The following is a 113,913-nucleotide window of genomic DNA, read 5'->3' as shown; positions in this document are numbered from 1 at the left end:
TGCAGTGCGGTGCAATGCCGCTCGCCGGGTCTCACATCACTTGCTGACGACCCTCAAATGACCCGTCTTGATGCGCAGTGCGCTGAATGTAGACCTTAATGGTGCGTTTGTCTGCTGCCTCACCGTTTATTTCATGCTGCGTTCCGAGCCACTGCCCGCCGCCACGCCCCATCTTCTTCAGTTTCATGCCCCCGCGATCATGCGCCTGAATAGCCTTCTATCAGGCGCACGTTTTACCTGCGATTTGCCGGTTTTGCCCGCTGTCTGCTGAATTGACAATTGCTGGAATATGGCAGAAGGTAGCCGCACCCAAATCAAACGGGCGTATGAATTGAGCGTTTGCCGTAGGAATGCTCTCACAGACGCTCGAATCGCGTCGACGGGGTGACTGGCGTTTGGTGTTTCGCCTCGACGGCAACGTCGAGCATAGCGCCGGATCTCAGCGTCTGATGCGTATTGTTCAGCTTCCATATCGTGGAGATCAGTTGATGATTTACGAAGGTAAAGCCATCACGGTTAAGGCTCTTGAAAGTGGCATCGTCGAACTGCGGTTCGACCTCAAGGGTGAGTCCGTCAACAAGTTCAACCGCCTCACCCTCAACGACCTGAGTCAGGCCATCGAAGCCATCAAGGCCGACAGCTCGATCAAGGGCGTCATCGTCACCAGCGGCAAGGACGTCTTCATCGTCGGCGCCGACATCACCGAATTCGTCGATAACTTCAAGCTGCCGGACGCTGAACTCGTCGCCGGCAACCTCGAAGCCAACAAAATCTTCAGCGCTTTCGAAGACCTCAACGTACCGACCCTTGCTGCCATCAACGGCATCGCCCTGGGCGGCGGTCTGGAAATGTGCCTGGCCGCTGACTTCCGCGTCATGTCCGCTACCGCCAAGGTCGGCCTGCCTGAAGTCAAACTCGGTATCTATCCGGGCTTCGGCGGCACAGTCCGTCTGCCACGCCTGATCGGTGTAGACAACGCGGTCGAGTGGATCGCGTCCGGCAAAGACAACAGCGCTGAAGACGCACTGAAAGTGGGCGCCGTCGATGCTGTCGTGGCTCCCGGCAAACTGCAGGAAGCTGCACTGGACCTGATCAAGCGCGCCATCTCCGGCGAGTTCGACTTCAAGGCCAAGCGTCAGCCGAAGCTGGACAAACTCAAGCTCAACGCCATCGAGCAGATGATGGCCTTCGAAACCGCCAAGGGTTTCGTGGCAGGCCAGGCCGGCCCGAACTACCCGGCGCCGGTCGAAGCGATCAAGACCATCCAGAAAGCCGCCAATTTCGGTCGCGACAAAGCGCTGGAAGTGGAAGCGGCCGGTTTCGTGAAGATGGCCAAGACCTCGGCCGCTGCGAGCCTCATCGGTCTGTTCCTGAACGATCAGGAGCTGAAAAAGAAAGCCAAGGTCTACGACGAAGTCGCCAAGGACGTGAAGCAGGCCGCTGTATTGGGCGCCGGCATCATGGGGGGCGGCATCGCCTATCAGTCGGCTGTCAAAGGCACGCCGATCCTGATGAAGGACATCCGTGAAGAAGCCATCGCGCTGGGCCTGGGCGAAGCATCGAAGCTGCTGGGCAAGCGCGTCGAAAAAGGCCGCCTGACCACCGCGAAGATGGCCGAAGCGCTCAACGCGATTCGTCCTACGTTGTCCTACGGCGATTTCGGCACCGTCGACCTCGTCGTCGAAGCCGTGGTCGAGAACCCGAAGGTCAAACAAGCCGTACTGGCCGAAGTGGAAGGGCAGGTGGGTGAAAACACCATTCTCGCTTCCAACACCTCGACGATCTCCATCAGCTTGCTCGCCAAGGCCCTCAAGCGCCCGGAAAACTTCGTCGGCATGCACTTCTTCAACCCGGTGCACATGATGCCCCTGGTTGAAGTCATCCGTGGCGAGAAGTCCAGCGAAGTCGCCGTGGCGACCACCGTGGCTTACGCCAAGAAGATGGGCAAGAACCCGATCGTGGTCAACGACTGCCCGGGCTTCCTGGTCAACCGCATCCTGTTCCCGTACTTCGGCGGCTTCGCCAAGCTGGTCAGCGCCGGTGTGGATTTCGTGCGCATCGACAAGGTCATGGAAAAATTCGGCTGGCCAATGGGCCCGGCGTACCTGATGGACGTGGTCGGCATCGACACCGGGCACCACGGTCGCGACGTCATGGCCGAAGGCTTCCCGGACCGCATGAAGGACGATCGCCGCACGGCCGTTGACGCCTTGTACGACGCCAATCGCCTCGGCCAGAAGAACGGCAAGGGCTTCTACGTCTACGAGACCGACAAGCAGGGCAAACCGAAGAAAGTGGTCGACGCTTCCGTGCTGGAAGTGCTCAAGCCGGTGATCTACGAGCAGCGTGAAGTCAGCGACGAAGACATCATCAACTGGATGATGATCCCGCTGTGCCTCGAAACCGTGCGTTGCCTGGAAGACGGCATTGTCGACACGGCTGCCGAGGCCGACATGGGCCTTATCTACGGCATCGGCTTCCCTCCGTTCCGCGGTGGCGCGCTGCGCTACATCGACTCGATCGGTGTCGCTGAATTCGTGGCCCTGGCTGACCAATACGCTGATCTGGGCGCTCTGTACCACCCCACTGCGAAGCTGCGTGAAATGGCCAAGACCGGCCAACGCTTCTTCGGCTAAGTGCCCAACGAACAGGTGAAGATATGAGCTTGAATCCGAGAGACGTCGTGATTGTCGACTTCGGTCGCACACCGATGGGCCGCTCCAAGGGTGGCATGCACCGCAATACCCGCGCCGAAGACATGTCGGCGCACCTGATCAGCAAATTGCTGGAACGCAACCACAAGGTTGACCCGGCCGAAGTCGAGGACGTGATCTGGGGCTGCGTCAACCAGACCCTGGAGCAGGGCTGGAACATCGCGCGCATGGCGTCGCTGATGACCCAGATTCCGCACACCTCCGCCGCGCAGACGGTCAGCCGCCTGTGTGGTTCGTCCATGAGCGCGTTGCACACGGCGGCTCAGGCGATCATGAGCAACAACGGTGACGTCTTCGTCATCGGCGGTGTCGAGCACATGGGCCACGTTGGCATGATGCACGGTGTCGACCCGAACCCGCACATGTCGCTGTACGCCGCCAAAGCCTCCGGCATGATGGGCCTGACCGCCGAAATGCTGGGCAAGATGCACGGCATCACCCGCGAGGCGCAGGATGCGTTCGGTGTGCGCTCCCACAGGCTCGCTCAGAAGGCCACGCTGGAAGGGAAGTTCAAGGACGAAATCATCCCGATGCAGGGCTACGACGAGAACGGTTTCCTGAAGATGTTCGACTTCGACGAGACCATTCGTCCGGAGACGACGCTGGAAAGCCTGGCTGTCCTCAAGCCTGCGTTCAACCCGAAAGGCGGTACGGTCACGGCCGGCACCTCGTCGCAGATCACTGACGGTGCTTCGTGCATGATCGTCATGTCCGGCCAGCGCGCCATGGACCTCGGCATCCAGCCCCTGGCGGTGATCCGCTCCATGGCCGTGGCCGGTGTCGACCCCGCAATCATGGGTTACGGACCGGTTCCGGCGACCCAGAAAGCGCTTAAGCGTGCAGGGCTGAGCATCGCCGATATCGACTACTTCGAGCTCAACGAAGCTTTCGCTGCACAGGCCCTGCCGGTGCTGAAAGATTTGAAAGTGCTCGACAAGATGGACGAGAAGGTTAACCTGCACGGCGGCGCCATCGCCTTGGGTCACCCGTTCGGTTGCTCGGGGGCGCGGATTTCCGGCACCTTGCTCAACGTGATGAAGCAGAATGGCGGCACCCTGGGTGTTGCCACCATGTGCATCGGTCTGGGTCAGGGCATTACCACCGTATTCGAACGCGTCTAAACGGTGTGAGTGTGCAAGCCGGGGCCTGGTGCCCCGGCTTTTGTTTTTTCCGAAAATGTATTTTCGCCACTTTTTTTCCTGTCACACCCGAGGTCCCCCGCATGCCGCTACAGCCAGGTCTCTACCGTCACTACAAAGGGCCCGAATACCGTGTTATCGGTGTCGCGCGGCATTCGGAGACCGAAGAAGAAGTGGTGTGCTATCAAGCGCTGTACGGCGAATACGGCCTGTGGGTACGCCCTTTGAGCATGTTTCTGCAGTCAGTTGAGGTTGACGGCGAGCAAGTGCCGCGCTTTGCTTTGGTTCAGGCCGAACCGGATCTTTTTCCACGGCCCTGAGGCATGACGTTGCAGCAGCCATTGCTTGACCTCACCTTTCAGCCACTATATATAGCGGGGCCTCGACGGCTCTGACGTCTTTTTTCTCGCATTAGGAATTTTCCGATCCATGGGCAAATCGCTGGTCATTGTGGAATCCCCGGCTAAGGCCAAGACCATCAACAAGTACTTGGGCAACCAGTACGTGGTGAAGTCGAGTATCGGCCATATCCGAGACCTGCCCACCAGCGGTTCGGCTAGCGCCTCCAAAGAGCCTGCTGCCAAGCGCGGCAAGGCCGTGGCCGAAGCGCCTGCGCTGTCGCCCAAGGAAAAGGCCAAGCGCCAGCTCGTGGCGCGCATGGGTGTCGATCCGGAACACGGCTGGAAAGCCAAGTACGAAATCCTTCCCGGCAAAGAGAAGGTGATCGACGAATTGCGCCGCCTGGCCAAAGACGCCGACACCATCTATCTCGCGACGGACTTGGACCGCGAAGGGGAAGCCATTGCCTGGCACCTGCGCGAAGCCATTGGTGGCGACGATGCGCGCTACAAGCGTGTGGTCTTCAACGAGATCACCAAGAAAGCCATTCAGGAAGCCTTCTCCAAACCGGGCGAGCTCGACATCGACCGCGTGAATGCCCAGCAGGCACGCCGGTTCCTCGACCGCGTCGTCGGCTACATGGTGTCGCCGCTGCTGTGGCAGAAGATCGCCCGCGGTCTGTCGGCCGGCCGTGTGCAGTCCGTGGCAGTGAAGCTGGTGGTGGAGCGCGAGCGTGAAATCCGCGCGTTCATCCCGGAAGAGTACTGGGAGATCCATGCGGACCTCGGCACTGCCAAGGGCGCCAACGTTCGCTTTGAAGTCGCCCGCGAAAAAGGCGAGGCCTTCAAACCGCTGGACGAAGCGACCGCCATGGCGGCGCTGGAGAAGCTCAAGGCCTCGGCCTACAGCATCAGCAAGCGTGAAGACAAACCGACCAGCAGCAAACCGTCGGCACCTTTCATCACGTCCACGCTGCAACAGGCCGCGAGCAATCGCCTGGGCTACGGCGTGAAGAAAACCATGATGATGGCCCAGCGTCTGTACGAAGCCGGTTACATCACCTACATGCGTACGGACTCGACCAACCTGTCGGCCGACGCAGTGGCCATGGCCCGCACCTACATCGAAACCGAGTTCGGCAAGAAGTACCTGCCGGAATCGCCGATCGTCTACAGCAGCAAGGAAGGCGCGCAAGAGGCTCACGAAGCGATTCGTCCCTCCGACGTCAACACGCATCCGAGCAAGCTGACCGGCATGGAGCGTGACGCCGAGCGTCTGTACGAGCTGATCTGGCGCCAGTTCGTGGCCTGCCAGATGCCGCCCGCGCAATACCTGTCGACCACCGTCAGCGTCGCGGCCGGTGATTTCGAGCTGCGCGCCAAGGGTCGCATCCTCAAGTTCGACGGTTACACCCGCGTGCTGCCACAGATGAGCAAGCCGGGCGATGACGACGTACTGCCGGACATGGCCCAGGGCGACAAGCTGAAGCTGATCAAGCTCGACCCAAGCCAGCACTTCACCAAGCCGCCTGCACGTTATTCGGAAGCCAGCCTGGTCAAGGAAATGGAAAAACGCGGCATTGGCCGTCCATCGACTTATGCAGCGATCATTTCGACGATTCAGGACCGTGGCTATGTGGCGCTGCACAACCGTCGTTTCTATTCGGAAAAGATGGGCGACATCGTCACTGAACGTTTGTCCGAAAGCTTCTCGAACCTCATGGACTACGGCTTCACGGCCGGCATGGAAGAGAACCTCGACGACGTGGCCCAGGGCCAACGCGACTGGAAGAACGTCCTCGACGAGTTCTATGGCGATTTCAAGAAGAAACTCGAAGTGGCCGAAGCACCCGACAGCGGCATGCGCGCCAACCAGCCGGTGATGACTGAGATCCCGTGCAAGGTCTGCGGTCGCCCGATGCAGATTCGTACGGCGTCCACCGGCGTGTTCCTCGGCTGCTCGGGCTACAGCCTGCCGCCGAAAGAGCGCTGCAAGGCCACCGTCAACCTCACGCCGGGCGACGAAATTGCCGACGACGATGAGGGCGAGTCCGAATCCCGCGTGCTGCGTGGCAAGCACCGTTGCCCGATCTGCAGCACCGCGATGGATGCGTACCTGCTGGATGAGAAGCATAAGCTGCACATCTGCGGTAACAACCCGGATTGCTCGGGTTACGAGATCGAAGAGGGCACCTACCGCATCAAGGGCTATGAAGGCCCGAGCGTCGAGTGCGACAAGTGCGGCGGCGAAATGCAGCTCAAGACCGGCCGTTTCGGCAAGTTCTTCGGCTGCACCAACTGCAAGAACACCCGCAAGCTGCTGAAAAGCGGTGAAGCGGCGCCGCCGAAGATGGACCCGGTGAAGATGCCGGAGCTCAAGTGCGAGAAGGTCGACGACACCTACATCCTGCGCGATGGTGCTTCGGGGTTGTTCCTGGCGGCCAGCCAGTTCCCGAAAAACCGCGAGACCCGTGCACCGCTGGTGATGGAGATTGCACCGCACAAGGACGAGATCGATCCTAAGTATCACTTCCTGTGTGACGCGCCGAAGAAGGACCCCGACGGTCGCCCGGCGGTGATCCGCTACAGCCGCAAGTCCAAGGAGCAATACGTGCAGACCGAAGTGGACGGCAAGCCGACTGGCTGGCGTGCGTTCTACGACGGCGGCAAGTGGAAGGTCGAGGACAAGCGTTGATCGTTTGATCACGATCCGACTGGTCAGCCCCGACGCTTTGCGTTAAAAGAATCCCTCGGCGTCCTCGTGCGCTGCGAGGGATTTTTTTGTCTGCGGCTGACTCGCTGCGGGCAGGTTGGCGCTTCACTCATCTCTACAGAGGCCACCGTTATGGCTCATGAACTTTATACCCGCACCAACCAGAAGCTGTTCTTCGCAGGCCTGGCACTGGAGGCGATGGCGAAGGCCAGGGACAGCCGTGCGATGAACGCCCAAGGGCTTGAACAGGCGGAGCGTGAGTCGGCGATCTTTCATCTCTATGGCGCGTTGCTCGGGCTGTGCCACGAGATTGCCGGATTCTACCGACTGCCACAGGCCAGCACCCCGCGTGCCGAGGACCTGCTGTCGCCGAAGGTACTGGAAGCTATCGCCATCCCGGAAATGGGCGAATTGGTCGAGCTCGCCCACAACCGCGAAACGTGGCTGGCGCAATTACTGGCCTCCTACCAGGCGTTGTTCATGCCGCCGAGGGCGCCGCGCAAACCCAAGGGTGACGTCACTCAGCCACTTATCATCGCAGTGGGGGCGGAAGAAGAGCCCGAGCAGGCGTTGACGCGCGAGGAGATGGAAAGCTGGCGTCAGCAGCTCAAAGGCCTCGCAATCCGGTTCAGAGAAGGCCTGAGCGAGTGCTGAGTCGGAGTGATCGATGGGCTAGGGACTCAGTCATCTGGCTGTTACAATGCGAGCCTTTCGTGGAGAACTGCCCTGATGCCAACTTCGTTTCTGGAAATTGTTGAACTGCCTGACGGTCGCATCGAGCTGCGCCGCGCCGAAGATGAAGGATCGCTGGTCACCCTGAATTTTTCGGAAGACGCCAAGGCGTTCTTGCAGGGTCAGCACGTTGAAGTCGCCAAGGCGATGCTCAGCGTCGGTGTACAGATGGCGGGGCGGCTGGCCGAAGGCGAATTGACCAAGGATGAAGAAGGGCCGCGCGTGCTGCACTGATCCTCAGGATTCGCAGCTCGCCCACACGCCGTTCCGCTTCTCGATTCGCAAGAAGCACCTACACGCTCCAAATACCCTGAATAGTTCTGCCGACGTGCCTAGCCCAGACGAATGTTGAGGCTCTGCGCATCGCCGATACGTGCTGCGCTGGCCAGTTGCTGGCGCGCACTGCCTGAGATGGGATTGATCCAGCTGACCACCGTATGACTGCGGCCCAGGCGCAACACCTCACGGGTCAGTTCCAGCGCACTCTGCGTCCCGCGCGGGTGCATCAGAATAATGCGTTCCCGATTCAGACCCGCGTCACGCAGCCACGCCTGGGTCACGCTGGCGGGTGGTGCAACCAGGGTCAGCCAGCGGTCGTTGGTGTCCTCACTCAACTCACGCAGGATCGGGGCCAACAGGTTGAGGCAGTTCCCGGCAGCGCCGCGCAATGACACTTCACTAAAGGCTTCCGGTTCGTTGCTCCAGGGCGACTCGGCAATCTCTGCCAGGGTCGGGACCTGCAACAGCGGAACGTCGAGCATGGGCACGCCGGGTGCCATGAATGCTTCGAACAGGGGCAGTTGTGCATGTTGTTGCGGTGTCTGTGGGAACTGCATCTACGTTCTCCTTATCGACGAATCACGCCGACGCTCAAGCCTTCAATGACAAGATCCTGATCTTTGAGATTCACTTCGATCGGTGCGAAGTCGGCGTTTTCGGCCAGCAGCCAGACCTTGTTGCCTTCGCGTTTGAAGCGTTTAACTGTCACTTCATCACCGATTCGCGCCACAACGATCTGGCCGTTGCGTGCTTCGCGGGTGGTATGGACGGCCAGCAGGTCGCCGTCGAGAATTCCGACGTCTTTCATGCTCATGCCGTGAACACGCAGCAGGTAATCCGCGCTGGGGTGAAAGAAGGCCGGGTTGATGGCGAGGGATTCTTCGATGTGCTGCTGGGCCAGGATCGGCGCGCCGGCTGCGACGCGACCAATGATCGGCAGGCCGCTGTCATCGGGCTTGGCTTCGAAGCCGGGGATACGAATGCCGCGGGAGGCGCCCGGAGTCATTTCGATGGCGCCTTTGCGGGCGAGTGCTTTCAAGTGTTCTTCGGCAGCATTGGGCGATTTGAAGCCCAGCTCCTGAGCGATTTCAGCGCGGGTCGGCGGGTAGCCGTTGTCTTCGAGGCAGCGCTTGATGAAGTCCAGAATCTCGGCTTGGCGTGACGTCAGTTTGATCATGTGCATCGCTCTGGCTTTTTATACAGTGACTGGGATTATATACAGTGCTTGGGTCTTGGCAATGGTCCTTTTTGCCCAGCCTGCGGTGCGCCCCCTTCATAAGTGGCTACAGGCCCCGGTTTGTATGGTTAAATGCCGTGACCGCATGGACAGAAAGCGGACGCTCAGGGTTGACAGTGCTGTGTATGAAACGTATGTTTCAAACACGTGTTTGTCAGGCGTTGAACCATGGCTCAGTCGGAAACAGTTGAACGAATTCTCGATGCAGCGGAGCAGCTATTTGCCGAGAAAGGTTTTGCCGAAACCTCGTTGCGGCTGATCACCAGCAAGGCGTCAGTCAATCTGGCAGCGGTGAATTACCACTTCGGTTCCAAGAAGGCCCTTATTCAAGCGGTGTTCTCCCGCTTCCTCGGGCCGTTCTGCGTCAGTCTCGACCGCGAGCTGGAGCGCCGCCAGGCCAAGCCTGAACACAAGCCGACCCTTGAAGAGCTTCTTGAAATCCTCGTTGAGCAGGCGCTGGTGGTTCAGCCGCGCAGCAACAATGACCTGTCCATCTTCATGCGCCTGCTAGGCCTCGCGTTCAGCCAGAGCCAGGGCCATTTGCGGCGTTATCTCGAAGACATGTACGGCAAGGTGTTCCGCCGTTACATGCTGTTGGTCAACGAAGCAGCCCCGCGCATTCCTCCCATCGAGCTGTTCTGGCGGGTCCACTTCATGTTGGGCGCTGCGGCCTTCAGCATGTCCGGCATCAAGGCGCTGCGCGCCATTGCGGAGACCGATTTCGGGGTCAACACGTCCATCGAGCAGGTCATGCGCCTGATGGTGCCGTTTCTGGCGGCCGGCATGCGCGCCGAAACGGGCGTCACCGACACGGCCATGCTCACCGCGCAACTTCGGCCCCGTACCAAAACCTCGACACCGGCACCTGCCAAGGTCTGAGGCGCGCCACGGGCTGGCGGTGGCGTAATTTGCATCACATCCTTCGATCCCGCACCATGCCGGCCTGAGCATTGGTTGTTGAAGGATCTTCCTATGAGTTCTGGCCTGCAAGGCTCCCTGATGGTGGACGTCGCCGGTACCTGGCTGACCTCCGAAGACCGTCAGTTTCTGCGTCAGCCCGAAGTGGGCGGCCTGATTATTTTCGCGCGCAACATCGAGAGCCCACGGCAAGTTCGTGAACTCTGCGCATCCATCCACGCCATTCGTCCCGAGTTGCTGCTCGCCGTCGATCAAGAGGGTGGACGTGTCCAGCGCCTGCGCCAGGGCTTTGTGCGGTTGCCGCCGATGCGCGCCATTGCCGGCCATCCGAATGCAGAAAGCCTCGCCGAGCATTGCGGCTGGCTGATGGCAACCGAAGTGCTGGCGGTGGGGTTGGACCTTAGCTTTGCGCCGGTGCTGGATCTGGATTATCAGCGCAGCGCGGTCGTCGGCACCCGGTCGTTCGAAGGCGATCCCGAGCGCGCGGCGCTACTGGCCGGCGCTTTTATCCGTGGCATGAACGCAGCGGGCATGGCGGCCACCGGCAAGCATTTCCCCGGGCACGGCTGGGCCGAGGCCGACTCCCACGTGGCCATCCCCAATGACGAGCGCAGTCTTGAAACGATCCGTGCCAGTGACCTGGTGCCTTTTCAGCGCTTGAGCAAACACCTCGCAGCGGTCATGCCCGCCCACGTGATCTATCCCCAGGTCGATTCGCAGCCGGCAGGCTTTTCCCGCCGCTGGCTGCAGGACATCCTGCGCGGCGAGCTGGGTTTCGATGGCGTGATTTTCAGCGATGACCTGTCGATGGCTGGCGCCCATGTCGTGGGTGACGCCGCCAGTCGCATCGAGGCGGCGCTTACGGCCGGCTGTGACATGGGCCTGGTGTGCAACGACCGCGCGGCGGCTGAGTTGGCATTGAGCGCGGCGCAGCGCTTGAAGGTCTCGCCGCCGGCGGCGCGGCTTCACAGAATGCGCGGGCAGGGCATGGCGTCCACCGAATACCGGCAGCATCCCCGCTGGCTGGCGGCGCTGACCGCCCTGCGCGCCGCTCAACTGATCGAATAAGGAACTCCCATGACTGTTTACGCGATTATCGGCGGCACCGGCCTGACCCAACTCGAAGGGCTGACGATCCGTCAGTCCTTGTCAGTGAATACCCCATACGGCGCGCCGTCAGGCGATATCCATCTCGGCGAATACGCCGGCCGTGAGGTGATGTTCCTGGCTCGTCACGGGCACCCGCACCGCTTTCCGCCGCACAAGGTCAACTACCGCGCCAACATCTGGGCCCTGAAGCAGGCCGGCGCCGAAGCGATCCTGGCGGTCAACGCCGTGGGCGGGATTCACCCTGACATGGGCACTGGCCATTTCTGTGTCCCCCACGATCTGGTGGACTACACCAGCGGCCGCGAGCACACCTTTTTTGCCGATGATCTGGAGCACGTGACCCACATCGATTTCAGCTTCCCCTACAGCGCGCCATTGCGGGCCCGACTGATTGCCGCGCTGGCGGCCGAAGGCTGCGCCCACAGCGATTTCGGCGTGTATGCCTGCACCCAGGGACCACGGCTGGAAACAGTGGCCGAGATTGCGCGGCTCGAGCGGGACGGCTGCGACATCGTTGGCATGACTGGCATGCCGGAAGCTGCACTGGCGCGTGAGCTTGAGCTGGAATATGCCTGCCTGGCGCTGGTGGTGAATCCGGCCGCCGGCAAGTCCGCGGCGGTCATCACGATGGCGGAAATCGAGCAGGCTTTGCACGATGGCATCGGCAAGGTCAAGGCGACATTGGCTCAGGTGCTCAGCGCCGCTTGAGGCCTGAAATCGTGGGTTTGGAGGGCTTTCTCTGAACGCTGGCTAGGCCGGAAAGGGCAACAAAGTCAACGCTATATCGTTGAAATAGTTGTCCACGGAAAGCGTGAATATCTCTGTGGATAAGTTTCTGTAAGCCAGTAATTGCAAGGCGTTAGCGGCAATGGTCGTTTAATGATCAGGTTTGCCAATGGCGTCGATGAAGCGAGTTAATGGTCAGAATTCCCTTCAGATCAAGCTTCAAAAGGGCGGGGTTAAGCGAGGGGGGCAGGCATTGGACTGCCCGCCAGCGCGCCGAGGATGACGCGCCGCCGAGGCAGATTTCCGCAGGGGAAAGTCAGGTGGAAGGTCAGCGAAAACTCAGAGGAGAAGAAGCCCTGATGGGTTGATCAGGATTCAGCCCACTCAACATCGGTCAAGCCCAGTTGCTCGGCTTTCGGCTTGGTCACTTTCGGCACCCGGTCGGAGCGGTATTTGGGAATCTGACCAAACCCGGCATCCACCGACGCCCAGTGCCAGGCAGATGCGTTATCCATGGCTTCAGCGCTGATGTAGAAGCTTTTGTAGCTGCCATGCAGCAGGTAATCGATTCTGAAATGCTTGTACTGTGCCACGCTTGCAAACCTCCCTATCAGTCACTCTCTTTGTAACTGAGTCGTCACCGTCAGGAAAATTCACTCGAAATCACCGTTCTAAGCCAAATGGTTAGCTTTAGTACAGAACGATGATCCCAAGGTCTTCAACCCTCACAAATGAATGGCACACCCGGTTTTGAGCGGTTTCAGTGACGGTATGGCGGCTTGAAGCAGTGGCCGGTGCGACAGAAGCGACGTTTGAAGTCGCCCTGCCGCGTCGGTTTTACACTCAAACGATCACTTGGTCAGGAATTTGAACACAGTGGTCTGGGTGTAAGCCTTGCCAGGGTCCAGACGCGTGGAAGGGAAGGCCGGCTGGTTAGGCGAATCCGGATAGTGTTGGGTTTCCAGCGTGAACGCGCCCCAATGCGGATAGATCTTGCCGGCCTTGCCCTTGACGGTGCCGTCGAGGAAGTTGCCCGTGTACAGCTGAACCCCAGGCTCGGTGGTAAACAGCTGCAGACGGCGACCCGACTTCGGATCGACCACGTCCGCGGCCAGATTCGAAAGCTTGCCCTTGTTATCGAGCACCCAGTTGTGGTCGTAGCCGCCCTGGGTCGCTTCAGCGAACTTGAGCTGCTGGTTGTCTTCACGGATGCGCTTGCCGAAGGCGACCGGCTTGAGGAAGTCAAACGGTGTGCCGGCGACTGGCGGCAGCTCGCCGGTCGGGATCAGCGTCTCGTTGACCGGCGTGTAATGCGCAGCATGCACCACCGCCACCTGATCCAGGATGTCGCCGTTACCCGCGCCGGCCAGGTTGAAGTAGCTGTGGTTGGTGAGGTTGAGGACGGTCGGTTTGTCCGTCGTCGCGTGGTACTGGATGCGCAGCTCGTTCTTGTCGTTCAGGCTGTAGGTGACTTCGGTTTTCAGCGTACCGGGGAAGCCCATCTCGCCATCGACCGAGACGTACGTCAGCTTGACCCCGACCGAGCCTTTGTCCTTGACCTCCTCAGCCTTCCAGATCTGCTTGTCGAAGCCCTTCGGCCCGCCGTGCAGTGAATTGGTCTTATCGTTCAGCGGCACCTGATAGCTCTTGCCATCCAGAGAGAACTTGCCGCCTGCCAGACGATTGCCGAAGCGGCCAATGGTGGCCCCGAAGAATGCGGTGCCTTTGACGTAGCCGTCGACGTCATCGAAGCCCAGTACCACATCCTCAGCCTTGCCGTGCTTGTCCGGGACCAGCAGCGATTGCAGCGTGCCGCCGTAGGTGATCACCGTGGCCTGCATGCCTTTGCTGTTGCGCAGGGTGTATTTCTCGACCGGGGTGCCGTCGGCGAGTTTGCCGAAGGCGCCGTGTTCAGTGGACAGTCCGGCGGCGTGCACTTGCAGGGCGGCGGCCATCAGCGACAGGCCCAGGGCAGGGATAAGCGTCTTTCTCATTGCGTCGATCCTTTTGTTTTTATAGGCGTGTTGTGGTGAGTATTTCGGGGGTGTTGCCCGAAGGCTTTAGCCTCTTTACTCGAAGCGCTACCGCCAAGCAGTACGTCAATGGCCTGGATCTGGCGATTGGTCATACTATTCAGCTTGGAAGGCCCCGATATTTCGAGTTATAGATCAAAATCACTCGCTTTAAAAATAAATTGTAATACTATTTGGCGGAAGGCAGTGTCCGTCCCGATGCGGGAAGGTCTAGCCCAGGAATGGCCTTCTGTACAGGTGATTGACGCCTAATCGTATGATCATTAGCCTCAATTTGCGGAACACACCGCGAACAGGGGCGGATCAATGAGCAGCAGTTTTCACGCGTCGACGGTAGACCGCCTGGGAGCCTGGATTGCTCAAGGCAATGTGATGCCGGGACAGTCGCTGAAGGTTGAAGCGGCATTGGGTGAAGAATTCGGGGTCAGCCGGACGGTGATTCGCGAAGCCATCAAGACCTTAGTGGCCAAAGGGTTGCTGGAGGTCGGACCCAAGGTGGGCACGCGGGTATTGCCGGTGCGCAGCTGGAATCTGTTTGACCCGCAGGTCGTGGGATGGCTGGCGGCGAAAGGCCTGCCGGAGAGTTTTGTGCTGGACCTGCTGGATTTGAGGCGCGCCATTGAACCGATGGCCGTGCGTTGGGCCTGTGAAAGGGCGACACCGGAGCAGATTGCCGGGATTCAGGCGGCTTATGTTCGGCTGGCGGCCAGCGTGGCAGATTCGAGTGATTACAACGCGGCGGATCAGCGCTTCCATGAAGCGGTGCTCGCGGCGAGTCATAACCAGTTCATCGAGCAGATGTTGCCGGCACTGGGTGCGTTGCTGGCGATCTCGTTCGAAGTGTCGTCGGCGGTACCCGGGGAGCTCGGCAGAACCTTGCCGTTGCACAAGGATCTGGCGGATGCCATTGCCAACCGTGATTCGGCGCGGGGTGTCTGGGCCTGCATGAGCCTGATCGAAAACGCCGGTGAGGTGATTGCGCGTTCACGGGAGCAACCGTTGTCGCGCTATTCCTGAGCAGGCACGTTTGACGTTTTACAGGTGAGCTTTTTGAGTGGCTCACGGACCTACAATAATAAGCAGGAAATTTTCCATGAAATGGCTGCCGGTCTGCGACCAGCGTTTCAAATTGGCCGAAGGGCCGTTCTGGGATCACGCCCACCAGGCGCTGTACTGGGTCGACATTGCCGGCTTCCGCGCGTTGCGCCTGCACGCTGGTGAGGTGTCCCACTGGCAGTTCAGCGAGCCGGTCTCCGCCTTCATACCCACCACGGCAGGCGACGCATTGGTCACCCTGGCCAGCGGCGTCCATCGTCTCGACCTTGACTCCCCGTCCGACAAACCGGTTATTTCCCTGCTGTGCGCCGCCGATCCCGTGCCGGGCAACCGGGCCAACGAAGCCCGTTGCGACCGGCATGGCCGACTCTGGCTCGGGACCATGCAGAACAACCTGGACGAGGAGGGCGGTGACCTGCCGATCGAGCGTCGATCCGGCGGGCTTTACCGCGTCGACGGTGATGCCTCAGTAGCGCCTCTGCTCAGTGGGCAAGGCATCGTCAACACGCTGGTCTGGCCAGAAAACGATTCTGCCGTACTGACCGCCGATACTCTGGACGGCGTGATCTATCGTTACCCGATCAACGACGATCACTCTTTGGGCGACCGCGAGGTCTGGGCCCATGAGCATTCTCGCGGCGCACCCGATGGCTCGGCGATGGACGAAGACGGTTTTGTCTGGAACGCCCGCTGGGGTGGCGGCTGCCTGATCCGTTTTGCCCCCGATGGCAGCGTCGACCGGATCGTCGAACTGCCGGTCAGTCATCCGACCAGCTGCGTATTCGGCGGGCCGGACGTGACCACGTTGTTTGTCACCAGCGCGGGACCTGCAGAAGGCGCGCTGGCGCTGGATGGGGCTGTGATTCAGATGGAAATTGGCATCAAGGGCATGGCCTCGCACCGCTTTGCGGGGTGACTCAAACCCTGCGTCGTCGAGGTGTGACACTCGGTTACATAGGCTTCATTGATAATATGATATGACTGTTTTCAGTCGATCGGCGCGCGGTGTTTTCTGCTGCATGCCGCTCTGACACTCACTGCTGAACGCTGTAGCTAGTCAATAAAAATAAGGAGTTAGCTATGTTGAGTCGCCACGGGATTCGTTCCCTGTGCTGTGCTGCTGTTGCCACCGCCATTCTGGGCATGAGCGCCGGTGTATCCGCCGCTGACGTCGAAAAGGTCAAGATCGGTTTTCTGGTCAAGCAGGCTGAAGAGCCCTGGTTCCAGACCGAATTGCAGTTTGCCGAAAAGGCCGGTAAAGACCACGGTTTCGAAGTCATCAAAATCGCCGTTCCCGACGGTGAAAAAACCCTTTCTGCCATCGACAGCCTCGCCGCCAACGGCGCCAAGGGTTTTGTCATCTGCCCGCCTGATGTTTCCCTCGGCCCGTCCATCGTCGCCAAAGCAAAGGCCAACGATTTGAAAGTCATGGCTGTCGATGACCGGTTCGTCGACGCCAAAGGCAAGTTCATGGAAGACGTGCCGTATCTGGGGATGGCCGCGTTCGAAGTGGGCCAGAAACAGGGCGCGGCCATGGCCGACGAAGCGAAGAACCGCAAGTGGGACTGGAAAGAAACCTACGCGATCATCAACACCTACAACGAGCTGGACACCGGCAAGAAGCGCACCGACGGTTCGGTGGACGCCTTGAAGAAAGCCGGTCTGCCTGAGGATCACATCCTCTTCGCGCCGCAAAAGACCCTCGACGTGCCAGGCAGTATGGACTCCACCGGTGCGGCCCTGCCCAAACTGCCAAGCGGGGCGAAAAACCTCATCATCGGCGGCATGAACGACAACACCGTTCTGGGCGGCGTGCGCGCCACAGCGGGTGCTGGCTTCACCGCGGCCAACGTGATCGGCATCGGCATCAACGGCACTGACGCCATCGACGAGCTGAAGAAGAAGGAAAGCGGCTTCTTCGGGTCGATGCTGCCCAGCCCCGACAAAGAAGGCTACAACACCGCCCTGCAGATGTATGAGTGGGTCACCACCGGCAAAGAACCTGCGAAATACACCGCGATGGACGACGTGACGCTGATCACCCGCGCCAACTTCAAGGACGTGCTGACCAAGATCGGTCTGTACAAGTAAGCGCGGCAGTCGAGTCGGGACGCCTGAAAATCAGGCGGATATCTGCGAGGCCCCGTCCCACCCGGCAAGGGTGGGGCGGGGTGGAGGTGGTTCATGCAACAGGCATCGGTTCAGCAACAGGTTCAGCACGGCGGCAGCCTGCGTTTCAACGGGATCGGTAAAACCTTCCCCGGTGTGAAGGCACTGTCGGACATCAATTTCGAAGCTCGGCCAGGCAGCGTTCATGCGCTGATGGGCGAGAACGGCGCAGGTAAATCGACGCTGCTGAAGATTCTCGGCGGCTCGTACCAGCCCAACAGCGGCGATCTGCAGATCGGCGATCAGCATCTGGCGTTCAAATCCACCGCAGACAGCATCGCGGCCGGCGTCGCGGTGATTCACCAGGAACTGCACCTGGTTCCGGAAATGTCGGTGGCGGAAAACCTGCTGCTCGGTCACATGCCCAATCGCTGGGGCATGATCAACCGTCGGGCCATGGTCCGGCGCGCGCGGGAGTTGCTCAAAGGCCTGGCCGACGAGATCGACCCGAACACGCGCCTGGGTGATCTCTCTCTGGGGCAGCGGCAACTGGTGGAAATCGCCAAGGCCATGTCGCGCAATGCCCACGTCATCGCCTTCGACGAGCCCACCAGCAGCCTCTCGGCGCGGGAGATCGATCGGCTGATGGCGATCATCACCCGGCTGCGGGACGAAGGTCGGGTCATTCTCTATGTCTCTCACCGCATGGAAGAAATCTTCCGCGTCTGTGACGCCGTGACAGTGTTCAAGGACGGCCGCTTCGTCCGCACCTTCGAGGACATGGCCGATCTGGACCATGACCGCCTCGTCACCTGCATGGTCGGGCGCGACATCCAGGACATCTACAACTACCGCACGCGCCAGCATCAGGGACCGAGCCTGCGAGTGACCGGCCTGATGGGCCCGGGCCTGCAGGAGCCCGCCAGTTTTGCGGTGGAGAAGGGCGAGATCCTCGGCTTCTTTGGCCTGGTCGGTGCCGGTCGAACGGAGATGTTTCGCATGCTTTCGGGGCTGACGCGCAGTCAGGCCGGAACCTTGCAGCTGGAAGGCAAACCGCTGAACCTGCGTTCGCCCCGGGACGCCATCGACGCCGGCATTCTGTTGTGCCCGGAAGACCGCAAGAAAGAAGGCATCGTGCCGCTGTCCAGCGTCGCCGAAAACATCAACATCGGTGCGCGGCCTCGGCACGTCAGCCTGGGTTGCCTGATCCAGGGGCGCTGGGAGCGTGACAACGCCCGGCATCAGATCAAATCGATGAACGTCAAGACGCCTTCGCCTGAGCAGCAGATGCTGTTTCTGTCGGGCGGCAATCAGCAGAAGGCCATTCTGGGCCGCTGGCTGTCGATGCCGATGAAGGTGCTGTTGCTGGACGAGCCCACTCGAGGCATCGACATCGGCGCTAAATCCGAGATCTACCAGATCATCCACAACCTCGCCGCCGATGGCATCGCGGTCATCGTGGTGTCCAGCGACCTGATGGAGGTCATGGGGATTTCCGACCGTATTCTGGTCATGAGTGAAGGCGCCATCACCGGCGAGCTGTCCCGCGAAGAGGCTAATGAACAGCGTCTTCTGCAAATGGCATTGCCGCGTACGCGCGGTTGAACCTGGCTATGAACACTGGCTATGAAAAATAAGAACGAGGTGCGTATGTCTACCGAATCCAGCCTGACGGCTCCCCGCCAAGGCATGAACCTGCGTCGATTCGTCGACGACTGGGCCATGCTCATGGCCGCCCTGGGCATTTTTGTGCTCTGTGCGCTGCTGATCGACAACTTCATGTCGCCATTGAACATGCGCGGCCTGGGCCTGGCGATTTCCACGGTCGGCATCGCCGCGTGCACCATGCTCTACTGCCTGGCCTCCGGGCATTTCGACCTGTCGGTCGGCTCGGTACTCGCGTGCTCAGGCGTCATTGCCGGGATCGTCATTCGCGACACCGACAGCGTTTTTCTGGGTGTATCGGCGGCGCTGGCCATGGGCTTGCTGGTCGGGCTGATCAACGGCATCGTCATCGCCAAGCTGCGCATCAACGCGCTGATCACCACACTGGCGACCATGCAGATCGTCCGGGGCCTGGCCTACATCTTCTCCAACGGTAAAGCGGTGGGCGTTGGCGACGAGGCCTTCTTCGTGTTCGGCAACGGTCAGCTGTTCGGCGTGCCGGTGCCGATCCTGATCACGATCGTGTGCTTTGTATTCTTCGGCTGGCTGCTGAATTACACCACCTACGGCCGCAACACGCTGGCCATCGGTGGCAACCAGGAAGCGGCGTTGCTGGCAGGCGTCCACGTTGACCGAACCAAGATCATCATCTTCGCAGTCCACGGCTTGATTGGTGCGTTGGCCGGTGTGGTGCTGGCCTCGCGCATGACCTCGGGTCAGCCCATGATCGGTCAGGGCTTCGAGCTGACGGTGATTTCCGCGTGCGTACTGGGCGGGGTGTCCCTGAGCGGCGGCATCGGCATGATTCGCCATGTCATCGCCGGGGTGTTGATTCTGGCAATCATCGAGAACGCCATGAACCTGAAGAATATCGACACGTTTTACCAGTATGTGATTCGCGGCACGATCCTGTTGCTCGCGGTGATCATCGACCGGTTGAAGCGTCGCTGATTCGAAGTCCTCAGTCGTTCGCTGTGTGGGGAGGCGTCCCCCACACAGCCTCATCTCCTGCGAAGCCGCCCTATACCAGCTTCGAGGTCTCGAAGATCAACTTCATCGTGGCCTGGGCCAGCGACTGCGCTTCAACCCGGATCGTCTCCAGCTGCACCTTTGCCTCGCTGAACCGGGCGTCGTGGTTGCGCACTTCGATGAGTTGCGTCAGCTGCAGCGATGCCTCAATGAGTCCGTATAAATTACGGTGCAGCTGATGGGTGACTTTGGTCAGATGGGGATAGACATCCGGCCTTTCCTCAGGATCGATCACCAGTGATCTGTTTACTGCGTCCGGCGATGCTCTGTTGCCACTCATGACGTAGTTCAGGTCGACACCGGCCTCGGCGATGCGTAGCAGATAATCGGCTTTCGGCGACCGGGTGCCATTCTCGTAATTGCCCTGCGCGTTGGTCTCGACGCCTCCGATTGCGCCCAATGCGCTCTGTGACAGCTTCAGTCTGTTGCGTTCCTGCCTGAGTCTCAGGCCAATGCCTTTCATGTGCTCAACTCCATTTGACGATCCCTGACATTAAGCTGCTGGTTGCGACTTCCTGGATCGACTCGACAGGAGCATGAGCAGATCAACGCAAACGGGTGCAGCTTAGGCGGTTTTATCTATTCACTCCGAACAATACTGCCATCCGGTGGGAAAGAGGATCCAAACATACCGGCTTGTAGGAGTTTTCTCAAACAGTTGTATGATAACTATCCGAATGAAGATTTTTTGATGTCACTTGCGGGCGTTTTTGAATAGTGTCCTGAGAAAAGGGCGGGTCGGCGAACGGCCGGGGGGCTTTGAGCCCCGGCTTTTTCGATGTCAGGACGGGCAGCGGGCGTCGGATTGGCGCGCCCATTGTGTGGCGGTGCGGGCGATGGTATCGGCCAACGTCGAGACAGCCTTCTGGTGCGCGACCACCAGACTTTCCATGCCGGTGCCCGCCGGTTGCCGAATGACGCTGCTGCAGGTGAGGGTCTGCCGCTTGCTACCGGGACCGGCCCCGCTGCCGCGCAGGCTCAAGTTCCAGACCACGTCGATCAGTGCGTATTGGTCCAGTACCGATTCAAAGCGACGTACGTCAGTGCGAACCGACAGCATTGGCTGGTCACTTTGTTTGGGCAAGCCCGCCAGGTCTCGGGACCCGAAGCGGCGTTCGAGCTGGCCGGTCAACGCGTCATGGAACTCATCGCCCAACGGCGCGCCCCAGCGCTCATTCTCCAGAATCGCCAGACTGCCGTTGCCCTGGCGGATGACCAGCGGCGGCTGATCGACCTGCACCGCCATGAGCACCGCCTGCATTTCAAACTGGAACGGCGCCGGACTTGCATTCGCCGGAGCCTGGGTCGCGGGCGCGATCAACGTGTAGTAATGAGTTGGCGTGGAAGCACAGGCTGTCAACCCCAGCACGCACGCCAGGGCAAGAAGAGAGTTACGCAAGGTCATTGAGCAGGCTCCGGAGCGATTTCGCGGGAAGAGGAAGATCCTTTGTACGAGCCGGGCGCCGCATCGCCGGTGCGACCGCGAATCAGGGATTCGGGATGGCGGCTGAGGAAGTCGGTCAACACGCGAACCGAGCGCGCCGTGCGCTGGACTTCGTCCATGGCCTGACCCAGTTGCTGACGCGCTGGCGAGTCATCCGACAGCGCTTCGTTGGCCGTGCCCAGGGTTTTCTGCGCTTGCTGCAAGGCGCCGCGCATCTGAGGCAAGACGTCGCTGTTGACCTGCTTCATGGTTTTCTGAAGTTCGATCAGGCTGCCGTTGAGGTTCTTCGCCAGGTCGTCGAGGGGGATTTTGCCGAGCTTGTCGACGAACGCCTGCAATTGCTCCTGCAGTTTGTCGAAGCTGCCGGGCACGGTCGGGATCTCCAGCGGCCGTGCCTTGGCGTTGTAGGCAATCTTCGCCGCTTTCGGATCGAAATCCATCGCGACGTAAAGCTGGCCGGTCAGCAGGTTGCCGGTGCGCACTTGCGCCCGCAGCCCGCGCTCGACGAACTGGCCGAGGATCCTGGAGGTCTGCTCTTCATCGTCGCCACCGCCGGCTTGCTGCTTCAGCTTGTCATTGGCTGCGCCCAGACGTTGCGGATAGATCACCGCGCCGACGATGCCGGGGAACGTGCCCGTCGCCGGGTCGTAGTCGAGGTCCACCGACACGACGCGGCCCACGTTGACGCCGAGGAAGTCCACCGGCGCATTGACCACCAGGCCGCGCAGCGACTGGTTGAAGCGCATGCGGATGTATTTGGGTTCGCCATCGGGCGGCGCCAGTGCAGTGGCTTGGTCTTCGAACAGTTTGAATTCGGCGTTGCCGTTTGCTGGTTTGGCGTCCGGGCTGTATTTGGGTTCGCGGAAGGCGATACCGCCGGAGAGGATCGAGGCCATGGACTGGGTCGACACTTTCAGGCCCGAAGCACCGAGGGTGACGTCTACCCCGCTGGCGTTCCAGAAGCGTGAATCGTCGAGGACGAATTGATCGTTTGGCGCGCCGACGAAGATTTCGACGTCCACGCCCTTGCCGTCCTTCGCCAGTTCGTAGGCCACCACCTGACCCACCTGAATGCGGCGGAAGTACACCGGCGAGCCGATGTCCAGAGAGCCAAGGTCGTCGGTGTGCAGAATGAAGCGCTTGCCTTTCTCGCCGAAGGTCACGGCCGGCGGGGTTTCCAGACCGGTGAAGTCTTTTTTGGTTTCTTCCGAGCTGCCGGCGTCAGCGCCGATGAAAGCACCCGACAACAGGGTGTCGACGCCGGTGACGCCGTGGGCGCCGATGCGCGGACGCACCACCCAGTACTGCGTGTCGGCGCGGGTGAAGGGCGCGGCCGACTGGTTCAGGTCGATGCTCGCCAGCACGTGGGTGCGGTCATCGCTGAGTTCGATGTCGGTGACCATGCCGATGACCACGTTCTTGTACTTGACCTGGGTTTTCTTGGCTTCCAGACCCTCGGCCGTGAGGAAGCTCACCACCACTTTGGGGCCGACGTTGAGGAAGTCATGAACCACCATCGACAGGCCGATCAGGGCTGCGACGATCGGCACCAGCCAGACCAGCGAAACGCGCACCTTGCGGGCCTTGACCTGCGGTCGGGTCGGCGGGGAGGGGGGTAGGGTGTTATCGGACATCTTCAACCTCTGCGTCCCAGATTAGCCGGGGATCGAACGTCATGGCGGCAAGCATGGTCATCACCACCACCAAACCAAAAAACAGAATGCCAAGGCGCGGCTCGATGGTGCTGAGCCCGCGAAACTGCACCAGCGCTGCCACCAGCGCCACCACCAGCACATCGAGCATGGACCAGTAGCCGATCAGTTCAATGAAGCGGAACAACCGCGAACGCTCGCGCATCGCCCAAGTGCTGCGGCGCTGGCACGTGATCAGTAACAGCCCCAGCACCAGAAACTTGATGCAGGGCACGACCACACTGGCGATGAAAATCAGAATGGCGATGTCCCACGAGCCGCCTTCGGCGAACTCGATGACCCCGCTCATGATGGTGTTCTCGCTGCTGCTGCCGAGCATGGTCGTGTACATCACCGGCAACAGGTTGGCCGGGAGGTAGAAGATCAGCCCCGCAATCAGAAAGGCCCAGGTCCGCGTCAGGCTGTTGGGCTTGCGCCGATGCACCGGTGAATCGCAGCGCGGGCATTCATGGGCGTCTTCCGGGCAGACGTAACTGCAGATGTGACACAGGGTGACGTTGTACTCGCGGGCGTAGGGAATGCCGTTCATTCAGGTCCGACTCCCAATACGTCCCACAGACGGCGGATGTCTTTGCCAGCGATCAGTACGATCAGCACCATCAGCATCGCCATGGCCCAGAGGCCGACGCCCGCGTGCACGTCCAGCATGCCCGCCAGTTTGACGATGGCCACCAGAATCCCCAGCAGGCACACCTCCAGCATGCTCCAGGGGCGCAGGTGTTCGAGGGTGCGCATGCACATCTTGAAGCCGGGGGCGATCTCGCCGCGATGGGCGTGGGCCAGCACCCAGAACAGCAAGGCAATCTGCAGCGCCGGCGCGAGAATGATGGCCAGTCCCGCGACCAGCGCGATCAGTGTGATCTGCCCCTGGGCCAGCGCCTGAACCGATCCCCACAGCGTCACCTCGTTGTGCAGGCCCTGCATGCTGATGCTGATGACCGGGAATACGTTGGCGAAGATGAACAGGACGCAGGCGGCGATGGTCAGGGCGAGCAGTTGCTCGACGGTCATCCGGTGACTGCGGCGAAGAATCGCGGCGCAGCGCAGGCAGTAGGCAGCCTCGCCTTTGTTCAGGGGCAGGGCCTCATAGACCGAGTCGCAATGCTCACAGATGATCCACTGATCGGCGCGGGTCTGCGCCTCGGCGATCGCTGGAGCGGGCGGCTGTCCGAATGCATGAGCCTGGCGGTGAGGGGTGTCAGTCATCGGCGCGGGCGTCGCGGGAGTCATGGGTGTGTTCACGATAGATCGGCTTTCGTGGATTGCGCGCCTGGGTGGCGGGCTGGCAACGATACACTGTCGGCGAAGCGCAGGCTCGCATTAGCTGAAGTGAACGCCATGAAGGGTACGCCTGGGAAATGACTTGAGAGATTGACCACAGTGCCATCATCGGGTTCGGTTATTTGTGGAGCGGGCAGCAAACTTTTCAGGGCTTTGTGAGCGGGGAGGCTTGAATGCGGGTCCACTGCTGCAGCCCGGCGGTGTAGCGTCGGGCCGTTACAACTCCCGCCTGTCTGCGGTGATAGACTCCCGCCACTTCAAACGAGGAGCGACAGACGTGCGCAAGATGGCAATGATGGTGGCGGTGTTGATGCTGGCGGGTTGTGATGGTGGCAAGCCGGCGACGCCCGCCCAGGTTCCGAGCACTGATTCGACCGCGGAAGCACCGACGCCGGCTTCGCAGCAATGGACCATTCGTGTCCATTTGAAAGAAGCGCTGAGCGACATGACCTACTGGCTGGTCGAGCACCATTACCCGTCTTACGTGGTGAAGGTCGATGGCAGGGAAGTGGTGATGATCGGACCGTTCGAGTCTCAGGCGGATGCCGAGAAGGCCAAGACAGAGATCGATGCCGCGATGGTCAAGGGCCATCGCCTGTCACAGCTGGAAGTGATCGCGCCGAGGTCTTGAGGGTTTGAAGCCGGTGGCATCACGCGACGCCCCGGCCAAATTCAATCTTGCTACCAGGTCAGACGTCGTTAATCAACGACGGCCCAGCAACAGACCCACTACCAGACCAAAGCCTGCCGAGACTGCCACGGTCTGCCATGGGTGGCCGCCGATGTAGTTTTCGGTGGCATCAACGGCTGGCTTGGCGCGTTCGCGCACGCTGCCCACGGATTCCAGCGCCTGCTTGAGTTTCTGGCTCAGTTGCGCACGCACGGTATCGGCTTCTTCGCCGACCAGGGAGGCGCTGTCTTTGAGCAGTTTGTCGGACTCTTCAATGAGGGCGGCCAGTTCGCTGAACGCTTGATCCTTGATCTGTTCGACAGCGGCGTTTTGGGCAGCAGTTTTACGAGCCATGGCAAATTTCCTTTCAGTGGTTATGGCAGTGTGCAATGGAGTTTTGAGCGCCTGAAAAGTTGCAGCGCTTTTCCCCCAGCCGGCAAAAAGTACGCGTAATGGGGTCGGGATTCACGGTCGGCGGGTGTAAGATGCTGACGTTTTTCGAGCCCGTCACCGGCTCCGTTTATGCGTTTCGTTTTGACCACCGAGGTACATACCATGAGCTACAACCTGGCCAATAAAACCCTTCCGGAACGTGCCGCGATCGAGGACGAAAAGTCCCGCCTGTTCGATCTGTGGCAGAGCAATCTGGGCAAGGCCAAAGGTGACGCCGCCCGGCTGATGGGCGAACGGGCCAAGCGCAAGGGCAAATGGTCGGAGTGGGTGCGCGGTGAGCTCGACGCCATGTCGCCGCCGGAGTACGCCAACATGGTGCGCGCCGAGGTCAATCGACTGGTGGCAGCGGCGCGGGGGTAGGTTTCGGTTTAGCCCGTCGGACGCCTTCCCGGCTGAAGCCGGTCCTGCCATGCGCGGTTTAGTGGGACCGGCTTCAGCCGGGAATAGGCCAGTCCTGGCGACATCATTTTGCCCGTGTTTGCGGGGAGGCGGCTGACGCTTTCCCGGCTAAAGCCGGTCCCACTAAAAGCGTAAAGCCAGTCCCACAGTTACAGCTCCGGCCGGTCCCACTGACAGCGTACGGCTACGGCCTGGCCGCTGCGCTCACGTCAATGCGTTTGGGCAGCAAATGGTTTTCGAAGAACAGATCGGCCGTCTGCTGCTGCGCCGCAATGATCTGCGGGGTGATCGGCAGGATCGGCGAGGCAGGGCGGTTGTCCATGTAGCGGGCTATCACCGCGTGCGGCAGCCCCATCGAACGGGTCAGCACCTCCAGGCTCAGCTGCCGCTGGCTGCGGGTCAGCGCTTCGGCAATCGTCAGCTGTTCAAGCAATGCGTTGATGAACGCCCCATGCCCACTGGCGTACGAACGTCTGGCCGTGTAGATCGGCCCGGACAATCCCAGGTCGGTGCCGTCCGCCAACAGCCGGGCGCGACCGCCGCTCAGGGCCAGCGACGAAAACGGTTCCCAGATCGCCCAGGCATCGACGCTGCCTTGTTCGAACGCCGCGCGGGCGTCGGCCGGGCTGAGGTAGACCGGCTGAATGTCCGTGTACTTCAACCCGGCCTGGTTCAGGGCGCGGAGGATCAGGTTGTGCGAGCTCGAGCCTTTCTGGAACGCCACTTTCTTGCCCTTCAAATCCGCCACCTGATGCAGCGGGCTGTCGGCCGCGACCAGCAGGGTTTCCGCCTGCGGCTTGGCGGGCTCCGCGCCGATGTAGAGCAGATCGGCGCCGGCGGCCTGGGCGAACAGCGGCGGAATGTCGCCGGTGGAGCCCACGTCCAACGCACCGATATTCAACGCCTCCAGCATCTGCGGCCCGGCCGGGAATTCGATCCACTGCACGTGGGTATGCGGGAAGCGCTTCTCCAGCAGCCCCTGTTCCTTGGCCAGCACCAACGCAATCGAGCCCTTCTGATACCCGATGCGCAACTCGGCCGGGTCGGATGAATCGGCGGCGGCCGCGACGTTCGCGCAGGCCAGGTTGATCCCGATCACGGCCAGCAATGCGCTGCCCAATGTGCGCAATGTCTTCATCCTTTCAAACCCTCTTGGTTTCTGTGTGCAGGGCGATGGCCTGGCGGCGCGCTGAAGCGGTTGGCCGGACGCGGCAAACCCAGGTGCTCGCGCAAGGTGCTGCCGGTGTAGTCCTGTCGGAACAAGCCGCGCCGCTGCAGCTCCGGAATCACCTTGTGCGCGACGTCTTCCAGCCCGCCCGGCAGGTGCGGCACCAGCACGTTGAAGCCGTCGGCCGCGCCCTGCTCGAACCAGGTCTGCCAGTGATCGGCGATCTGACTCGGGGTGCCGACCACACTGAAGTGGCCTCGACCGCCGGCGATTTTTCGTCCCAGCTGCGCCAGGGTCAGGTTCTCGTCCTGCGCCAGTTGCGAGAGCAGGGCCTGGCGGCTTTGCTGGCCGCTCCGGGTCAATGGCAGCGCGGGCAAGGGTTCGTCCAGCGGGTAACCCGAGAGGTCGAAATTGCCCAGCATTCTTCCCAGTAACGCGACACCCACGCGGGGCTCAACCAGCGCCTGAAATTCCTCGAATTTGTCCCGGGCCTGGGCCTCGCTGTCACCGACCACCACGAACATGCCGGGCATGATCTTGAGCGTGTCGGGGTCTCGGCCGAACCCGACGGCGCGGGACTTCAGGTCTTGATAGAACGCCTGGGCGGCGGCCAGCGAAGGCTGGGCGGTGAACACCACTTCGGCAGTCTGCGCCGCCAGCGTGCGACCGGCCTCCGACGAGCCGGCCTGAACCACCACCGGCTGACCCTGGGGCGAGCGGGCCACATTGAGCGGGCCTTTAACCTTGAAGTGCTCACCCTGATGATCCAGCACGTGGAGGCCGTCAGGGCGGTAATACGCGCCGCTGGCCTTGTCCCGAACAAAAGCGTCGTCGTCCCAGCTGTCCCACAACCCCGTCACCACCTGATGAAACTCCCGGGCGCGACTGTAACGCTCGGCATGATCGATGTGCTCGTCGCGGCCGAAATTAAGGGCTTCGGCGGCGGCATCCGAGGTGACCAGATTCCAGCCCGCGCGGCCCCTTGAAAGGTGATCCAGAGAGGCGAATTTACGGGCGATGTGAAAGGGCTCGTTGTAGCTGGTGGTGGCGGTGACGATCAGGCCGATGCGCTCGGTGACGGCACTCAACGCCGAGACCAGCGTCAGGGGTTCGAAGTGGTCCGAACGCGCCATGGAGCTGGCGGCGTCCCCCGTCGCGGCCGCCACGCTGTCGGCGATGAACAGCGTGTCGAACTTCGCTGCTTCGGCCACCTGCGCCAGGTGTTTGTAGTGCTTGAAGTCCAGGCCCGCGTTGGCTGGCACGTCCGGGTGGCGCCACGCCGCAACGTGGTGACCGGTGGCCATCAGGAACGCGCCCAGTTTCATTTGCCGGGGCTCAGTGTGTGTGTGGCGGGATTCAGTGCTCATTGCCGATGCCTTTCATGCAGTGTCCTTGTGAGGTTCGCCCATGTTCAGAAATCCTTGCGCACTTGCACGCCGAAGTAGCGCTCGTCGTCCCGTGGCACGGCGCGGTAGATGTAACCCGTGCCGCTGGCAAGCAGGGGGGAATAGGATGTGTCGGTGAGGTTTTTCGCCAGCACCGCGACGCGCCAGCCGTTGCTGTAATCGGCCACGGCTGCGCTGGCATTCCACAGGCCATAGGCGCCCTGTTTGGTGTCCGGGTTCTGGCTGATGTCGTACTGCACTTCGCTCTGCCAGCTGTAATCAGTGCCCAGTTCGATGTCCAACCCGTTGTCCAGCGGGATGGTGTAGTCGGCCCGTACGTAACTTTTCCAGTCCGGCGCGTAGGGCAGCGTCTTGCCGTTCACGTCACAGGACGCCGCCGCGCCCGCCGGGCAGCTGAACTGGTCGATGCGCGCCTTGGTGTAGGCGATGGCGCCGGAGAACTTCAGGTTGCGTGTGGCCTGCAAGGCGTAGTCGGCCTCGACCCCTTCGGTGCTGACGCTGCCGGCGTTGATCAGCCGGGTCACCACCTGGCCCGCGACGCTGTCGAAGAAGTTCGCCTGATAGTTGCTGTACTCGCTGTGGAACACCGCGACGTTGGTGGTCAGGCGGTGGTTCCAGGGGGTGGCTTTGATGCCCAGCTCCCAGTTGTTCGAGGTTTCAGGTTTGAGCGCGCCGGTGTCCCGGGGCTGCATGTTGAAGAACACGTTGTAGGCCGGGCCTTTGTAGCCGCGCGAGTAGGTGAGGTAAGCCATGACCGAATCGCTCAGGTCATATTGCACGCCCAGCCGCCCGGACCAGCCGTCTTCGTCCACCGAACCGGAGCTGCTGGTGCCGGGCTGAATGCCGCTGACCGTAGTGGCGGACGTCGAGACGCGGCGGTGATCGTATTCCAGGTCGTCGTGGGTCCAGCGCAGACCGGCGATGCCGCGAAACGCCGGGGTGAAATTCAGCGTGCTTTCGCCGAACACCGCGTAGCTGTCGCTGGTGGTGCTGTAGTCGGCGACGCCGGTGTTGGTCGCGGTGGGCGTGATCAGCGTGCGGCGATAGGTTTCGTCGTCCTTGCCGTGCATGTAATACAGGCCGCCGACGTACTCGAGGAACTGGCCTTTCGGCGAGGCCAGTCGCAGCTCCTGGGAGTACTGGTTGAAATCCAGATCGCCCTTGTCTTCGGTGCCGGGGAAGGCGGCGCTGACGTTGGCCAGTCGGTCGCCATCCTGCCACTGGGTGTTGTTCCAGCCGCGCCAGGCGGTGATCGAGGTCAGCGTGTAATCGCCCAGGTTCCAGTCCAACTGGGCAGACAAGCCTTTGTTGATGTCGTCGACATGGCTGCGGTAGTCACTGACCAGATCGCGGTTGTCGTTGCTGGCGCGCACCGGCGACAGCGCGTTGGCGAAGGCCGGTGTCAGCGACTGGCTGATGACCCCGTTGGGGGTGTCGTCGTGGGACTGCATGTAATCGCCGATGACCGTCAGCTTGACGTCTTCATTGGGAGTGAATTCCAGCTTGCCGCGCGCACCTTTGTGGTTGTAGCCGTTGACCTCCTGCCCGTTGGCCTTGTTGTGCACGTTGCCGTCGTAGGTGCCGAACAGGGTCGTGACCGAGGCCTTCAGCGTATCGGGAATCAGGCTGCCGCCAATGCCGAAACGGGTGCGGCTTTCATTGCCGCTGTAGTACGACTGATCGATGTAGCCGTGGGTCTCTGCGGTGGGCGCCTTGCTGACGATGTTCAGCACACCGGCCGAGGCGTTCTTGCCGAACAGCGTGCCTTGGGGGCCACGCAGGACTTCGATGCGTTCCAGGTCCAGCAGGTCCAGGGTCGCTTGGCCGGGCCGCGCATAGACCACGCCGTCCACCACCGTCGCGACAGTCGGCTCGACGCCCGGGGACGTGGAAATGGTGCCGACGCCGCGCATGAACAATGAGGTGTCCTTGTTCGACGCACCGGTGCGGAAATTCAGCGCAGGCACTTGCTGCGCGATACTGGCAACGCCGTTGCGGTTGTCACGCTCCAGCTGTTCGCCGTCCAGTACCGTGACGGCGACCGGGACCTGCTGTAGCGGTTCTTCCCGGCGGGTGGCGGTGACCGTGACCGCCTGCAGCGTCGCGGTCTCGGGTGCTTGCTCCGCGACTGGCGACGCGGTGGACACGTCCGCGGCGAAGGCCGGCAGCGCACACAGCGCGAATGCCGTGGCAATGGCCTGACTAAGGTGACTCGGTGAATGGAACGCCCCGGTTTGTCGCATGATCGTTGCTCGCTGATGAATGCCTGTCGGAAGGTGGCTCTGCGGCCACTGGTGTGCTGCGCGGCAGAAAGGTGGGCATTCGCTCAAGCGAGTAGCTGATACTGTCAGTTAGCGCTAACATTGCCAGTATCGGAAATAGGCTGATAGACCGTCCAATACTGAAAAATCAGCTTTAAATAATCTTTGGTTATAACCAGGCTTTTGCCAGGAGCGGGTGTTTTGACCGACACAGCGGATCCCCCACGCAAGCGGCGCGGTGCCGGGCGCGTCACTCAGGACGCGGTTGCTCGCCACGTCGGCGTGTCGACGATGACCGTGTCGCGTTATTTAAATCAGCCCGATCAGGTGTCCGACGAGCATCGTCAGCGCATTGCGGCAGCCGTCGCCGAGCTGGGTTACGTGCCCAATCTGGTCGCCGGAGGGCTGGCGTCGGCCAAGGGCAAGATCGTGGCGATGGTGGTGCCGAATATCTCCGGACCGATTTTTGCGGACACCATTCAGGGCTTCAGCGACACCCTGGCCCGGCACGGCTATCAGTTACTGCTGGCGTCGAGCTACTTCTCCACCGAGCAGGAAGAGCGGGCGATCCGCGCGTTTCTCGGCTGGTCACCCGCTGCGTTGGTGGTCACCAGTCACTTCCACAGTGAGGCCACGGAGAAGATGCTCGCGGCGGCGGACATTCCGCTGATCGAAACCTGGGACTACCAGCCCGACCGCGCGCCGATCCAGATCGGCTTTTCCCATCACGAGGTCGGGGTCACCGGCGCGCGTTATCTGCTTCAGCGCGGCTATCAGCGAATTGCGTTCGTGCTCAACAGTGCGGCGGGGGACTTTAGCGCGCAAGAACGCTGCGCCGGTTATGTGCAGGCGCTGGGGGAGGCCGGGGTCAGCCCGCAGATTTTCACCCCGGCGGGCGATCTCGCGCCGTTCGAAGCCGGCAAGCAGGCGCTCACCGAGCTGATGCAGCGGGCCACGCCTCCCGATGCGATCTTCTTCGCCAACGACAACCTGGCCGCCGGCGGCTTGCTCGCGGCCCAGCGTGCAGGGGTAAGCATTCCGGGTGACTGCGCGATGCTGGGTTTCGGCGATTACCCCTTTGCCGAGATGCTCATGCCCAGCCTCAGCACGATCAAGCCGCCGGCGCTCCAGATCGGTGTGCTCGCTGCCGAGCGGGTGCTGCAACGGCTGGGTGTGATTGTCACGGACGAGGTCTTTCAGCGGTTGAATCTGCTGGAGTGCCGGTTGATCGGCCGGGAAAGCAGCTGAGTCGTAATCACCAAGTGCCGCTGGCCGGTTTCGGCAGGCTCAGCGTGCCGCTGTCCTCGAAGCGCATCGTGCCGAACAGTCCGCCGGCCAGCTTGCCGTGCAGCTCGTAGGGAAGGTTGTCCAGCCGTTGCTGATCGGCAAGGCCCACCGCCTGGCGCAGGGCGGCAAAGGCTGACACGGTGACCGGCACCGTCAACACGCCTTCGGAGAACCGCCCGATCGTGCCTTTCTGGTCGCTCACGCCAGAGGCAAGCAAGCGGCCGTTGACGTCCAGATTCAGCGCCACACCGTCGTACTGGATGTCGGTGTCGTTAGGGTTTTGCAGGCGCAGCTTCACGGCGAAGCGGATTTCCAGATCCTGGCCGGGCAGGGGATCGATGCCCACTACGTTTATGTTCAGCGGATCGCGGTTGGGAAACAGCGCGCAGGCGCTGAGTGCGAGCACCAGGGTCAGGCCGGCGAGGAGGGTGCGGATCGGGCGTAGCGGCATCGGTGACTCCCGTGGCAGGCCGTTGGGGCGCAACACGCCCCTTCAAACGTCCTGACGATTCAAGTGTGCGACCCCGCGCGCCGGTAGAGGTTCTGCGTCAGGTCCCGCGGCAGGGCTAGGGGGCGGATCCTGCAGCACCTTAAGCGTGGCAGCTTCCGGGTCGAATTCGGTGAGCTCCGGCTCCTGGTATTCCTCCGGCAGAAAGATATTGAGGATGATCGCGCAGAACGCGCCGACGGTGATGGGCGATTCGAAAATGTTGTGCAGCGCCTTCGGCAGCTCGCGCAAGACCTCTGGGACGGCCGCGACGCCCAGGCCCATGCCCAGGGAAATCGCCACGATCAGCATATTGCGCCGATGCAGACCGGCCTCCGAGAGGATCTTGATCCCGGCCACCGCAACGGTGCCGAACATGATCAGCGTTGCGCCACCCAGCACCGGCTTCGGCATCAGTTGCAGCACCGCGCCGATGACCGGGAACAGGCCCAGCAGCACCAGAATCCCGGCGATGAAAAACGCCACGTAGCGGCTGGCCACGCCGGTCAGCTGAATCACCCCGTTGTTCTGCGCGAAGGTCACCATGGGCAGGCTGTTGAAGGTCGCGGCCAGCGCCGAATTCAGCCCGTCCGCCAGCAGCCCCGACTTGATCCGGCGGATGTACACCGGCCCGCTCACCGGCTGTTGGGAAATCATCGAGTTGGCGGTGAGGTCCCCGGCGGCTTCCAGCGGCGACACCAGAAAGATCACCGCGATCGGGATGAACGCCAGCAGATCGAAGGAAAACCCGTATTTGAAGGGCACCGGCAGGCTCATCACCGGGACATGGGGCATCTGCGCGAAATCCACCCGGCCCATGAACCAGGCGACGGCGAAGCCCAGGGTCAGGCCGATGATGATTGCGCTCAGGCGCAGTAACGGAATATTGAACCGGTTGAGCACGACGATGGTGACCAGCACCAGGCCGGCCAGCCCCATGTTCGCCGCCGATCCCAGGTCGCTGGCGCCGAAGCCGCCGGCCATGTCGGTCATGGCCACTTTCAACAGCGACAGGCCCATCAGGGTAATGATCGTGCCCGTGACCACCGGGGTGATCAGCTTGCGCAATTTGCCGATGAACTGGCTGAGGGCGACTTCGACGAACGCCGCGCAGAAGCACACGCCGAAGATCGTCGAGAGGATTTCGTCGGTGCCGCCGCCGCGACTCTTGACCAGAAACCCGGCACTGAGGATTACGCTGAGGAAGGAAAAGCTGGTGCCCTGCAGGCACAGCAGCCCCGAGCCGATCGGGCCGAAGCGTTTGGCCTGAACAAAGGTGCCCAGCCCGGACACGAACAACGCCATGCTGATCAGGTACGGCACTTCACTGTCCAGCCCGAGCACGCTGCCGACGATGAGGGTGGGAGTGATGATGCCGACGAAACTGGCGAGCACGTGCTGTAACGCCGCAAAGACCGCGGCGGTGAAATGCGGCCGGTCATGCAGGCCGTAGATGAGGTCTGTTCTGGACGAGACTGAAGCAGAAGCCGAGCGGGTCGGGGCGCTGTTGCGGGGTGCGGTCATGGTTAGCCTGCCATTTTGTTTTTATGGGGTCATGGGCTTTGCGGATGACAAATCTCCGACCGGTGCGGACATCTTGTCTTGCCGGTCAGGATTGCCGACTGTACAACATGTCCACATGCATAAATACAGTTTGGTAGGAGATCGTGTACAAAGTTCAAGGTGAGGCATGACAGTCGGCCGAGGTAAAAAGGGCGCGCAGGATGCCAGAAAACATTGACCAGGTCAGCGATCGATGTCGGGTGGTTCCGGGTAATGCTCACGGCGCTGAACCATCTTTTGCCGGAAGCCTCCATACTGTTGACCGCCAGTGTCGACCGCCATCAATGGTGACCGTCATCAGCCTGTCGAGTTTGTTCCGCAGTATCTCTGGACAAGGAGGTTTTTACTGAGGCGTCACAATGATTAACAGCACGGCACAGCAGTTCCCGTTGAGTGACTCGCAGTTCGCACTGATCGCCCGGGCGCTGGCTGACAGCCGCCGCTTTCGGATTCTGGTTCAGATCGGCGACAGTGAACAGGCGCTTCCATGCGCCGAAGTGCTGAAGGTCCATCCCGTCAGCGCCGCGACCGTTTCCCATCACACCAAAGAGCTCGAGCGCGCCGGCCTCATCGCCACCCTGCGCGAAGGCAAATACGCCAGCTTCATGATCCAGCGCGAGGTCCTGCACGCCTACGCTCGGCAGTTGATGCTGATCTAACACGCCCCGCGTCGTCTGCAGGACGCGGAGCGTCCGGGGCGGTGTTACCACGCGGAGCGTGGGAACCATCAACATCTATGGTGAACAAACCGGCCCCTTCCCGGCTAAAGCCGGTCCCACTAAATGCATTGCATGCATCCAGCAAGATTGGCGTCGACTGTAGGACCGGCTTTAGCCGGGAAGCCCTTGATCTGCTTTTGATCTTGATCTTCATACACAAGAGGCTCAGTCACCGCCAATCGCGAGTTTCATGTTCAGCGCCATTGAAAACGGCCTCGTCAGCCCCTATCTCTGAGGGTGTCCCGCAACCGATCCAATCCGATCGCGAGCGGCGCGCATCCGGCAGGTTCAGCGCGCCTTTCTTCCCTCCGCCTCCCCGCGAGGCGCATCTGGAGTTCCCCATGTACCCAGACGTTCAGCTCTACATCGATGGTCAATGGCGTGCCAGCTCAGACGGCCGCACCCTCGATGTCATCAACCCCGCCGACGGCGAAACCCTCAACACCGTGGCCCACGCCAACATCGCTGATCTGGACCAGGCGCTGGCAGCGGCCGAACGCGGCTTTGAAACGTGGCGCAGCACCCCGGCCTACGACCGCTACAAAATAATGCAAAAGGCCGCCAACCTGCTGCGCGACCGCGTCGATCACATCGCCAACATCATGACCCAGGAACAGGGCAAGCCCCTGGCCGAAGCGCGCATGGAAACCCTGTCCGCCGCCGACATCATCGACTGGCTCGCCGAAGAAGGCCGCCGCGCCTACGGCCGTCTGGTGCCATCGCGCAACGTCTCGGTCGAGCAGAAAGTCATCAAGGAACCGGTCGGCCCGGTGGCGGCGTTCACGCCGTGGAACTTCCCGATCAACCAAGTGGTGCGCAAGCTGTCCTCGGCGCTGGCGGCCGGCTGCTCGATCATCGTCAAGGCCCCGGAAGAAACCCCGGCGTCGCCTGCCGAACTGGTCCGCGCCTTCGTCGATGCCGGCGTTCCGGCAGGCGTTATTAGCTTGGTTTATGGTGACCCTGCGCAGATTTCCAGCTACCTGATCGCGCACCCGACCATCAAGAAAGTCACTTTCACCGGCTCGACCCCGGTGGGCAAGCAACTGGCAGCGCTGGCCGGTCAGCACATGAAACGCGCGACCATGGAGCTCGGCGGGCACGCCCCGGCGCTGGTGTTCGACGACGCAGACATCGACCTGGCCGCGCGCACGCTGGCCGGCGCCAAGTTCCGCAACGCCGGGCAGGTCTGCGTGTCACCTACACGTATTCTCGTCCAGCGCGGCGTGTTCGATGAATTCGTCGAGAAGTTCGTCGGCCACACCCACGAGCTGAAAGTCGGCAACGGCCTGGAGCAGGGCGTGACCATGGGTCCGGTGGCCAACGGGCGTCGTATTCCGGCGTTGAATGCGCTGATCAAGGACGCCAGCGACAAGGGCGCCAAGGTCCACGTCGGCGGCAAGGCTATACAAGGGCCAGGCTACTTCTTCCAGCCCACGGTTATCAGCGGGCTGACCACCGAAATGCGCATCATGAACGAAGAGCCGTTCGGCCCGGTGGCGCTGCTGGTGCCGTTCGACACGGTCGAGGATGCCGTCAAGGAATCCAACCGCGTGCCGTTCGGTTTGGCGTCGTATGCGTTTACCTCGTCGATGAAAACCACCCACATCCTCAGCACCCGCATCGAAGCCGGCATGCTGTCGATCAACCACCAGGGCATCGGCCTGGTGGAAGTGCCGTTCGGCGGCATCAAGGATTCGGGTTATGGGTCCGAGGGCGGCACCGAAGCGATCGAGGCCTACCTGAACACCAAGCTGGTGACGGTGTTCAACGTTTAACGTCATGCAGCCGCGTTGAAAAAAGAAACCCACCGTTTGGTGGGTTTTTTTTAGGTTGTCGCGGGTGCCGCGGGTGACTGCTTTTAGTGGGACCGGCTTTAGCCGGGAAGGCGCCGGTACGAGCACCCTTATTGTTGAGTCGGGGACAGATTGATTTACGGTGAAGCGTTGTAAACAAATCAGTCCCCTTATCTATCCCTCATCTATCCGCCACATCACCCCCGCTGAACTCCCACGCACCCCGCGAACTCTGAACCCACAGATCACTTCCGATCCACGGGGACGACTCATGGCGATCAGCAGCGTGCAGGCAGTAGCGGCAGACCCCAAAGGCGCGGTGTTTGAAACGGACCTGCCGGCCCGGCTTGATCGTCTGCCCTGGGGGCGGTTTCATACGTTGCTGGTCTTTGCGCTGGGCATCACCTGGCTGCTCGACGGGCTGGAAGTGACCCTGGCGGGCTCGGTGTCCGGGGCGTTGAAAGACAGCCCGGTCCTGCACCTGACCAACGCCGACATCGGCCTGGCCGGCGGCGCCTATATCTGCGGCGCGGTGCTGGGGGCGTTGTTCTTTGGCTGGCTGACCGACCGGCTGGGTCGGCGCAAACTGTTCTTCATCACCCTCGCGCTGTACATCACCGCGACCGCCGCCACGGCGTTTTCCTTCAGCGTCTGGAGTTTCCTGCTGTTCCGGTTCCTTACCGGGATGGGCATCGGCGGCGAGTACACGGCGATCAATTCGACCATCCAGGAATTCACGCCCGCACGGTTTCGCGGCTGGGTCGATCTGACCATCAACGGCACCTTCTGGATCGGTGCGGCACTGGGCGCGGTCGGCTCCATCGTGCTGCTGGACGCCTCGTGGGTCGGCGCGGACATGGGCTGGCGCCTGTGTTTCGGCATCGGCGCGGTGCTCGGTCTGATCATTCTGCTGATGCGCCTGTGGCTGCCAGAAAGTCCGCGCTGGTTGCTGATTCACGGCCAGGGTGAAGAGGCGAGGGTGATCGTGGAAGGCATCGAAGAGCGCCTGCGCCGGCAGGGCCACGACCTCTCCGCGCCAACGGGTCCACCCTTGCGTCTGCACGCCCGGGACCACACGCCGCTGAAAGAGATTTTCCACACGCTGTTCAACACCTACCGCCGTCGCGCGCTGGTGGGCCTGACGTTGCTGACCGCCCAGGCGTTCTTCTACAACGCGATTTTCTTCACCTACGCCCTGGTGCTGACCGAGTTCTATCAAGTGCCGTCGGCCTCCATCGGCTGGTACGTGCTGCCCCTGGCGCTGGGCAACTTCTGCGGACCCTTGCTGCTGGGCCGGCTGTTCGATGTGGTGGGGCGACGGGTGATGATCAGCCTGACCTACGCCGTGTCCGGGGTCCTGCTGACTCTCAGCGGCTATCTGTTTCAGCAGGGCGTTCTGGATGTCACGCAGCAGGCCATCGCCTGGATGATCATTTTCTTTTTCGCGTCGGCAGCGGCCAGTTCGGCCTATCTGACCGTCGCCGAAACCTTCCCGCTGGAGATCCGTGCACTGGCGATTGCGGTGTTCTATGCATTCGGCACGGCGCTGGGTGGCATCGTCGGCCCGACGCTGTTCGGCCAGTTGATCGACACCCATGAGCGCGGCCCGGTGTTTTTCGGCTACCTGATCGGTGCCGCGTTGATGTTGCTGGCTGCCGTGGTGCAGGCGATATGGGGCGTGGCATCGGAAGGCAAATCCCTGGAAGAAGTGGCGAGGCCCTTGTCCCAGGCCCACGACTGACCCAAGCCCACGACTGAGCCCTGAACACTGAACCAGGCACACCGTCGGCGATTGGTCAGTTTTGTTCAATCGCCGGCTCATGCGCCCTTCGTACACTCACCCCACAGTCAATGAAGGGTGACACGTGCAATGAATCTGATGATTTCCATGGCGGCGTTCGCACTGGCCGCGTCCATATCGCCGGGGCCGGTGAACGTTGTGGCGCTCAGCTCGGGCGCGCAGTTCGGTCTGGTCGCGAGCCTGCGCCATGTGCTCGGCGCGACGGTAGGCTTTGTCGTGCTGCTGATGTTCACCGGCTTCGGCCTGCATGAAGTGTTGCAGCGCTACCCGATGCTGACCGAGATCATTCGCTGGGCCGGGGTGGCGTTTCTGCTCTATCTGGCGTGGAAGCTGGCCATGGACGACGGCCGCCTGGACGTCAGCAGACCGACCCGCGAGCCGTCCTTTTTACACGGTGCGGCGATGCAGTGGCTGAACCCGAAAGCCTGGCTGGCGGCGGTGGCGGGGATGGGCGCGTTTGTGGCCGATGGCGAGGCGCGACTGATCGGTCTGTTTGCGTTGATCTACTTCGTCGTGTGCTACCTGTCGGTGGCGTGCTGGGCCTACGCCGGTGCTTTTCTCGGCCCTTACTTGCGCAGCCCTCGTCGCATCCGCGTGTTCAACCGCAGCATGGCGGCGCTCCTGGCAGGCTGCGCGGTGTCGCTGTTTTACGTCTGAGCCCGTTCAGGTCCGGGCGAGCAGGCGTCTGATCACGGCTTGTACTGGCCCGGCGTCACGGCCAGATGCTTTTTGAACGCCCGCTGAAAATGCGCCTGATCGGCAAAGCCACTCTGCTGCGCGATGTCGGCGATGGGCTCGCCGCTGCGCAATTGCGCCTGGCCGTGCTGGATGCGCCGGTTGATCAGCCAGGCGTGGGGTGTCATGTGGTGATGCTGCTCGAACGCGCGAATCAAGTAGGCCTCGGACAAGTTCGCCACCGCGCATAAATCCTCGAGCCGAATCGGTTGCAGGTAATGCGCATCGATGTACCGCGCCGCGCGCTCGACCTTGGGATTGGCGGGTCTCGGCGTCAGGCCAGAACCGCCCAGACGCTGTTCGACCAGGCTGAAAAAACCGACAGCGGCCTCCTGTTTCGCCAGCGTATCGAGCTGCGAATCCACCAGCCGCCGATGCAAGTCGAGCAAGCCTTTGAACAACAGCGGGTCACGACTGTGGGTGGCCGGATACCCGCGAAACATGCCCCCGTTGTTGACCCCGCAATCACGCTGAAGCGCGCCCAGCCACTGCGCGTTCACGTACAGCATCAGGTAGGACCACGGCTGATTGTCGATGGGGTTGCAGGCGTGGACCTCGCCGGGGTTCATCACCACAACGGTGCCGGTGGCGATGGTCTGGGTGGTTTTCTCGTGCAGGTACGTGCTTTGCCCGGCGGTGATTGCGCCGATGGAAAACACTTCATGGGAATGACGGGAATAACAGACCTTGCGTCCGTCGGCGATGGAGCGCGCTTCAATGAACGGCAGCTGCGCGTCCCGCCAGAACACCGGTTTATCAGGCTGTATCACCGGGTTCTGGCAGGTCATTTCAACTCATCCCTTGTTGCGTTTGCAGCTGTGAAAGAGGTCCAGCGCCGGCTGGTATTCCGTGCTGGTAACGCCGAGCAAGCCTAGCACCGAATGAAACATGTAGTCATGGCTCAGGTCCGGCTGGTCTTGCCTGGCGGCCAGGCAGGTGCGATCGACGCCGGCGTCTTCCAGGGTCGAGTGGCCAAACCACATCACCATCGGCACGTGGGTCTGGGCCGTCGGTGCGATGGCGTACGGCGCGGCGTGCAGGTAGATGCCGTTTTCCCCCAGGGACTCGCCGTGGTCCGAGACGTAGATCATCGACGCATCGACCTTGTCCTGGTTGCGCTTGAGCAGTTCGATGGTCTGGGACAGGAAATGATCGGTGTAAAGAATAGTGTTGTCGTAGACGTTTTTCAGCTCGTCGGACGTGCAGCTGCCCAGCTGATTGGTGTGGCAGACGGGCGTGAAGCGTTCGAGCGTCTTGGGGTAGCGATCATAGTATTCCGGGCCGTGGCTGCCATCGGAATGGAGGACGATGATGGCGTTGTCCTGCAGTGAGTCGATGTAGTCCTGCAAGCCCACCAGCAGCGATTCGTCGAGGCAGTTCTTGCCATCACAGAACGGGCTCGGCTGGTTTTTCGGGATATCGCTGTGGGGCACGCGCAGGCAGGTCCCTTTGCAGTCGCTGTTGTTGTCCAGCCACAGCACTTTCAGGCCGGCGCGCTGAAGCATGTCCAGCAGACCCTCGTAGGTCTTGCCCTTTTTGTCGCTGTAATCGGTGCGCGGAAACTTCGAAAACATGCACGGCACTGACACGGCGGTGGAGGTACCGCACGAGGCCACGTGGGTGAAGTTGAGAATGTCCTGCTCTTTCAGCTCCGGGTTGGTTTCCCGCCCGTAACCGTTGAGGGAGAAGTGGTCGGCCCGTGCCGTTTCACCGACGACGAAGATCATCAGGCTCTTTTTCGGCCGCTGTTGTGCCTGGGGGCTGAGCGCCGCGTCGGCGCCGACGGTCTGGATTTTCAGCGTCTCTTTGATGGCGACGGTCTGCTTGGTCAGCTTGCCGATGGCGTAGATGTAATTGGTCGGATTGATGAAGTGGGTGAGCTTGTCTTCATCGCGAAAGATCGGCGCATAGGTCGAGTAGAAGGGGCCGACGGCAGCGGCGATGACCAGCAAACAGCCGATGCAGACAAGCACTTTGTTGACCAGCCCGGGCAGCACGCGGCGGTAGGTCACCGGCACCCACCAGATCAGCGCGATCGGCAGCACGCCGAGCAGGCCCAGGTAGAGAAACAGCTTGCCGCTCAACAGGGCTTCGGCCTCGCCGGGATTGGTCTCGAGCACGTTCTGCATCATCGTCGTGTCGATGCTGATGCCGTAGGTGTTCATGAAGTACGCGGCGCCGGCCGAGCACAGCGCGACCAGGCTCAACACCGGCTTGAGCGTCGGGCGAAACGAAAAGGGTGTGAGCAGCAGGGTGATTGCGGCCCACAGCAGGAAGGCAAATGACACATAGAACGCGATGGCCTTGACGCCCTGCAATTGCGCCAGATCAACCAGTGCGCGCCAGGTCGCCAAGTTGTAGAACACCACCAGACACAGGGAAAACAGCATCACCAGACGAGTTGACGTGACCGGTTTGACCATCGGATTCATTTCCATATAAGGGGCCGCGCAGTGCCTGGGGTGCGGGTGCAACAGGCATTTCCATCCGTGGGGCCGAGACGTCAGACTGAGTCAGTCAATGGCTGCCGGGAGGGGAGGCGGGACAGACCGCGCGGAGTTTTCCAAAACGATTGTGAAGGCTTTGTGAAATCCCCGAGGCGCTGATTTCCGGGGCGTGAAAACCGGGTTTTGCAGGCCGGGATCCGAGTGGGACGGCTTGCGGTCACTGCCCGGCGATGACCCTGTCCACCGTGCCGTCCTGTTTGAGTCGGGCGAAGGCGGCGGTGATTCGCTGGACCGTCTCGTCCGGGGTGCTGGCGCTGAGGGCGACGTACAGACCTTTGGACAGTTCGTCGAGGGTAAAGACGCTTTCCAGGTCCTCGAAGGCAATGTGCAGATCAGCGCATTGTTCCCGCGCCTCGCGCTCGGGCATGGGAATCAGCTCGACCTGGCCGCTGATGAGTTTGCGCAGATTGTCGAGGTTATTGGCCGACACCACCATCCTGCTGAACCCCTTGCCTTCCAGGTATTGCTGGCGCGAATCGTCGCGCACCACGCCGACGGTGTAATGACTGGCGTCCTGCAAGTCCTTGACCCGCACATCGCCGCGCTTGCGCAGTTTGTAGAACGACGGCATGACGTGTTCCAGCTCGCCGACCCACTTGAACAGCCCTTCGCGCGCACTGCTGCGGATCATCGGGTAGATCAGCACGTTCGCTTCCAGCCGCGCGATGTCGTAGGCCCGCGCCCAGGGGTACAGCGCCATGTGGTAATCGGTGATGCCGGCGTTGGCGAGGGTCAACTCGACCACTTCAGTGGCGACCCCGACCACCTTGTCCCCGTCGAGTGCGCTGTAGGAGGAGTCTTCGGTCACCACTTGCAACGTCGCGGCGCCAGCGTTCAGGCACACGAAAAACATCAAGAAAGTGACCAGAACGCTGCACTGACGATGAATTGTTCCCATGGCATTCCTCTCGGTTCAGATCACACAGCGGTCCCGGCCCTGGCTTTTCGCCCGGTACAGCGCCCGGTCGGCACTCTGCAGCAGTTGATCGAAGTGCTCCATGTTCGCCGGGTCGAGCTCGGCCACGCCGATACTCAAGGTCACGAAGGGCGAGACCGGTGAAGCGCTGTGTACCAGTTGTTGCCGGGCCAGCAGCCCGCGCAGGCGATCGGCCGAGGCCAGTGCCTGTTGCTCATCCTGGCCCGGCAGCAGCACGGCGAACTCTTCGCCGCCGAGCCGCGCCACCAGTTCGCCGGAGCGCGAAAACAGCGCGCTCATGGCCAGCGCCACATCGCGCAGGCATTGATCGCCCCGGGCATGGCCGTAGGTGTCGTTGTAAAGCTTGAAGAAATCGATGTCGCACATCAGCACCGACAGCGGCTGGCGATGACGCAAGGCGCGGTTGAATTCCAGCTCCTTGAGCTCGTCGAAATGCCGGCGGTTGGCCAGGCCCGTGAGCGGATCGAAGCGGGTCAGGGCTTCCAGTCGCGTATTGGCGGCCTTGAGCTGTGCGGTGCGCTGCTCGACCAGTTCGGCGAGCTGGTCGCGGCTGGCGGCGAGGGTGACTTCATCGCGCGCCTGACGCTCCAGGTGCGCGGCCAGTTTGTCCTGCAGGTCATTGACGCCCGCTTCGAGCAGGTCGAGTTCGTCGCCGGCCTTGCCGCGTCGCTCAAGCGTCAGGTGCGTCTTGAGGTTGAGCGGTGTCAGGTGTTCGAGGTGGCGGGCAATGCGCCGCACGTGCAGGGTCACCGAGCGGTTGAACATCCCCATGATCAGCCCGGCGAGCGCCAGGGACTGGATGATCTGGGTGAGCATGATGACCGCGACTTCTTTCCACAGGCGTCTCCACAGCAGGCTCTCGTCGCCTTCGATGGTCAGCTCGCCGACCACCTCGCTGGCGCCGGGGTAGGGCGCAATCGTCAGCTGCCGATGCAATGCCGGGGCGAGGATCGAGCCGGTGTGGCCGGGGTGTTGGTGTTCCAGAATCTCGGGGGCGCGACCGGGCCGCAGGATCGTCAGCTGAACCCGGCCCACCGGCGCCGCCGTGGCCACGCTGTCGATCTGGGTCTGCAGCGCCTGATCATCCATCTCCCACACGGCTTTTGACAGCGTGCCCTGGAACACCTGATCGATCAGGCTCAGCTCGGCGTTCATGTTCGCCAGATTGGTGTTCCAGGCGAACCAGGTGCGCACCAGCACCGTTGCGGCGGTGAACAGCATGCAGAACGCCAGCGTCGCCAGCACCAGACGCCGTGCCAGCGAACCGTTGCGCTGTCCGGTGCGCTGCCCGTTGCGAGGGTCCGGGCGGGTGTCGCCGGGCGGGTCGGAAGGGGCGTCGAACGGCATGCTCATTGCCACTTGCGCGCGATGGCGTCGTAGGTGCCGTTGGCGCGAATGGTCTCAAGGGCTTTCTGAAACAGCTGCACCGTGGCGTCGGGCGTGCCCATGCTGAACGCCATGTTGAAGCCGCCGGCTTCTTCCAGCTCTTTTATGCGCAGGGATTGCACCAGGGTTCGGGTGGGGTCATCGCCGACCTGCCGGGCGAGGTAGTAAGCGTTGAGCTCGTCGGAAATCCACAGCTCGACGTGGCCGGTCTGCAGTTTCTGGTAGTTGAATTCGTAGCGGTTGCTCGATTGCAGCTGATGGCCGATCTCGAACGCGCGCGCCATCAGGTACTGCTCGCCGACGTCTTCGTTGACCGTCGCGGTTTGCAAGTCCCGGGCATCGTCCAGGCTCAGCAGCGTGACGGGATGGCTGGCAGACGAATACAGAAACCAGCGCGACGCGGCGATGGTGCCGACCCACTTGAACAGCCGCTCGCGCTCGGCGGTGCGGGTGATGGAGTAGATCAACACATTCGGCGTGTGCAGCGCCAGATCATAAGCCCGCGCCCAGGGCATGGACTGAATGGAGGCCTGCACATTGACCTCCTTCAACACCGCCTGGACCACCTCGGTGCTCATGCCGGTGAGCACCCCGTCGCGGGTCATGTTATAGGGTGGGAGTTCTTCGGTGACCACATGGATCTCGACACGAGCCGCGTTCGAGTTAATCGATTCAGCTCCCGACGCGCCAGTGCCCACGCACAGCAACAGCGCCACACAGAGTGCGCTGCCCAGTGTGTGAATGAGCGAATGGAATGTCATCGATAACTACCTCATGGGGTGCAGAAGCGACAGATTCCGGACCGTGAACACCCCGGCGCAACCGTCACCGACTGCCTTGCACACCGGGATATCGGCTGAATAATCCGTCACTTGAGACGGCATCCTGCCGGTCATCCTAACAGCTTGAATGGACGAGGCCGGGTTCCCCGACTCCCGCGCACAACCTCACGCAAACTCCCCGACCGCCAGACCAGGCACATCGCACGCCAGCCACCGACCTCCACTGCCCGGACTGGCCTCTTCCCGGCTAAAGCCGGTCCCACTTAAAAGCCGTGTGCAGTCAGTGGGACCGGCTTTAGCCGGGAATGGACGCGGAGCGTCCCGGGATGCATCCCCATGCAGAGCGTGGGGACGATCATCCACGGCACCGCATTCCCCCGTAGGACCGGCTTCAGCCGGGAAGCCATTGATCTGCTGTTGATCTGCTTTTGATCTTCGTACAAAAAAGGTCCAGACACCGCCAAACGCGACTTGGGTGCAGGCTGAACGCAGGTTTTGCGGAGTGGGCCGAGCCGCATGGATGCGGCGAGAGCGCCGTCAGGACATGGATGTCCGTTCGGCGCGGGCCCACGGAGCAAGACCGGAGTGAAGGAACCCGACGCAGGAGGGCCAAACCAGGAGCAGGCAACCTTGGTTACTTGGGGTGATTTTCCAAGTAACTCGCCGAAGGCGAAACAATCTGCCCCCAGGCAGATGCTTTTAAACAACTGTGGCGTTCTGCCACACCGGAGTAAACGCGGTTCCTTGACCTGGATCAAAGGTGCACGAAGGCCCTGTAGGAAAAATACCTCGCACCCCGACGAGTCCTCAACATGCCCGGTCCTTTCGACTTCCTCAAACACCCCCTGGCCAAAGACATCAGTCTGATCCTCCTGATCAAACTCGTCCTGCTCATGGGCATCCGCAGCGTCTGGTTCGACGCCCCGGTCGAAGTCAAGGACGACGGCGTGCAAGCCGGCCTGCACCTACTGAGCACCCCATCCGCACCCTCTGAGAAAAACCCAAAATGATATCGGAATCAGTCGTCGACCTCTCCCGGCTGCAGTTCGCGATGACCGCGCTGTACCACTTCCTCTTCGTCCCCCTGACCCTCGGCATGACCTTCCTGCTCGCCATCATGGAATCGGTCTACGTCATGACCGGCAAGCAAGTCTACAAAGACATGACAAAGTTCTGGGGCAAACTGTTCGGCATCAACTTCGCCCTCGGCGTCACCACCGGCCTGACCATGGAATTCCAGTTCGGCACCAACTGGGCCTACTACAGCCACTACGTCGGCGACATCTTCGGCGCGCCGCTGGCCATCGAAGGGATGATGGCGTTCTTCCTCGAATCGACCTTCATCGGCCTGTTCTTCTTCGGCTGGGACCGCCTGACCCGCGTCCAGCACCTCACCGTCACGTGGCTGGTGGCGATCGGCTCCAACATGTCAGCGCTGTGGATCCTCATCGCCAACGGCTGGATGCAGAACCCGGTCGGCGCCGAGTTCAACTTCACCACCATGCGCATGGAACTCACCAGCTTCAGCGACCTGCTGTTCAACCCCGTCGCCCAGGTCAAGTTCGTCCACACCGTGGCGTCCGGCTACGTCACCGGGGCGATCTTCGTCCTGGCGATATCCAGCTGGTACCTGCTCAAGGGCCGCGACATCGCCTTCGCCCGGCGTTCGTTCGCCATCGCCTCGGCATTCGGTATGGCCTCGATCCTGTCGGTGATCGTGCTGGGTGACGAATCCGGCTACGAGATCGGCGACGTGCAGAAAACCAAGCTGGCCGCCATCGAAGCCGAATGGGAGACCGAACCGGCCCCGGCAGCGTTCACCTTGTTTGGCCTGCCCAATCAGGCCGAGCAGCGCACCGACTACGCGGTCAAGATTCCGTACGTGATGGGCCTCATCGCCACCCGCTCGGTGGATAAACAGGTCACCGGGATCAAGGACCTGGTCCGTGAACACGAAGGTCGCATCCGCAAAGGCATGACCGCCTACGACCTGCTCGGCCAGCTGCGCGGGGGCGACAAGAGCGAGCAGACCCTCGACGCTTTTAATGCAGTGAAGAAGGACCTTGGCTACGGCCTGCTGCTTAAGAAGTACACCGACAAGGTGGTCGACGCCAACGAGCAGCAGATCAGACAGGCTGCGCTGGATTCGATCCCCCAGGTGGCCTCGATCTTCTGGACCTTCCGCGTGATGGTGCTGAGCGGGATGCTCATGCTGCTGTTGTTTGGCTGTGCCTTCTGGGCCTCGGCGCGCAAGAACGAGACCCGCAAGCGCTGGCTGCTCAAGTGGGCGGTGTTCAGCCTGCCGCTGCCGTGGATTGCCACCCAGACCGGCTGGTGGGTCGCCGAGCATGGCCGTCAGCCCTGGTCCATCGGTGAAGTGCTGCCCGTGCACCTGTCAGCCTCGACCCTGTCGGCGGGGGATGTGCTCGGTTCGATTGTGGCGCTGGTCGGCTTCTACACCGTCCTGCTGATCATCGAGATGTACCTGATGATCAAGTTCGCCCGACTCGGCCCGAGCAGCCTGCACACCGGTCGCTACCACTTCGAGCAAGGCGCGCCCGGCAACGCTGCCCACGCCAAACACCCGGCCCTGGCCTGAGGAATCCCCGATGTTCGATTACGAGACACTGAAAATGATCTGGTGGGTGCTGGTCGGCGTATTGCTGATCGGCTTCGCCCTCACCGATGGCTTCGACCTGGGCGCGGCGATGCTGATGCCCTACGTCGGACGCAGCGACACCGAGCGGCGCGTGGTCATCAACACCATCGCCCCGCACTGGGACGGCAATCAGGTCTGGCTGATCACCGCCGGCGGCGCGCTGTTCGCGGCCTGGCCGCTGGTGTATGCCGCTGCGTTTTCCGGTTTGTACTGGGCGCTGCTGCTGGTGCTGTTTGCGCTGTTCGTGCGCCCGGTGGGGTTCGACTACCGCAGCAAACTGGAAAACACCCGTTGGCGGCAGAGCTGGGACTGGGGCCTGTTTGTCGGGGGCGTGGTGCCGTCGCTGGTCTTCGGCGTGGCGTTCGGCAACCTGTTGCTGGGCGTGCCGTTCCAGTTCGACGACACCCTGCGCTCCAGCTATCACGGCAACTTCTGGCAGCTGTTGAGCCCGTTCGGCCTGCTGGCTGGCGTGGTCAGCCTGAGCATGCTCGGCCTGCACGGCGGCAGCTGGCTGATGATGCGCACCGAAGGCGCCATTGCCCGACGCTCACGCCGCGCGGCGCAGTGGCTGTCGCTGCTGTTCCTGCTGTCGTTCATCGGCGCCGGCGTGTGGCTGTTGCTCGGCGGCATTCAAGGCCTGGCGATCACCTCGGCGTTCGAGGCCGGGGCGGCGCTGAACCCGCTGGCGAAAACCGTGACAGCCAGCAACCACGGCTGGATGGCGAATTATCAGCAGCACCCGCTGACGGTCATCGCGCCATTGCTCGGAATTTTCGGTGGCTTGCTGGCCTTGCTCGGCGCCAGTGCGGGGCAGGGCAGAACGGCGTTCCTCGGCAGCAGCCTGGCGATCGTCGGCGCGCTGTGCACCGCCGGTTTTGCGTTGTTCCCATTCGTCATGCCCTCGAGCCTGGACCCGGCGTCGAGCCTGACCGTGTGGGACGCCGTTTCCAGCCATAAAACCCTGATGATCATGCTGATCGCGGCGTCGATTTTCGTGCCGTTGATCCTCTGCTACACGCTGTGGTGCTACGCCAAGATGTGGGGCAAGGTCACCACCGCGCACATCGACCACAACGCCCACGGCCTGTACTGAGCCACGTTTTAGAGGAGAGACAATCATGTGGTATTTCGCCTGGATTCTCGGCGTGTTGCTGGCTTGCAGCTTCGGCATCATCAATGCGCTGTGGCTGGAGTCGTCCGACGCCGCGGCGCTGGAGAGCGGCCGTGACCGCTGAAGCGCTCAACGCGCCCTTCAGACACGCCATCGGCCGGGCATTGTCCCTGCTGATGGCCGTACCCCTGAGCCTGGTGCTGCTGATTCACCCGGCGTCGATGCTCGATGCCAACGGCCATTACTCCCACAGCCTGCTGATGCTGATCATGTGGGGCGTGGCCGGGGGGTTCGTCCACGGCGTCGGTTTCGAGCCGCAGGCGATGGCCTGGCGGGTGGTGTTTCACCCGCTGCTGGCCTGGGCGCTGATGGCCGTCGGCTATGGGATGTGGCTGACCGCGCGGCAGTGGCTTTAAGCCGTTTACGCAGTAGCAGCCCTGGTCGACTTCACGGGCGGCACGATGGACAGCGCGATCAACGCCGCAATGGCGCACAGCAGGCCGGAAATGAAAAACGCCGGCAGGTAGGTGGCGAAATGCGTGCGGGTCCAGCCGGCGCCGAAGGCGGCAAAGGCGGCGCCCAGTTGATGGCCGGCGAACACCCAGCCAAACACGATATTGGCGCGTTCTGCGCCAAATCGCTGGGCAGTCAGCTTCACGGTGGGCGGTACTGTGGCGATCCAGTCCAGCCCGTACAACAGGGCAAACACCGACAACCCGAACACGGTGAAATCCAGAAACGGTAGCAGCACCAGCGAAACGCCGCGAAAGCCGTAGTACCAGAACAGCAGCCAGCGATTGTCGAAACGGTCCGACAGCCAGCCGGAACCGATGGTGCCGAAGAAGTCGAAAATCCCCATCACCGCCAGCATTCCGGCCGCCGTGGTCGCGGCCAGGCCGTAATCGCCGCACAGACTGATGAAGTGGGTCTGGATCAGGCCGTTGGTGCTGGCGCCGCAGATAAAAAACGTCATGAACAGCACCCAGAGCGTCCAGGTTTTCGACACGTCGCGCAGCACTTGCAGCGGGGTGATCAACAGCTGAACGAAGGTCTGGGTGCTCGCGGCTACGGGCTGGATGTCCTCATCGCCGTAGAGCGGCAGTTGCAGATCGGCAGGGCGGTTGCGCATCAGCGCCAGCACCGCGACGCCGGCAATGACGATGGCCGTGCAAATGCATGCCAGCGCCGTGCGCCAGCCGAAATGCTCGGTCATGTTCGCCAGCAGCGGCATGAACACCAGTTGGCCCGTGGCAGAACTCGCCGACAGCAAGCCCATTGCCAGCCCGCGATGTTTTGAGAACCAGCGCGTCGCGACGGTGGCGCCGAGCACCATCGCCGTCAGCCCTGTGCCGAAGCCAACCACCACGCCCCATAGCAGCACCAACTGCCAGAACTGCGTCATGAACAGCGACAAGACCATGCCGCTGGCGACCAGCGTCAGCGCGGTCAGCACCACCTTGCGCACGCCGAAGTGATTCATGAACGCGGCGGCAAACGGGCCGACCAGACCGAACAGGGCAAAGCGAATCGCCAGCGCCGAAGAAATCTCGGCGGTGTCCCAGCCGAACTCCGCTTGCAGTGGCCGGATGAACACACCCGGCGCGCCCACGGCGCCGGCCATGACCAGCATGGTGAGGAAGGTGACGGCCAGGATCACCCAGCTGTAGTGAATGCGACGGCGCGACAGCGAAGCCGCCAGAACGGACGAAACCATGGAAATTCACCAGAGAGCAGAGCAGTTGGATGATGGCTGTACTCCAATATGAACGCTCAGCCATCAGGCCTCCGTCAAGGGGATATTTCTGAATGTTGCAGATAGGGGAGGCGCGAGCCGTGTGAGCGGCTCAAACAGCGGGATTCGACGCCCGGCATTTCACCCCGTGAAACAGTGGATTGCTTTTTCTGGTCATTCTCCAATTCAGCGGTCAGGCCCACTATTCATTCCACCAGCGCGGCCCACCATTGCGGCACCGCCGCCCCACGCTGAGTTGATTCACTTGCCCCAGGAGCCCACCCCATGACCGCCATCACGCTCTATCACTTCCCGCTGTCCGGCCACTCCCACCGCGCCGAGCTGATGCTGTCGCTGCTGGGCCTTGATCCGAAGATCCAGTTTGTTGATCTGGCCAAGGGCGAGCAGAAAAAGCCGGAATTCCTCGCCATCAATGCCTTCGGCCAGGTGCCGGTGATTGATGACAACGGCGTGATCGTCGCCGATTCAACGGCGATCCTGGTGTACCTGGCGAAGAAGTACGACCCGTCGCGCCGCTGGCTGCCGAATGATCCCGAGGGCGCGGCGCAGGTGCAGCGCTGGTTGTCTGCCGCCTCCGGCGCGATTTATCTGGGCCCGGCGCGGGCGCGGCTGATCACGGTGTTCGGCGCGGGCTTCGATCCGAAAGACACGATCCAGCGGGCCCACGACGCGCTCCACGTCATCGATCAGCACCTGAACGGCCGCGACTTTCTCGCCACTGATCACGCCACCATTGCCGACGTCGCCGCCTACAGCTACATCGCCCACGCGCCTGAAGGCAACGTGTCGCTGGACGAATACGGCAACGTGCAGGCATGGCTGGCGCGCATCGAAAACCTGCCGGGCTTCACGCCCATGCCACGCACGGCAGCAGGCCTCGTCAAGTAATTCTCAGTAAGTTCTCAGTGATCCCAGGGAGTTCGCGCCATGAACGAGATTCGCACTGAAATACCTTCGCCATGGCATTCCGGCGAGCGCGCGCTGCAGGCCAAAGTCGGCGTTGCAGAGCGCATGGAAACCCTGGGCAAGCGCGTCATTCGTGACTACATGCCCGATCAGCACCGTGAGTTCTACGAGCATCTGCCGTACCTGATTCTCGGCGCCGTCGACAATGAAGCCTGGCCGTGGGCGACCCTGCTGGACGCCCAGTCGGGGTTTATCCAGTCACCCGACGCCAGGCAGCTGCACATCGCCCGACGACCCGACGCCGAAGACCCGGCCGGCGCCGAGTTCACCCCGGGCGCGGCGGTGGGCATGCTCGGCATCGACCTGCACACCCGCCGTCGCAACCGCATCAATGGCCACATCAGCGATGTGTGGGAAAACGGTTTTTCCGTGAGCGTCGAGCACTCGTACGGCAATTGCCCGCAGTACATTCAGCTGCGGGCGCTGAAGCAGGTGCCGCTCAAAGCTGTGGCGGAGCGTCCCCCGTTGCAGCGATTGACCGCGCTGGATGACGCCGCCATCGCCACCATTCGTGGCGCCGACACCTTCTTCGTCGCCAGCTATGTCGACCTTGAGGGCGCCCAGCCCCAACGTTCGGTGGACGTGTCCCACCGTGGCGGCCAGGCCGGGTTCGTGCGGGTGGAGGGCGATGTGCTGACCATCCCGGACTTCGCCGGCAACCTGTTTTTCAATACGCTGGGCAATTTCCAGGTCAATCCAAGGGCCGGTCTGCTGTTCGTCGATTTCCAGACCGGCGAGCTGTTGCAGGTGGCGGGCACTGTCACGCTGATCCTCGACGGGCCGGAAATCGCTGCATTTCAGGGCGCCGAGCGGCTCTGGCAGGTGCGGGTGGAACAGGTGGTGCGTCGTCCGGCGGCGTTGCGCTCGCGCTGGGAATTCCAGGGCTGGTCGCCGAACAGCCTGATGACCGGCGACTGGCAGCAGACCGCCGCGCGCTTGCAGGCCGATGCCCTGCGCGATCAATGGCGGCCCCTGCGGGTGACGCGGATCGAGGACGAAAGCGACGGCATTCGTTCGTTCTATTTCGAGCCTGCCGACGGCGCCGGGTTGCCCGCGTTCAAGGCCGGTCAACACCTGCCGCTGCGCCTGTCCCCGGACGTTCGCACGCCGCCGCTGATACGCACCTACAGCCTGTCCAGCGCGCCGTCCGATGGATTCTTCCGCATCAGCGTCAAGCGCGACGGACTGGCCTCGGCGTACCTGCATGACCACGTCAGCGTTGGCGATCTGCTCCAGGCGCGGTCACCCCAGGGCAGCTTTGTGGTGGATCCGCAGGAGCGCCGTCCGCTGGTGCTGCTGGGGGCGGGCATCGGCGTCACGCCCATGCTGTCGATGCTGCGAGAAGTCATCTACGAAGGCAAACGGGTGCGGGGAGGGCGGGCGACCTGGTTCATCCAGAGTGCCCGTCGTCTGGCCGACCTGGCGTTTCGCGAAGAAGTGGACACACTCATTGCAAAGGCTGGCGACCAGCTGACAGCGATCCGCGTGCTGAGCCAGCCGGAAACGTCGGCGCGGGTGGGTGAAGACTTCCACCTGACCGGCCGCATTGACCTCGATCTGCTCAAGGCGCTGCTGCCGTTCAACGACTTTGATTTCTATGTGTGCGGGCCGGCGGCATTTACCCAGGCGATCTACGACGGCCTGCGCGGCATGCACATTCGCGATGAGCGCATTCATGCCGAGACCTTCGGCCCGTCCAGCCTCAAGCGCAGCGGTGATTCACAGGGAGTTGCCTTCGAGCAACCGCCCGCCGCCACCGAAGCAGTGCCGGTGGTGTTCGAACGCTCCGCCAAGGAAGCGCGCTGGCAACCCGCCGGCGGCACTTTGCTGGAACTGGCCGAGAGCCGAGGACTGAGCCCGGAATTCAGCTGTCGCGGCGGATCCTGTGGCACCTGCAAGACCCGGCTCATCAGTGGCCAGGTGCATTACCCGGTTCCGCCCGCTGAAAGGCCGGCGCCGGACCACGTGCTGATCTGCTGCGCAGTCCCGGCTTCAGGGCCGTTGGTGCTCGATCTGTAACCATCCATGCGTGTGCGGGAGAGACGGCGATGAACCCATGGCCAGCGTTCGAGAAAGAGGAAACCCCGATGCCTTATCAGGCCACCGAGCAGGAGATCTCCTGGTTGTTGCCGCAGTCGCTGGCGTCCCTGGCCGGCGAGCTTGCGGCGAGCCACGAGCCCGTAGACACGCCGGCGACCCTTCGGCTGTTTATGTGGGTGCGGTCGATCCCGGCCTTCAAACGATCGCACTGAAGGCAACGTGGGAAGGGCGATGAGGGCGCGGGCCGATGATTGTGCGTGTTTAGCGGCTGATGGTTGAAATGTCCCGCCGTCTGGCCGGATGATGTGCGCCGGTTTGCCCACCGTTCGCAGCGGCTCAGCGGCGGCTCGTCCCATTGGGGTGAGTGCCATGATCCGTGCGGCGCTCGTTGCCCTTCACAAGGACGTTCATCTTGATCACCCGCAGAACCCTCATCGGCGCGTCGTTGCTGGCTGTGCCCACGTTGTTGAGTCTTCCTTCATTCGCTTTCGAGCGGCGCTCGGAGCCTTCTTCTGATCGAGTCATCCAGCAGCAACTGGCCGACCTTGAACGTCGTCACGGCGGCCGGCTGGGGGTTGCCATTCTGGACACGGCGAGCCAGCGCCTGATCAGCCATCGTGGCGATGAACGCTTTGCCCTGTGCAGCACCTTCAAATGCCTGGCCGCCGCCCATGTGCTGGCGCGGGTTGATCGAAAGCAGGAGGACCTGTCGCGGCGCATCGTCTATTCCGCTGAGCAACTAGTGCCGTATTCACCGACCACCGAGCTGCACGTGGGCGGGCAGGGGCTGAGCGTCGGTTCGCTGTGCGAGGCGGCGATGACACTGAGCGATAACACCGCCGCCAACCTGCTGCTCGACAGCATGGGCGGTCCCGAAGGTCTGACGGCCTGGCTGCGATCAGTAGGCGATACGCAAACCCGCCTCGACCGGCGCGAGCCCGAGCTGAATGAAAACCGGCCGGGTGACCCGCGCGACACCACCACGCCCGTCGCCATGCTGCAGACCCTGAAGACGCTGGTGCTGGGTGAAAAACTGACACTGGCCTCGCGCGATCAATTGACGGCTTGGCTGGTGAACAATCAGACCGGCGACAAAAAGCTGCGCGCCGGCGTCCCTGCCCGTTGGCGTGTGGGCGACAAGACCGGTTCAGGTGCCAACAACGCCAGCAACGACGTTGCGGTGATCTGGCCCGGCGAACGGCCGCCTGTTCTGGTGACGGCGTATTACACCGGATCGAAAGCCAGCGGTGATCAGATCAACGCACTGATGGCCGATATCGGGCGACTTGCCGCTGGGGTGTAGGGCGAGCGTCGAGGTGTATCGAGGCGAGTCGTAAAATCTCGATACACATTGCCCTCGATGGATCGGTTGCGCCGTACGGCCGGAGAACTCCGCCAACGTCTCACACAGCCCTGTGCCGCCCCAGACGCCGCTCAATTGCCACAAATCTGATGCCTTGATGCCGATATGTGGCGCATTGATATTAAATTCCCTTCAGCTAGACAACCTCAGCCTTAGCCAACAAAACCGGGCACTTCAGCTTTACACGCTGTAGGAAATGGCTGACAGACGCCTCCGTTTTGGCGCGTGGTCTCAAGACTGTCATCAAACAGAAATGTTTCCAGTTTTAAATCTGCCTCGGGTCTTCAACTGTGACCACACACACAAAATTCTCTTGTTGAGGTATTGCCGTGATTCTGCTGACTAAAAAACGCCTGTCGCTTCTGATGGCTTCGATGTGCCTGTCGGGTATGGCACACGCCGTTGATGTGACGGGCGCTGGTTCGAGTTTCGTATTCCCGGTTATCTCCCAGTGGTCGCAGGACTACAGCAAAACTGCTGACAATCGCGTGAACTATCAGTCGATCGGTTCGGGCGGCGGTATCGCCCAGATCAAGGCTGCCACCGTAGACTTCGGCGCGTCCGACGCCCCGATGTCCGCTGAAGACCTCAAGGCCGGCGGCCTGGGTCAATTCCCAAGCGTCATCGGCGGTATCGTTCCAGTCGTCAACCTCGAAGGCGTCAAAGCCAACGACGTGAAATTGAGCGGCCAGGTCCTGGCCGACATCTTCCAGGGCAAAATCACCAAGTGGAACGACCCTGCGATCGTCAAACTGAACGATGGCGTGAAACTGCCTGATACCAACATCACTGTCGTTCACCGTTCGGACGGCTCTGGCACTTCGTTCAACTTCACCAGCTACCTGACCAAAGTCAGCGACGCATGGAAATCCGGTCCAGGCACTGGCTCGGCTGTTCAATGGCCAGTGGGCGTGGGCGGCAAGGGTAACGAAGGTGTGGCGGCTTACGTAAAACAGATCAAGGGCTCGATCGGTTACGTTGAATACTCCTACGCCACCAAGAGCGACATCGCTTTCACTCAACTGCAGAACTCTGCAGGCGAGTTCATCAAGCCTGACGCCAAAGCTTTCGCCGCAGCGGCTGACACGGCTGATTGGGACAACGCCAAAGACTTCAACCTGATCATGACCAACGCGCCGGGCAAGACGGCATGGCCGATCACCGCGACCACCTGGATCATCATGTACAAGCAACCGAAGAACGCCGAGAAAAGCGCGGCTGCTTTCGACTTCTTCAAATGGTCCCTTGAAAAAGGCCAGAGCGCCGCTGAAAAACTGGAATACGTACCTCTGCCTGCATCGCTGGTCAGCAAGATCGAAGACTACTGGAAAACCGAGTTCACCAAGTAACTCGACGTAATCCGGCTAACCCCTGTCACCGAGCGCTCGGTGGCAGGGTTTCCTTGCGAGTGGACCTACCATGAATGAGAACACCCAATACATGTCCGCTGTGATTCCGGATGCACTATCCGAGAGCGAAAAACGCGCGGCCCGCGATCACCGACACGACGCCTGGTTTCGGCGCACGATGCTGGGAGCGGCTCTGTTGGTGCTGCTGTTGCTGGCGAGTATCGCCGGCTCGACACTCTGGGGCGGTGCCCTGGCGTTCAAGACCTTTGGCTTCGAATTTCTTACCAGTACCGAATGGGATGTGGTCAACGGCAAGTTCGGCGCGCTGGTGCCGATCTACGGCACGCTGGTCACCTCCTTTCTCGCGCTGCTGATCGCCGTTCCGGTGAGCTTCGGCATCGCGGTTTTTCTGACTGAAGTCGCACCGCCCTGGTTGCGCATGCCCATCGCTTCGGCGGTGGAACTGCTCGCGGGCATTCCTTCGATCATCTACGGCATGTGGGGCCTGTTCGTGTTCGGCCCGTTCATGGCGCAATACATGGCCCCGTGGATCAACGACAACCTCGGCGCGCTGCCGCTGATCGGCCCGGTGTTCCAGGGCCCGCCACTGGGTATCGGCATGCTCACCGCCGGCATCGTGCTGGCGATCATGATTATCCCGTTCATCACCTCGGTCATGACCGAAGTGTTCCGCAGCGTGCCCATTGCCCTTAAAGAGTCGGCGTACGCACTGGGCGGCACGACCTGGGAAGTGGTCTGGGACATCGTCCTGCCTTACACCCGCTCTGCGGTGGTCGGCGGTGTGTTCCTGGGCCTGGGCCGTGCGCTCGGCGAAACCATGGCGGTGACCTTCGTGTTGGGCAACGCCCACCAGTTCTCCGCATCGCTGATGATGCCGAGCAGCTCGATTGCTTCGGTGATTGCCAACGAGTTCAGCGAGGCCTACACCGACCTGCACCGTTCTGCGCTGATCGCCCTGGGCTTCCTGCTGTTCGTGGTTACCTTCATCGTGCTGGCGATCGCCCGTCTGATGCTCTCTCGTCTGTCGCGCAAGGAGGGTCTATGAGTAAGGCCGATAACGAAAACCTGTACCGCGCCCGCGCGATCAAGAACAGGATCGCGATGGTCCTGAGCTGCGCCGCGACGGCCTTCGGCCTGTTGTGGCTGGTGTGGATTCTGCTGACCACGATCGTCAACGGGTTCGAAGCGCTGAACCTGCGTCTGTTCACTGAAATGACCCCGCCACCGGGCTCATCGGGCGGTCTGGCCAACGCCTTTTACGGCAGCATCCTGATGTCCGGCATCGGCCTGCTGATCGGCACGCCGATCGGTTTGATGGCCGGTATCTGGCTGGCAGAGTTTGCACGCAACACCAAGCTGGGCAATGCGGTGCGCTTTATCAACGACATTCTGCTGTCGGCGCCGTCGATCGTGCTCGGTCTGTTCGTGTACACCGCGGTGATCCTGCCCCTCAGCGCCGTGACCAACCATCAGGTCGGTTTCTCGGCCATCGCCGGCGCCCTGGCCCTGGCGCTGCTGGTGATCCCGGTGGTGGTGCGGACTACCGACGAAATGCTCCAGCTGCAACCCTCGACCATGCGCGAAGCCGCGCTGGCGCTGGGTGTGCCTCAGTGGAAGCTGACGCTGCAGATCGTCCTGCGTGCGGCCAAGGCCGGCGTCGTGACCGGCATCCTGCTGGCGCTGGCGCGCATCACCGGCGAAACCGCGCCGCTGCTGTTCACCGCCTTTGGTAACCAGTTCTGGAGCAGTGACCTGCTCAAACCGATCGCAAGCGTGCCTGTGGTGATTTTCCAGTACGCGATGAGTCCGTTCGATGACTGGCATTCCCTGGCCTGGGCCGGCGCTTTGATTATGACCATGTTTGTACTGGTACTGAGCCTCAGTTCCCGTCTTCTCCTTTTGCGCAATAGGGCGTCCTGATGAACAACCTTTCCCTCGCCGACGAAAAAACCAAAATCCAGGTACGCGGTCTCGATTTCTACTACGGCGCTCAGCGTTCGCTGAAATCGGTCGACATGATCATCCCCGAGAAGCGCATCACCGCGATCATCGGCCCGTCCGGCTGCGGCAAGTCCACGCTGCTGCGCGTGTTCAACCGCATTTACTCGATGTACCCGAAACAGGAGGCCAAAGGCGAAGTGATGCTCAACGGGGAGAATATTCTCGCTCCCGGTTACTCGATGAACCGCCTGCGCAGCAACGTCGGCATGGTGTTCCAGAAGCCGGTGCCGTTTCCGATGTCGATCTACGACAACATCGCCTACGCGGTGCGTCACCACGAAAAACTCTCCCGTCGCGAGATGGAAGAGCGCGTCGAGCAGGCCCTGCGCGGCGCGGCGTTGTGGGATGAAGTGAAAGACAAGCTCAAGCAGAGCGCCCAGAGCCTTTCCGGTGGTCAGCAACAGCGTCTGTGCATCGCCCGCACCATCGCGCTGCGTCCGCAAGTGCTGCTGCTGGATGAGCCGACTTCAGCCCTCGACCCGATCTCCACCGGTCGCATCGAGCAACTGATCACCGAGCTCAAAGAGCAGTTCACCGTGATCATCGTCACCCACAACATGCAACAGGCCGCGCGCTGCTCGGACTACACCGCGTTCATGTTCATGGGCGAACTGATCGAACACGGCGACACCGACACCATCTTCACCAAGCCGTCCAAGACCCAGACCGAGGATTACATCACCGGTCGTTTTGGCTGAGTGGAAATATCGCTGGCGCTGCAGGAGGTCTTAGTGGGACTGGCTTTAGCCGGGAAGTGGCCGGTATAGACGCCACAATCTTGTGCTGTCACCGCCGACGCTTTCCCGGCTGAAGCCGGTCCCACATTTGATCGCGGATTATCTGTAGGGCTGGCTTTAGCCGGGAACGCATCAGGGGCTACACCGCAAATTTGATGGCGTCCAAACCGGCCTCTTCCCGGCTGAAGCCGGTCCTACTATGGGAAAGCGTCGAGCATTACGGCGCGGCGCTCGAAGCGCCGGCATCCCCCATGAACGCCTCAAGCCGCTTGCGCAGCCAGCGTTCGGCGGGGTCGGTGTCCATGACGCTGAGCCAGACCATCGACAGCTCCAGATTCGGCGTCACGAACGGCAGCGGTTCGCCGCGCAGACCGGTTCGGGCCATGGCCCGGGTCAGGTGATCCGGCAAATTGCACAGCAGATCCGTCCCCTCCATCAACGCCGGCAACGTGCTGTATTGCGGCACCGACAGCACGGCGGTGCGCTTGCGCCCGATCGCGGCGAGCCACTCATCCGCAAAGCTCGAAATGTTCGCCACGTGGGAAACCACGACGTGGGGCCGGGTGCAGTATTCATCCAGGGTGATCGGCTCAGGCGACGAATCGGCCCGCACCACCATCGGCTGCACGCTGCGCAGCAGTTTCCGCTTGGCGTTGGCCGGCAGCTCACGGGTCAGGCAAACGCCAACGGTGATGTCGCCGGACATGAGCAATTCCGAGACATTCCAGAAATTGACCTGCTTGATCACCAGCACGATGCCCGGCGCTTCTTCACGGATGGCGCGCAGCATCGGCGGCAGCAGGCTATATTCGACGTCGTCCGACAGACCGATGCGGAAGGTCATGTCGCTGCTGGCCGGGTCGAATTCCCGCGTGAGGCTCAGGGCGACGGACATGGCGTCCAGCGCCGGCGACAGGTGACTGATGATCTCGTTGGCCCGCGCCGTGGGTTCCATGCGGTGACCGACGCGAATGAACAGCGGATCGTTAAACAGCGCACGCAGGCGGTTGAGGGCGGCACTGATGGTGGGTTGACCGAGGAACAGCTTCTCGGCGGCGCGGGTCACGTTACGCTCTTGCATCAAGGTCTCGAACACCACCATCAGGTTGATGTCGGCCTTGCGCAGCTCATTGCGATTCATACATCGTCCCCGTTACCCGACATTCGTCACCCTTCTTTAGAGGTCTGCGACAGATGGACGCAGTTTATGGAGCACGGTCGTTCGGCGTCCAGCCTTCCCGGCTAAAGCCAGTCCCACTGAATATACGCATGCGCTTGGTGGGACCGGCTGGACCGCGAATTGTAGGACCGGCTTCAGCCGGGAAGAGGCCAGTTCGGGCGCCCTCGATTTTGCGGTGTGACCACTCAAACCTTGCCTGCCAACGCCACCGCACGCAGCGTTTTTGCCATTGGGGCGAACCTTTCCCGATGAACTTCAGCAGAACCCCATGAGTCAGCATTAAAACGCTCACCATGAGGCTCTACATTCCATGCAGATTTCCTTGAAAGGCCAGGTCGCCCTCGTCACCGGCGCCAGTTCCGGACTGGGTGCCGGCGCGGCGAAAGGGCTGGCGGCGTCCGGCGCGGCAGTGGTCGTCAACTACCATTCGCAACCCGAACCCGCGCAGAAGCTCGCGCAAGAAATCATCGACGCCGGCGGCCAGGCCATCGCCATTGGCGCCGACGTGTCCAACGAGCAGGACGTGGAAAGGCTGTTCGCCGAGACCCTGAAGGCGTTCGGCCGTCTGGACATCCTCGTCGCCAATTCCGGGCTGCAGAAGGATGCCGCCTTCGCCGACATCACCCTCGAGGACTGGAACACCGTCATCAATGTCAACCTGACGGGTCAGTTTCTCTGCGCGCGCGCTGCAGTGCGGCAGTTCGCCAAACAGGACATCCGCCCCGAGGTGTCTCGCGCCCTGGGCAAGATCATCCACATGAGCTCGGTGCATCAGGTCATCCCGTGGGCCGGCCACGTTAATTACGCCGCGTCGAAAGGCGGCGTCGATCTGTTGATGCGCAGCATTGCCCAAGAGGTCGGCGAGCAGCGCATCCGCGTCAACAGCATCGCGCCGGGGGCGATTCGCACCGCCATCAACACCAAGGCCACCAGCGGCGACGCCGAGAAGAAACTGCTGGAGCTGATCCCCTACGGTCGGGTGGGCGAGGCCGATGATGTGGCCAACGCCATTGTCTGGCTGGCCTCGGATGCCTCCGATTATGTGCATGGCACGACGCTGTTCATCGACGGCGGCATGAGCCTCTACCCGGAGTTCCGCAACAATGGCTGAACACACCCCGAACCCCGATGAGCAGACCCAGCAAGAACCGCAGAACGCTATCGAAAACCACGGAATCATTGGCGACATGCGCAGTGCGGCGCTGGTCGCCGACACCGGCAGCATCGACTTCTGCTGCTGGCCCGACTTCGACAGCCCGAGCATCTTCACCGCGCTGCTGGACACCCCTGACGCTGGGATTTTCCAGCTGGCGCCGATCCTACCGGACGCTCGTCGCCAGCAGCTGTACCTGCCCGAAACCAACGTGCTGATGACGCGCTGGATCGCCCAGGACGCCGTCGTCGAAGTCACTGACCTGATGCCCATTGCTTCTGAAGTCGACAACCTGCCGCGCCTTATCCGCCGCATCCATGTTCGTCACGGCCAAACGGCGGTGCGCATGCTCTGCCGGGTGCGCCACGATTACAGCCGCGCTGATACGACCGCGCAGATGGACGGCGAGGACATCCGTTTCGAGGCCGAAGGTCAGCCGGCTATGCGTTTGGCGGCGACCACCGCATTGACCCTTGAAGGCCAGGCCGCGGTGGCCGAGTTCGAGATGAAGCAGGGTGATGTCGTCGAGTTCATGCTCGGCGGCGCCGATGATCCGCTGGTCAAAGCCACCAACTGCGACTGCGATTTGAAAAACACCGTCAATTACTGGCAGCACTGGAGCCGGCATTCCAATTACCGCGGCCGCTGGCGTGAAGTGGTCAATCGCTCGGCCCTGGCGCTCAAGCTGCTCACCTCGCGCAAGCACGGCGGCATTGTCGCTGCGGCGACCTTCGGCCTGCCGGAAGAAGAGGGCGGCGAGCGCAACTGGGACTACCGCTACACGTGGATCCGCGACGCCTCCTTCACCGTCTACGCCTTCATGCGCCTGGGTTACACCGAAGAAGCCAATGCCTTCATGCATTGGGTCCGTGAGCGCATGGGCGACTGCTGCGAAGACGCCAACAAGCTTGGCATTCTCTATGCGCTGGACGGCCGCGAAGAATTGCCCGAAGAAGAACTGGATCACCTCAGCGGCTACGGCGGCGCGTCGCCGGTGCGCATCGGCAACGAGGCCTACAAGCAGACTCAGCTGGACATCTACGGCGAGCTGCTCGACGCGGTGTACCTGGCCAACAAATACGGCGAGGCCATTTCCCACGAGGGCTGGAAGCACGTCACGCGGCTGGTCAATGAGCTGTGCGAAACGTGGAACAGCAAGGACGTCGGGATCTGGGAAATGCGCGGCGACGATCAGCATTTTCTGCATTCGCGGCTGATGTGCTGGGTCGCGCTGGACCGGGCGCTGCGGCTGTCGCTGAAACGTTCGCTGCCGGCGCCGTTCGAGCGCTGGGACCGGGAGCGTCAGGCCATCCATGACGACATATGGGAAAATTTCTGGGACGCCGATCTGGGTCATTTCGTCCAGCACAAGGGCAGCAAGAACCTCGATGCGTCGATGTTGCTGATGCCACTGGTGCGTTTCGTCGGCGCCAGTGATCCGAAGTGGCTAAAGACCCTGGACGCCATCGAACGCACGCTGGTGCGCGACGGCATGGTCTTCCGCTATCGCAACGACGATGACCATCAGGACGGCCTTGAAGGTGAGGAAGGCGCGTTCGTGGCCTGTTCGTTCTGGTACGTCGAGTGCCTGGCCCGCGCCGGGCGTGTGGAGCAGGCGCATCTGGAGTTCGAGCAATTGCTGCGCTATGCCAACCCGCTGGGGCTGTACGCCGAGGAGTTCGACGCCCACGGCCACCATCTGGGCAACACGCCGCAAGCCCTCAGCCATCTGGCGCTGATCAGTGCGGCGAGTTTTCTGGATCGCAAACTCGAAGGCAGCCAGACCCTCTGGCAGCCCTGACTTCCGGGATCAAAGGAGAAAATCGATGGCTCATGCATTCAAGGTCGGTGATCACGTGCGCTGGAATTCCGAAGCCGGGCACATCGTCGGCAAAGTGACGAAGGTGCACACCAAGGAGGTCGAGTTCATGGGCCGCCATCGCCATGCCTCGCCCGACGCGCCGCAGTACGAGGTCAAGAGCGACAAGACCGGGCACTTGGCGATGCACAAAGAGGACGCGCTGGAAAAGGCTTGAGTGCCGCGTCTTTGATAACAGATGGCCCGGATACAAAAACGCAGCGATGACCGAAATCATCGCTGCGTTTTTTTGTGGCCGGTTCAGCAGATCAAGGAATCAGGCGCTGGGCCCGCAACGTGTCGAACACGTCGAAAAAGGCCTGGTCGCTGGCCTGAAATTCCTTGAAGCCCAAGGCCCGGCTTTTTGACATGTCGGTCACCACTTCGATGGGGCGACCGAGGTCAGCATCGGTGTGCCACGGCGAGATCAGGCTACTGATGTCGGCTTCTTTTAAACCGTGGGCGCGCACGAGCTCGTCCCATGCCCCTTGATCGTTGGCCATCTGCTCTTCCAGCGGGGACACCTTCTCCGGGAATGCAGCAGGGTGCACACCGAAGTACTCGGCGATCTGGCCCCACATCCACTTCCAGCGAAACACGTCGCCGTTGGTGATGTTGAACGCCTGATCCGCCGCCGCAGGGGTCGTCGCTGCCCACAGCTGCTGTTTGGCCAGTTGCCGCGCGTCGGTCATGTCGGTGAGGCTGTCCCACTGCACGCGGGAGCCGGGGAACACGAACGGGCGGCCGGTGGCTTTGCAGATCGACGCGTACACCGCGAGGGTAGTCGCCATGTTCATCGCGTTGCCCACTGCGACGCCGGTAACGGTGTGCGGACGGTGCACGCTCCAGGTGAAGCCGTCGCGTTCGGCGGCGGCAAACACTTCATCTTCCTGGGCGTAATAGAAATTCTCGATGTCCAGCCGCCCTTGGGACTCACGGAACGGCGTCTGCGGCAGGATGCCTTTGCCGTAGGCTTCGAACGGGCCGAGGTAATGCTTCAGGCCGGTGACCAGCGCGACGTGCTTGACGCTCTTCGCCGGGCTCAACGCGTCCAGCACGTTACGCACCATGGCGGCGTTGACGCGGATGTTTTCAGCTTCCGTCGCTTGACGCGACCAGGTGGTGAGGAAAACGTGGGTCGGCTTGAGGTCCGCGAGGGCCTGTTTGACCGACGCCGGGTCTTGCAAGTCTGCCGCGACGGGGATCACGCCTGGCGTTTGGGAGGGACGGCGGGAGAGGGCGGCCACCTGCCAACCGTTATCGAGCAACAGTTGAGTGGTTGCGCTGCCGACGATGCCGCTGGCGCCGACGACCAAGGCCGTTTGAGTCATGGGGATCTCCTGTTTGATCGGGTTGAACGAGCTTCATAACGATGCAGCTCTCAGGTTTCAGAACGGCATCGCTGCCCATAGGTTCAGCTCGATTGGCCGGGTGCGACCACACACCGCGCCGGCGCCCTCCTTTGACTCATCCGACCAGCAGCGTCGCGCCATACATGCCGATGGCGAAGACCACATGGCCGACCACATTCTGCAACCGCGCTACGTTCGGCTTCGGCGCCTTGTTGCACGCCACGCCGACACCCATGCCGGGCTGCAGGATGAACCAGCCGGCGCCGACGGTGACCAGCCCGACGATCAGCGCAGGGAGAAAGGTCGGCGCGTGCGCCCACTGCACGCCCCAGATAAACAGCAGCGCCGCGGCGAACAGCACGCCGACGGTGTAATGCATGAACCAGCCAATCACCAGCTCGTTGGGAACGGGAGGGGAATTGCCAATGCCATTGCGGTGCACGAACTGCCCCTTGGGCATCCCGGCGAACCAGCGACCGACGAGGTGCCAGGGCGGGGTCGGCAAACCCAGCAGCGCCTTGAGCAGCAGAGCCCAGAGATCCAGCAGCGCGGTGCCGCCGATGCCGATGAGAATTGCCAGGTAGATGAATTCGAACATGTCCGTCCCTGCGTGCTGTCAGTGATCGATGGGCGAGTGATGGCCGGACACGTTAGCAGTTTTGCCAGGGAAAGCGCGTGGGTTGAATGCATGCGTTGCATGAGTGGGACCGGCTTCAGCCGGGAAGAGGCCTGCATGAACACCGCGAGATTTGCGGTGTGACACCCGACGCCTTCCCAACTAAAGCAGGTCCTGCATTAAAGGTCGCTCACGCACTTACCAGCGGTCATTGCCCCGACCGTGGTCGAAACCTCGGCGGTAGCCACCGTCGTAATAGCCATGGGGCGGCGGCGGTGCGAAACGGCGATATTCGACCCGCTCACGCACCGGCACATAGACAACCTGCTGGTACTGCGGCTGATAACGCGGCGCGTAGCGTGGTTCCGGGCGGTAATCCTGATAGCGATCGTGACGGTCGTTGTTCGACTGACTGATCACCGCGGCCAGTACGGCACCGACGGCGGCTCCGGCGATGACAGGCACAATCACGTTGCGTTCGCTGGCGGACGCCGTGCCGGCGCCAACGAGCAGACCGGACAGGATCAGGGCTTGGGTCATCTTGGCAATCATGGTGTCTCCTTCGGCGAAAGAGTGGGTTCGCCATGGACGTATGAAACACCGGATCCGTGTAAACCCACGTCTAGGATCGGTAAAGGTTGGGTAAACCCGGATGTGCTCAATCGGCGCAGCAGTGCACGACCGGCGATCGTTTAACCGCCTGCGACGATGTAATGTTCGGCCATCCGAGAGGTCACACATGCAGTCCAATGGATTGCGACGGCCTTGTCCTCCTCGTGTCACGCTTTCCCCTGCCACCTCAGGCACCTCTTTTTGACATCGTTGACACTGAAATACAGTCCATGCGCCTGGCCGACTTCATCCTGCAGAACATCGAACCCATCCTGCAAAAGTGGGAAGCCTTCGCCAGGACCATGACGCCCGCCGCCAATGGCATGGACTCCGCCGAACTTCGCGACCACGCCGAACAGATGCTCCGCACGATCGCCGCTGACCTCCAGACCTCACAGACCGATGAGGCGCGGGTATCCAAGTCCAAAGGCGAAGCGCCCGATTCCGATAACGTCACTTCGGCCGAGACCCATGCTGAAGTCCGTCATTCGTCCGGCTTCACCATCGGTCAGATGATCGCCGAGTACCGGGCCTTGCGCACCAGTGTGCTGATGCTGTGGATGCCGCCCAAGGAAGTGAACCGGGCAGACGAGATTGCCGACATTCTGCGCTTCAACGAAGCCATCGATCAGGCCCTGGCCGAGTCCGTCGTGACCTACACCGATAATGTCGATGCTGCGCGCAACGTCTTCCTCGGCATCCTCGGTCACGATTTGCGCAGCCCGCTGGGGGCGATTTCCCTCAGCGCCGAGGTGCTGCTGCGTGCAGGCGACCTGCCGCCCAAGGCAACCAAAAACGTGTCGCGCATCTACACCAGCGTCAAGCGTTCGACCAAAATCGTCGGTGACCTGCTGGACTTTACCCGGACTCAACTGGGCTCGGGAATTCCGGTGCGAGTGGCGCGGGATGATTTTTTCCAGGCCTGCGAAGCCATGGTGGAAGAGGCCAGGGCCTACCATCCGGATCGTGAGATCGACATGCGCGGCGATACCCGAGTCGTCGCGCAATTTGATCGGTCACGGATGGAACAGGTCATGTCCAACCTGATCGGCAACGCGATCAAGCATGGCAACCCCATGACCCCGGTCACCGTCACGCTGATGGCGGGTGCCAAAACGGTGTCCCTCTCGGTGCACAACGAGGGCCCGCCCATTGAGGACAGCGTGAAAGCAACACTCTTCAACCCGATGGTGCGCAATTTTCAGGACGGAAAAGTGGAATACGGCGCGGCCGCAGGTCTTGGGCTGGGGTTGTATATCGCAGCGGCGATCGTCGACGCCCATAACGGCAGCATCAAGGTCGACTCCGCCGCCGACCGCGGCACCACCTTCACCGTGTCCTTGCCGTTGATCGGGGACGCAGGCGACTGAAACGCGCAGATCTCGGGGCACAAATGCTGCAATCGATACACAGGGCAACGACCGCCGATCAGCCGGCGGTCAGGCTCGGGAAACCTCGAGCAACAAGTTGAATCAACTGGTTACGTAGGTGAGGTTAGGGGAAGTATATGGTGACCGACGATCTAGTCCGGTGGAACAGCCACTGGCGGTTAACCGACCACACAGTGTTGTGCAGGACCTGCAAAGCCAGGCAAAGCGAAGCCGAGCGAGAAGCGACCTTCGTGCATCTGCCGACCTGCGGCTATGCCCGAGAGGCCGCCCATCCCTGGGATGAGCTCGACGCGAGCTGCGGAATGCTGCAGACCTCCCACTGAATTGGACCCTGTCGCCGATCGCTCACTGCGATGGCTCGGCCACGGCGCTGAACATCAGGCTCGGGGCCTGACCGGGTACGTCATCGAGCTCGCCGCAACGGTGCATGCCGATTTTCTCCAGCACCCGAATCGACGCCGCGTGGGTCGGCCGAACGTAGCCGTAGACCTCTTCCAGCTTCAAGCTTGAAAACCCGAAGTCCAGCGCCGCTCTGCCCATCTCCGTGGCAAACCCCTGTCCCCACGCCTCAACGGCGAACCGATAGCCCGGATTGACCCTTTGCACGCCCAAAAAATCATGAAACCCGATGCCGCCGAAGCCGATGATGTGTTCGGGGGCCTCCTTGCGCGCAATTGCCCACCAGCCAAAGCCGTGGGTCTGCTAGTGCTCGATCCAGCCCTTGAGCATGGCTGCTGCCTGGGCCTCGTCGGTCATCGGCCCGGAAGGGTTGAACAGCTGGGTCTGCGGGTCGCTGTAAATGGCGAACAGGCGGGCAAGATCATCAGGTTCCGGTGCGCGGTAGATCAGATGAGCGCTGCTCATGGCCATGGCAAGTGATCCTTCGGTTAGCCTTCAGAGTATTTACAGCGGATCGCTGCTGCTGACGTCCTGATCTACCAGCTGAATGCGGTTGCGTCCACCGCGTTTGGATTCATACAAGGCGGCATCGCTGCGTTCGATCAATTCAGCCAGGCTGGACGGCGGTTGGCTGAACAGGCTGGCACCGATGCTCAACGTAACGGGCTGGGGCGTGGAAAAGGTTGCCGAGGCGGTCGCGTGAAAGGCCTCGCGCAGCGTGCTCCCCACGGCCAGCAAATGCTCGCTGGAGGTGTCACTGAGCAACACCACGAATTCATCCCCTCCCAGGCGCGCGGCGAGCGAACCGGTGGGCAAGGCCCCGCGGATAATTTCACTGAGCGCGACCAGCAGTCGGTCGCCGGCGCTGTGGCCATAAAGGTCGTTGACCAGCTTGAAATTGTCGATGTCCATCAGCAGCAGCGCCCCCGGCCGCGCCTGCGAAACGTTCTCCAGCAGACGCTGCCCGCGCACTTCCAGCGCGCGGCGGTTGTACAGGGCCGTCAGCGGATCCCGCGCCGCCAGCCGGGCGATGCGTTTTTCCCGGCGATGACGCTCTGAGCCGGTCATCGACAGGGCGATCAGCATCACCGCCATCGTCCCTTCGACCAGCGAAATCTGGATGATCTCGCCCCGAAAGGCGGCCAGATCGATCAGCGTGCCAGGCACCACCGCCGTGACCGCCTTGGAAAAATAGAACACGCCGTGGGCCAGCAGCACATAGCGCAACTGCACCGCGCCGACGCTCAGGGACTTGCCGTGAGGCCGCAGCAGCCCGCTGGCCTTGACCATCAGCAGAGAGATCAACAGCGAGTTGGCTGCCAGCATCACTTTCGACCACCACGGCTGGTCCGGCAGCAACAACAGCCCGATCCACAGGACGAAGATCAGGTACCAGGCCCGCGACACCCGGGTCTCGGTAAACCGCGCAACGCCCAGCAGGAACAGCCAGTGGGCGGTGACCAGCAAGCCGTTGGCGAACCAGATGCCAATCACCAGAATGCCGCTGCTGCGCAGCAATGCCAGGGTCGAGCCCACTGAAATAACGGCAAACCCCGCGCTCCAGAACAGCAGCGACGGCTCCCGCACCGTCCGCCACTCCACGGCCAGGTACAGCGCGGCGGCCGCAGCGAGGGCGATGGTCATCGTCAGCAGGGTGATCGGGTCGAGCGCCATAAGCAGCCTGATGGGTAAGGGTTGCGGTGTCGTCGCGAGTCGAAGCGCCGGGAGGCTTTCTTTCGCTGGCTGTTGTGTATCGGCCACCCCGACAAAACTTTAACGCCGGCGCCGTTCCGCTAGAATGGCGCGGACCCGGTCCTGCCGCCGTTATTCCAGGTCTTTGTTGGCTACGAACGGCTGCAACCATCGGTACCCCCAGGCAGGACGCACAAGCGAGGCGGCAGTGATCGAGCGGCGAGAATTCAGCGGAGGCATGAAGGGCAAGAACCTTCGCTACGTGGATGAAAACAGGCGAAGCCCCTCGGCCCAGACCCGAACCGGCTTCCTGCTGCTCGAACACTTTTCGTTGCCGGCTTTCACCCAGGCCCTGGACACGTTCGTCACCGCCAACCTGCTGCGCCCCGATCTGTTCACGTCGAGGACGTTTGGCTTGCACGAGGGCGAAGTGGTCAGTGATCTGGGGCTGGTGATCCGGCCCGACACGCGGTTCGACGCGTCGGCGCTTAAGGCGCTGGACCTGCTGGTGATCTGTGGCGGTTATCGCACCGAGCTCAAGGCCGACGAGCCGCTGGTGCACCTGCTGACCACCGCTGCCGAACAGAGCATCACCCTCGCGGGGCTGTGGAATGGCGCCTGGTTCCTCGGCGCAGCGGGTTTGCTCGACGGCTACCGGTGCGCCATTCATCCCGAGCACCGCGCCGCCCTGGCGGAGATCTGCAAAGTCAGCGAAGTCACCAGCGAAGCTTTTGTCATCGACCGCGATCGTCTCACTGCCGCAAGTCCCGCCGGGGCCTTCCACATGGCGCTGGAATGGATCAAGACGCTGCACGACAAGGCGCTGATCGAAGGCATCGAGGACATTCTGTCTTTCGAGGAGTCGCGCTATCGGCGGATCAAGCCGAGCCGGCACATGACGGTCAGCGCGCCGCTCAAGGAAGTAGTCAAGCTGATGGACGCCAACCTTGAGGAACCCCTGGAACTGGAGCAACTGGCGGTGTACGCCGGACGTTCGCGGCGACAGATCGAGCGGCTGTTCCAGGAACAACTGGGCACCACCCCGCAGCGCTACTACCTGGAACTGCGCATCACCGAGGCCCGCCGCCTGCTGCAGCACACTGAGCTGACCCAGGTGGAAGTGCTGGTGGCCTGCGGGTTCGTCTCGCCGAGCCATTTCAGCAAATGCTACAGCGCGTACTTCGGCTATCGGCCTTCCAAAGAAAAGCGTCTGGTCAAATGAGCGCTGCCTTGATTTGCCCCTCGGCCAGCCCAACCCTGTAGGCTTCGTCCCTAACAGAACAAACGTACCCAGCCCGGGGCAGAGACAGCGTCAATGAGTGAGATCAGCACCAAAATAATCACCGTCGAGGGCCATGCCGCCCTGAAGAAGGAGCTCGATTACCTCTGGCGCGAGCACCGGCCTGATATCACGCAGAAAGTGGCGTGGGCCGCTTCCCTGGGGGATCGCAGCGAGAACGCCGACTATCAATACAACAAAAAGCTGCTGCGCGAGATCGACCGGCGTGTGCGCTACCTGCGCAAGCGTCTGGAAGACATGCGCGTGGTCGCCTATTCGCCGGAGCAGGAAGGCCGGGTGTTCTTCGGCGCGTGGGTCGAAGTCGAGGACGAGGAGGGTGAGAGCAAGCGGTTCCGCGTCGTCGGTTATGACGAGATCTACGGACGCATGGACTACATCTCCATCGATTCGCCCATGGCCCGGGCCCTGCTGAAGAAAGAAGTCGGTGACGAAGTCTCGGTGCCGGTTCCATCCGGCAGCAAGCAATGGTGGATCACCAAGATCGAATACCTGAAATAGCAGGGGGCTTTGCGCGGGTTGACGGTGGGCGGCGCAGTGCCGCCCACCGTCAGACCCCACCGTTAGCCCTCGCGCAGCACTTGCAGGGGACTTGCGTTCAGCGCCCGCCGTGTGCCGAACACGCCCGCGCCGCCCACCAGCAAGGCGCCGATCAGCGGCAGCACCAGCAGCCAGATGTGGGGGTGCCACTGCAGGTTGAAGGCGTAGCGGTACAGCGCAAAGCTCACCAGCTCGCACCCAATTGCCGCCAGCACACCGCTCACCGCGCCGAGCAGACCGAACTCGATGCGCCGGGCCTTGGTCAGCAACGCACGATTGGCGCCCAACGCCCGTAGCAGCGCACCCTGTCGGATCCGCTCATCCAGGGTCGCCTGCAAGCCGGAGAACAACACCGCCATCCCGGCCGCGAGCACGAACAGCAGCACGTACTGCACCGCCATCGTCACCTGATCGAGGATGCTGCGCAGCTGCTCCAGCAACGCCTCTACCTGCAGGATCGTCACCGCCGGGAAGGCCCGGGACAGCTCGACGATCTGCTGATCATTGCCGGGCGCCAGATAGAAACTGGTCAGGTACGTGGCCGGCACGTCCTTGAGGGTGCCGGGCTGGAAGATCATGAAGAAGTTGGGCTGAAAGGTGTCCCAGTCGATGTCGCGCAGGCTGGTGACTTTGACCTCGCGGGTCAGCCCGCCGATCACGAAACCGAGGGTGTCGCCCAGTTTCATGTTCAGGCTGCTGGCCAGTTTGGTTTCCACCGACACGCCGGGAACCGCGCCGTCGGCAGGTGGCTGATCGCTCGCCCACCACTGGCCCGCGGTGATGCTGTTGCCTTCTGGCAGCGTCGCCGCCCACGTCAGGTTGAGGTCGCGCTGGGTGGCGTTTTCGCCACGGGAGTCCTTGGTGACAAACTTGCTTACCGGCTCGCCGTTGATCGTCATCAAACGCCCCGGAATCATCGGGTACAGCGGCGCGCTGTGGGTCGACAGGCGGCCCATGCGTTCAGCGAAGTTGTCCTTGTCGTTGGGCAGGATGTTCAGGGCGAAGTAGTTCGGCGCATCCTTGGGCAGCTGGTTCTGCCAGGTGTCGAGCAACTCGCCGCGCAGCAGCGCAATCAGCCCCATGGACAGCAGAATCAGACCGAACGCCAGGGACTGGCCGGCTGCGGCCATGGGGTGGCGCAACAGCTGACCCAGGCCCAGACGCCACGGCAGCGAGGCCCCGGCGAGCAAACGGCGCAGACTTTTCAGAGCCAGCAGCAACACGCCGCCGAGTATCAGCGCCGCGATCAGACCGCCGCCGAGCAGGGCGAAGGTCAGCACCAGGTCCAGACTCAGGCGCCACATGATCAGGCCCAGTGCGAACAATGCCGCGCCGTAGACCAGCCAGGTGCTCGCCGGGATGGGCAGCATGTCCCGACGCAATACCCGCAGCGGTGGCACGCGACCCAAAGCAGCCAGGGGCGGCAGTGCGAAGCCGGCGAGGGCGACCAGTCCGGTGCCGATGCCGGCGACTGCGGGCAGCCAGCCTCCGGGCGGGACGGCAGCAGGCAGCAGGTTTTCCAGCAAATGAAACAGCCCGAGTTGGGCGAACCAGCCGAGCAAAGCGCCCGCCGCGCTGGCCACGACGCCGAGCATGGCCAGCTGCAAACCAAACAGCACCAGCGCTTCATTGCGCGACAGACCCAGGCAACGCAGCAACGCACTGGCGTCGAAGCGGCGCACCGCAAAACGCGCCGCCGACAAGGCCACGGCCACGCCGGCCAGCAGCACGGCGACCAGACTGGCCATGTTCAGGTAACGCTCGGCCTTGCCCAGTGCGCCGCCAATCTGCTGGTTGCCATCGCGGGCGTCGTCGATCTTCTGATTCGGCGCCAGCCCGGGTTCGATCGCTTTGCGGTACGCGGCGAGGTCCTGGGGCGTGCCGCGCCACAATTCCCGGTAACTGACGCGGCTGCCGGGCTGCACGACCTTGGTGGCTTCAAGGTCGGCCATGTTGATCATCACCCGAGGCGTCAGGCTGTAGAAGTTGCCGGCGCGGTCGGGTTCGTAGGTCAGCACCCGGGTCAGCTTCAAGGTCTTGGAGCCGACGTCGATGCTGTCGCCGACCTTCAGGTTCAGCGCCACCAGAATCCGCGCTTCCGCCCAGGCTTCGCCGGCTTGGGGCTCACCGCCAACGGTTTCGGCTTCATAGGGGGCAGGGGCGCTTTTCAGCTCGCCGCGCAACGGGTACGCCGCGTCCACGGCCTTGACGCTGGCCAGCTGAATGCCGTTATCGGTGGCAACCACGCTGGAGAAAATCACGATCTGCGAATGATCCAGCTTCAGCGCCTTGCCGGCGTCGATCTGTGCAGGCGTCGCCGGTGCGGAGCCGCCGAGAATGAGGTCGGCGCCGAGAAACTCCGTCGCTCGCAGCAGCATGGCGCTGTTGAGGCGTGCGCCGAAATATCCGATGGCCGTGCTGGCGGCAACCGCCACCACCAGGGCGAAGAACAGCACGCGCAACTCGCCGGCGCGGGCATCGCGCATGAGCTGGCGCGCCGCGAGGCTGAGCAGACGGGAAAAAGGCAGGCGTGCCATCAAGGCTCCATGGGGGCGACCAGTCGGCCACCCTCGAGACGGATCAGGCGCCGGCAACGGTGGGCCAGACGCTCATCGTGGGTGACCAGCACCAGGGTGGTGTTGCGTTCCTGGTTCAGCTCGAACAGCAGATCGCTGATGCGCTCGCCGGTGTGGCTGTCCAGGTTGCCGGTGGGCTCATCGGCGAACAGCACGTCCGGGTCGGCGGCAAACGCACGGGCGATGGCGACGCGTTGCTGCTCGCCGCCCGACAGTTGCCGCGGCGTGTGGGTCAAACGCTGACCCAGGCCGACGCGTTCCAGCAGATGCCGGGCCTGATCACGGGCGTCTTTGCGGCCCTCCAGCTCCATCGGCAGCATGACGTTTTCCAGCGCGTTCAGGCTGTCGAGCAACTGGAAGGACTGGAACACGAAGCCCACGTGTTCGGCGCGAACCCGAGCGCGCTGGTCTTCGTCCAGGTCGCTGAGATTGCGCCCTGACAGGACGACGGAACCGGCGCTGGGCAGGTCGAGGCCGGCCAGCAGACCGAGGAGGGTGGATTTGCCCGAGCCCGACGCGCCGACGATGGCCAGCGTGTCGCCCTTGTTTAGTTCCAGGGAGAGTTCGTGCAGGATGGTCAAGTCACCTTCGGTGCTTGGGACCACTTTGCTGAGGTTCCGAGCACTGAGAATACTTTCGCTCATGGAGAATCCGATGCGTGCGTGGTTTTTAAGTGCTGGCCTGGGTTTGCTGCTGGTATCACAAGGCGCGATGGCAGGCACGGTGCTGATCGTTGGCGATAGTATCAGCGCGGCTTTCGGCCTGGATACCCGGTTGGGTTGGGTCAGTCTGCTGGAACAGCGTCTGGCAAAGGAAGGCTTCAAGGAAAAAGTGGTCAATGCATCGGTCAGCGGCGACACCAGTGCAGGAGGCCAGGCGCGGCTGCCGTCGCTGCTTGCCGAGCACAAACCGGATCTGGTGATCCTCGAACTGGGCGGTAATGACGGCCTGCGCGGGCAGCCCCCGGCGCAATTGCAACAAAACCTTACCGACATGGTTGAGCAGTCCAAAGCGGCGGGGGCCAAGGTGCTCTTGTTGGGCATGAAAATCCCGCCCAACTACGGTGAGCGCTACACCACGGCCTTCGCGGCGGTGTACCCGAAAGTCGCCGAAGCCACCGACGCTGCGCTGGTGCCCTTCATGCTGGAAGGCGTGGGCGGCAGGCCTGACATGACCCAGCAAGACGGCATTCACCCCAACGTCCAGGCTCAGCCTTACCTGCTGGATAACGTGTGGCCGGTGCTTAAGCCACTTCTTTAAATGCAATCTCTGAGGCTTCAGGATGGAGTTCCCTTCTGGTGCCTCAGTCGGCTCGTAATGCGATTTATTACAGCTTTGTCCCACCGTTGTGACAATCAATGCTCTCATCAGCGACGGTGACGCCCAATGAGATGAGCAGTCATGATCACGCTGGGAACCGGGGGACCGCCTTAGACCACCTATATGCTTCCAGGCACCAGGAGGCCCACATGAATCCCATTCGCCCCTATCAAGGTCAGCAACCTGCTTTCCACATTCCTGAAAGCGCGCAGCCGCATGGTTCCAATGCCCCAACCTCAACGCGTTCGTCGAACCAAACTTATCCAGCCGACTTGGCGCCTTCCAGAAACCGTTCCGTAGCGATGCCTTCAAAGGTGAAAGTAGGCGGAGATTCCTTTCTGATAGGAACGCTCAGAAGCCGGCTTGATGCTCAGTCAAGAGCCTATTTGCGTACGGCGCTGAATCCAGACGAAAACACGCCTACCACGCAACGTCAGGACGGAATCGTTTCCTATTTGGTGCAGCACGAGACCGAAGAAAACCAGACGCCCGGGCCAGATGTTTTAGCCGTGTCCGTTGACGTGGATCAAAATAAGTACCTTAAATCACTCGTGGCAGCCCGAGTTTCCGATAGAGAAACGGTTCTGGATCTCCGGTTTGATAGCAAGCTCGGCCACTTTGCAGAAAAACTAATCTCAGGATTGAGGTCGAAAACCGCGGATAACGTCCAGGCATCGATGCTGAAAAACGGTCCGAAATGGTATTGGGAACTGGAATCCGGGGAAGACCTGACGCTGAAGAAGCTTTCAGCTGAAAACATCGACGCCCTGAGAAGCGAGGTCAACGCTGCAAGCCTTAAAGATTATGAAAAGGCCTTCATTAAAAGCCTGATTGATGAGCCGCTTTACATCACCCACGCAGCGCCATCTGATGCCGACATAAAACGTCCGGACGGTACGGTTTCGTTATTTTCCAGAAGAAAGCTGGAGGAAAGACAAATAGAATTCAACACTGAAAACACGACGGACCACGATATCGCCATGCTTGCCAACGATGATCACGTGTTTTTTTCACTTGAGGCGGGTGATCAACCTCAGAAAGACAGCAGCCGGTTTGGCGACAAATTGATGAGATTCAAGTTTGATCAGCCCAAGATCCTCAGCCATGCGACTCTGCATCTTGTCGACCCATTGACCGCCGTACCGCCCTCTGTGGGCTCACGCTTTGACGCCATTGAAGACCATATGGACGAAGAAGAGGCAGCGGACGCTATCGATAAACTTGAATCGCGCGCGTTCACCCCTGGCGAAGCGACATTTCATGGCCGGCATATGAAAATAGGGCTCGCCTTGTCCATTATTCAAACCTGTAGAAACAGCATGCCAGACGACATGAGTCGCGAGCTGCTAGAAGGCGAATCTGTTAATCGCGTAATGAATGGATTGTTCCGGCCTACCGTGATGGTCCCACGGCACTTCTTCGACAAACCGGTCGATGAGTCGGACATTTTAATAAATTAAACGGGACTGTCTGGGGACAGACTATGGACCATAGGCGTCTTTCTCGGCCTGGCGTGAGACCTCCAATGGTCTTGTGGCGTGGCCCGTGTTCAGGGTGACGTCTCGTCCATTGTCAGCGGCCCCGTTTGCGCCTATGGTGGCGAAAACCTGTACAGGACCCCAAAGATGTACAAGAAAGAGCAGTGGCCACTCACGCTGTACTTCGACGGTGACTGCCCGCTTTGCGCGCGGGAGATCAAGCTCCTGCGTTCTCACGCTTCCGCGCACGCCGACGCCACCGCAACCGCCGCCCAATTGCTGTTCGTCGACATCAGCCAAGAGGGTTTTGACCCCGGTGCACTCGGATTTAGCCGTGAGCAGATGGAGTCGGTATTGCACGCCCGATTCGACGATGGCACCTGGGTCACGGGCCTGGACGCCACCCTCTGGAGCTGGCGCGCCGCCGGGCTCGGCGCCTGGGCTGCGCCACTGTCGTGGCGGCCGCTGAGGCCCTTGCTGAACGTCGGTTACCGCTTGTTCTGCCGCTGGCGTCCCCACTTGGCGTGGCTGCCTCATCCGGACGGGAGTCGTCGATGCCGCGACGACCGTTGCGCGGTTTCCCGACCCTCAGACCAAAACCGCTGATTTAAAGGCCTGCAGGCCTTTTCCGGACGGGGGCTTTCGGCTAATGTGGCGCCCCCGCTCTGGAGCCCCCAATGCCGCGCCGTCCTTCCTGGTCCCTTTATGCCTATCAACTGATCGAGCCCGACGAACAGCTCGACCTGTTCGCGTGCCAGGAAATCCTCGTGCATCTGGTCGCTCGCCAGCTCGAGCTGGCAGGCTCCGCCGACCGCACCTTGTGCGGCACCTTGCTGCCCGCCCAGCCGCGCTGGTCGGAAGTCCGGCAGACGGTTTATCAGGATGAGCGACTGTGCCCGCTGTGCAGGGCGATCATCGACGCGCAACGGCGCGGCTGGCACCCGATCTGGCCGGAACTGGAAACCGGCGTCTAAGGGCTCGCGCGCACTCCCCGAATGCGCAGGCGTGCGTGTACAATCGCGCACAATCAAGCCTTCCGTTTACCAAGGATTCTCCGGATGTTGTCGCGCATTCCAGCTTTCGCCCGCTGTCTGTCGCTCGCTGCGCTGTGCGCGGCCGGCCCCGTCTCCGCCCTGGAGTTTCCGTTGCCGCCGCCCGGTGAGGACATCATCGGTCAAGTGCAGACCGTCACCGCCAAGTACGAAGACACCTTCGCCGATCTGGCCACCCGCTACGACCTGGGCTATCTGGAAATGATTGCCGCCAATCCGGGCGTCGATGCCTGGCTGCCGGGCGCAGGCACTCAAATAGTGTTGCCGACGCGTTTCATCCTGCCGCCGGGTCCGCGCGAAGGCATCGTCATCAACCTGGCCGAGTACCGTTTGTACTACTACCCGAAAGGTCGGAACGTGGTTTACACCTTCCCGCTGGGTATCGGTCGCGAGGGCTGGGGTTCGCCGGTTTCCACCACCAAGGTCACCGCCAAAACCCCGAACCCGACCTGGACGCCGCCCGCGTCGGTCAAGGCCGAGCATGCCGCCGACGGCGACATCCTGCCCAACGTGGTCCCGGCCGGGCCGGACAACCCGCTGGGTCCTTTCAAATTCGGCCTCGGCTTGCCGGGCTACCTGATCCATGGCTCGAACAAGAAGTTCGGCATCGGCATGCGCACCAGTCACGGCTGCTTCCGCATGTACAACAACAACGTGCTGGAAATGGCGGACATGGTCCCGGTGGGCACCACTGTGCGCATCATGAGCGAGCCCTATAAGTTCGGCGTCAGCGGCGGCAAGGTCTACCTCGAAGCGCACACGCCGCTGGACGAAAGCGGCAAGCCGTCGGTAGTCGACAAGCACACCGCCGTGATCAACGCACTGCTCAAGCGTGAAGACCTGGCCAACAGCCTGCGCATCAATTGGGACGAAGTGCGGGACGTGGTGGCTGCCGAAGACGGCATGCCGGTCGAGATTGCCGTGCCGACCACGCCTGCGCCCGTGGTGGGCGGCGCGCCGATGACGCTGCAGTAACGCTGCGACGCCAAACGCCGGGCAATAAAAAAGCCGACCCGTTAACGGGTCGGCTTATCAATAATCCCGGGGGATTATTACTTACGGCTAGCCTTGTCCAACATACGCAGAGCGCGCTCGTTGGCTTCGTCAGCAGTTTGCTGAGCTTTTTGAGCTGCAGCCAGAGCTTCATCAGCCTTGCGATAGGCTTCATCGGCACGGGCTTGCGAACGAGCGGCTGCGTCTTCAGTTGCAGTCAGACGAGCTTCGGTTTCTTTGGATGCGCTGCTGCAACCGGTAGCCAGAACTGCGGCCAGGGCCAGAGCAGAGAATTTCAGAACGTTGTTCATCGTGTTCCCCTTAAAGGACTTCTATCAAATTAGTCATCTCTCGAGAGTGAGAAAATGACCGGCGTACATCTTACTCATTGTTTGTAGTAAGTAAACGGACCGCGCGCAAGATCTGCAGAAAATTCTTGGGTATGAACGTGTTCCGTGCAACTCCTCACGCTTTTTCTTCGCACGCAAAGAGTCCCAGGCGGTGGTGTCTGTCAGGTGACTCCGGCCCTGGCGATTTCCCACTACCAGCGACGTACCGGCGACCATTTTTGTATAGTCGATTATCGTGACAGGCGCATCCCTGAGGGCGGTTTTAATGACCTTCAAGTGACTTGAGTGCGGGCGTTGCGTCTCAATGGACATTGCCCGGCGACAACAGGTTCCATGGTGCACGCCTTCAGATGTGCGGCAGCGCAATTAACAGTTGATTCACTTGAGCGCACTTGCTCAGGGCGCCTACTATTTGCCTGTGCTCAAATTGTTTGAGAACAGCGACGCTCTTCGCGGTGTCCAAACGGCACAGGGTGGCGCAGTCAGCTCTACCGCAGAAGTCGCTATTGCAGAAGGCAATAGTTCTCATACTGCCTGTAGAGGTTCCTTCGCCGGGAAAATGTCGATAAGGTAAGGGTCCAATTCCAAGACCCGCGAGGAGTAGTGATGAGCGAGGCGTTGTCCATCCACCATGACGAGACCGGTCACCAGTTCGAAGTCAATATTGACGGCTACCGTGCCTATCTGACCTACATGGACCTGGGTAAAGAGACCCTGGATATCTACCGTACGTTCGTTCCCAACGAATTGCGCGGACGTGGGATAGCGGCAGCCTTGACCAAGGTGGCCCTCGACTACGCCGACCGGATCGGCTACACCGTGATTCCTTCGTGCTCCTACGTGGAACGCTACATGGAGCGCAACCAGCGCCAGGCTGCCAAGATCTGACCCAGGCGCGCGTCACACAGTAAAACGCCGAGCATGTGCTCGGCGTTGTCGTTTCTGCGGGCAGGTCAGTCGCGCTTGCGCTTGGGCAATACGTCTTTGAGCTTGGCGTGCATGCTGCGCAGGGTCTTTTCAGTGCTTTCCCAATCGATGCATGCATCAGTGATGGACACGCCGTATTGCAGGTCGGCGAGGTCTTTGGGAATGGCCTGGCAGCCCCAGTTCAGATGACTCTCGACCATCAGGCCGATGATTGACTGGTTGCCTTCGAGAATCTGGTTGGCGACGTTCTCCATCACCAGCGGTTGCAGTGCCGGGTCCTTATTGGAGTTGGCGTGGCTGCAATCGACCATGATGTTCGGCTTGATCTTCGCCTTGTTCAGCGCCTGTTCACACAGCGCGACGCTGACCGAATCATAGTTGGGCTTGCCGTTGCCGCCGCGCAGCACGACGTGGCCGTAGGCATTGCCCTTGGTGGTGACGATGGACACGCCGCCTTCCTGGTTGATACCCAGGAAGCGATGGGGGCTGGACACCGATTGCAGGGCGTTGATTGCAACGGTCAGGCCGCCGTCGGTGCCGTTCTTGAAGCCGACTGCCGAAGACAGGCCCGAGGCCATTTCCCGGTGAGTCTGGGATTCCGTGGTGCGCGCCCCGATGGCCGACCAACTGATCAGGTCCTGCAGGTACTGAGGCGAAATCGGGTCGAGGGCTTCGGTCGCGGTCGGCAGGCCTTTTTCGGCCAGGTCGCGCAGCAATTGACGGCCGATGTGCAGACCATCCTGAATCTTGAAAGAGTCGTCCAGGTATGGGTCGTTGATCAGGCCTTTCCAGCCGACGGTGGTGCGTGGCTTCTCGAAATACACGCGCATGACCAGATACAACGTATCGGACACCTCGGCGGCGAGTGCTTTCAGGCGATCGGCGTATTCGTGGGCGGCCTTGAGGTCGTGGATCGAGCAGGGCCCGATCACGACGAACAGGCGGTGATCCTTGCCATCGAGGATGTTGCGGATGACTTCGCGGCCCTGGCTGACAGTGGCCTGGGCGGCGGCGGTCAGCGGGATTTCGCGTTTCAGCTGATCCGGGGTGATCAGTGTCTCGTTGGAGGCAACGTTGAGGTCGTCAATCGGTAAATCAGCCATCGTGTTACTCATCAGGTCACGGATGCTGGCCGCCAGCGTCCCCGTGCGGCGGAGCCGAGCATGATTGAGCGCAACGGGGGAGCCGAACCTTAGCGCGTTAGCCGGTGGTTCGACAATGGGTAAACGTGGCTTTCGTCCAACGGTTGCGGCATTGTCTGACCTGTCTGGGGTGGCGACAGGCATCACCCGAACATCATTCAGAGGAGAAGCGCGTGGATCAATTGCAACTGACGGACTTCGACCTCGACCAGCAACTTCTCAACCTGCCCGGCGTCTCACTGCTGATTTTCACCAGCCTGGGCTGCTCCAGTTGTCGCTGGGCCCGGCATCATTTACCCGAGCAATCGCTGCCTGTTGACCGCCTGTGCTGGATCGATGCCGAAGAAAACGGCGGCGCGGTGCAGCGCTACGGCGTGTTTCATCTGCCGACGATGTTTGTGATCCGCGACGGTGCCTTCTTCGGGCCCCTTCGCACGCAGATGTCCGCCGAGGCCATTGTCCCGGGCCTGGCCCACGCGCTGGCGACGCCGCCAGACGAATTACCCTGAAGCGGAGTTTCCATGAGCGAGAGCACAGCGAGCGAAAGCTCAACCAGACCCCGGATCGGCATCATCGGCACCGGCGCGATCGGCGGCTTCTACGGCGTGATGCTGGCCCGGGCCGGCTTCGATGTGCACTTTCTGCTGCGCAGCGAATTCGAGGCCGTCGCCCGCAACGGCCTGCGGGTAGACAGCCATGTGCATGGCCCGTTAGTGCTGGAAAATGTCCAGGCCTACGCCTACGCCTCCGCCGCCGACATGCCGCCCTGCGACTGGTTGCTGATCGGCGCGAAGACCACCGGCAACGGCGGGGTGGCCTCCGCCATCGTTCAGGCCGCGGCGCCGGACGCCAAAGTTCTGCTGCTGCAAAACGGGTTGGGCGTCGAGGAAGAGCTGCGCGCCGAGCTACCGGATTCCCTTCATCTATTGGGCGGCTTGTGTTTTGTCTGCGTGCATCGCACCGGTCCGGGCCAGATCACCCACCAAGCCTTTGGCGCCGTGAATATCGGCTATCACAGCGGGCCGGCCGATACGGCTGCACGGGGGAAATGGGTCGAGGAGGGGGCGTCGCTGTTTCACCAGGCCGGCATCGACTCTGTGGCGATGGACAATCTCGACAAGGCGCGCTGGCAGAAACTGGTGTGGAACGTGCCCTACAACGGGCTTTCCGTGCTGCTCAACGCCAGCACCACGCCGCTGATGGGCGATGCCGACAGTCGCGCGCTGATCCAAGGCCTTATGGCGGAAGTGATGCAGGGCGCCGAAGCGTGCGGCCACGTGCTGCCGCAGGGTTACGCCGAGCAATTGCTTAAGGTCACCGGCCATATGCCGGATTACCGGCCGAGCATGTACCACGACTTCACCGAAAAACGCCCGCTGGAACTCGACGCCATCTATGCCCGGCCCCTCGCCGCTGCGCTTGCCGCTGGCTGTGACATGCCCAAGGTGCGCGCCCTGTATCACGCGCTGGCGTTCATTGATCGCGGCAATCGTTGACGGCCATGGCCGTGCGCATGCCCAACTGCTGCTTAAAGGAAGACTGATGAGCACTGAGCTGAACATTAAAACCCCGGGGAGCAAACTGGTGCTGGCGATTTCCTCGCGGGCGCTGTTTGATCTGCGGGAAAGCCATGACGTTTACATGGCCAATGGGGTCGCTGCCTACCGTCAGTACCAGATCGACCACGAGGACGAAATCCTCGAGCCCGGCGATGCGTTCCGGCTGGTGGAAAAACTGCTCAGCCTGAACGCCAGCTTGAACCAGTCCCGGGTGGAAGTGGTGCTGGTCTCGCGCAACAGCGCCGACACCGGCTTGCGCGTGTTCAATTCGATTCAGCATTACGGCCTCGATATTTCCCGCGCCGCGTTCGTCGGCGGCCGCAGTCCGTTTCCGTATCTGGCCGCTTTCGGCAGTCATCTGTTCCTGTCGACCCACGCCGATGACGTGCGCAGCGCGCTGGACGCGGGGTTCGCCGCGGCGACCATCCTCTCCGGTGGCGCACGTCGTGCCGCCAGTGCAGAACTGCGCATCGCCTTCGACGGTGACGCCGTGCTGTTCTCCGATGAGTCCGAGCGCGTGTATCAGTCCGGAGGGCTCGAGGCGTTCCAGGCCAACGAGCGCGAGGCGGCGCGACGGCCATTGCCCGGCGGGCCATTCAAACCCTTTCTCGCGGCACTGAATGCCCTGCAGCGTGAATTCCCCGAAGAGTCCTGTCCGATTCGCACGGCGCTGGTGACCGCGCGCTCGGCTCCGGCTCATGAACGGGTGATTCGTACCCTGCGCGAGTGGGACATCCGTCTGGATGAGTCGCTGTTTCTCGGCGGCCTGGACAAATCGGCGTTTCTCGAAGCCTTCGCCGCGGACGTGTTCTTCGACGATCAGCCGGGCCACTGCGAGCGCGCCCGCGAGGTGGTCGCGACCGGGCACGTGCCCCACGGCATCAGCAACGAGCTAAAACCCTGAGGCGTTAGACCGAAAAGCAGCAGTCGGCCGTCGCAGTGCGCAGCGCGCTGCTACGCTGATGAAGTCTTCACTTCACAGGCTGCCGGGGGTCCCATGATCCGTTCGATGCTCTACGCCACGGACCTCGGTGCTTATGCGCCGTATGTGTTGCAGCACGCGCTGGTGTTGGCGCGGACCTTCGACGCCGAGCTGCACGTTGTGCATGTGGTGGAGCCGATGGGCGTGTTTGCCGAGTCCGTGCTGCAGAGCTATCTGGCGGCAGACGTCTTGAAACAACTGCACAGCGAGGGCGTCAACACGGTCATCGACGGCATTGAGGCGCGGGTGCTGGCCAGTTTTCGCGAGGAACTGGGCGAGGGCCATGAGGACCTGGCGCTGATTCGCAGCGTTCGTGTGGTCCAGGGCGACCCATCCAATGTGATACTCGATCAGGCGCGCCTGCTCGGCATTGATCTGCTGGTGGTGGGCAGTCGCAGTCACGGTGGGGAGGGCGATACGCCGATTGGCCGAACGGCGGCGCGGGTGCTGCAACTGGCCGACGTGCCGGTGTACATGGTGCCGATGCTGCAAAGTCGTACACAAACGTGATCGCGTTCCGGGAATGTGCCAAGGGCGTTAAAAGCTGCGTGCCATTACTGGATAAAAGTGATAAAAAGTTCTAGCTTTGCCTTCCTGACCAATAATCCAGTTATATACCGTCGCTGATGCCCGTGGCGTCTTCCGGCTTTGAGGGATACATATGAAGCTTCAACAATTGCGCTACATCTGGGAAGTGGCGCACCACGACCTCAACGTTTCAGCGACCGCGCAAAGCCTCTACACCTCGCAGCCAGGTATCAGCAAGCAGATCCGCCTGCTGGAAGACGAGTTGGGCGTCGAAGTCTTCGCCCGCAGCGGCAAGCACCTGACCCGCGTCACCCCGGCAGGCGAGCGCATCATCACCACCGCCGGCGAGATCCTGCGCAAGGTCGAGAGCATCAAGCAGATCGCCCAGGAATTCTCCAATGAGAAAAAGGGCACGCTGTCCATCGCCACCACCCACACCCAGGCCCGTTACGCGTTGCCGCCGGTGATCAGCAATTTCATCAAGCAGTACCCGGACGTCGCGCTGCACATGCATCAGGGCTCACCGATGCAGATCGCCGAAATGGCCGCCGACGGCACCGTCGATTTCGCCATCGCCACCGAAGCGCTGGAACTGTTCGGCGATCTGGTGATGATGCCGTGCTACACCTGGAACCGCTGCGTGGTCGTCCCTCAGGGCCATCCGCTGACCAAGGTGCCGAAGCTGACCCTGGAAATTCTCGCCGAATACCCCATCGTGACCTACGTGTTCGGCTTCACCGGCCGTTCCAAACTCGACGAAGCATTCAGCCACCGTGGCCTGACGCCGAAAGTGGTGTTCACCGCCGCCGACGCTGACGTCATCAAGACCTACGTGAGATTGGGATTAGGCGTCGGCATCGTCGCGAAAATGGCCGTCGACCCGAAGCTGGACAGCGATCTGGTGGTGCTCGACGCCAGCGAACTGTTCGAAGCCAGCGTGACCAAGATCGGCTTCCGCCGCGGCACCTTTCTGCGCGGCTTCATGTGCGATTTCATCGAGAAATTCGCCCCGCACCTGACCCGCGACGTCATGGCCAAAGCCATTCAATGCCACAACAAGCAGGAGCTGGAAGAGCTGTTTGCCGGGGTTGAACTGCCCGAGCATTAACAGGCCCGACCTGCGGGTCACGCCTTGCGCCTGACCTGTAGGAGTGAGCTTGCTCGCGATGCGTCCATTCAGGCGCTGAACGGCGTCTGCCAGACCGTCATCGCGAGCAAGCTCACTCCTACAACGTTGCGATCTGCTCTCAGGACTTCGCGATCATATTCCCGGCATGCAGCCCGCATTCCTTCTGCGTCGCTTCTTCCCACCACCAGCGGCCTTCGCGTTCGTGCTGATTTGGCAGGACAGGGCGCGTGCAGGGTTCGCAGCCGATGCTGATGAAGCCGCGCTCGTGCAGGGTGTTGAAGGGCAGTTCGAGCATGCGGATGTAATTCCACACGTCGGCGCTGCTCATCTGGGCCAGCGGGTTGAACTTGTACAGCGTGCGCTCCGAGGTCGAGAACGCGCTGTCGATTTCCACCACCGCCACGTTGTTGCGCGTGCTCGGGCTCTGGTCGCGACGCTGACCGGTGGCCCAGGAGGTAACGCCGGACAGCTTGCGGCGCAACGGCTCGATCTTGCGGATCCCGCAGCACTCGCCATGACCGTCGCGGTAAAAGCTGAACAAGCCCTTTTCCTTGACCATAGGCTCGAGCTTTTCGCGGTCAGGGCTGACGATGTCGATGTCGATTTTGTACTGCTCGCGAACCTGATCGATGAAGCGATAGGTCTCCGGGTGCAGCCGGCCAGTGTCCAGGCTGAACACCTTGACGTTCTTGTTGATTTTCCAGGCCATGTCCACCAGCACCACGTCCTCCGCGCCACTGAAGGAAATCCACAGGTCGTCGCCGAAGTGCTGAAAGGCAAATTTGAGGATGTCGGACGGGGATTTGTTGGCGAAGGTGGTGGCGATGTCGTCAACGTCGAAAGGGTGATTCATCTGGGCGGCTTCCTGATCAGGGCTGGCGCTTAGGCGCTCGTAATGGCGCAGATGGTAACAAAAAACATCGCGCCTTTTGGCTGAAAGCGCCGGATTGCTTTGGGTTGGAAGCTGAGTGCTGAGCAATGGGTGCAGAGGGTGGGGTTGGGACCGACGCTGATACTTCCACAGGTCCAACGAACCGGCCGGAATCCTGAGGCGAACCACGATCCTGTGGGAGCGAGCTTGCTCGCGAATGCTTACTGTCATTCCCAGAGAAAGTGGCTGGCTGTGCTGGCGTCTTCGTGAGCAAGCTCACTCCCACAAGTCCTACGAACGGGCCGGAATCCTGAGGCGACCCACGATCCTGTAGGAGCGAGCTTGCTCGCGAATACTTACTGTCATTTCCCGGAGAAAGTGGCTGACTATGTTGGCGTCTTCGTGAGCAAGCTCACTCCCACAAGTCCTATGAACCGGCCGAAATCCTGAGGCGACCCACGGTCCTGTGGGAGCGAGCTTGCTCGCGAATGCTCACTGTCATTTCCCGGAGAAAGTGGCTGGCTGTGTTGGCGTCTTCGCGAGCAAGCTCACTCCCACAAGTCCAATGAACCGGCCGAAATCCTGAGGCAACCCACGGTCCTGTGGGAGCGAGCTTGCTCGCGAAGACTGCATTCCTGCCGGTAAAAATTTAGCGGATGTACCGACTTCTTCGTGAGCAAGCTCACTCCCACATGGACCGTGTTCGCCGCCCAACGGCGCGGTATCTGCGCAATCGAGAGTCGGTCCATCCGCACCCGCCGCCCCGCTCACAACCCCTCAAGCGTCTCCATCAACACCCGCACTTTGGTGAAGGTCTCCTGATATTCCGCCTCCCACTGCGAATCAGCGACGATCCCGCCGCCGCCCCAGCACGCCATCTGGCCGTCTTTCGCCAGCAGGCTACGGATCGCGATGGAGCTGTCCATCTCGCCGCGCACGTCCAGGTACAGCAACGAGCCGCAATACAACGCCCGGCGAGTCGGCTCCAGTTCGTCAATGATCTGCATCGCGCGGATCTTCGGCGCGCCCGTGATCGAGCCGCCGGGAAAGCTGCCGCCAATCAGGTCCAGCGCGTCCTTGCCGTCGGCCAATTCTCCCGTCACCGCGCTGACCAGGTGATGCACGTTGGGATAGCTCTCCAGGCTGAACAGCTCCGGCACTTTCACCGAACCGATGCGGCAGGTCCGCCCCAAGTCGTTGCGCAGCAAGTCGACGATCATCAGGTTCTCGGCGCGGTCTTTCGCACTCGTTAGCAGCTCTTGAGCAAACGCCACGTCCTCATCGGCATCCCGCCCGCGCGGCCGCGTGCCTTTGATCGGCCGGGTCTCGACCTGACGCTGACTGACTTTGACGAACCGCTCCGGCGACAGGCTCAACACCGCATCGCCCTCCGGCAGGGCCAGATACCCGGCGAACGGCGTGGGACAGGCCACCCGCAGCGCCTGATACGCCGCCCATGGATCACCGAGGTACTGCGCGCGAAAACGTTGGGCGAAGTTGACCTGATAGCAGTCACCGGCCTGGATGTAGGCGTGAATCCGCTCGATGGCCTGTCGGTACTGCTCGGCATCGATGTCCGGCGCGAAGGACGCGGTCAGTTCAAATGATGCATCCCGTTTCGCCACCGGTTGCTCGAACAGCGCGATCAGGCGCTGGCGTTCGGCCTGATCAAGGGCAGGATGAAACACCAACTGGCTGGTGTGCTCGTGGTGATCGGTGACCAGCGCCCAGGGGTAGAGACCCAACCGCGCGGAGGGCAGGTGCAAGTCGTCAATGGCCTGATCGGGCAGCGGTTCGAACAGGCGGCCGAAGTCATACGCCAGATAGCCGATCAATCCACCGGCGAACGGCAGCGCGCAGTGTTCGGGCAGGTCGGCTTCGCCGAGGCGGGCCAGTGATTCACGCAGGCGATGAAGAAAGGCCGGGCCGGATTCGTCCGCCACCGGCTGCGGGGTTTCCAGCGGCCAGGCGCTGAGCAGATCGAAGCGGCCCCGGTCCGCGGTCGGGCGACCGCTGTCCAGCAGCACGGCACCCGGGGCAAGGCGCACGCGGGCGAAGTAGCCGCTGGGGTCGGCGTGATAGGGCAGCGGGTGTAGGGAGCAAGTTGGCATGCGAGGCGTGGATCAGTCAGTGCGCGAGGACGGCGATTGTAGTCTTCCGCAGGGTCGAGTCCTAGGGGGAAGGCGCAGTCGCCGGCGGCTCACCGTGCAAAATCCGCTGAGCATCCTCGGGCGTCAGTGCGTAATCGAAAAAGCGTCGGTAGAAGTCAATCGTCTGCGCCGCCATGTCCACGTCCGCAAACAACGCCGGATGCAACTGCTGCGCCGCCCACGCCAGCTGAAGCGCCACTTCGGTGCCGTAACGGTCCCACGGGAACACCCCGGCCGGGTTGCGCAGGACGCGCCCGTTGCGCACGGCATCAAGCTGGTTCAGCAACTGCGGTTGCGCTGCCTGATTCAAATCACCCGCGGCCGCCGCGAGGATCAGCACATCCGGCTGCCACGCCAGCAACTGCTCAGCCGAGACAATCTGCATATTGCCTTTGAGCCCCGTCGCGGCATTGCGGCCTCCGGCGATCTCGATCCAGTCGTCGATCAGCGTATCGGCGCCGTCCACCTTCAACGGATTGACCGACGCGATGTGCAGCACTTTTGGCCGCTGCTCAGTCGGGATACCCGCCAGCACGCGATTGACTACCGCCAGCTGCTGATCCAGAAACCCGTTGTAGGCGAGGGCGCGCGCAGTGGGTTCCGCACCGCCGAGGGCCTTGGCGGTGTTGAGCATCGAGCGTTTCAGCCCGGCCAGGTCGGTGTAGCCCATCTGCATGACCGGCAGGCCGAGCTGTCGGTAGGCGATGGCCTGCCGATCACCGAGGTGTGTGAACACCAGATCGACGTGCCCGGCGAGCAAGGTCTCGGCATTGAACGCCGTGCCTTGGATGGCCGTGGCCTGGTTGAGCGACGGAAGGACCTTGAACATCCACGGCTGGCTTGCGGGATGGTTGACCGTTGCAACAATGCGCGAACCGGCGCCCAGCGTCATCAGCAGCACGTGATGGGCATACCAGGCGTCAGCGATGCGCGCGGGTTCGGTGGGAATGCTGACCCGTTGGCCGCCATCGTCCTGCACCTGTCCGGGTTTTAGCGGGCTGGCCTGACTGTTCTGGCCGGCATCGTTCGGGGCAGCGAAGGCGCTGACACTCAGACTTACGAGCATCACGACGCTCAACAAACCGCGCACGCCGCCCCGCCCCTTGCTCACAGGTCCACCTGAATCGACGCCTGCACCATGCGCGGCGCGGCCGGGGTGGCGCTGGCTTGCCCGGCGCCGGTGTAGCCATTCAGCCCGCCGGGGACGATGTTGGTCCAGTAGCGTTCGTTGGCCAGGTTGGTGACTTCGAGGCGGTAGACCGTGTCGCGTTTCATCAACCGGGTGCTGTAGCTGGCGCCGGTGTCGAAGGTTGTGTAGCTGCCCACCCAGTGATCGTTGCTGTCGTCGGTGGGGCGAGCGCTGGCGTAACGGGCGTTGAGGTTGACGGCGAGGCCCGGCACCTGGTCGATGCGGTATTCGGTCAGCAGACTGGCGGTCATCCGTGATAGCCCAACGATCCGGGTGTCTTCCGTGCTGTCGTTGCCGGTGGACAGCAGCTTCGGGTCCAGCCAGGTGATGCCGCCGAACATCTTGAGATTTTGAGTCAGGTCACCGTCGGCGAGGAATTCCACCCCGCGATTGCGCTGATCACCCGCCACGGCATAGACGTTATCGGGCTGGGTGTAGGCAAAGGGACGTTTGATCTGAAACGCCGCCAGCGAAAGGTTGACCCCGCGCGCGACCCATTTGCCGCCCAGCTCCCACATGCGGCTGCGATACGGCGAGAGGATCGCCCCGGCGTTGTTGCTGCCGGCCGCCGCACTGTCGCCCTGCTGCAGGCTGTCGGCGTAGGTCAGGTACAGCGTCAGGTCGTCCACCGGTTTGTACATCACGCTGCTTGCGGTGCTGATCCCCGAATCCTGCGATGAGGCGTGGACACCCGCCTGGGAATAATTGTCGGCGGTCAGGCGGCTCTGGCTGCCGCTGAGCATCAGGCTCCATTTCGGTGTGAACGTCAGGGTGTCGCCCAGCACGAACGAGCGTTGGCGGGCGTTGGCCGAGTGGTATCGGTCTGTGAAGTCGGGGAAGTCCGGCTCGTCGAAGGCGACCGGGTTGCTCAATGACGCGCTGCCCAAGATTGTCGTTCCGCCCGCCACGGGGTTGTAGTTGTCCCAGTCAAAACCGGTGACGCCGACGGTCAGGTCGTGGCGAATGCCGCCGGTGTAGACGCTGCCATTGAGGTTGGCCAGATAGCTGTTGATGGTGAAGCGGCTTGCAGTGGCGCTGGTCACCGAGCTGCGATACGTCCCGGCATTGTTGATCAGTGTGTTGGTGACCGCGGTGGATTCGCGGTCGGCGATCTGCCGCAGTGCGCCAATGTCGAGTTTCCAGTTGCCGTCGAAGTCGTGCTTGAAATGCGCGCTGGCGGTGTCCGTGGTGTTGTTGTCGCCGGAATAATGCTGCCCGAGGTTGCTGCGGGTCGGGTCCGGCGCGTGGGGCAGCGTGACGCCCGAGGCGACGGCGAACTTGCCGGGCAGTCCCTTGGATAGATAGCTGTAGTGGCTGAAGTTGGTTTCGATGACGCTGTCGTCACTGATCTGAAAATCCGTGGCGAGGCTGACCAGCTGCCGGCGCAACGTGCTGCCCGGGGCATAACTGTGGCCTTGCTCGTCGGCGACGTTCAGGCGGTATTTGATCTTGCCGTCCGGGTCGAACGGGCCGCTCAGGTCGGCGGCCTTGAGCCAGGTCAGACCGGTGCCCACGCCGACCGTCACCCGATTGCGGGTGAAATCCGTCGGGCGTTTCGACAGCAGGTTGAAGGTGCCGGCCGGATTCGCCGGGCCATACAGCGACCCCGACAGCCCGCTCAGCACCTCGACGCCGCCCAGTTGCTCGGCCGGGTAATCGGTGGTCGAGACCACGTTGAGGCCGTCCAGCCGGCTGTTCTGCACCACGCTGCCCTGCAGGCCCCGGGTTTGCGGCCGGGCGCCGTCGGCCTGCACGGAGGGCATGTAGCGAATGATGTCCTTGAAGCTTTTCAGCTGCTGGCTGTCGATCAGGTCGGAGGACAGCACGCTGATGGAGTAGGGCGTGTCCAGCAGCCTGCGCTCACCCATGGGGCCGAGGGTCGCCGACTTCTCCCGCGCCTGATCGGCAATCGACTGTTCGGCGCTGATGTCCAGCGGTGCCAGGGTCATTTCCTGCGCCAGACTGACCTGGGCGAAGCCGCCAAACAAAAGCGGCGCGAACGCCAGGCGCGATGAGAAGGATCGGGTCATGTAAACACTCAGGAAGGAATAAAAAAGCGGTGGCCGTTGGTGTCGATCTGCTCCACGGCGATCTGGTAAAGACGCGCCATCAGGGCGCTGTCGATGACGTCGTGGGGGGATCCGTCGGCGATGAGTCGGCCGTCGTGCAGCACCAGCACGCGATTGGCCGAGGCAAGGGCATGTTCAGGGCGATGGGTGCTGGAGAGAATGCTGATGCCCTGAGCGGCAAGGCGCTTGAGCAAGGCCAGCAGGCGCAACTGATGGCCGTAATCGAGACCGGTGACCGGCTCGTCGAGAATGATGATATTGGCGCGCTGAACCATGGCCCGGGCGATCAGCACCAACTGGCGCTCGCCACCGGACAGTTCGGTGTACGGCCGTTCACTCAAGTGATGAATGCCCAGGTCGTTCAGGGCCTGCTGCACAGAGGCCTTGTCGTCGCGGCTCGGCGCATGGCCCAGACCCACAGTGGGCAATCGCCCCTGCCCGACGATGTGGGCGACGCTGAACGGAAAGCTCGGGACGTGGCTCTGCGGCACGTAGGCAATCTGCCGGGCCACGGCGCGACGTTTCATTAAGCGCATCGGTTGGCCGTCGATCAGCACCTCGCCGGAGTGCGGCGTCAGCAACCCCAGCAGCAGCCTCATCAACGTGCTTTTTCCGGCACCGTTGGCCCCCAGCAGGGCAATGTTGTCGCCGGCGGCAATGTCCATCGAGACGTTATCGAGGATCAAGCGCTCGCCGATCCGATAGGTCAGTCCGCGGGCCTGCAAGCGCTTCATAGCCAACCCTTGCGCACGCGATGCAGCACCAGCACAAAGGCGATCGCGCCGAACAACTCGGTAATGATGCCGAGGGGGATTTCTCCCGCCGACACGCTGCGAGCGATGCCGTCGGCCCCCAGCAGGAAGATCCCGCCCAGGCAGGCGCTGAGGGGGAGCAGGCGCGTATTGCCGGGGCCGACCAGCAACCGCGCCAGGTGCGGAATTAACAGGCCGATCCAGCCGACCATCCCGGCCAGACTCACCGTGAGCGCGCAGATCAGCGTGGTGAGGACAATCAGGCTGCCACGAATCTGCTCGACCGGCACGCCCAGGCTCAGGGCTTCGTCATCACTCAGTGACAGCGCGTCGATGGCGCGGCCGGTCAGGCACAGCATCACGATGGCCACGGCCAGAATCGGGCCGATGATCCACAGCGCCTGCACGTCCACGGCACTGAGGCTGCCGAGCAGCCAATAGACGATGCTCGGCAACTGATCCAGCGGATCGGCCATGTATTGAGCAATGGACAGCAAGGAAGTGAAGAGGGCGTTCGCGACAATGCCGCCGAGCACCAACAGCAGGATCGAGGGGGTCTGAAACATGTGCGCGATGCCCAGACCAACCGCTACGGCGATGAGCCCGGTCACGCACGCCACCAGCGCAATGGCCAGAGGCGGCAGGTGCCAGATGATTCCCAGCGCAGCACCGAACGCACAGCCGCTCAACACGCCCAGCAGGCCCGGCGACACCAGCGGATTGCGGAACACGCCCTGATACGCCGCGCCTGAGACCGATAGCCCGGCGCCCACGAGTATCGCCGCGATCACCCGGGGCAGGCGCGCCTCGATGATCAAGGTGTGGAGCAGGTCGTAGCGCTGAGTGGGCATGTCGCTGAGGCCCAGCATCGTCGCAACGAACGAGCAGAGATCGTGGATTGAAATTTGATAGCGGCCCAATAACAGCGCGCAGGCGGCTGTCACGATCAACGCCAACAGGCTGAGAAACAGAGGGGAATACAGCTTGGCAGGAGACATCTGTTACTCATTGTTTCGGTATGTAAAAAACTATACAGCGATAGGCAAGGCTTCTCTAGGGACGCAATGCCGCATGGGGTGAATCTTCATTTAGCAGGGGGTTTATGGGTGGCGAGTTTCGGCTTGAGTTTTGCGGTGTGACGCCTGACGTCTTCCCGGCTAAAGCCGGTCCCACAGTCCGAGTTTCAGCCGGTCACATTGACGGCACACGGTATTTAGTGGGACCGGCTTCAGCCGGGAAGAGGCCGGTGTGAACGCCATCAGATGTGCGGCGTGGCACGTGACGTCTTCCCGGCTAAAGCCGGTCCCACAGTCCGAGTTTCAGCCGGTCCCACTGACGGCACGCGGTATTTAGTGGGACCGGCTTCAGCCGGGAAGAGGCCGGTGTGATCGCCATCAGTTTATCGGTGAACACCGATCAGCCCGATCTATCGACAAAATTCAAACGTGCCCAAACAACCCCTGAGCAAACTTGACCCGCTCTTCCGGACTCTCCTGAACACCTTCCGCCGCCAGTTCCTCGAGCCGTTTCTCCACCGCCACGGTCCGGTGAGTCAGCCCGCAATCGTTGGCGATCTGGATGTTCAGCCCCGGCCGGGCATTCAACTCCAGAATCAACGGCCCGCGATCCTGGTCCAGCACCATGTCGACGCCGATATAACCCAGCCCGCACAGCTCGTAGCACTCGGCCGCGAGCTTCATGAAACCGTCCCAGTTCGGCAGTTGCACGCCATCCACCGCGTTGGTGGTGTCGGGGTGCTTGCTGATGATGTTGTTCAGCCAGGTGCCGCGCAGCGTCAGGCCGGTCGCCAGATCGACGCCGACACCGATGGCGCCCTGGTGCAGGTTGGCCTTGCCGCCGGACTGTCGGGTCGGCAGCCGCAGCATGGCCATCACCGGATAGCCCATCAGAACGATCACGCGGATGTCCGGAACGCCTTCGTAACTGATGCTCTTGAAAATCTGATCGGGCGTGACCCGGTATTCGATCAGCGCGCGGTCGCGATGGCCGCCCAAGGAATACAGCCCGGTGAGGATGCTGGAAATCTGGTGCTCGATTTCGTCGTGGCTGATGATGCGCCCGGACACCGTGCGGAAGCGCTCCTCGAAACGGTCGGCGATGACCAGAATGCCGTCGCCACCCGCGCCTTTGGCTGGCTTGATGACAAAGTCACTGCGCCCGCCGATGATCCCGTCAAGCTTGTCGATTTCCTTTTCGGTGGAAATGATCCCGTACAACTCGGGCACATGAATGCCCGCCGCGATGGCCCGCTCCTTGGTGATGATCTTGTCATCGACGATCGGGTAGAGGCTGCGCTTGTTGTACTTGAGCACGTAGTCGGCGTTACGCCGGTTGATGCCCATGATCCCCTTGGCTTCCAGTGCCTTCCAGGTTTTCCACCAGCCGATCATTGATGGTGTTCCCGCTCGGCATCTTCCTTGAGGAAGGCCTTGAAGCGGATCAGCTCGGTCAGCCGATAACCGCGATAACGCCCCATCGCCAGCATGAAGCCCACCAGAATCAGGAGGATCGCCGGGAACGTAAACACGAAGTAGATGAACTCCGGAATGCTCATGATGATGTGCGCCAGAGACGCCGCGAACAGCGTGCCGATGGCGACTTTCATCGCGTGCCCGCCGCCGCGCTCTTCCCAGGTGATCGACAGGCGCTCGATGGTCATGGTCAGAATCACCATCGGGAACAGCGCCACCGACAGCCCGCGCTCAAGCCCCAGCTTGTGGCTGAACAGGCTGATGGCGGCAATCAACACCACCACGAAGGTCAGCACCACCGACAGCCTCGGCAGCATTTGCAGCTTGAGGTGTTCCAGGTACGAGCGCAGGGACAGGCCCAGCGCCGTGATGATGGTGAATAACACGATGCCAAAGCCCAGTTGGGTCTCGCGGAACGCCAGCGCGATCAGCACCGGGGTGAAGGTGCCCAGGGTTTGCAGGCCTACGAGGTTGCGCAGGATCAGGATCACCAGCACGCCGATCGGGATCATCACCATGATCATGAAGGTCTGCTGGGTTTGCAGCGGCAAGCTGTAGAGCGAGTACTCGAGGAAGTCGGCGTCGGTGCTTTCGTCGGTCAGCTTGGCCAGACGAATCGCGTTCATCTCGCTGTTGTTCAGACTGAAGTTGACCGTGGCCTTCTTGCCACCCTCGACGGAGATCAGGTTGTCATTGCCGATCCACCACAGCAGGCGGTCCTGGGGCAGGCCCGCTTCACCGGTTTCCGGGTTGAAATACAGCCAGTCCTTGCCATTGAAGCTGCGCAGCCACAGTTCCGGCGACTGCGGCTGATCGGCGACCAAACGGATGGTGTGGGCTTTCTCCACCGGCACGTGGGCGATGGACAAAAGGGTTTCGGTGATGCGCGCCTTGTTCGCCACCGAGGTATCGCCGGCCAGCAGCAGCTTGACGTTGTCGTCGCTCAGATTGTTGACCCGCTTGATGGCTTCGCTGACGAAGGTTTCGACGTCGGCGGAGTGCTGCCGGATGGGCGCAAGCAGGGCGTCGGCAGCGATTTTTTCCGGCCCTTCGACGACGATGCTGTCGCGGAAGATCGGCCCCTTGATCTTGGCTTTCTCGCCGCTGTAGCGCTTGGTCAATACCAGTCGGTAGTACAGCGTCTGATTGCCGGTGGCCCGGCGCGCGGACCAGGTGACCTTGCGGTTGCCGTCGGCGCGGTTGACGTTCACGCCATAGTTGTTGGAGATGAAGCTTTCATTGAGGCTGATGTAATCGCGGGACAGCGGCGGCACGTACATCTGCACCTTGACCGTGTCCTTGGGGTTGGCGACGAACTCGACCTTGGCGTCGATGTTCCACAGGTCGTCGGTTTCATCTTCGGTCACCGGAATGCCGAGTACCAATATCTGATAAGCCGTGATCGCGATGCCCAGCGTGACGAGGGTCGCGATCAGGATCTTCAGATGGAGGGTAAGAGAGCGCATGTCGTTACTCTGCGGTTGGAGCATTGACGCAGGCAGGCTTGCCCGCTGCGTATTTCAGGCTTGGATCGACCAGCGCATCGAAGTGCTTGAGGGCTTCGGAGCCAATCAAAAGCGGGTATTGGAATGCGCTGCGGTCGGTCAAGTTCACTTCTATGGTGCGCAGCGCCTCGCCCATGCAGACATCCAGGCTGATGACCGGGCGTGCGGTGTATTTCTTGTCGTCATCGACGTCGATGTCACCTGCGCGGCGCTTGATTTTGCTGACCCGGGCAAGGGGGCGTTCGATGGGGTGTTCGTGGGCGTCGTCGATGGCCAGGTAAAAACGCACCCAGGAATCGCCATTGCGCTTGAAGCGCTTGATGTCGCGGGCGCTCAGGGAGGCGGTTTTGGCGCCGGTGTCCAGTTTGGCCGCGACCTGCAGGTCGATGTCGGCCAGCTCGGCATATTCGTTCAGGCCATACACCGTCTTTTCAGCGGCCAGGGCCAGGCCGGGGAGAAAAAAACCGGGCAGAAAGACGCCTGGCAGGTACAGCGATAAGAGGAAGAGAAGAGGGTGGCGGCTCATAAGTCCAGGCGCGATGAAAAGTGAAGAAGCTGCTTTGACGTCGAAAAGTGGTTTTGGTTTGACCAAGGGTGCCGCTCCTGCGAAAGCCGCCTGCTGCCCGCGTGGGCGTTCTGAGGCGGCCGGCATTCTAGCATGAAGCTTTTATGGCACCAGCGAAGGGCGGCGCGGATACGGGCTGTCGGACTTTTCGTCAAAATGTGTCGCTATTAGATGATTGTCGACAATCGATCGTTTTGCTTTGACGAATCTGGCATCTTTCGCTAGATTTGCGGGCATTCAATCAGCAGGTGTCAACAATTTTGGATGCCGCAGAAATTCTGCCTGCCTCTCCGGTGGATGCCGAGACCCTGTCCGAGAACGTGTTCCGCCGTATTCAGGCGGCTATCGTCAAGGGCGATATCGCCCCCGGCAGCAAGATCTCCGAGCCCGAACTGGCGCGCACTTACGGCATCAGCCGAGGGCCGTTGCGCGAGGCCATTCACCGGCTCGAAGGCCAGCGCCTGTTGGTCCGCGTGCCCCACGTCGGCGCTCGCGTGGTCTCGCTGAGCCATGCCGAACTGGTCGAGCTGTACGAAATCCGCGAATCCCTCGAAGGCATGGCCTGTCGACTCGCTGCCGAGCGCATGACGGTTGAAGAAGTCGACGACTTGCGCCGCGTGCTGGAAACCCACGAATGCGACAGCGCCTTCCAGGCCGGCGTCGGCTATTACCAGCAGGAAGGCGATTTCGACTTTCATTACCGGATCATCCAGGGCGCGCGCAACAGCACGCTGACCCAGATGCTCTGCGATGACCTCTATCAACTGGTGCGCATGTACCGCATTCAGTTCTCGACAACGCCCAACCGCCCGCGCCAGGCGTTCGCCGAGCACCACCGTATTCTCGACGCCATCGCCGACCGTGACGGCGAGCTGGCCGAGCTGTTGATGCGCCGCCACATTGCCGCATCCAAACGCAATATTGAGCAGCACTTCCACGCTGCCACTGCCCGAGGTGAACAATGACCACAAGAACCACAAGAACCACTCCCGGCCAACGCTTCCGTGACGCCGTTGCCAGCGAGCATCCGCTGCAAGTGGTCGGCACGATCAACGCCAACCACGCGCTGCTGGCGCAACGGGCCGGCTTCAAGGCCATTTACCTGTCCGGCGGCGGTGTTGCGGCGGGTTCCCTGGGCGTGCCGGACCTCGGCATTACCGGTCTGGACGATGTGCTCACCGACGTGCGCCGCATCACCGACGTCTGCGACCTGCCGCTGTTGGTGGACGTCGACACCGGCTTCGGTGCCTCGGCGTTCAACGTGGCGCGCACGGTGAAGTCGATGATCAAGTTCGGCGCGGCGGCGATGCACATTGAAGATCAGGTCGGCGCCAAGCGCTGCGGTCACCGGCCCGGCAAGGAAATCGTCTCGCAGCAGGAGATGGTCGACCGCATCAAGGCGGCGGTTGATGCGCGAACCGACGACAGTTTCGTGATCATGGCGCGCACCGATGCGCTGGCGGTGGAAGGGCTAGAGTCTGCTCTGGACCGCGCCGCTGCGTGCATCGAAGCGGGCGCCGACATGGTCTTCCCGGAAGCGATCACCGAGCTTGAGATGTACAAGCTGTTTGCGTCACGGGTGAAGGCGCCGATCCTCGCCAATATCACCGAATTCGGCTCGACGCCGCTGTTCACCACCGACGAGCTGAAGTCCGCTGAAGTGGCGCTGGTGCTGTACCCGCTGTCGGCGTTCCGGGCGATGAACAAGGCGGCGGAAAACGTCTACACCGCGATTCGTCGCGACGGCACCCAGAAGAACGTCGTCGACACCATGCAGACGCGTATGGAGTTGTACGAGCGCATCGACTATCACGCATTCGAGCAGAAGCTCGATGCCCTGTTTGCGCAGAAGAAATCGTAGAAAAGCCGCAAATGAATTGCCGATTCCCACACAACTACAAGACTGGAGACAGCAATGGCTGAAGCAAAAGTATTGAGCGGCGCAGGCCTGCGAGGCCAGGTGGCCGGACAGACCGCGTTGTCCACCGTCGGCCAGGCCGGCGCCGGATTGACCTACCGCGGCTATGACGTGCGTGAACTCGCCGCCGACGCCCGATTCGAAGAAGTCGCGTACCTGCTGCTGTACGGCGAACTGCCAACCCAGCCGCAGCTCGACGGTTACCTGAAGAAACTCCAGGGCCTGCGTGACCTGCCCCAGGCGCTGAAAGAAGTGCTTGAGCGCATCCCCGCCGACACCCACCCCATGGACGTGATGCGCACCGGTTGCTCGATGCTCGGCAACCTCGAGCCCGAAGCAAGCTTCGCCGACCAGCTCGATTCCACCGACCGGCTGCTCGCCGCGTTCCCGGCGATCATGTGCTACTGGTACCGCTTCAGCCATGACGGCAAGCGCATCGACTGCGTTACCGATGAGGTGTCCATCGCCGGGCACTTCCTGAAGCTGTTGCTGGACAAGGCGCCGAGCGAATTGCACCGCAAGGTCATGGACGTGTCGCTGATTCTTTACGCCGAGCACGAATTCAACGCCTCGACCTTCACCGCCCGGGTCTGCGCATCGACCCTGTCCGATCTTTTTTCCTGCATCACGGCGTCCATTGGCACGTTGCGCGGGCCTTTGCACGGCGGCGCCAATGAAGCGGCGATGGAGATGATCCAGAAGTTCTCGTCCGCCGAAGAAGCCACCCAGGGCACCTTGGCGATGCTCGAACGCAAGGACAAGATCATGGGCTTCGGTCACGCGATCTATAAGGACAACGACCCGCGTAACGAGGTGATCAAGGGCTGGTCGAAAAAGCTCGCGGAGGAGGTGGGCGACACGGTGTTGTTCCCGGTCTCCGAAGCCATCGACAAGACCATGTGGGAGCAGAAGAAGCTGTTCCCCAACGCCGACTTCTATCACGCCTCGGCGTACCACTTCATGGGCATCCCGACCAAGCTGTTCACCCCGATCTTCGTCTGCTCGCGCCTGACCGGCTGGGCCTCCCACGTGTTCGAACAGCGCGCCAACAACCGCATCATCCGACCGAGCGCCGAATACATCGGCGTCGAACAGCGCACATTCGTGCCCATCGAACAGCGCTGATGGGGCAGGGGCCACTGACTGAAGACTGAGACTAATTCCTGTGGGAGCGTGCTCAGTTCAAGGCCGGTGCAATCCCCCGCCTTTTGAAACTACCGTGATCGAGTCCTGACGATGAACACTGAATACCGCAAAGCCCTGCCCGGCACTGCGCTGGATTATTTCGATGCCCGCGCGGCGGTCGATGCAATCAAGCCCGGCGCCTACGCCACGCTGCCTTACACCTCCCGCGTGCTCGCTGAAAACCTGGTGCGCCGTTGCCATCCGACGACGCTGACGGCCTCGCTCACGCAACTGATCGAACGCAAGCGCGACCTCGACTTTCCGTGGTTTCCGGCGCGCGTGGTCTGCCACGACATCCTCGGTCAGACCGCGCTGGTGGACCTCGCCGGCTTGCGCGATGCCATTGCCGACATGGGCGGCGACCCCGCGCAGGTCAATCCCGTGGTGCCCGTGCAGTTGATCGTCGACCACTCGCTGGCCGTCGAATGCGGGGGCTACGACCCGGACGCGTTCAGCAAGAACCGGGCGATTGAAGACCGTCGCAACGAAGACCGCTTCCACTTCATCAACTGGACCAAGCAGGCGTTCAAGAACGTCGAAGTGATCCCGCCGGGCAACGGCATCATGCATCAGATCAATCTGGAGCGGATGTCGCCGGTGATCCAGACGCTGAATGGCGTCGCCTTCCCGGATACGCTGGTCGGCACCGACAGCCACACGCCTCACGTGGATGCGCTGGGCGTCGTCGCCATTGGTGTCGGTGGCCTTGAAGCCGAGAACGTCATGCTCGGCCGTGCCTCGTGGATGCGCCTGCCGGACATCATCGGCGTCGAACTGTCAGGCCGTCCGCAGTCGGGCATTACCGCCACCGACGTGGTGCTGGCGCTCACCGAATACTTGCGTCAGCAAAAGGTCGTCGGCGCGTACCTTGAGTTCTACGGCGAAGGGGCCCGCGCGCTGACCCTCGGCGACCGTGCGACCATCTCGAACATGGCCCCCGAATACGGCGCAACCGCCGCTATGTTCAGCATTGATCAACAGACCATCGACTATCTCCGGCTGACCGGTCGCGAAGACCAGCAAGTGCAGCTGGTCGAAGCCTTCGCCCGTCATACCGGGTTGTGGGCCGACAGTCTGGTCACGGCCGAATATGAGCGCGTGCTGCGTTTCGACTTGTCCAGCGTCGTGCGCAACATGGCCGGGCCGTCCAACCCACACGCACGTGTAGCCACTTCTGATCTCGCCGCCAAAGGCATTGCGGCGCCGTGGGAGGAAACCCCGGGCCAAATGCCGGACGGCGCGGTGATCATTGCCGCCATCACCAGTTGCACCAACACCAGCAACCCGCGCAACGTCATCGCTGCAGGCTTGCTGGCGCGCAACGCCAATCGCCTGGGACTGACACGCAAACCCTGGGTCAAGTCGTCCCTGGCGCCGGGCTCGAAGACCGTCGCGCTGTACCTCGACGAAGCGGGGCTGACCGGCGAGCTGGAGCAACTGGGTTTCGGCATCGTCGCGTTCGCGTGCACCACCTGCAACGGCATGTCTGGCGCGCTGGACCCCTTGATCCAGCAGGAAATCATCGACCGCGACCTGTACGCCACGGCAGTGCTTTCGGGCAACCGCAACTTCGACGGGCGCATTCACCCTTACGCCAAGCAGGCCTTTCTCGCCTCGCCGCCGCTGGTGGTGGCCTACGCCATCGCCGGAACGATCCGCTTCGATATCGAGAAAGATGTGCTGGGTCTTGGCCCGAACGGCCAAGAAATCCGCCTGAAAGACCTCTGGCCAACTGACACCGAAATTGACCAGGTGGTGAAGGCCTCGGTCAAGCCGGAGCAGTTCCGTCAGGTGTACATCCCGATGTTCGCCATCCACGAAGATACCGGGCCGAAAGTCGCGCCGCTTTACGACTGGCGGCCGATGAGCACGTACATTCGCCGCCCGCCGTACTGGGAAGGCGCCCTGGCCGGCGAGAGAACCCTCAAGGGCATGCGTCCGCTGGCGGTGTTGCCGGACAACATCACCACCGATCACCTGTCGCCGTCTAACGCGATCATGCTTGACAGCGCGGCCGGCGAATACCTGGACAAAATGGGCCTGCCGGAAGAGGACTTCAACTCCTACGCCACCCATCGCGGCGATCACCTGACGGCCCAGCGCGCCACCTTCGCCAACCCCAAGCTGTTCAATGAAATGGTGCTGGAGAACGGCAAGGTCAAGCAGGGTTCCTACGCGCGGATCGAGCCGGAAGGCCAGGTCACGCGGATGTGGGAGGCCATCGAAACCTATATGGCGCGCAAGCAGCCGCTGATCATCATCGCCGGCGCCGATTACGGCCAGGGTTCGTCCCGGGACTGGGCCGCCAAGGGCGTGCGCCTGGCGGGCGTCGAAGTCATCGTCGCCGAAGGCTTCGAGCGCATCCACCGCACCAATCTGGTGGGCATGGGCGTGCTGCCGCTGGAGTTCAAGCCGGGCACCAATCGCCTGACCCTGGGCATCGATGGCAGTGAAATCTACGATGTGATCGGCGCGCGCACGCCGGGTGCCACGCTGACGCTGATCATCCAGCGCAAGAATGGCGAGCGCGTGGAGGTGCCGGTGACCTGCCGCCTCGACACGGGGGAAGAGGTGTTGATCTACGAAGCCGGCGGCGTATTGCAACGCTTCGCCCAGGACTTCCTCGAATCCTCGGCCGTCGCCTGAGCTGACGCGCGCTCTGCTCTCTATGCGCGCTCTGCTCTCTATATAAGAAAGGACAAGAAGGAACAGTTCATGGCTTCCACAGCACAGATCAAGATTCCCGCGACCTACATGCGCGGTGGCACCAGCAAGGGCGTGTTTTTCCTCCGGGACGATCTGCCCGAAGCCGCGCAAACCCCCGGCGCTGCCCGTGACGCCTTGTTACTGCGGGTGATCGGCAGCCCCGACCCCTACGCCAAGCATATCGATGGCATGGGCGGCGCGACGTCGAGCACCAGCAAAACGGTGATCCTGTCAAAGAGCGAGAAAGCCGATCACGACGTCGATTACCTGTTCGGCCAAGTTGCCATCGACAAGGCCTTCGTCGACTGGAGCGGCAATTGCGGCAACCTGTCGGCGGCGGTCGGCCCGTTCGCCATCAGCAACGGTCTGGTTGACCCGGCGCGCATCCCCCGCAACGGCGTCGCGGTAGTGCGCATCTGGCAGGCCAACATCGGCAAAACCATCATCGCCCACGTGCCGATGACCGACGGCGCGGTGCAGGAAGCCGGCGATTTCGAGCTCGATGGCGTGACCTTCCCGGCGGCGGAAGTGCAGCTGGAGTTCATGGACCCGGCCGCCGACGAGGAGGGCGCTGGCGGCTCGATGTTCCCTACCGGCAATCTGGTGGATGACCTCGAAGTGCCGGGCGTCGGGACGTTCAAGGCGACGATGATCAATGCCGGCATCCCGACCATCTTCGTCAACGCCCGCGACATCGGTTATACCGGCAGCGAATTGCAGGACGCGATCAACAGCGACCCGAAAGCCCTGAGCATGTTCGAGACAATCCGCGCCTATGGGGCCGTGCGCATGGGGCTGATCGGCACTGTCGAGGAGGCAGCGACGCGTCAGCACACACCCAAAGTGGCGTTCGTGGCCGCGCCCGCGGAATACCTGTCTTCCAGCGGCAAGCGCGTCACAACCGAAGACACAGATTTGCTGGTCCGCGCCATGTCCATGGGCAAACTGCACCACGCCATGATGGGCACCGCGGCAGTGGCGATCGGCACGGCGGCAGCGATTCCGGGCACCCTGGTCAACCTGGCAGCGGGCGGCGGCGAACGCAGCGCCGTGCGCTTCGGCCACCCCTCCGGAACCCTGCGCGTAGGCGCTGAAGCGGTGCTGGTCGACGGCGAATGGCAAGTCAAAAAAGCCATCATGAGCCGCAGTGCACGGGTATTGATGGAAGGTTGGGTGCGCGTGCCGGGTGACAGCTTCTGACCGAACGGCAAGGCCTGACTCCGTCAACTTGCAGCTTGTAGCTTCAAACTTGCAGCTGCTCAGCTACTTAAACCGCCGCTCGACGCCTTTCTCCACCAGCACCTTCGCCGAGATTTCCTCGACCGAAAAATGCGTGGAGTTGATGTGCGGGATGTTTTCGCGGCGGAACAGGCCCTCGACTTCGCGCACCTCGAACTCGCACTGGGCGTAGCTGGCGTAGCGGCTGTTGGGTTTGCGTTCGTGGCGGATGGCGGTGAGGCGGTCGGGGTCGATGGTCAGGCCGAACAGCTTGTCCCGGTGCAGTTTCAGCGCAGCGGGCAGCTGCAGGCGCTCCATGTCGTCTTCGGTGAGCGGGTAATTGGCCGCACGGATGCCGAATTGCATGGCCATGTACAGGCAGGTCGGGGTTTTGCCGCAGCGCGAGACGCCCACCAGAATGATGTCGGCTTTATCGTAATAATGGGTTCTGGCGCCGTCGTCGTTGTCCAGCGCGAAATTCACCGCCTCGATCCGCTCCATGTAATTGGAGTTGTGCCCGATGGAGTGGGATTTCCCCACCGAGTACGACGAGTGTGAACTAAGCTCCAGCTCCAGCGGGGCGAGGAAGGTCGAGAAGATGTCGATCATGAAGCCGTCGGAGGTCGCGAGAATCTCGCGGATGTCCTGGTTCACGATGGTGTCGAAGATGATCGGGCGGGCTTCGTCCTTCTCGGCGGCCTTGTTGATTTGCTGCACCATGGCCCGCGCCTTCTCGACGCTGTCGATATAGGGGCGCGTGAACTTGTTGAATGTAATGTTTTCAAATTGCGCTAGCAGGCTCTGGCCAAGGGTTTCGGCGGTAATGCCGGTGCCATCGGAGATGAAAAAAGCGGATCGTTTCATTTGCGCCCCGGGGCCTTAAGCTGAAGACAATTTGTGGATATGATAGGCCGGCTTGCGGGCCATGACTGGCCGCAGTCTACCCGTTTTCAATCGCCGCGATTCCCGCACCAAAGCATTTCCAACAATAACCGGTTAGTGGAGAGATCACCTTGGTAGAGTACGTAGTTTCCCTCGATAAGCTCGGCAAACATGATGTTGAGCACGTGGGGGGCAAGAACGCATCCCTCGGCGAGATGATCAGCAACCTGGCGGGCGCAGGCGTGTCCGTTCCCGGTGGCTTTGCCACTACCGCTCAGGCGTACCGTGACTTTCTTGAGCAGAGTGGCCTGAACGATCAGATCCATCAGGCCCTCGACGCGCTGGATGTCGACGACGTCAACGAGTTGGCCAGAACCGGCGCCAAGATCCGTCAGTGGATCATGGAGGCTGAATTCCCCGAGAAGCTCAACGCTGAAATCCGCACCGCCTTCGCCGAGCTCTCGGCGGGCAACCCGGACATCGCGGTGGCCGTGCGCTCTTCCGCTACCGCTGAAGATTTGCCGGACGCCTCCTTCGCCGGTCAGCAGGAAACCTTCCTGAACATCCGTGGCGTCGAAAACGTGATCCGCGCGGCGAAAGAAGTGTTCGCCTCGCTGTTCAACGACCGCGCCATTTCCTACCGCGTGCATCAGGGTTTCGACCACAAGCTGGTGGCGCTGTCCGCTGGCGTGCAGCGCATGGTGCGTTCTGAAACCGGCACCGCCGGCGTGATGTTCACCCTGGACACCGAATCCGGTTTCCGCGACGTGGTTTTCATCACCGGCGCCTACGGCCTGGGCGAGACCGTCGTCCAGGGCGCGGTCAACCCGGACGAATTCTACGTTCATAAAAACACCCTTGAAGCCGGTCGCCCGGCGATCCTGCGCCGCAACCTGGGCAGCAAGGCGATCAAGATGATCTACGGCGAAGAAGCCAAGGCCGGCAAATCGGTCAAGACCATCGACGTCGACCTGGCCGACCGCGCGCGTTTCTGTCTCAGCGACGATGAAGTCAGCAACCTGGCACGCCAGGCCATGATCATCGAAAAGCACTACCAGTGCCCGATGGACATCGAGTGGGCCAAAGACGGCGACGACGGCCAGCTGTACATCGTGCAGGCGCGTCCGGAGACCGTGAAAAGCCGCAGTTCGTCCAATGTCATGGAGCGTTACCTGCTGAAGGAGAAGGGCACCGTTCTGGTGGAAGGCCGCGCCATCGGCCAGCGCATCGGCGCCGGCAAGGTGCGGATCATCAAGGACGTGTCCGAGATGGACAAAGTCCAGCCCGGCGACGTGCTGGTCTCCGACATGACCGACCCGGACTGGGAACCGGTCATGAAGCGTGCCAGCGCCATCGTCACCAATCGCGGCGGGCGCACCTGCCACGCGGCGATCATTGCCCGCGAGCTGGGCATTCCGGCGGTAGTGGGTTGCGGCAATGCCACCGAGCTGTTGCAGGAAGGTCAGGGCGTCACCGTGTCCTGCGCCGAGGGCGACACCGGTTACATCTTCGAAGGCGAGCTGGGCTTCGACATCAAGCAGAACTCCGTCGACGCCATGCCTGACCTGCCGTTCAAGATCATGATGAACGTCGGCAACCCCGATCGCGCCTTTGATTTTGCCCAGCTGCCCAACGCCGGTATCGGCCTGGCGCGTCTTGAATTCATCATCAACCGCATGATCGGCGTGCACCCCAAGGCGCTGCTGAACTACGCCAACCTGCCCCAGGACATCAAGGAAAGCGTCGACAAGCGCATCGCCGGTTACAACGATCCGGTCGGTTTCTACGTCGAGAAGCTGGTGGAAGGCATCAGCACCCTGGCAGCGGCCTTCTCGCCGAAAAAAGTCATCGTGCGCCTGTCGGACTTCAAGTCCAACGAATACGCTAACCTGATTGGCGGAAAACTCTACGAACCGGAAGAAGAAAACCCGATGCTGGGCTTCCGTGGCGCGTCGCGTTACATCAGCGAAAACTTCCGCGACTGCTTCGAGCTGGAATGCCGTGCCCTCAAGCGCGTACGCAACGAGATGGGCCTGACCAACGTCGAAATCATGGTGCCGTTCGTCCGCACCCTGGGCGAAGCGAGTCAGGTTATCGATTTGCTTGCTGAGAACGGTCTGGCCCGTGGCGAGAACGGTCTGCGCGTGATCATGATGTGCGAACTGCCGTCCAACGCCCTGATGGCCGATGAGTTCCTCGAATTCTTCGACGGTTTCTCCATCGGTTCCAACGACCTGACCCAGCTGACCCTGGGCCTGGACCGTGACTCCGGGATCATCGCCCACTTGTTTGACGAGCGTAATCCTGCGGTCAAGAAGCTGCTGTCCTACGCCATTCAGGCCTGCAACAAGGCCGGCAAATACATCGGCATCTGCGGCCAGGGCCCGTCCGATCACCCGGATCTGGCGCGCTGGCTGATGGAACAGGGCATCGAAAGCGTTTCTCTGAACCCCGATTCGGTACTGGAAACCTGGTTCTTCCTGTCCGAAGAGGACGCTCCAACCTGATGCAGATCGAGTAAGATGCCGGCCCGTTTCCATGGGCCGGTTTCCCGAGAGGGCGGTTTTTAACGAATCCGCCCTTTTTTGTGGGTGATTTTCAGCGCGCTGGCAGCGTCAACCTGCTGTCCCGGCCATCGGCCAGCCCTAATCCACCAAGAGCGTCCAGCAAAAGCACCATGCAAAGCAGCAGTCATCTCTTTCCCGTGGCCCTGATCAGTGCCGAGCGTCGTGGCGACCTGACCGAGGACGTCTACCGTTTGAAGCCCGGCAACAGCCCGGATTTCACTGTCGAAATCGCCGTCACCCGGCTGGGTCTTGTGGCTGCACCGGATGCCCGAGGCGTGCCGGTGGTCCTGCTGCACGGCAGCTTTTCCAATCGGCGCTTCTGGTACTCGCCCAAGGGCATCGGCCTGGGCGCGTATCTGGCCCGCGCCGGGTTCGATGTGTGGATCCCGGAAATGCGCGGTCACGGCCTGTCGGCGCGCAACAGTGCGTACAAAACCAATTGCGTGGCCGATTACGCCCGCTTTGATCTGCCGGCCATCGCTGCGTTCGTGCGCGAGCAGACTGGCGAGGCGCCCCACTGGATCGGCCACTCCCTGGGCGGCACGACCCTGGCCGCAGCATTCGGCGGGCAGTACCTGGCGGCGGACGACGCGGCCTCGGTGGCGCTGTTCGGCAGTCAGGTCACCCGAAGCCACTGGCCGCTGAAAGTACCGCCACTGCAATGGGCTGCACGGCTGCTGCTCAAGCGCTTCGAGCACGTGGCAGGCCCGCGTTTCAAGCGCGGCCCGGAAGACGAGCCCATGGGCGTCCTGCTGGAAAGCATGCGCTGGCATAGCCTGTTCGGCGGCTTCGGGCACAAGAAGGAGGACTGGTGGGCCGGGCTGCAACAGGTGACGGTCCCGCTGCTGTGCGTGGCTGGCGCTGGCGATCATCAGGACCCGGCATGGGCCTGCCGCGAGCTCTTCGAGCGGTTCGGCAGCGAAGACAAGACGTTTCTCGTCCTGGGCCGCGAACAGGGTTTCAGTGAAGACTTCGGCCACGTGCCGATGCTGGTCAGCAAAGCCGCGCAAACCCAGGTGTGGCCTCGCGTGGCGGACTGGTTGAACCGCCATGTTCCGGTGGTAAAGGCTGAATCAACGCTGAACATGATGGCAACTCCGTCATAGTCACGGTTTCAGCCATTCCTTGGACGCCGACTTGTCGCTAAGCTGCACCCATTCTTCATCACCGGGGCCGAACGGCAGGTGGCGACTCGTTGGTCAGGTTTGTGTTCTGTATGAGGTGCTTTATAAGGATGCAGCCCGTTGAAGCGTCGGCCGTTGACGCAGGCCGTCTATCCTTGTAGTTGTTTTCCCTCATCACAGAGCTTTCCTGACAGGAGTTACCCATGCATTACATCACCCCGGACTTGTGCGACGCCTACCCTGAGCGGGTTCAGGTGGTGGAGCCGATGTTCAGCAACTTTGGTGGCCGTGATTCATTCGGCGGCGAGATCGTCACGCTCAAGTGCTTCGAAGACAATTCGCTGGTGCGCGAGCAGGCCGAGCAGCCTGGCCACGGAAAAGTATTGGTCGTGGACGGCGGAGGCTCGCTGCGTTGCGCATTGCTCGGCGACATGATTGCCGAAAAAGCAGCGAAAAACGGTTGGGAGGGCATGGTGATCTTCGGCTGCGTCCGCGACGTCGATGTACTTGCACAGACCGACCTCGGCGTGCAGGCATTGGCCAGTCACCCCCTCAAGACCGAAAAGCGTGGCCTCGGTGACCTGAACAAGGTGGTGACCTTCGGCGGTGTGACGTTCAAGCCGGGCGAATTCATCTATGCCGACAACAACGGAATCATCGTCTCGCCCAGCGCACTGAAGATGCCGGACTGATCGGTTTTATCCCTCTTCACGCTGGTAGCCATTCACTCAGCAAGGACACGAATGTTCGACGAAACAAACGCGCAGTGGGGGCTGGTTCATGCCCTTGTGTTGGACGGGAAGGGCGGGGCGCGTTCAATCCCCCGAACTGCACTGGATGGCCTGCAGCTGGAGCCCCACGAAAGTGTGTGGCTCCACTGGGATCGCAGCCATCCGCAGACCCAGACCTGGCTGCGCAAGACCAGCGGTCTCAGCGAGTTCGTTTGTGACCTGATGCTGGAAGAAAACACCCGGCCACGGCTACTGGCATTGCCCGACAACGAGCTGTTGCTGTTCCTGCGCGGGATCAACCTGAACCCTGGCGCCGAACCGGAAGACATGGTCTCGGTACGCATCTTTGCCGCCGCCCAGCGCGTTATCTCGTTGCGTTTGCGCTCGCTAAGGGCAACCGATGAGCTGATCACTTCACTGAATGAGGGCAAGGGCCCGAAAACCGCGTCCGAATTGCTGCTGTACCTGGCTCAGTTTCTGACCGACAAGGTTCAGGCAGTGGTCAGCGAGCTGACCGAATTGGTCGATGACATGGAAGAACGCATAGATGCCGACGAGCGGTATCTGCCCGAGCACGGCAACATGGTGCACATCCGCCGGCGAGCGGCGGGACTGCGTCGGTTCCTTGCACCGCAGCGCGAAATCTACGCCCAGCTGACGCGCAGCAAGATGCCGTGGTTCGTGGAAGACGATGCCGACTACTGGAACGAATTGAATAACAGCCTGACGCGCTATCTCGAAGAGCTGGAATTGACCCGAGAGCGCGTGGGGCTGGTGCTTGAGGCGGAAGACAGGCGCCTCAACGAGCGAATGAACAGGACCATGTATCGGTTTGGGATCATCACTGGGATTTTCCTGCCGATGAGCTTCCTGACAGGATTGTTGGGGATCAACGTGGGGGGCATCCCGGGGTCGGAAAATCCCTACGGATTTGTGTACGCTTGCGGCTTGATGCTCGTTGTGGCCGTCGGCCAGATGTGGCTGTTCAAGCGTTTGCGCTGGGTGTGAGGATGAAAAATCGGAAGGCGTTCATGTGTGTCGTGTGACTCAGGCAGAATTGGCTGCGTCTTTCAGTGACATTGCGTGAGGTGCCTATGCACGACCCGTTTGAAGAATCACTGCGAGACATGCTCAACTCGTCGTCCAGCAGCCGGGACGACGATGCCGTTCTGGGCCGAGTGTTGAAGACCGCCAACCGTCAGGTGGGCGCCGGTGATCTGTTCAGCCTTCTGGGTCGTTGCACGCAGGCTTTAATGATCGCCGTCAATAACGGCTCCGCTCACGTTTCACCCGTTTCCCGCCGCAAGGCGACACGTGCCGGTACTACGTTTACCGGTGCCGGTACACAAGACAAGGCTGATTGAATATGGAATTGGATCTCTGGACGCAGAGCCTGGTTACCGCAATGACTGCGCTGTGGACCAAAGTCGCGAATTTCATCCCGAATCTGTTCGGCGCGCTGGTCGTAGTGCTTTTGGGCTTCGTGGTGGCAAAGCTGCTCGACACCCTGCTTTCGAAGTTGTTGGCCAAACTCGGTCTGGATCGCCTGATGGGCGGCACCGGTTTGACCAAGCTGATCAGCCGCGCGGGCATTCAGGTCCCGATTTCGACCCTGATCGGCAAGATCGTTTATTGGTTCGTGCTCTTGATTTTTCTGGTGTCGGCGGCAGAATCGCTGGGGCTGGAGCGGGTCTCGGCGACGCTGGACATGCTCGCGCTGTACCTGCCGAAGGTGTTCGGCGCCGCGCTGGTGTTGCTGGTGGGTGTCTTGCTGGCGCAGTTGGTCAACGGTATTGTGCGGGGCGCTGCCGAAGGGGTGGGCCTGGATTACTCGGCTGGCCTGGGGCGAATCGCCCAGTGGCTGGTGATCATCATCAGTATTTCGGTGGCGATCAGTCAGCTGGAGGTCAAAACCGACCTGCTGAACCACGTTATTGTTATCGGATTGATTACCGTTGGTCTGGCCGTTGCGCTGGCCATGGGCCTGGGAAGCCGCGAAATCGCGAGCCAGATCCTGGCAGGAATTTATGTACGTGAGCTGTACCAGGTTGGGCAACAAGTGCGTGTGGGTGAGGTCGAAGGGCAGATCGAAGAAATTGGCACGGTGAAGACCACCCTGCTGACCGAGGAAGGCGAGTTGGTGTCTTTGTCCAACCGGATCCTCCTTGAGCAGCGAGTGAGCAGCCGTTGAGCCGGCGAATCTGCTAATGTATGCCGCCGCAAAACCCGGGCGATTCCCGGGCGCGGCGGACATCTACCCGACTGTCGGCACGACTTGTTTTGAATAACGTTCAAACGCCCTCTCTGCGCTACGACCCACGCGAGCTCTCCGATGAGGAGCTGGTTGCGCGTTCGCACGCCGAGCTGTTTCATGTGACGCGTGCCTACGAAGAGCTGATGCGTCGTTACCAGCGGACACTTTTTAACGTCTGCGCACGGTATCTGGGGAACGATCGCGATGCTGACGATGTCTGTCAGGAAGTGATGCTTAAGGTGTTGTATGGCTTGAAGAACTTCGAGGGTAAATCGAAGTTCAAAACCTGGCTCTACAGCATCACGTACAACGAATGCATCACGCAGTACAGGAAGGAGCGACGAAAGCGTCGGTTGCTGGACGCTTTGAGTCTTGACCCCCTCGAGGAAGCGTCGGAAGAAAAGACGCCGAAACCAGAAGAAAAGGGCGGGCTTGATCGTTGGCTTGTGCATGTGAATCCGATCGACAGGGAAATTCTGGTGCTACGATTTGTCGCAGAGCTGGAATTTCAGGAGATCGCTGACATCATGCACATGGGCCTGAGTGCCACGAAAATGCGTTACAAACGGGCACTTGATAAATTACGTGAGAAATTTGCAGGCGTTACCGAAACTTAACTCGGTGCAAATATCTCTAACGAGCAGGCAAGTTCTGATAGACTTGCCGACGAGTTGTCTCTCGCTAAGGGGGACTGCTTTACAATCACCAGATGGGGATTTAACGGATGAAACTGAAAAACACCTTGGGCTTGGCCATTGGTACTATTGTTGCCGCAACTTCGTTCGGCGCTCTGGCTCAAGGCCAAGGCGCAGTCGAAATCGAAGGCTTCGCCAAGAAAGAACAGTTCGACAGCGCTCGTAATTTCAAAAACGACGGCAACCTGTTCGGCGGTTCTGTTGGCTACTTCCTGACCGACGACGTTGAATTGCGTCTGGGCTATGATGAAGTGCACAACGTCCGTAGCGACAATGGCCAGAACATCAAGGGCGCGAACACCGCTCTGGACGCTCTGTACCACTTCAACAACCCGGGCGACATGCTGCGTCCATACGTTTCGGCTGGTTTCTCCGATCAGAGCATCGATCAGAACGGCAGCAACGGTCGTAACCGCTCCACTTTCGCCAACATCGGCGGCGGTGCCAAGCTGTACTTCACTGACAACTTCTATGCCCGTGCTGGCGTTGAAGCTCAGTACAACATCGACCAAGGCGACACCGAGTGGGCGCCAAGCGTCGGTATCGGTGTGAACTTCGGCGGCGGTTCGAAGAAAGTTGAAGCAGCACCGGCTCCAGTAGCTGAAGTGTGCTCCGACAGCGACAACGACGGCGTTTGCGACAACGTTGACAAGTGCCCTGACACCCCAGCAAACGTGACTGTTGACGCTAACGGCTGCCCAGCTGTTGCTGAAGTCGTACGCGTTGAGCTGGACGTTAAATTCGACTTCAACAAGTCGGTTGTGAAGCCAAACAGCTACGGCGACATCAAGAACCTGGCTGACTTCATGAAGCAGTACCCACAAACCACCACCACTGTTGAAGGTCACACTGACTCCGTCGGTCCTGACGCTTACAACCAGAAGCTGTCCGAGCGTCGTGCAAACGCCGTTAAGCAAGTTCTGGTTAACCAGTACGGTGTTGGCGCTAACCGCGTAAACTCGGTTGGCTACGGTGAAACCCGCCCAGTTGCTGACAACGCAACTGACGCTGGCCGCGCTGTAAACCGTCGCGTAGAAGCACAAGTAGAAGCCCAAGCTAAGTAATTAGCCTCGCTTCACGAAAAACCCGGCTCCGGCCGGGTTTTTCTTTGCCTGCGATTTAACCTCCTCTCGTCCCCATTCATTCCCGGTCTGATCGTCTAAGCGAATAGACAGAGATGAACCTGGATCCATCTAAGCAGATGCCCTTGAACGACTAATTCCGGACTAGCGTTTGAGCAGCAAACCCCACAAAACCAGATTGATCAGCAGCGACATCAGGGCAATTGCGCGCCAAACCTTGAGCGGCTCGCGCTCCAGCAGTGGGACAGTGCGTTTATCCAGCGGCGAAAGTTCGCCCTGTTGAAAATGCACGAGCCAGTGCTCCGCAGTCTCGAAGCGCTTCAGCGGATCAGCCAGCAGCGCGCGTTGCAGATGCTGCTCCAGCCACTCCGGGACATCCGGTCGGTAACGACTGACCGACAGCGGTTTGCCAAAGCGGCGGCGCTGGAAGGGCTCGATCTCGCCGTAGGGGTAATGACCGGTCAGCAGGAAATACAGCGTGACGCTGGCGGCATATAGGTCGAAACCCGGGCAGGGTTCTGCGCCTTCGAAGACTTCAGGCGCCATGAAGCTGGGTGTACCAGGCACGTCGCCGGCTTGATCCCCTGACAGACCCGGGCTGTAGGCGAGCCCGAAATCCAGGAGGCGCAAACCTCCCGCCTGCTCGAGCAGCAGATTCTCCGGCTTGATGTCGCGGTGAATGATGTTGCGCCGGTGCAGCAGACCAACGGCAGCGATCAACTCCCTGGCCAGACTCAGCCACGGCGACAGCGCCATCGGCCCTTCCTGCTCAAAGATCTCAGCCAGGGTCTGTCCGGGGTACTCGCGCATGACGTAGTACAAATGCTGGCGCTGGCCGAGCGGGTGCAGCTCGGGAAAGAAGCGACCCGCAACGCGACGCAGGAACCATTCTTCGAGCAACAAGGCCTCTGCCGCGCCGACCTCGTCAACCCGTGAGGGCGGCAGCGTCTTCAGCAGCCACGGTTGCTGCTGGCTGTCGCGTACGCGGAAGAGCAGGGACTGTCGCGAGTCGCTCAAGCGCGTTTCGACCTGCCAGCCTTCGAACATCTGGCCTGCTTTGAGAAGGGGTGGGGCAGGCCATTGCTGCAGTTGCAGCAGCGTTTCACCCAAGCTGTCCGAGCCCAACTGATCCACCTGGATCAGCAAGGCGCTGGCATTATCGGCGCTGCCGGACAGATGTGCGGCATTGACCAGCGTTCGGACAGCCGTGTCCAGATCTGCCTGTTCGTTGAGGATCGAGCCG

Annotated in this window: 106 protein-coding genes and 1 pseudogene (1 of these 107 running past the window's edge); 64 read left to right on the top strand and 43 right to left on the bottom strand. The window is 61.6% G+C overall.

The window, feature by feature from the left end; translation table 11 throughout:
- Nucleotides 1-31: 31 nt before the first annotated feature.
- Nucleotides 32-187: a hypothetical protein gene (locus IFT47_RS08635; RefSeq protein ID WP_192172365.1), complete on the bottom strand. Its 156-nt coding sequence runs from the start codon at nt 185-187 to the stop codon at nt 32-34.
- 301 nt (nt 188-488) lie between these two features.
- Between IFT47_RS08635 and fadB the strand changes: the two genes are divergently transcribed.
- The 6 genes from fadB (at nt 489) to IFT47_RS08605 (ending at nt 7,870) form a co-directional block, all read left to right on the top strand.
- A complete protein-coding gene (fadB, locus tag IFT47_RS08630; protein WP_192172366.1) occupies nt 489-2,636 on the top strand; it encodes a fatty acid oxidation complex subunit alpha FadB in 2,148 nt (715 codons plus the stop codon).
- A 23-nt stretch (nt 2,637-2,659) separates the two neighbouring features.
- Complete coding sequence (gene fadA / locus IFT47_RS08625; RefSeq protein WP_192172367.1) at nt 2,660-3,835, top strand: acetyl-CoA C-acyltransferase FadA; 1,176 nt, start codon at nt 2,660-2,662, stop codon at nt 3,833-3,835.
- A 101-nt stretch (nt 3,836-3,936) separates the two neighbouring features.
- Nucleotides 3,937-4,173 carry a DUF1653 domain-containing protein gene (locus IFT47_RS08620; protein ID WP_065988576.1) on the top strand — a complete coding sequence of 79 codons (237 nt, stop codon included), beginning with the start codon at nt 3,937-3,939 and terminating at the stop codon, nt 4,171-4,173.
- Between the two features lie 109 nt (nt 4,174-4,282).
- Nucleotides 4,283-6,886 carry a type I DNA topoisomerase gene (gene topA, locus IFT47_RS08615; protein WP_192172368.1) on the top strand — a complete coding sequence of 868 codons (2,604 nt, stop codon included), beginning with the start codon at nt 4,283-4,285 and terminating at the stop codon, nt 6,884-6,886.
- A 150-nt stretch (nt 6,887-7,036) separates the two neighbouring features.
- Nucleotides 7,037-7,558, top strand: coding sequence for a DUF6586 family protein (locus IFT47_RS08610; RefSeq protein WP_192172369.1), 522 nt, complete (start codon nt 7,037-7,039; stop codon nt 7,556-7,558).
- 75 nt (nt 7,559-7,633) lie between these two features.
- Nucleotides 7,634-7,870, top strand: a complete 237-nt coding sequence (locus IFT47_RS08605; protein ID WP_037011193.1) for a hypothetical protein — start codon at nt 7,634-7,636, stop codon at nt 7,868-7,870.
- 98 nt (nt 7,871-7,968) lie between these two features.
- Here the strand turns inward: IFT47_RS08605 and sulA are convergent, their stop codons facing one another.
- Together sulA and lexA are read right to left on the bottom strand one after the other, a co-directional pair.
- Nucleotides 7,969-8,472: an SOS-induced cell division inhibitor SulA gene (sulA, locus tag IFT47_RS08600; RefSeq protein ID WP_192172370.1), complete on the bottom strand. Its 504-nt coding sequence runs from the start codon at nt 8,470-8,472 to the stop codon at nt 7,969-7,971.
- A gap of 11 nt (nt 8,473-8,483) precedes the next feature.
- The gene (lexA, locus tag IFT47_RS08595) at nt 8,484-9,092 is read right to left on the bottom strand and encodes a transcriptional repressor LexA (RefSeq protein ID WP_065988571.1); all 609 of its coding nucleotides are present in this window, start codon (nt 9,090-9,092) and stop codon (nt 8,484-8,486) included.
- 228 nt (nt 9,093-9,320) lie between these two features.
- On the opposite strand from lexA, the gene psrA reads away from it, so the two are divergent.
- The 3 genes from psrA (at nt 9,321) to IFT47_RS08580 (ending at nt 11,888) form a co-directional block, all read left to right on the top strand.
- The gene (psrA, locus tag IFT47_RS08590) at nt 9,321-10,031 is read left to right on the top strand and encodes a transcriptional regulator PsrA (protein WP_192172371.1); all 711 of its coding nucleotides are present in this window, start codon (nt 9,321-9,323) and stop codon (nt 10,029-10,031) included.
- A gap of 105 nt (nt 10,032-10,136) precedes the next feature.
- Nucleotides 10,137-11,138, top strand: a complete 1,002-nt coding sequence (gene nagZ, locus IFT47_RS08585) for a beta-N-acetylhexosaminidase (protein ID WP_192172619.1) — start codon at nt 10,137-10,139, stop codon at nt 11,136-11,138.
- A 9-nt stretch (nt 11,139-11,147) separates the two neighbouring features.
- Nucleotides 11,148-11,888, top strand: coding sequence for an S-methyl-5'-thioinosine phosphorylase (locus IFT47_RS08580; protein WP_192172372.1), 741 nt, complete (start codon nt 11,148-11,150; stop codon nt 11,886-11,888).
- Between the two features lie 386 nt (nt 11,889-12,274).
- On the opposite strand, the gene IFT47_RS08575 is transcribed toward IFT47_RS08580, so the two are convergent.
- Both IFT47_RS08575 and IFT47_RS08570 read right to left on the bottom strand, forming a co-directional pair.
- The gene (locus IFT47_RS08575; RefSeq protein ID WP_037011182.1) at nt 12,275-12,499 is read right to left on the bottom strand and encodes a DUF6555 family protein; all 225 of its coding nucleotides are present in this window, start codon (nt 12,497-12,499) and stop codon (nt 12,275-12,277) included.
- A 258-nt stretch (nt 12,500-12,757) separates the two neighbouring features.
- The gene (locus IFT47_RS08570; RefSeq protein WP_192172373.1) at nt 12,758-13,900 is read right to left on the bottom strand and encodes an aldose epimerase family protein; all 1,143 of its coding nucleotides are present in this window, start codon (nt 13,898-13,900) and stop codon (nt 12,758-12,760) included.
- 345 nt (nt 13,901-14,245) lie between these two features.
- Here IFT47_RS08570 and IFT47_RS08565 point away from each other — a divergent pair, with 345 nt between their 5' ends.
- The 5 genes from IFT47_RS08565 to araH all read left to right on the top strand — a co-directional run bounded on the left by IFT47_RS08565 (nt 14,246) and on the right by araH (nt 19,720).
- On the top strand, nt 14,246-14,956 hold the full coding sequence (locus tag IFT47_RS08565; protein ID WP_192172374.1) for a FadR/GntR family transcriptional regulator: 711 nt from the start codon (nt 14,246-14,248) through the stop codon (nt 14,954-14,956).
- 76 nt (nt 14,957-15,032) lie between these two features.
- Complete coding sequence (locus IFT47_RS08560) at nt 15,033-15,911, top strand: SMP-30/gluconolactonase/LRE family protein (RefSeq protein ID WP_192172375.1); 879 nt, start codon at nt 15,033-15,035, stop codon at nt 15,909-15,911.
- Nucleotides 15,912-16,075: 164 nt separating this feature from the next.
- A complete protein-coding gene (locus tag IFT47_RS08555; protein ID WP_192172376.1) occupies nt 16,076-17,086 on the top strand; it encodes a substrate-binding domain-containing protein in 1,011 nt (336 codons plus the stop codon).
- A gap of 93 nt (nt 17,087-17,179) precedes the next feature.
- Complete coding sequence (araG, locus tag IFT47_RS08550) at nt 17,180-18,709, top strand: L-arabinose ABC transporter ATP-binding protein AraG (protein ID WP_192172377.1); 1,530 nt, start codon at nt 17,180-17,182, stop codon at nt 18,707-18,709.
- Between the two features lie 45 nt (nt 18,710-18,754).
- Nucleotides 18,755-19,720 carry an L-arabinose ABC transporter permease AraH gene (gene araH / locus IFT47_RS08545; RefSeq protein ID WP_166650464.1) on the top strand — a complete coding sequence of 322 codons (966 nt, stop codon included), beginning with the start codon at nt 18,755-18,757 and terminating at the stop codon, nt 19,718-19,720.
- Nucleotides 19,721-19,790: 70 nt separating this feature from the next.
- Here the strand turns inward: araH and IFT47_RS08540 are convergent, their stop codons facing one another.
- The 5 genes from IFT47_RS08540 to IFT47_RS08520 all read right to left on the bottom strand — a co-directional run bounded on the left by IFT47_RS08540 (nt 19,791) and on the right by IFT47_RS08520 (nt 24,184).
- Nucleotides 19,791-20,261 (bottom strand): helix-turn-helix domain-containing protein, encoded by a 471-nt coding sequence (locus IFT47_RS08540; RefSeq protein WP_192172378.1) that lies wholly within the window; start codon nt 20,259-20,261, stop codon nt 19,791-19,793.
- Between the two features lie 318 nt (nt 20,262-20,579).
- Complete coding sequence (locus IFT47_RS08535) at nt 20,580-21,203, bottom strand: PqiC family protein (RefSeq protein ID WP_192172379.1); 624 nt, start codon at nt 21,201-21,203, stop codon at nt 20,580-20,582.
- Nucleotides 21,200-22,876: a PqiB family protein gene (locus IFT47_RS08530; protein ID WP_192172380.1), complete on the bottom strand. Its 1,677-nt coding sequence runs from the start codon at nt 22,874-22,876 to the stop codon at nt 21,200-21,202. The genes IFT47_RS08535 and IFT47_RS08530 overlap by 4 nt, the downstream gene beginning before the upstream one ends.
- Nucleotides 22,866-23,483, bottom strand: a complete 618-nt coding sequence (locus IFT47_RS08525) for a paraquat-inducible protein A (protein WP_192172381.1) — start codon at nt 23,481-23,483, stop codon at nt 22,866-22,868. Before IFT47_RS08525 ends, IFT47_RS08530 begins: the two co-directional genes overlap by 11 nt.
- Nucleotides 23,480-24,184, bottom strand: a complete 705-nt coding sequence (locus tag IFT47_RS08520) for a paraquat-inducible protein A (RefSeq protein ID WP_244655911.1) — start codon at nt 24,182-24,184, stop codon at nt 23,480-23,482. Before IFT47_RS08520 ends, IFT47_RS08525 begins: the two co-directional genes overlap by 4 nt.
- A gap of 328 nt (nt 24,185-24,512) precedes the next feature.
- Here IFT47_RS08520 and IFT47_RS08515 point away from each other — a divergent pair, with 328 nt between their 5' ends.
- On the top strand, nt 24,513-24,866 hold the full coding sequence (locus IFT47_RS08515) for an SPOR domain-containing protein (RefSeq protein ID WP_192172382.1): 354 nt from the start codon (nt 24,513-24,515) through the stop codon (nt 24,864-24,866).
- A 72-nt stretch (nt 24,867-24,938) separates the two neighbouring features.
- Here the strand turns inward: IFT47_RS08515 and IFT47_RS08510 are convergent, their stop codons facing one another.
- Complete coding sequence (locus IFT47_RS08510) at nt 24,939-25,259, bottom strand: DUF883 family protein (protein WP_192172383.1); 321 nt, start codon at nt 25,257-25,259, stop codon at nt 24,939-24,941.
- Nucleotides 25,260-25,460: 201 nt separating this feature from the next.
- On the opposite strand from IFT47_RS08510, the gene IFT47_RS08505 reads away from it, so the two are divergent.
- On the top strand, nt 25,461-25,718 hold the full coding sequence (locus IFT47_RS08505) for a hypothetical protein (RefSeq protein WP_122534790.1): 258 nt from the start codon (nt 25,461-25,463) through the stop codon (nt 25,716-25,718).
- Nucleotides 25,719-25,941: 223 nt separating this feature from the next.
- Here the strand turns inward: IFT47_RS08505 and IFT47_RS08500 are convergent, their stop codons facing one another.
- The 3 genes from IFT47_RS08500 to IFT47_RS08490 are packed head-to-tail and all read right to left on the bottom strand — an operon-like array spanning nt 25,942 to nt 30,574.
- Nucleotides 25,942-26,895: an aliphatic sulfonate ABC transporter substrate-binding protein gene (locus IFT47_RS08500; protein WP_192172384.1), complete on the bottom strand. Its 954-nt coding sequence runs from the start codon at nt 26,893-26,895 to the stop codon at nt 25,942-25,944.
- On the bottom strand, nt 26,892-28,292 hold the full coding sequence (locus IFT47_RS08495) for an LLM class flavin-dependent oxidoreductase (protein ID WP_192172385.1): 1,401 nt from the start codon (nt 28,290-28,292) through the stop codon (nt 26,892-26,894). The genes IFT47_RS08500 and IFT47_RS08495 overlap by 4 nt, the downstream gene beginning before the upstream one ends.
- A 44-nt stretch (nt 28,293-28,336) precedes the next feature.
- A complete protein-coding gene (locus IFT47_RS08490; RefSeq protein ID WP_192172386.1) occupies nt 28,337-30,574 on the bottom strand; it encodes a TonB-dependent receptor in 2,238 nt (745 codons plus the stop codon).
- Between the two features lie 219 nt (nt 30,575-30,793).
- Here IFT47_RS08490 and IFT47_RS08485 point away from each other — a divergent pair, with 219 nt between their 5' ends.
- Entirely contained in the window at nt 30,794-31,840 is a 1,047-nt protein-coding gene (locus IFT47_RS08485) for a LacI family DNA-binding transcriptional regulator (protein ID WP_244655912.1), read from the top strand.
- 7 nt (nt 31,841-31,847) lie between these two features.
- On the opposite strand, the gene IFT47_RS08480 is transcribed toward IFT47_RS08485, so the two are convergent.
- Both IFT47_RS08480 and IFT47_RS08475 read right to left on the bottom strand, forming a co-directional pair.
- The gene (locus tag IFT47_RS08480; protein WP_192172387.1) at nt 31,848-32,330 is read right to left on the bottom strand and encodes an LEA type 2 family protein; all 483 of its coding nucleotides are present in this window, start codon (nt 32,328-32,330) and stop codon (nt 31,848-31,850) included.
- Between the two features lie 42 nt (nt 32,331-32,372).
- Entirely contained in the window at nt 32,373-33,890 is a 1,518-nt protein-coding gene (locus IFT47_RS08475; protein WP_192172388.1) for a nucleobase:cation symporter-2 family protein, read from the bottom strand.
- Between the two features lie 398 nt (nt 33,891-34,288).
- Here IFT47_RS08475 and IFT47_RS08470 point away from each other — a divergent pair, with 398 nt between their 5' ends.
- The 4 genes from IFT47_RS08470 to IFT47_RS08455 all read left to right on the top strand — a co-directional run bounded on the left by IFT47_RS08470 (nt 34,289) and on the right by IFT47_RS08455 (nt 38,899).
- Nucleotides 34,289-34,588: an ArsR/SmtB family transcription factor gene (locus tag IFT47_RS08470; protein ID WP_192172389.1), complete on the top strand. Its 300-nt coding sequence runs from the start codon at nt 34,289-34,291 to the stop codon at nt 34,586-34,588.
- A gap of 401 nt (nt 34,589-34,989) precedes the next feature.
- Nucleotides 34,990-36,423, top strand: a complete 1,434-nt coding sequence (locus IFT47_RS08465; RefSeq protein WP_192172390.1) for an NAD-dependent succinate-semialdehyde dehydrogenase — start codon at nt 34,990-34,992, stop codon at nt 36,421-36,423.
- A 289-nt stretch (nt 36,424-36,712) separates the two neighbouring features.
- Nucleotides 36,713-38,182: an MFS transporter gene (locus tag IFT47_RS08460; protein WP_192172391.1), complete on the top strand. Its 1,470-nt coding sequence runs from the start codon at nt 36,713-36,715 to the stop codon at nt 38,180-38,182.
- 129 nt (nt 38,183-38,311) lie between these two features.
- On the top strand, nt 38,312-38,899 hold the full coding sequence (locus IFT47_RS08455) for a LysE family translocator (RefSeq protein ID WP_192172392.1): 588 nt from the start codon (nt 38,312-38,314) through the stop codon (nt 38,897-38,899).
- A 32-nt stretch (nt 38,900-38,931) separates the two neighbouring features.
- Here the strand turns inward: IFT47_RS08455 and IFT47_RS08450 are convergent, their stop codons facing one another.
- The 5 genes from IFT47_RS08450 to IFT47_RS08430 form a co-directional block, all read right to left on the bottom strand.
- The gene (locus tag IFT47_RS08450; protein ID WP_192172393.1) at nt 38,932-39,765 is read right to left on the bottom strand and encodes an AraC family transcriptional regulator; all 834 of its coding nucleotides are present in this window, start codon (nt 39,763-39,765) and stop codon (nt 38,932-38,934) included.
- Between the two features lie 6 nt (nt 39,766-39,771).
- A complete protein-coding gene (locus IFT47_RS08445; protein WP_192172394.1) occupies nt 39,772-41,415 on the bottom strand; it encodes a phosphoethanolamine transferase in 1,644 nt (547 codons plus the stop codon).
- Nucleotides 41,416-41,641: 226 nt separating this feature from the next.
- Nucleotides 41,642-42,382: a substrate-binding periplasmic protein gene (locus IFT47_RS08440; protein ID WP_192172395.1), complete on the bottom strand. Its 741-nt coding sequence runs from the start codon at nt 42,380-42,382 to the stop codon at nt 41,642-41,644.
- A gap of 15 nt (nt 42,383-42,397) precedes the next feature.
- Nucleotides 42,398-43,768 carry a GGDEF domain-containing protein gene (locus IFT47_RS08435; protein ID WP_192172396.1) on the bottom strand — a complete coding sequence of 457 codons (1,371 nt, stop codon included), beginning with the start codon at nt 43,766-43,768 and terminating at the stop codon, nt 42,398-42,400.
- 2 nt (nt 43,769-43,770) lie between these two features.
- Complete coding sequence (locus tag IFT47_RS08430) at nt 43,771-44,568, bottom strand: substrate-binding periplasmic protein (RefSeq protein ID WP_192172397.1); 798 nt, start codon at nt 44,566-44,568, stop codon at nt 43,771-43,773.
- An 833-nt stretch (nt 44,569-45,401) separates the two neighbouring features.
- On the opposite strand from IFT47_RS08430, the gene cydP reads away from it, so the two are divergent.
- The 5 genes from cydP to IFT47_RS08405 are packed head-to-tail and all read left to right on the top strand — an operon-like array spanning nt 45,402 to nt 48,775.
- The gene (gene cydP, locus IFT47_RS08425; protein ID WP_172612680.1) at nt 45,402-45,599 is read left to right on the top strand and encodes a cytochrome oxidase putative small subunit CydP; all 198 of its coding nucleotides are present in this window, start codon (nt 45,402-45,404) and stop codon (nt 45,597-45,599) included.
- Nucleotides 45,596-47,188, top strand: coding sequence for a cytochrome ubiquinol oxidase subunit I (locus IFT47_RS08420; protein ID WP_192172398.1), 1,593 nt, complete (start codon nt 45,596-45,598; stop codon nt 47,186-47,188). Before cydP ends, IFT47_RS08420 begins: the two co-directional genes overlap by 4 nt.
- A gap of 10 nt (nt 47,189-47,198) precedes the next feature.
- Nucleotides 47,199-48,341, top strand: coding sequence for a cytochrome d ubiquinol oxidase subunit II (cydB, locus tag IFT47_RS08415; protein WP_192172399.1), 1,143 nt, complete (start codon nt 47,199-47,201; stop codon nt 48,339-48,341).
- Between the two features lie 25 nt (nt 48,342-48,366).
- Nucleotides 48,367-48,483 (top strand): cytochrome bd-I oxidase subunit CydX, encoded by a 117-nt coding sequence (gene cydX / locus IFT47_RS08410; RefSeq protein ID WP_065988546.1) that lies wholly within the window; start codon nt 48,367-48,369, stop codon nt 48,481-48,483.
- Nucleotides 48,473-48,775, top strand: a complete 303-nt coding sequence (locus IFT47_RS08405) for a cyd operon YbgE family protein (RefSeq protein ID WP_192172640.1) — start codon at nt 48,473-48,475, stop codon at nt 48,773-48,775. Before cydX ends, IFT47_RS08405 begins: the two co-directional genes overlap by 11 nt.
- A gap of 5 nt (nt 48,776-48,780) precedes the next feature.
- On the opposite strand, the gene IFT47_RS08400 is transcribed toward IFT47_RS08405, so the two are convergent.
- Nucleotides 48,781-50,073 carry an MFS transporter gene (locus IFT47_RS08400; protein WP_192172400.1) on the bottom strand — a complete coding sequence of 431 codons (1,293 nt, stop codon included), beginning with the start codon at nt 50,071-50,073 and terminating at the stop codon, nt 48,781-48,783.
- 303 nt (nt 50,074-50,376) lie between these two features.
- Here IFT47_RS08400 and IFT47_RS08395 point away from each other — a divergent pair, with 303 nt between their 5' ends.
- From IFT47_RS08395 to pstB, 8 genes are all read left to right on the top strand, one after another.
- The gene (locus IFT47_RS08395; RefSeq protein ID WP_192172401.1) at nt 50,377-51,000 is read left to right on the top strand and encodes a glutathione S-transferase family protein; all 624 of its coding nucleotides are present in this window, start codon (nt 50,377-50,379) and stop codon (nt 50,998-51,000) included.
- A 39-nt stretch (nt 51,001-51,039) separates the two neighbouring features.
- Entirely contained in the window at nt 51,040-53,097 is a 2,058-nt protein-coding gene (locus IFT47_RS08390) for a 2Fe-2S iron-sulfur cluster-binding protein (protein ID WP_192172402.1), read from the top strand.
- Nucleotides 53,098-53,126: 29 nt separating this feature from the next.
- Nucleotides 53,127-53,330, top strand: coding sequence for a hypothetical protein (locus tag IFT47_RS08385; protein WP_192172403.1), 204 nt, complete (start codon nt 53,127-53,129; stop codon nt 53,328-53,330).
- Nucleotides 53,331-53,530: 200 nt separating this feature from the next.
- Entirely contained in the window at nt 53,531-54,421 is an 891-nt protein-coding gene (gene bla, locus IFT47_RS08380) for a class A beta-lactamase (protein ID WP_192172404.1), read from the top strand.
- A 389-nt stretch (nt 54,422-54,810) separates the two neighbouring features.
- Nucleotides 54,811-55,830: a phosphate ABC transporter substrate-binding protein PstS gene (gene pstS, locus IFT47_RS08375; protein WP_192172405.1), complete on the top strand. Its 1,020-nt coding sequence runs from the start codon at nt 54,811-54,813 to the stop codon at nt 55,828-55,830.
- A gap of 70 nt (nt 55,831-55,900) precedes the next feature.
- Complete coding sequence (gene pstC, locus IFT47_RS08370) at nt 55,901-56,896, top strand: phosphate ABC transporter permease subunit PstC (RefSeq protein WP_192172406.1); 996 nt, start codon at nt 55,901-55,903, stop codon at nt 56,894-56,896.
- On the top strand, nt 56,893-57,771 hold the full coding sequence (pstA, locus tag IFT47_RS08365) for a phosphate ABC transporter permease PstA (protein ID WP_192172407.1): 879 nt from the start codon (nt 56,893-56,895) through the stop codon (nt 57,769-57,771). Before pstC ends, pstA begins: the two co-directional genes overlap by 4 nt.
- On the top strand, nt 57,771-58,550 hold the full coding sequence (pstB, locus tag IFT47_RS08360; protein ID WP_122623165.1) for a phosphate ABC transporter ATP-binding protein PstB: 780 nt from the start codon (nt 57,771-57,773) through the stop codon (nt 58,548-58,550). The genes pstA and pstB overlap by 1 nt, the downstream gene beginning before the upstream one ends.
- Nucleotides 58,551-58,806: 256 nt before the next feature.
- Here pstB and IFT47_RS08355 read toward each other — a convergent pair whose 3' ends face one another.
- Nucleotides 58,807-59,730 (bottom strand): LysR family transcriptional regulator, encoded by a 924-nt coding sequence (locus tag IFT47_RS08355; protein ID WP_192172408.1) that lies wholly within the window; start codon nt 59,728-59,730, stop codon nt 58,807-58,809.
- A gap of 349 nt (nt 59,731-60,079) precedes the next feature.
- On the opposite strand from IFT47_RS08355, the gene IFT47_RS08350 reads away from it, so the two are divergent.
- From IFT47_RS08350 to IFT47_RS08340, 3 genes are read left to right on the top strand one after another with little or no spacing between them, the layout of a single operon-like run.
- Complete coding sequence (locus IFT47_RS08350; RefSeq protein ID WP_192172409.1) at nt 60,080-60,880, top strand: glucose 1-dehydrogenase; 801 nt, start codon at nt 60,080-60,082, stop codon at nt 60,878-60,880.
- Nucleotides 60,873-62,723 carry a glycoside hydrolase family 15 protein gene (locus tag IFT47_RS08345; RefSeq protein WP_192172410.1) on the top strand — a complete coding sequence of 617 codons (1,851 nt, stop codon included), beginning with the start codon at nt 60,873-60,875 and terminating at the stop codon, nt 62,721-62,723. Before IFT47_RS08350 ends, IFT47_RS08345 begins: the two co-directional genes overlap by 8 nt.
- A gap of 25 nt (nt 62,724-62,748) precedes the next feature.
- Nucleotides 62,749-62,958 (top strand): DUF2945 domain-containing protein, encoded by a 210-nt coding sequence (locus IFT47_RS08340; RefSeq protein WP_172612667.1) that lies wholly within the window; start codon nt 62,749-62,751, stop codon nt 62,956-62,958.
- Nucleotides 62,959-63,049: 91 nt separating this feature from the next.
- Here the strand turns inward: IFT47_RS08340 and IFT47_RS08335 are convergent, their stop codons facing one another.
- The 3 genes from IFT47_RS08335 to IFT47_RS08325 form a co-directional block, all read right to left on the bottom strand.
- Nucleotides 63,050-64,111: an SDR family oxidoreductase gene (locus tag IFT47_RS08335; RefSeq protein WP_192172411.1), complete on the bottom strand. Its 1,062-nt coding sequence runs from the start codon at nt 64,109-64,111 to the stop codon at nt 63,050-63,052.
- A 136-nt stretch (nt 64,112-64,247) separates the two neighbouring features.
- Nucleotides 64,248-64,730, bottom strand: coding sequence for a DUF2938 family protein (locus tag IFT47_RS08330; RefSeq protein WP_192172412.1), 483 nt, complete (start codon nt 64,728-64,730; stop codon nt 64,248-64,250).
- Nucleotides 64,731-64,946: 216 nt separating this feature from the next.
- Nucleotides 64,947-65,300 (bottom strand): hypothetical protein, encoded by a 354-nt coding sequence (locus IFT47_RS08325; protein WP_192172413.1) that lies wholly within the window; start codon nt 65,298-65,300, stop codon nt 64,947-64,949.
- 290 nt (nt 65,301-65,590) lie between these two features.
- Between IFT47_RS08325 and IFT47_RS08320 the strand changes: the two genes are divergently transcribed.
- Entirely contained in the window at nt 65,591-66,730 is a 1,140-nt protein-coding gene (locus tag IFT47_RS08320) for a sensor histidine kinase (RefSeq protein WP_192172414.1), read from the top strand.
- Nucleotides 66,731-67,096: 366 nt separating this feature from the next.
- Here the strand turns inward: IFT47_RS08320 and IFT47_RS08315 are convergent.
- Nucleotides 67,097-67,621: pseudogene (locus tag IFT47_RS08315) on the bottom strand (GNAT family N-acetyltransferase).
- A gap of 33 nt (nt 67,622-67,654) precedes the next feature.
- Nucleotides 67,655-68,824 (bottom strand): GGDEF domain-containing protein, encoded by a 1,170-nt coding sequence (locus IFT47_RS08310; RefSeq protein WP_192172415.1) that lies wholly within the window; start codon nt 68,822-68,824, stop codon nt 67,655-67,657.
- A gap of 256 nt (nt 68,825-69,080) precedes the next feature.
- Here IFT47_RS08310 and IFT47_RS08305 point away from each other — a divergent pair, with 256 nt between their 5' ends.
- Both IFT47_RS08305 and greB read left to right on the top strand, forming a co-directional pair.
- A complete protein-coding gene (locus IFT47_RS08305) occupies nt 69,081-70,064 on the top strand; it encodes a GlxA family transcriptional regulator (RefSeq protein ID WP_192172622.1) in 984 nt (327 codons plus the stop codon).
- Nucleotides 70,065-70,166: 102 nt separating this feature from the next.
- The gene (greB, locus tag IFT47_RS08300) at nt 70,167-70,640 is read left to right on the top strand and encodes a transcription elongation factor GreB (protein ID WP_172613149.1); all 474 of its coding nucleotides are present in this window, start codon (nt 70,167-70,169) and stop codon (nt 70,638-70,640) included.
- Between the two features lie 62 nt (nt 70,641-70,702).
- Here greB and IFT47_RS08295 read toward each other — a convergent pair whose 3' ends face one another.
- On the bottom strand, nt 70,703-73,216 hold the full coding sequence (locus IFT47_RS08295) for an ABC transporter permease (protein ID WP_192172417.1): 2,514 nt from the start codon (nt 73,214-73,216) through the stop codon (nt 70,703-70,705).
- Nucleotides 73,216-73,899, bottom strand: coding sequence for an ABC transporter ATP-binding protein (locus tag IFT47_RS08290; protein ID WP_192172418.1), 684 nt, complete (start codon nt 73,897-73,899; stop codon nt 73,216-73,218). The genes IFT47_RS08295 and IFT47_RS08290 overlap by 1 nt, the downstream gene beginning before the upstream one ends.
- A 10-nt stretch (nt 73,900-73,909) precedes the next feature.
- Between IFT47_RS08290 and IFT47_RS08285 the strand changes: the two genes are divergently transcribed.
- The 5 genes from IFT47_RS08285 to IFT47_RS08265 all read left to right on the top strand — a co-directional run bounded on the left by IFT47_RS08285 (nt 73,910) and on the right by IFT47_RS08265 (nt 78,080).
- Entirely contained in the window at nt 73,910-74,515 is a 606-nt protein-coding gene (locus tag IFT47_RS08285; RefSeq protein WP_192172419.1) for an arylesterase, read from the top strand.
- Nucleotides 74,516-74,724: 209 nt separating this feature from the next.
- Nucleotides 74,725-76,035, top strand: coding sequence for a hypothetical protein (locus IFT47_RS08280; RefSeq protein WP_192172420.1), 1,311 nt, complete (start codon nt 74,725-74,727; stop codon nt 76,033-76,035).
- A gap of 165 nt (nt 76,036-76,200) precedes the next feature.
- The gene (locus IFT47_RS08275; RefSeq protein ID WP_192172421.1) at nt 76,201-76,659 is read left to right on the top strand and encodes a thiol-disulfide oxidoreductase DCC family protein; all 459 of its coding nucleotides are present in this window, start codon (nt 76,201-76,203) and stop codon (nt 76,657-76,659) included.
- Between the two features lie 71 nt (nt 76,660-76,730).
- Complete coding sequence (locus IFT47_RS08270) at nt 76,731-77,027, top strand: hypothetical protein (RefSeq protein WP_192172422.1); 297 nt, start codon at nt 76,731-76,733, stop codon at nt 77,025-77,027.
- Between the two features lie 84 nt (nt 77,028-77,111).
- Nucleotides 77,112-78,080 (top strand): L,D-transpeptidase family protein, encoded by a 969-nt coding sequence (locus IFT47_RS08265; protein ID WP_192172423.1) that lies wholly within the window; start codon nt 77,112-77,114, stop codon nt 78,078-78,080.
- A gap of 77 nt (nt 78,081-78,157) precedes the next feature.
- On the opposite strand, the gene oprI is transcribed toward IFT47_RS08265, so the two are convergent.
- Nucleotides 78,158-78,409 carry an outer membrane lipoprotei OprI gene (gene oprI / locus IFT47_RS08260; RefSeq protein ID WP_003199355.1) on the bottom strand — a complete coding sequence of 84 codons (252 nt, stop codon included), beginning with the start codon at nt 78,407-78,409 and terminating at the stop codon, nt 78,158-78,160.
- A gap of 645 nt (nt 78,410-79,054) precedes the next feature.
- Here oprI and IFT47_RS08255 point away from each other — a divergent pair.
- Nucleotides 79,055-79,336: a GNAT family N-acetyltransferase gene (locus tag IFT47_RS08255; RefSeq protein ID WP_065988521.1), complete on the top strand. Its 282-nt coding sequence runs from the start codon at nt 79,055-79,057 to the stop codon at nt 79,334-79,336.
- 65 nt (nt 79,337-79,401) lie between these two features.
- Here IFT47_RS08255 and IFT47_RS08250 read toward each other — a convergent pair whose 3' ends face one another.
- A complete protein-coding gene (locus tag IFT47_RS08250; protein WP_192172424.1) occupies nt 79,402-80,478 on the bottom strand; it encodes a 3-deoxy-7-phosphoheptulonate synthase in 1,077 nt (358 codons plus the stop codon).
- A gap of 212 nt (nt 80,479-80,690) precedes the next feature.
- Between IFT47_RS08250 and IFT47_RS08245 the strand changes: the two genes are divergently transcribed.
- The 5 genes from IFT47_RS08245 to cysB all read left to right on the top strand — a co-directional run bounded on the left by IFT47_RS08245 (nt 80,691) and on the right by cysB (nt 84,694).
- The gene (locus IFT47_RS08245; RefSeq protein ID WP_192172425.1) at nt 80,691-81,026 is read left to right on the top strand and encodes a thioredoxin family protein; all 336 of its coding nucleotides are present in this window, start codon (nt 80,691-80,693) and stop codon (nt 81,024-81,026) included.
- Nucleotides 81,027-81,038: 12 nt separating this feature from the next.
- A complete protein-coding gene (locus tag IFT47_RS08240; protein ID WP_192172426.1) occupies nt 81,039-82,013 on the top strand; it encodes a putative 2-dehydropantoate 2-reductase in 975 nt (324 codons plus the stop codon).
- Nucleotides 82,014-82,059: 46 nt separating this feature from the next.
- Entirely contained in the window at nt 82,060-82,980 is a 921-nt protein-coding gene (locus IFT47_RS08235) for a 5'-nucleotidase (RefSeq protein WP_192172427.1), read from the top strand.
- Nucleotides 82,981-83,073: 93 nt separating this feature from the next.
- Nucleotides 83,074-83,568, top strand: a complete 495-nt coding sequence (locus IFT47_RS08230; protein WP_192172428.1) for a universal stress protein — start codon at nt 83,074-83,076, stop codon at nt 83,566-83,568.
- A gap of 151 nt (nt 83,569-83,719) precedes the next feature.
- The gene (gene cysB / locus IFT47_RS08225) at nt 83,720-84,694 is read left to right on the top strand and encodes an HTH-type transcriptional regulator CysB (protein ID WP_122534560.1); all 975 of its coding nucleotides are present in this window, start codon (nt 83,720-83,722) and stop codon (nt 84,692-84,694) included.
- Nucleotides 84,695-84,833: 139 nt separating this feature from the next.
- Here cysB and IFT47_RS08220 read toward each other — a convergent pair whose 3' ends face one another.
- From IFT47_RS08220 to rloA, 9 genes are all read right to left on the bottom strand, one after another.
- Entirely contained in the window at nt 84,834-85,568 is a 735-nt protein-coding gene (locus IFT47_RS08220) for a phosphoadenylyl-sulfate reductase (protein WP_192172429.1), read from the bottom strand.
- Between the two features lie 785 nt (nt 85,569-86,353).
- Nucleotides 86,354-87,697 carry an aminodeoxychorismate synthase component I gene (gene pabB / locus IFT47_RS08215; RefSeq protein WP_192172430.1) on the bottom strand — a complete coding sequence of 448 codons (1,344 nt, stop codon included), beginning with the start codon at nt 87,695-87,697 and terminating at the stop codon, nt 86,354-86,356.
- Between the two features lie 61 nt (nt 87,698-87,758).
- Nucleotides 87,759-88,847 (bottom strand): ABC transporter substrate-binding protein, encoded by a 1,089-nt coding sequence (locus tag IFT47_RS08210; RefSeq protein ID WP_342345369.1) that lies wholly within the window; start codon nt 88,845-88,847, stop codon nt 87,759-87,761.
- Complete coding sequence (locus IFT47_RS08205) at nt 88,844-90,955, bottom strand: TonB-dependent receptor (RefSeq protein WP_244655913.1); 2,112 nt, start codon at nt 90,953-90,955, stop codon at nt 88,844-88,846. The genes IFT47_RS08210 and IFT47_RS08205 overlap by 4 nt, the downstream gene beginning before the upstream one ends.
- Before the next feature lie 8 nt (nt 90,956-90,963).
- The gene (locus IFT47_RS08200; protein WP_244655914.1) at nt 90,964-91,728 is read right to left on the bottom strand and encodes an ABC transporter ATP-binding protein; all 765 of its coding nucleotides are present in this window, start codon (nt 91,726-91,728) and stop codon (nt 90,964-90,966) included.
- Nucleotides 91,725-92,744, bottom strand: a complete 1,020-nt coding sequence (locus IFT47_RS08195) for a FecCD family ABC transporter permease (protein ID WP_192172432.1) — start codon at nt 92,742-92,744, stop codon at nt 91,725-91,727. Before IFT47_RS08195 ends, IFT47_RS08200 begins: the two co-directional genes overlap by 4 nt.
- 441 nt (nt 92,745-93,185) lie before the next feature.
- Entirely contained in the window at nt 93,186-94,154 is a 969-nt protein-coding gene (locus IFT47_RS08190) for an alpha-L-glutamate ligase-like protein (protein ID WP_192172625.1), read from the bottom strand.
- Entirely contained in the window at nt 94,154-95,704 is a 1,551-nt protein-coding gene (gene rloB, locus IFT47_RS08185; RefSeq protein ID WP_192172433.1) for an osmotic stress tolerance membrane protein RloB, read from the bottom strand. Before rloB ends, IFT47_RS08190 begins: the two co-directional genes overlap by 1 nt.
- A gap of 4 nt (nt 95,705-95,708) precedes the next feature.
- On the bottom strand, nt 95,709-96,269 hold the full coding sequence (gene rloA, locus IFT47_RS08180) for a retropepsin-like aspartic peptidase RloA (protein WP_192172434.1): 561 nt from the start codon (nt 96,267-96,269) through the stop codon (nt 95,709-95,711).
- A gap of 296 nt (nt 96,270-96,565) precedes the next feature.
- Here rloA and IFT47_RS08175 point away from each other — a divergent pair, with 296 nt between their 5' ends.
- The 5 genes from IFT47_RS08175 to prpF all read left to right on the top strand — a co-directional run bounded on the left by IFT47_RS08175 (nt 96,566) and on the right by prpF (nt 103,317).
- The gene (locus IFT47_RS08175; protein ID WP_192172626.1) at nt 96,566-97,273 is read left to right on the top strand and encodes a GntR family transcriptional regulator; all 708 of its coding nucleotides are present in this window, start codon (nt 96,566-96,568) and stop codon (nt 97,271-97,273) included.
- Nucleotides 97,270-98,169 (top strand): methylisocitrate lyase, encoded by a 900-nt coding sequence (prpB, locus tag IFT47_RS08170; RefSeq protein WP_192172435.1) that lies wholly within the window; start codon nt 97,270-97,272, stop codon nt 98,167-98,169. The genes IFT47_RS08175 and prpB overlap by 4 nt, the downstream gene beginning before the upstream one ends.
- A 54-nt stretch (nt 98,170-98,223) precedes the next feature.
- On the top strand, nt 98,224-99,351 hold the full coding sequence (gene prpC, locus IFT47_RS08165; protein ID WP_192172436.1) for a bifunctional 2-methylcitrate synthase/citrate synthase: 1,128 nt from the start codon (nt 98,224-98,226) through the stop codon (nt 99,349-99,351).
- A 111-nt stretch (nt 99,352-99,462) separates the two neighbouring features.
- Complete coding sequence (gene acnD / locus IFT47_RS08160) at nt 99,463-102,057, top strand: Fe/S-dependent 2-methylisocitrate dehydratase AcnD (RefSeq protein WP_192172437.1); 2,595 nt, start codon at nt 99,463-99,465, stop codon at nt 102,055-102,057.
- A gap of 69 nt (nt 102,058-102,126) precedes the next feature.
- The gene (gene prpF / locus IFT47_RS08155) at nt 102,127-103,317 is read left to right on the top strand and encodes a 2-methylaconitate cis-trans isomerase PrpF (RefSeq protein ID WP_192172438.1); all 1,191 of its coding nucleotides are present in this window, start codon (nt 102,127-102,129) and stop codon (nt 103,315-103,317) included.
- Nucleotides 103,318-103,380: 63 nt separating this feature from the next.
- On the opposite strand, the gene ppsR is transcribed toward prpF, so the two are convergent.
- Entirely contained in the window at nt 103,381-104,199 is an 819-nt protein-coding gene (ppsR, locus tag IFT47_RS08150; protein ID WP_074887131.1) for a posphoenolpyruvate synthetase regulatory kinase/phosphorylase PpsR, read from the bottom strand.
- 149 nt (nt 104,200-104,348) lie between these two features.
- Here ppsR and ppsA point away from each other — a divergent pair, with 149 nt between their 5' ends.
- From ppsA to IFT47_RS08110, 8 genes are all read left to right on the top strand, one after another.
- Nucleotides 104,349-106,724 carry a phosphoenolpyruvate synthase gene (gene ppsA, locus IFT47_RS08145; RefSeq protein WP_192172439.1) on the top strand — a complete coding sequence of 792 codons (2,376 nt, stop codon included), beginning with the start codon at nt 104,349-104,351 and terminating at the stop codon, nt 106,722-106,724.
- A gap of 170 nt (nt 106,725-106,894) precedes the next feature.
- The gene (locus IFT47_RS08140; RefSeq protein WP_192172440.1) at nt 106,895-107,890 is read left to right on the top strand and encodes an alpha/beta fold hydrolase; all 996 of its coding nucleotides are present in this window, start codon (nt 106,895-106,897) and stop codon (nt 107,888-107,890) included.
- A gap of 221 nt (nt 107,891-108,111) precedes the next feature.
- The gene (rraA, locus tag IFT47_RS08135) at nt 108,112-108,600 is read left to right on the top strand and encodes a ribonuclease E activity regulator RraA (RefSeq protein ID WP_172612638.1); all 489 of its coding nucleotides are present in this window, start codon (nt 108,112-108,114) and stop codon (nt 108,598-108,600) included.
- Nucleotides 108,601-108,651: 51 nt separating this feature from the next.
- Complete coding sequence (locus tag IFT47_RS08130) at nt 108,652-109,647, top strand: zinc transporter ZntB (RefSeq protein WP_192172441.1); 996 nt, start codon at nt 108,652-108,654, stop codon at nt 109,645-109,647.
- A gap of 86 nt (nt 109,648-109,733) precedes the next feature.
- Nucleotides 109,734-110,003, top strand: a complete 270-nt coding sequence (locus IFT47_RS08125; protein ID WP_192172442.1) for a CrfX protein — start codon at nt 109,734-109,736, stop codon at nt 110,001-110,003.
- A 2-nt stretch (nt 110,004-110,005) separates the two neighbouring features.
- Nucleotides 110,006-110,830, top strand: coding sequence for a mechanosensitive ion channel family protein (locus tag IFT47_RS08120; protein WP_037011040.1), 825 nt, complete (start codon nt 110,006-110,008; stop codon nt 110,828-110,830).
- 89 nt (nt 110,831-110,919) lie between these two features.
- Complete coding sequence (gene sigX, locus IFT47_RS08115; protein ID WP_065988497.1) at nt 110,920-111,510, top strand: RNA polymerase sigma factor SigX; 591 nt, start codon at nt 110,920-110,922, stop codon at nt 111,508-111,510.
- A gap of 107 nt (nt 111,511-111,617) precedes the next feature.
- The gene (locus tag IFT47_RS08110) at nt 111,618-112,652 is read left to right on the top strand and encodes an OmpA family protein (protein ID WP_037011036.1); all 1,035 of its coding nucleotides are present in this window, start codon (nt 111,618-111,620) and stop codon (nt 112,650-112,652) included.
- 162 nt (nt 112,653-112,814) lie between these two features.
- Here IFT47_RS08110 and IFT47_RS08105 read toward each other — a convergent pair whose 3' ends face one another.
- On the bottom strand, nt 112,815-113,913 hold the 3' portion of the coding sequence (locus IFT47_RS08105; protein WP_192172627.1) for a bifunctional protein-serine/threonine kinase/phosphatase. The gene runs 554 nt beyond the window's last position; 1,099 of the gene's 1,653 nt are visible here — the last part of the coding sequence; its start codon lies off the right edge, out of view; its stop codon occupies nt 112,815-112,817.

It is taken from the genome of Pseudomonas sp. CFBP 13711 (assembly GCF_014842265.1).
In the GTDB taxonomy this organism is placed as follows: Bacteria; Pseudomonadota; Gammaproteobacteria; order Pseudomonadales; family Pseudomonadaceae; genus Aquipseudomonas.
Note: the sequence above shows the minus strand (reverse complement) of the source record. Positions and strands in the feature narration are given on the sequence as shown.

Coding starts and splice junctions, on each gene's coding strand:
- IFT47_RS08385 (WP_192172403.1), top strand. CDS start 53,127: ATGAACCCATGGCCAGCGTTCGAGAAAGAGGAAACCCCGATGCCTTAT.
- prpF (WP_192172438.1), top strand. CDS start 102,127: ATGGCTTCCACAGCACAGATCAAGATTCCCGCGACCTACATGCGCGGT.
- IFT47_RS08290 (WP_192172418.1), bottom strand. CDS start 73,899: ATGAGCGAAAGTATTCTCAGTGCTCGGAACCTCAGCAAAGTGGTCCCA.
- IFT47_RS08445 (WP_192172394.1), bottom strand. CDS start 41,415: ATGGAAATGAATCCGATGGTCAAACCGGTCACGTCAACTCGTCTGGTG.
- IFT47_RS08345 (WP_192172410.1), top strand. CDS start 60,873: ATGGCTGAACACACCCCGAACCCCGATGAGCAGACCCAGCAAGAACCG.
- IFT47_RS08450 (WP_192172393.1), bottom strand. CDS start 39,765: ATGACCTGCCAGAACCCGGTGATACAGCCTGATAAACCGGTGTTCTGG.
- pstB (WP_122623165.1), top strand. CDS start 57,771: ATGAACAACCTTTCCCTCGCCGACGAAAAAACCAAAATCCAGGTACGC.
- IFT47_RS08580 (WP_192172372.1), top strand. CDS start 11,148: ATGACTGTTTACGCGATTATCGGCGGCACCGGCCTGACCCAACTCGAA.
- IFT47_RS08305 (WP_192172622.1), top strand. CDS start 69,081: ATGAAGGGCAAGAACCTTCGCTACGTGGATGAAAACAGGCGAAGCCCC.
- IFT47_RS08110 (WP_037011036.1), top strand. CDS start 111,618: ATGAAACTGAAAAACACCTTGGGCTTGGCCATTGGTACTATTGTTGCC.
- IFT47_RS08435 (WP_192172396.1), bottom strand. CDS start 43,768: ATGCCGTTCGACGCCCCTTCCGACCCGCCCGGCGACACCCGCCCGGAC.
- rraA (WP_172612638.1), top strand. CDS start 108,112: ATGCATTACATCACCCCGGACTTGTGCGACGCCTACCCTGAGCGGGTT.
- psrA (WP_192172371.1), top strand. CDS start 9,321: ATGGCTCAGTCGGAAACAGTTGAACGAATTCTCGATGCAGCGGAGCAG.
- IFT47_RS08495 (WP_192172385.1), bottom strand. CDS start 28,292: ATGAGCACTGAATCCCGCCACACACACACTGAGCCCCGGCAAATGAAA.
- cysB (WP_122534560.1), top strand. CDS start 83,720: ATGAAGCTTCAACAATTGCGCTACATCTGGGAAGTGGCGCACCACGAC.
- IFT47_RS08310 (WP_192172415.1), bottom strand. CDS start 68,824: ATGGCGCTCGACCCGATCACCCTGCTGACGATGACCATCGCCCTCGCT.
- IFT47_RS08395 (WP_192172401.1), top strand. CDS start 50,377: ATGACCGCCATCACGCTCTATCACTTCCCGCTGTCCGGCCACTCCCAC.
- IFT47_RS08205 (WP_244655913.1), bottom strand. CDS start 90,955: ATGACCCGATCCTTCTCATCGCGCCTGGCGTTCGCGCCGCTTTTGTTT.
- IFT47_RS08140 (WP_192172440.1), top strand. CDS start 106,895: ATGCAAAGCAGCAGTCATCTCTTTCCCGTGGCCCTGATCAGTGCCGAG.
- IFT47_RS08250 (WP_192172424.1), bottom strand. CDS start 80,478: ATGGCTGATTTACCGATTGACGACCTCAACGTTGCCTCCAACGAGACA.
- IFT47_RS08520 (WP_244655911.1), bottom strand. CDS start 24,184: ATGACTCCCGCGACGCCCGCGCCGATGACTGACACCCCTCACCGCCAG.
- rloB (WP_192172433.1), bottom strand. CDS start 95,704: ATGCGCTCTCTTACCCTCCATCTGAAGATCCTGATCGCGACCCTCGTC.
- IFT47_RS08125 (WP_192172442.1), top strand. CDS start 109,734: ATGCACGACCCGTTTGAAGAATCACTGCGAGACATGCTCAACTCGTCG.
- IFT47_RS08285 (WP_192172419.1), top strand. CDS start 73,910: ATGCGTGCGTGGTTTTTAAGTGCTGGCCTGGGTTTGCTGCTGGTATCA.
- IFT47_RS08525 (WP_192172381.1), bottom strand. CDS start 23,483: ATGAACGGCATTCCCTACGCCCGCGAGTACAACGTCACCCTGTGTCAC.
- IFT47_RS08220 (WP_192172429.1), bottom strand. CDS start 85,568: ATGAATCACCCTTTCGACGTTGACGACATCGCCACCACCTTCGCCAAC.
- IFT47_RS08325 (WP_192172413.1), bottom strand. CDS start 65,300: ATGATTGCCAAGATGACCCAAGCCCTGATCCTGTCCGGTCTGCTCGTT.
- IFT47_RS08510 (WP_192172383.1), bottom strand. CDS start 25,259: ATGGCTCGTAAAACTGCTGCCCAAAACGCCGCTGTCGAACAGATCAAG.
- IFT47_RS08505 (WP_122534790.1), top strand. CDS start 25,461: ATGAGCTACAACCTGGCCAATAAAACCCTTCCGGAACGTGCCGCGATC.
- pstA (WP_192172407.1), top strand. CDS start 56,893: ATGAGTAAGGCCGATAACGAAAACCTGTACCGCGCCCGCGCGATCAAG.
- IFT47_RS08470 (WP_192172389.1), top strand. CDS start 34,289: ATGATTAACAGCACGGCACAGCAGTTCCCGTTGAGTGACTCGCAGTTC.
- IFT47_RS08605 (WP_037011193.1), top strand. CDS start 7,634: ATGCCAACTTCGTTTCTGGAAATTGTTGAACTGCCTGACGGTCGCATC.
- IFT47_RS08390 (WP_192172402.1), top strand. CDS start 51,040: ATGAACGAGATTCGCACTGAAATACCTTCGCCATGGCATTCCGGCGAG.
- IFT47_RS08330 (WP_192172412.1), bottom strand. CDS start 64,730: ATGTTCGAATTCATCTACCTGGCAATTCTCATCGGCATCGGCGGCACC.
- IFT47_RS08465 (WP_192172390.1), top strand. CDS start 34,990: ATGTACCCAGACGTTCAGCTCTACATCGATGGTCAATGGCGTGCCAGC.
- cydP (WP_172612680.1), top strand. CDS start 45,402: ATGCCCGGTCCTTTCGACTTCCTCAAACACCCCCTGGCCAAAGACATC.
- IFT47_RS08620 (WP_065988576.1), top strand. CDS start 3,937: ATGCCGCTACAGCCAGGTCTCTACCGTCACTACAAAGGGCCCGAATAC.
- cydB (WP_192172399.1), top strand. CDS start 47,199: ATGTTCGATTACGAGACACTGAAAATGATCTGGTGGGTGCTGGTCGGC.
- IFT47_RS08480 (WP_192172387.1), bottom strand. CDS start 32,330: ATGCCGCTACGCCCGATCCGCACCCTCCTCGCCGGCCTGACCCTGGTG.
- IFT47_RS08335 (WP_192172411.1), bottom strand. CDS start 64,111: ATGACTCAAACGGCCTTGGTCGTCGGCGCCAGCGGCATCGTCGGCAGC.
- IFT47_RS08120 (WP_037011040.1), top strand. CDS start 110,006: ATGGAATTGGATCTCTGGACGCAGAGCCTGGTTACCGCAATGACTGCG.
- IFT47_RS08270 (WP_192172422.1), top strand. CDS start 76,731: ATGCCGCGCCGTCCTTCCTGGTCCCTTTATGCCTATCAACTGATCGAG.
- IFT47_RS08440 (WP_192172395.1), bottom strand. CDS start 42,382: ATGGGAACAATTCATCGTCAGTGCAGCGTTCTGGTCACTTTCTTGATG.
- IFT47_RS08240 (WP_192172426.1), top strand. CDS start 81,039: ATGAGCGAGAGCACAGCGAGCGAAAGCTCAACCAGACCCCGGATCGGC.
- IFT47_RS08355 (WP_192172408.1), bottom strand. CDS start 59,730: ATGAATCGCAATGAGCTGCGCAAGGCCGACATCAACCTGATGGTGGTG.
- IFT47_RS08455 (WP_192172392.1), top strand. CDS start 38,312: ATGAATCTGATGATTTCCATGGCGGCGTTCGCACTGGCCGCGTCCATA.
- cydX (WP_065988546.1), top strand. CDS start 48,367: ATGTGGTATTTCGCCTGGATTCTCGGCGTGTTGCTGGCTTGCAGCTTC.
- IFT47_RS08230 (WP_192172428.1), top strand. CDS start 83,074: ATGATCCGTTCGATGCTCTACGCCACGGACCTCGGTGCTTATGCGCCG.
- IFT47_RS08255 (WP_065988521.1), top strand. CDS start 79,055: ATGAGCGAGGCGTTGTCCATCCACCATGACGAGACCGGTCACCAGTTC.
- IFT47_RS08540 (WP_192172378.1), bottom strand. CDS start 20,261: ATGAAAGGCATTGGCCTGAGACTCAGGCAGGAACGCAACAGACTGAAG.
- prpB (WP_192172435.1), top strand. CDS start 97,270: ATGACCACAAGAACCACAAGAACCACTCCCGGCCAACGCTTCCGTGAC.
- IFT47_RS08280 (WP_192172420.1), top strand. CDS start 74,725: ATGAATCCCATTCGCCCCTATCAAGGTCAGCAACCTGCTTTCCACATT.
- IFT47_RS08535 (WP_192172379.1), bottom strand. CDS start 21,203: ATGACCTTGCGTAACTCTCTTCTTGCCCTGGCGTGCGTGCTGGGGTTG.
- IFT47_RS08460 (WP_192172391.1), top strand. CDS start 36,713: ATGGCGATCAGCAGCGTGCAGGCAGTAGCGGCAGACCCCAAAGGCGCG.
- IFT47_RS08490 (WP_192172386.1), bottom strand. CDS start 30,574: ATGCGACAAACCGGGGCGTTCCATTCACCGAGTCACCTTAGTCAGGCC.
- fadA (WP_192172367.1), top strand. CDS start 2,660: ATGAGCTTGAATCCGAGAGACGTCGTGATTGTCGACTTCGGTCGCACA.
- prpC (WP_192172436.1), top strand. CDS start 98,224: ATGGCTGAAGCAAAAGTATTGAGCGGCGCAGGCCTGCGAGGCCAGGTG.
- IFT47_RS08565 (WP_192172374.1), top strand. CDS start 14,246: ATGAGCAGCAGTTTTCACGCGTCGACGGTAGACCGCCTGGGAGCCTGG.
- araG (WP_192172377.1), top strand. CDS start 17,180: ATGCAACAGGCATCGGTTCAGCAACAGGTTCAGCACGGCGGCAGCCTG.
- pstC (WP_192172406.1), top strand. CDS start 55,901: ATGAATGAGAACACCCAATACATGTCCGCTGTGATTCCGGATGCACTA.
- IFT47_RS08130 (WP_192172441.1), top strand. CDS start 108,652: ATGTTCGACGAAACAAACGCGCAGTGGGGGCTGGTTCATGCCCTTGTG.
- IFT47_RS08610 (WP_192172369.1), top strand. CDS start 7,037: ATGGCTCATGAACTTTATACCCGCACCAACCAGAAGCTGTTCTTCGCA.
- lexA (WP_065988571.1), bottom strand. CDS start 9,092: ATGATCAAACTGACGTCACGCCAAGCCGAGATTCTGGACTTCATCAAG.
- IFT47_RS08560 (WP_192172375.1), top strand. CDS start 15,033: ATGAAATGGCTGCCGGTCTGCGACCAGCGTTTCAAATTGGCCGAAGGG.
- sulA (WP_192172370.1), bottom strand. CDS start 8,472: ATGCAGTTCCCACAGACACCGCAACAACATGCACAACTGCCCCTGTTC.
- IFT47_RS08430 (WP_192172397.1), bottom strand. CDS start 44,568: ATGACATTCCATTCGCTCATTCACACACTGGGCAGCGCACTCTGTGTG.
- IFT47_RS08195 (WP_192172432.1), bottom strand. CDS start 92,744: ATGTCTCCTGCCAAGCTGTATTCCCCTCTGTTTCTCAGCCTGTTGGCG.
- IFT47_RS08570 (WP_192172373.1), bottom strand. CDS start 13,900: ATGAGAAAGACGCTTATCCCTGCCCTGGGCCTGTCGCTGATGGCCGCC.
- IFT47_RS08350 (WP_192172409.1), top strand. CDS start 60,080: ATGCAGATTTCCTTGAAAGGCCAGGTCGCCCTCGTCACCGGCGCCAGT.
- IFT47_RS08530 (WP_192172380.1), bottom strand. CDS start 22,876: ATGTCCGATAACACCCTACCCCCCTCCCCGCCGACCCGACCGCAGGTC.
- IFT47_RS08400 (WP_192172400.1), bottom strand. CDS start 50,073: ATGGTTTCGTCCGTTCTGGCGGCTTCGCTGTCGCGCCGTCGCATTCAC.
- IFT47_RS08340 (WP_172612667.1), top strand. CDS start 62,749: ATGGCTCATGCATTCAAGGTCGGTGATCACGTGCGCTGGAATTCCGAA.
- IFT47_RS08235 (WP_192172427.1), top strand. CDS start 82,060: ATGAGCACTGAGCTGAACATTAAAACCCCGGGGAGCAAACTGGTGCTG.
- ppsR (WP_074887131.1), bottom strand. CDS start 104,199: ATGAAACGATCCGCTTTTTTCATCTCCGATGGCACCGGCATTACCGCC.
- IFT47_RS08200 (WP_244655914.1), bottom strand. CDS start 91,728: ATGAAGCGCTTGCAGGCCCGCGGACTGACCTATCGGATCGGCGAGCGC.
- IFT47_RS08635 (WP_192172365.1), bottom strand. CDS start 187: ATGAAACTGAAGAAGATGGGGCGTGGCGGCGGGCAGTGGCTCGGAACG.
- fadB (WP_192172366.1), top strand. CDS start 489: ATGATTTACGAAGGTAAAGCCATCACGGTTAAGGCTCTTGAAAGTGGC.
- IFT47_RS08475 (WP_192172388.1), bottom strand. CDS start 33,890: ATGACCGCACCCCGCAACAGCGCCCCGACCCGCTCGGCTTCTGCTTCA.
- IFT47_RS08275 (WP_192172421.1), top strand. CDS start 76,201: ATGTACAAGAAAGAGCAGTGGCCACTCACGCTGTACTTCGACGGTGAC.
- IFT47_RS08295 (WP_192172417.1), bottom strand. CDS start 73,216: ATGGCACGCCTGCCTTTTTCCCGTCTGCTCAGCCTCGCGGCGCGCCAG.
- IFT47_RS08500 (WP_192172384.1), bottom strand. CDS start 26,895: ATGAAGACATTGCGCACATTGGGCAGCGCATTGCTGGCCGTGATCGGG.
- IFT47_RS08265 (WP_192172423.1), top strand. CDS start 77,112: ATGTTGTCGCGCATTCCAGCTTTCGCCCGCTGTCTGTCGCTCGCTGCG.
- IFT47_RS08420 (WP_192172398.1), top strand. CDS start 45,596: ATGATATCGGAATCAGTCGTCGACCTCTCCCGGCTGCAGTTCGCGATG.
- pabB (WP_192172430.1), bottom strand. CDS start 87,697: ATGCCAACTTGCTCCCTACACCCGCTGCCCTATCACGCCGACCCCAGC.
- oprI (WP_003199355.1), bottom strand. CDS start 78,409: ATGAACAACGTTCTGAAATTCTCTGCTCTGGCCCTGGCCGCAGTTCTG.
- rloA (WP_192172434.1), bottom strand. CDS start 96,269: ATGAGCCGCCACCCTCTTCTCTTCCTCTTATCGCTGTACCTGCCAGGC.
- IFT47_RS08555 (WP_192172376.1), top strand. CDS start 16,076: ATGTTGAGTCGCCACGGGATTCGTTCCCTGTGCTGTGCTGCTGTTGCC.
- topA (WP_192172368.1), top strand. CDS start 4,283: ATGGGCAAATCGCTGGTCATTGTGGAATCCCCGGCTAAGGCCAAGACC.
- IFT47_RS08320 (WP_192172414.1), top strand. CDS start 65,591: ATGCGCCTGGCCGACTTCATCCTGCAGAACATCGAACCCATCCTGCAA.
- araH (WP_166650464.1), top strand. CDS start 18,755: ATGTCTACCGAATCCAGCCTGACGGCTCCCCGCCAAGGCATGAACCTG.
- acnD (WP_192172437.1), top strand. CDS start 99,463: ATGAACACTGAATACCGCAAAGCCCTGCCCGGCACTGCGCTGGATTAT.